The organism is Rhodopirellula islandica (genome assembly GCF_001027925.1).
Lineage (GTDB): Bacteria > Planctomycetota > Planctomycetia > Pirellulales > Pirellulaceae > Rhodopirellula > Rhodopirellula islandica.
In genome coordinates this window covers 1-115343 of record NZ_LECT01000014.1, presented here as the reverse complement: position 1 = coordinate 115343, position 115343 = coordinate 1, and the positions used below count along the sequence as shown (strand labels likewise).

93 protein-coding genes and 4 pseudogenes (1 of these 97 running past the window's edge) are annotated in these 115343 nt (G+C 58.9%); 35 read left to right on the top strand and 62 right to left on the bottom strand.

Annotated elements, in window-relative coordinates; genetic code table 11:
- On the bottom strand, positions 1 to 1854 hold the 5' portion of the coding sequence (locus RISK_RS05735) for an FtsK/SpoIIIE family DNA translocase (protein ID WP_047813307.1). The gene continues 963 nt to the left of window position 1, outside the view; the window shows 1854 of its 2817 coding nt (coding positions 1–1854); it begins with the start codon at positions 1852 to 1854; its stop codon lies off the left edge, out of view.
- Positions 1855 to 2087: 233 nt separating this feature from the next.
- Between RISK_RS05735 and guaB the strand changes: the two genes are divergently transcribed.
- On the top strand, positions 2088 to 3572 hold the full coding sequence (gene guaB, locus RISK_RS05730; RefSeq protein ID WP_047813337.1) for an IMP dehydrogenase: 1485 nt from the start codon (positions 2088 to 2090) through the stop codon (positions 3570 to 3572).
- A complete protein-coding gene (locus RISK_RS05725; protein ID WP_047813306.1) occupies positions 3547 to 5436 on the top strand; it encodes a hypothetical protein in 1890 nt (629 codons plus the stop codon). Before guaB ends, RISK_RS05725 begins: the two co-directional genes overlap by 26 nt.
- Positions 5437 to 5443: 7 nt before the next feature.
- Here the strand turns inward: RISK_RS05725 and RISK_RS33520 are convergent, their stop codons facing one another.
- Positions 5444 to 5566, bottom strand: a complete 123-nt coding sequence (locus tag RISK_RS33520; RefSeq protein WP_390173922.1) for a DUF1589 domain-containing protein — start codon at positions 5564 to 5566, stop codon at positions 5444 to 5446.
- Positions 5567 to 5904: 338 nt separating this feature from the next.
- Here RISK_RS33520 and RISK_RS05720 point away from each other — a divergent pair, with 338 nt between their 5' ends.
- Positions 5905 to 7836: a hypothetical protein gene (locus RISK_RS05720; RefSeq protein WP_047813305.1), complete on the top strand. Its 1932-nt coding sequence runs from the start codon at positions 5905 to 5907 to the stop codon at positions 7834 to 7836.
- Positions 7837 to 7857: 21 nt separating this feature from the next.
- Here the strand turns inward: RISK_RS05720 and RISK_RS33515 are convergent.
- The 8 genes and pseudogenes from RISK_RS33515 to RISK_RS33505 all read right to left on the bottom strand — a co-directional run.
- A pseudogene (locus RISK_RS33515) lies at positions 7858 to 7977 on the bottom strand (hypothetical protein); the annotation flags it as partial.
- Positions 7962 to 8063, bottom strand: a pseudogene (locus RISK_RS33510) (DUF1589 domain-containing protein); the annotation flags it as partial. The pseudogenes RISK_RS33510 and RISK_RS33515, both read right to left, overlap by 16 nt.
- A gap of 708 nt (positions 8064 to 8771) precedes the next feature.
- Complete coding sequence (locus RISK_RS05715; RefSeq protein ID WP_047813304.1) at positions 8772 to 9647, bottom strand: hypothetical protein; 876 nt, start codon at positions 9645 to 9647, stop codon at positions 8772 to 8774.
- A 39-nt stretch (positions 9648 to 9686) separates the two neighbouring features.
- Positions 9687 to 10145 (bottom strand): nucleoside-diphosphate kinase, encoded by a 459-nt coding sequence (ndk, locus tag RISK_RS05710; protein ID WP_047813303.1) that lies wholly within the window; start codon positions 10143 to 10145, stop codon positions 9687 to 9689.
- A gap of 75 nt (positions 10146 to 10220) precedes the next feature.
- Complete coding sequence (locus tag RISK_RS05705; RefSeq protein ID WP_047813302.1) at positions 10221 to 10658, bottom strand: hypothetical protein; 438 nt, start codon at positions 10656 to 10658, stop codon at positions 10221 to 10223.
- The gene (locus RISK_RS05700) at positions 10648 to 11100 is read right to left on the bottom strand and encodes an acyl-CoA thioesterase (protein WP_047813301.1); all 453 of its coding nucleotides are present in this window, start codon (positions 11098 to 11100) and stop codon (positions 10648 to 10650) included. Before RISK_RS05700 ends, RISK_RS05705 begins: the two co-directional genes overlap by 11 nt.
- A gap of 61 nt (positions 11101 to 11161) precedes the next feature.
- Positions 11162 to 11317, bottom strand: coding sequence for a hypothetical protein (locus RISK_RS32780; RefSeq protein WP_390173921.1), 156 nt, complete (start codon positions 11315 to 11317; stop codon positions 11162 to 11164).
- A gap of 17 nt (positions 11318 to 11334) precedes the next feature.
- Positions 11335 to 11382: pseudogene (locus RISK_RS33505) on the bottom strand (hypothetical protein); the annotation flags it as partial.
- A 281-nt stretch (positions 11383 to 11663) separates the two neighbouring features.
- Between RISK_RS33505 and msrA (RISK_RS05690) the strand changes: the two are divergent.
- The 4 genes from msrA (RISK_RS05690) (at position 11664) to folE (ending at position 15554) form a co-directional block, all read left to right on the top strand.
- Entirely contained in the window at positions 11664 to 12395 is a 732-nt protein-coding gene (msrA, locus tag RISK_RS05690) for a peptide-methionine (S)-S-oxide reductase MsrA (protein WP_047813336.1), read from the top strand.
- Positions 12396 to 12883: 488 nt separating this feature from the next.
- Positions 12884 to 13588: a DUF1584 domain-containing protein gene (locus RISK_RS05685; protein ID WP_102017526.1), complete on the top strand. Its 705-nt coding sequence runs from the start codon at positions 12884 to 12886 to the stop codon at positions 13586 to 13588.
- Positions 13588 to 14625: a type II secretion system F family protein gene (locus tag RISK_RS05680; protein WP_047813299.1), complete on the top strand. Its 1038-nt coding sequence runs from the start codon at positions 13588 to 13590 to the stop codon at positions 14623 to 14625. The genes RISK_RS05685 and RISK_RS05680 overlap by 1 nt, the downstream gene beginning before the upstream one ends.
- Before the next feature lie 296 nt (positions 14626 to 14921).
- Entirely contained in the window at positions 14922 to 15554 is a 633-nt protein-coding gene (folE, locus tag RISK_RS05675; RefSeq protein WP_047813298.1) for a GTP cyclohydrolase I FolE, read from the top strand.
- Between the two features lie 191 nt (positions 15555 to 15745).
- On the opposite strand, the gene RISK_RS33500 is transcribed toward folE, so the two are convergent.
- From RISK_RS33500 to RISK_RS33350, 8 genes are all read right to left on the bottom strand, one after another.
- Entirely contained in the window at positions 15746 to 15949 is a 204-nt protein-coding gene (locus RISK_RS33500) for a DUF1589 domain-containing protein (protein ID WP_390173918.1), read from the bottom strand.
- 96 nt (positions 15950 to 16045) lie between these two features.
- Entirely contained in the window at positions 16046 to 17980 is a 1935-nt protein-coding gene (locus tag RISK_RS32935; RefSeq protein ID WP_047813297.1) for a sodium/solute symporter, read from the bottom strand.
- Complete coding sequence (locus tag RISK_RS05665; RefSeq protein WP_047813296.1) at positions 17977 to 18291, bottom strand: DUF485 domain-containing protein; 315 nt, start codon at positions 18289 to 18291, stop codon at positions 17977 to 17979. The genes RISK_RS32935 and RISK_RS05665 overlap by 4 nt, the downstream gene beginning before the upstream one ends.
- 183 nt (positions 18292 to 18474) lie before the next feature.
- Positions 18475 to 18747 (bottom strand): hypothetical protein, encoded by a 273-nt coding sequence (locus RISK_RS32930; protein ID WP_083434807.1) that lies wholly within the window; start codon positions 18745 to 18747, stop codon positions 18475 to 18477.
- Between the two features lie 80 nt (positions 18748 to 18827).
- Positions 18828 to 19679 carry an MBL fold metallo-hydrolase gene (locus RISK_RS05660; protein ID WP_047813295.1) on the bottom strand — a complete coding sequence of 284 codons (852 nt, stop codon included), beginning with the start codon at positions 19677 to 19679 and terminating at the stop codon, positions 18828 to 18830.
- A gap of 249 nt (positions 19680 to 19928) precedes the next feature.
- The gene (recA, locus tag RISK_RS05655; protein ID WP_047813294.1) at positions 19929 to 21056 is read right to left on the bottom strand and encodes a recombinase RecA; all 1128 of its coding nucleotides are present in this window, start codon (positions 21054 to 21056) and stop codon (positions 19929 to 19931) included.
- Between the two features lie 383 nt (positions 21057 to 21439).
- On the bottom strand, positions 21440 to 22099 hold the full coding sequence (locus RISK_RS05650) for a hypothetical protein (RefSeq protein ID WP_047813293.1): 660 nt from the start codon (positions 22097 to 22099) through the stop codon (positions 21440 to 21442).
- 176 nt (positions 22100 to 22275) lie between these two features.
- A complete protein-coding gene (locus RISK_RS33350; RefSeq protein ID WP_261340213.1) occupies positions 22276 to 22404 on the bottom strand; it encodes a hypothetical protein in 129 nt (42 codons plus the stop codon).
- A gap of 75 nt (positions 22405 to 22479) precedes the next feature.
- On the opposite strand from RISK_RS33350, the gene RISK_RS05645 reads away from it, so the two are divergent.
- The 5 genes from RISK_RS05645 (at position 22480) to msrA (RISK_RS05625) (ending at position 29598) form a co-directional block, all read left to right on the top strand.
- Positions 22480 to 23379, top strand: coding sequence for an HDOD domain-containing protein (locus tag RISK_RS05645; protein WP_236696059.1), 900 nt, complete (start codon positions 22480 to 22482; stop codon positions 23377 to 23379).
- Positions 23380 to 23476: 97 nt separating this feature from the next.
- Positions 23477 to 24790: a phosphotransferase gene (locus tag RISK_RS05640; protein ID WP_236696058.1), complete on the top strand. Its 1314-nt coding sequence runs from the start codon at positions 23477 to 23479 to the stop codon at positions 24788 to 24790.
- A 73-nt stretch (positions 24791 to 24863) separates the two neighbouring features.
- Entirely contained in the window at positions 24864 to 27599 is a 2736-nt protein-coding gene (locus tag RISK_RS05635; protein ID WP_047813290.1) for a protein-disulfide reductase DsbD family protein, read from the top strand.
- A complete protein-coding gene (locus RISK_RS05630; protein WP_047813289.1) occupies positions 27596 to 28993 on the top strand; it encodes a tRNA modification GTPase in 1398 nt (465 codons plus the stop codon). The genes RISK_RS05635 and RISK_RS05630 overlap by 4 nt, the downstream gene beginning before the upstream one ends.
- Before the next feature lie 95 nt (positions 28994 to 29088).
- Complete coding sequence (gene msrA / locus RISK_RS05625; protein ID WP_315852638.1) at positions 29089 to 29598, top strand: peptide-methionine (S)-S-oxide reductase MsrA; 510 nt, start codon at positions 29089 to 29091, stop codon at positions 29596 to 29598.
- A gap of 311 nt (positions 29599 to 29909) precedes the next feature.
- Here msrA (RISK_RS05625) and RISK_RS05620 read toward each other — a convergent pair whose 3' ends face one another.
- Positions 29910 to 31142: a S1C family serine protease gene (locus tag RISK_RS05620; RefSeq protein WP_236696056.1), complete on the bottom strand. Its 1233-nt coding sequence runs from the start codon at positions 31140 to 31142 to the stop codon at positions 29910 to 29912.
- A 320-nt stretch (positions 31143 to 31462) separates the two neighbouring features.
- On the opposite strand from RISK_RS05620, the gene RISK_RS05615 reads away from it, so the two are divergent.
- Positions 31463 to 31906 (top strand): cytidine deaminase, encoded by a 444-nt coding sequence (locus RISK_RS05615; RefSeq protein ID WP_047813288.1) that lies wholly within the window; start codon positions 31463 to 31465, stop codon positions 31904 to 31906.
- A 29-nt stretch (positions 31907 to 31935) separates the two neighbouring features.
- On the opposite strand, the gene RISK_RS33495 is transcribed toward RISK_RS05615, so the two are convergent.
- From RISK_RS33495 to RISK_RS05595, 7 genes and pseudogenes are all read right to left on the bottom strand, one after another.
- Positions 31936 to 32037: a DUF1589 domain-containing protein gene (locus RISK_RS33495; protein WP_390173917.1), complete on the bottom strand. Its 102-nt coding sequence runs from the start codon at positions 32035 to 32037 to the stop codon at positions 31936 to 31938.
- On the bottom strand, positions 32019 to 32078 hold the full coding sequence (locus RISK_RS32920) for a DUF1589 domain-containing protein (RefSeq protein ID WP_236696063.1): 60 nt from the start codon (positions 32076 to 32078) through the stop codon (positions 32019 to 32021). The genes RISK_RS33495 and RISK_RS32920 overlap by 19 nt, the downstream gene beginning before the upstream one ends.
- Positions 32077 to 32149: pseudogene (locus tag RISK_RS32915) on the bottom strand (hypothetical protein); the annotation flags it as partial. The gene RISK_RS32920 and the pseudogene RISK_RS32915, both read right to left, overlap by 2 nt.
- 63 nt (positions 32150 to 32212) lie before the next feature.
- Complete coding sequence (locus tag RISK_RS05610; protein WP_047813287.1) at positions 32213 to 33616, bottom strand: DUF1552 domain-containing protein; 1404 nt, start codon at positions 33614 to 33616, stop codon at positions 32213 to 32215.
- Positions 33617 to 33682: 66 nt separating this feature from the next.
- Positions 33683 to 36412, bottom strand: coding sequence for a DUF1592 domain-containing protein (locus tag RISK_RS05605; protein ID WP_047813332.1), 2730 nt, complete (start codon positions 36410 to 36412; stop codon positions 33683 to 33685).
- 150 nt (positions 36413 to 36562) lie between these two features.
- A complete protein-coding gene (locus tag RISK_RS05600; protein ID WP_047813331.1) occupies positions 36563 to 38191 on the bottom strand; it encodes a DNA polymerase Y subunit UmuC family protein in 1629 nt (542 codons plus the stop codon).
- 100 nt (positions 38192 to 38291) lie between these two features.
- Complete coding sequence (locus tag RISK_RS05595; protein ID WP_236696054.1) at positions 38292 to 39554, bottom strand: hypothetical protein; 1263 nt, start codon at positions 39552 to 39554, stop codon at positions 38292 to 38294.
- A gap of 99 nt (positions 39555 to 39653) precedes the next feature.
- Here RISK_RS05595 and RISK_RS05590 point away from each other — a divergent pair, with 99 nt between their 5' ends.
- Positions 39654 to 40010 (top strand): LapA family protein, encoded by a 357-nt coding sequence (locus RISK_RS05590; protein WP_047813286.1) that lies wholly within the window; start codon positions 39654 to 39656, stop codon positions 40008 to 40010.
- On the opposite strand, the gene RISK_RS05585 is transcribed toward RISK_RS05590, so the two are convergent.
- A complete protein-coding gene (locus RISK_RS05585) occupies positions 39995 to 40315 on the bottom strand; it encodes a hypothetical protein (RefSeq protein WP_047813285.1) in 321 nt (106 codons plus the stop codon). The two genes, RISK_RS05590 and RISK_RS05585, sit on opposite strands and share 16 nt — an antisense overlap.
- A gap of 617 nt (positions 40316 to 40932) precedes the next feature.
- Here RISK_RS05585 and RISK_RS05575 point away from each other — a divergent pair.
- The 6 genes from RISK_RS05575 (at position 40933) to RISK_RS05550 (ending at position 47628) form a co-directional block, all read left to right on the top strand.
- Positions 40933 to 41754 carry a hypothetical protein gene (locus RISK_RS05575; protein WP_236696053.1) on the top strand — a complete coding sequence of 274 codons (822 nt, stop codon included), beginning with the start codon at positions 40933 to 40935 and terminating at the stop codon, positions 41752 to 41754.
- Positions 41755 to 41838: 84 nt separating this feature from the next.
- Positions 41839 to 42279 carry a GNAT family N-acetyltransferase gene (locus RISK_RS05570; protein WP_047813284.1) on the top strand — a complete coding sequence of 147 codons (441 nt, stop codon included), beginning with the start codon at positions 41839 to 41841 and terminating at the stop codon, positions 42277 to 42279.
- Between the two features lie 137 nt (positions 42280 to 42416).
- Positions 42417 to 42812 carry a hypothetical protein gene (locus RISK_RS05565; RefSeq protein WP_047813283.1) on the top strand — a complete coding sequence of 132 codons (396 nt, stop codon included), beginning with the start codon at positions 42417 to 42419 and terminating at the stop codon, positions 42810 to 42812.
- A 225-nt stretch (positions 42813 to 43037) separates the two neighbouring features.
- Entirely contained in the window at positions 43038 to 44012 is a 975-nt protein-coding gene (locus RISK_RS05560) for an AAA family ATPase (protein WP_390173920.1), read from the top strand.
- 62 nt (positions 44013 to 44074) lie between these two features.
- Complete coding sequence (locus RISK_RS05555) at positions 44075 to 45370, top strand: DUF58 domain-containing protein (RefSeq protein WP_236696052.1); 1296 nt, start codon at positions 44075 to 44077, stop codon at positions 45368 to 45370.
- The gene (locus tag RISK_RS05550) at positions 45367 to 47628 is read left to right on the top strand and encodes a transglutaminase family protein (RefSeq protein WP_047813280.1); all 2262 of its coding nucleotides are present in this window, start codon (positions 45367 to 45369) and stop codon (positions 47626 to 47628) included. The genes RISK_RS05555 and RISK_RS05550 overlap by 4 nt, the downstream gene beginning before the upstream one ends.
- Here the strand turns inward: RISK_RS05550 and RISK_RS05545 are convergent.
- From RISK_RS05545 to RISK_RS05475, 16 genes are all read right to left on the bottom strand, one after another.
- On the bottom strand, positions 47594 to 47995 hold the full coding sequence (locus RISK_RS05545) for a DUF971 domain-containing protein (protein WP_047813279.1): 402 nt from the start codon (positions 47993 to 47995) through the stop codon (positions 47594 to 47596). The genes RISK_RS05550 and RISK_RS05545 overlap by 35 nt on opposite strands.
- Positions 47992 to 50007, bottom strand: a complete 2016-nt coding sequence (locus RISK_RS05540) for a YjhG/YagF family D-xylonate dehydratase (protein WP_047813278.1) — start codon at positions 50005 to 50007, stop codon at positions 47992 to 47994. Before RISK_RS05540 ends, RISK_RS05545 begins: the two co-directional genes overlap by 4 nt.
- Positions 49988 to 50662, bottom strand: coding sequence for a zinc metallopeptidase (locus RISK_RS05535; RefSeq protein ID WP_047813328.1), 675 nt, complete (start codon positions 50660 to 50662; stop codon positions 49988 to 49990). Before RISK_RS05535 ends, RISK_RS05540 begins: the two co-directional genes overlap by 20 nt.
- Before the next feature lie 215 nt (positions 50663 to 50877).
- Positions 50878 to 51330, bottom strand: coding sequence for a DUF420 domain-containing protein (locus RISK_RS05530; protein ID WP_047813277.1), 453 nt, complete (start codon positions 51328 to 51330; stop codon positions 50878 to 50880).
- A 3-nt stretch (positions 51331 to 51333) separates the two neighbouring features.
- Positions 51334 to 52029 carry an SCO family protein gene (locus RISK_RS05525; protein WP_047813276.1) on the bottom strand — a complete coding sequence of 232 codons (696 nt, stop codon included), beginning with the start codon at positions 52027 to 52029 and terminating at the stop codon, positions 51334 to 51336.
- 127 nt (positions 52030 to 52156) lie between these two features.
- A complete protein-coding gene (locus tag RISK_RS05520; RefSeq protein WP_047813275.1) occupies positions 52157 to 53347 on the bottom strand; it encodes a DUF2786 domain-containing protein in 1191 nt (396 codons plus the stop codon).
- Between the two features lie 70 nt (positions 53348 to 53417).
- On the bottom strand, positions 53418 to 54329 hold the full coding sequence (locus tag RISK_RS05515; protein ID WP_236696051.1) for an ABC transporter permease: 912 nt from the start codon (positions 54327 to 54329) through the stop codon (positions 53418 to 53420).
- Entirely contained in the window at positions 54326 to 55300 is a 975-nt protein-coding gene (locus RISK_RS05510) for an ABC transporter ATP-binding protein (RefSeq protein ID WP_047813274.1), read from the bottom strand. The genes RISK_RS05515 and RISK_RS05510 overlap by 4 nt, the downstream gene beginning before the upstream one ends.
- A gap of 10 nt (positions 55301 to 55310) precedes the next feature.
- Positions 55311 to 56483, bottom strand: a complete 1173-nt coding sequence (locus RISK_RS05505) for a protoheme IX farnesyltransferase (protein WP_047813273.1) — start codon at positions 56481 to 56483, stop codon at positions 55311 to 55313.
- Positions 56484 to 56496: 13 nt separating this feature from the next.
- A complete protein-coding gene (locus RISK_RS05500; RefSeq protein ID WP_390173919.1) occupies positions 56497 to 57522 on the bottom strand; it encodes a COX15/CtaA family protein in 1026 nt (341 codons plus the stop codon).
- A 50-nt stretch (positions 57523 to 57572) separates the two neighbouring features.
- Positions 57573 to 57749 (bottom strand): hypothetical protein, encoded by a 177-nt coding sequence (locus RISK_RS32465; protein ID WP_053061070.1) that lies wholly within the window; start codon positions 57747 to 57749, stop codon positions 57573 to 57575.
- Positions 57746 to 59071 carry a c-type cytochrome gene (locus RISK_RS05495; RefSeq protein WP_047813326.1) on the bottom strand — a complete coding sequence of 442 codons (1326 nt, stop codon included), beginning with the start codon at positions 59069 to 59071 and terminating at the stop codon, positions 57746 to 57748. Before RISK_RS05495 ends, RISK_RS32465 begins: the two co-directional genes overlap by 4 nt.
- Before the next feature lie 598 nt (positions 59072 to 59669).
- Positions 59670 to 60887: a glycosyltransferase family 2 protein gene (locus tag RISK_RS05490; RefSeq protein ID WP_047813271.1), complete on the bottom strand. Its 1218-nt coding sequence runs from the start codon at positions 60885 to 60887 to the stop codon at positions 59670 to 59672.
- Positions 60884 to 61735 carry a lysophospholipid acyltransferase family protein gene (locus RISK_RS05485; RefSeq protein ID WP_047813270.1) on the bottom strand — a complete coding sequence of 284 codons (852 nt, stop codon included), beginning with the start codon at positions 61733 to 61735 and terminating at the stop codon, positions 60884 to 60886. The genes RISK_RS05490 and RISK_RS05485 overlap by 4 nt, the downstream gene beginning before the upstream one ends.
- On the bottom strand, positions 61732 to 63336 hold the full coding sequence (locus RISK_RS05480; RefSeq protein WP_047813269.1) for a phytoene desaturase family protein: 1605 nt from the start codon (positions 63334 to 63336) through the stop codon (positions 61732 to 61734). The genes RISK_RS05485 and RISK_RS05480 overlap by 4 nt, the downstream gene beginning before the upstream one ends.
- Before the next feature lie 55 nt (positions 63337 to 63391).
- Positions 63392 to 64960, bottom strand: a complete 1569-nt coding sequence (locus RISK_RS05475; RefSeq protein WP_173442619.1) for an aldehyde dehydrogenase family protein — start codon at positions 64958 to 64960, stop codon at positions 63392 to 63394.
- On the opposite strand from RISK_RS05475, the gene RISK_RS05470 reads away from it, so the two are divergent.
- Positions 64920 to 65525, top strand: coding sequence for a nitroreductase family protein (locus tag RISK_RS05470; protein ID WP_047813325.1), 606 nt, complete (start codon positions 64920 to 64922; stop codon positions 65523 to 65525). The genes RISK_RS05475 and RISK_RS05470 overlap by 41 nt on opposite strands.
- A gap of 4 nt (positions 65526 to 65529) precedes the next feature.
- A complete protein-coding gene (locus tag RISK_RS05465) occupies positions 65530 to 66678 on the top strand; it encodes a sigma-54 interaction domain-containing protein (RefSeq protein ID WP_083434800.1) in 1149 nt (382 codons plus the stop codon).
- Between the two features lie 235 nt (positions 66679 to 66913).
- Here RISK_RS05465 and RISK_RS05460 read toward each other — a convergent pair whose 3' ends face one another.
- The 5 genes from RISK_RS05460 to dapB all read right to left on the bottom strand — a co-directional run bounded on the left by RISK_RS05460 (position 66914) and on the right by dapB (position 75197).
- Positions 66914 to 69061: an FAD-dependent oxidoreductase gene (locus RISK_RS05460; protein ID WP_047813266.1), complete on the bottom strand. Its 2148-nt coding sequence runs from the start codon at positions 69059 to 69061 to the stop codon at positions 66914 to 66916.
- A 144-nt stretch (positions 69062 to 69205) separates the two neighbouring features.
- Complete coding sequence (locus RISK_RS05455; RefSeq protein ID WP_047813265.1) at positions 69206 to 69601, bottom strand: hypothetical protein; 396 nt, start codon at positions 69599 to 69601, stop codon at positions 69206 to 69208.
- Between the two features lie 75 nt (positions 69602 to 69676).
- Positions 69677 to 73261 carry a serine/threonine-protein kinase gene (locus tag RISK_RS05450; protein WP_047813264.1) on the bottom strand — a complete coding sequence of 1195 codons (3585 nt, stop codon included), beginning with the start codon at positions 73259 to 73261 and terminating at the stop codon, positions 69677 to 69679.
- 93 nt (positions 73262 to 73354) lie between these two features.
- A complete protein-coding gene (locus tag RISK_RS05445; protein ID WP_236696048.1) occupies positions 73355 to 74350 on the bottom strand; it encodes a 1,4-dihydroxy-6-naphthoate synthase in 996 nt (331 codons plus the stop codon).
- Between the two features lie 4 nt (positions 74351 to 74354).
- Positions 74355 to 75197: a 4-hydroxy-tetrahydrodipicolinate reductase gene (gene dapB / locus RISK_RS05440; RefSeq protein WP_083434799.1), complete on the bottom strand. Its 843-nt coding sequence runs from the start codon at positions 75195 to 75197 to the stop codon at positions 74355 to 74357.
- A 255-nt stretch (positions 75198 to 75452) separates the two neighbouring features.
- Here dapB and RISK_RS05435 point away from each other — a divergent pair, with 255 nt between their 5' ends.
- From RISK_RS05435 to RISK_RS05420, 4 genes are all read left to right on the top strand, one after another.
- Positions 75453 to 75908, top strand: a complete 456-nt coding sequence (locus RISK_RS05435) for a ComEA family DNA-binding protein (protein ID WP_236696047.1) — start codon at positions 75453 to 75455, stop codon at positions 75906 to 75908.
- Positions 75909 to 76052: 144 nt separating this feature from the next.
- A complete protein-coding gene (locus RISK_RS05430; protein WP_007326213.1) occupies positions 76053 to 76373 on the top strand; it encodes a metal-sulfur cluster assembly factor in 321 nt (106 codons plus the stop codon).
- Positions 76374 to 76378: 5 nt separating this feature from the next.
- Positions 76379 to 76771 carry an acyl-CoA thioesterase gene (locus RISK_RS05425; RefSeq protein WP_047813262.1) on the top strand — a complete coding sequence of 131 codons (393 nt, stop codon included), beginning with the start codon at positions 76379 to 76381 and terminating at the stop codon, positions 76769 to 76771.
- A 12-nt stretch (positions 76772 to 76783) separates the two neighbouring features.
- Positions 76784 to 77917 (top strand): ATP-grasp domain-containing protein, encoded by a 1134-nt coding sequence (locus tag RISK_RS05420; RefSeq protein ID WP_047813261.1) that lies wholly within the window; start codon positions 76784 to 76786, stop codon positions 77915 to 77917.
- 18 nt (positions 77918 to 77935) lie between these two features.
- On the opposite strand, the gene RISK_RS05415 is transcribed toward RISK_RS05420, so the two are convergent.
- Positions 77936 to 78757, bottom strand: a complete 822-nt coding sequence (locus RISK_RS05415; protein WP_047813260.1) for a membrane protein — start codon at positions 78755 to 78757, stop codon at positions 77936 to 77938.
- A gap of 258 nt (positions 78758 to 79015) precedes the next feature.
- On the opposite strand from RISK_RS05415, the gene RISK_RS05410 reads away from it, so the two are divergent.
- Entirely contained in the window at positions 79016 to 86452 is a 7437-nt protein-coding gene (locus RISK_RS05410) for a type I polyketide synthase (RefSeq protein WP_047813259.1), read from the top strand.
- Positions 86453 to 86482: 30 nt separating this feature from the next.
- Here the strand turns inward: RISK_RS05410 and RISK_RS05405 are convergent, their stop codons facing one another.
- Complete coding sequence (locus RISK_RS05405) at positions 86483 to 87163, bottom strand: response regulator transcription factor (protein WP_236696046.1); 681 nt, start codon at positions 87161 to 87163, stop codon at positions 86483 to 86485.
- A 201-nt stretch (positions 87164 to 87364) separates the two neighbouring features.
- Here RISK_RS05405 and RISK_RS05400 point away from each other — a divergent pair, with 201 nt between their 5' ends.
- On the top strand, positions 87365 to 87745 hold the full coding sequence (locus RISK_RS05400; RefSeq protein WP_047813257.1) for a hypothetical protein: 381 nt from the start codon (positions 87365 to 87367) through the stop codon (positions 87743 to 87745).
- A 79-nt stretch (positions 87746 to 87824) separates the two neighbouring features.
- On the opposite strand, the gene RISK_RS05395 is transcribed toward RISK_RS05400, so the two are convergent.
- Positions 87825 to 90392 carry an alpha/beta hydrolase-fold protein gene (locus RISK_RS05395; RefSeq protein WP_047813322.1) on the bottom strand — a complete coding sequence of 856 codons (2568 nt, stop codon included), beginning with the start codon at positions 90390 to 90392 and terminating at the stop codon, positions 87825 to 87827.
- A gap of 269 nt (positions 90393 to 90661) precedes the next feature.
- Between RISK_RS05395 and RISK_RS05390 the strand changes: the two genes are divergently transcribed.
- A complete protein-coding gene (locus RISK_RS05390; protein WP_047813256.1) occupies positions 90662 to 91615 on the top strand; it encodes a cobalamin-binding protein in 954 nt (317 codons plus the stop codon).
- Between the two features lie 179 nt (positions 91616 to 91794).
- Here the strand turns inward: RISK_RS05390 and hisI are convergent, their stop codons facing one another.
- The 6 genes from hisI to RISK_RS05360 form a co-directional block, all read right to left on the bottom strand.
- Positions 91795 to 92175 carry a phosphoribosyl-AMP cyclohydrolase gene (hisI, locus tag RISK_RS05385; protein WP_047813255.1) on the bottom strand — a complete coding sequence of 127 codons (381 nt, stop codon included), beginning with the start codon at positions 92173 to 92175 and terminating at the stop codon, positions 91795 to 91797.
- Between the two features lie 8 nt (positions 92176 to 92183).
- Complete coding sequence (locus RISK_RS05380) at positions 92184 to 93182, bottom strand: NADPH:quinone reductase (protein ID WP_047813321.1); 999 nt, start codon at positions 93180 to 93182, stop codon at positions 92184 to 92186.
- An 89-nt stretch (positions 93183 to 93271) separates the two neighbouring features.
- Positions 93272 to 96724 carry an ATP-binding protein gene (locus RISK_RS05375; RefSeq protein WP_047813320.1) on the bottom strand — a complete coding sequence of 1151 codons (3453 nt, stop codon included), beginning with the start codon at positions 96722 to 96724 and terminating at the stop codon, positions 93272 to 93274.
- A 4-nt stretch (positions 96725 to 96728) separates the two neighbouring features.
- Complete coding sequence (locus RISK_RS05370; protein WP_047813254.1) at positions 96729 to 99386, bottom strand: serine/threonine-protein kinase; 2658 nt, start codon at positions 99384 to 99386, stop codon at positions 96729 to 96731.
- On the bottom strand, positions 99383 to 100000 hold the full coding sequence (locus RISK_RS05365) for an ECF-type sigma factor (RefSeq protein ID WP_047813253.1): 618 nt from the start codon (positions 99998 to 100000) through the stop codon (positions 99383 to 99385). The genes RISK_RS05370 and RISK_RS05365 overlap by 4 nt, the downstream gene beginning before the upstream one ends.
- Before the next feature lie 9 nt (positions 100001 to 100009).
- Positions 100010 to 100975 (bottom strand): histone deacetylase family protein, encoded by a 966-nt coding sequence (locus RISK_RS05360; protein WP_236696044.1) that lies wholly within the window; start codon positions 100973 to 100975, stop codon positions 100010 to 100012.
- Positions 100976 to 101061: 86 nt separating this feature from the next.
- Between RISK_RS05360 and RISK_RS05355 the strand changes: the two genes are divergently transcribed.
- Together RISK_RS05355 and RISK_RS05350 are read left to right on the top strand one after the other, a co-directional pair.
- On the top strand, positions 101062 to 101631 hold the full coding sequence (locus RISK_RS05355) for a hypothetical protein (protein WP_047813252.1): 570 nt from the start codon (positions 101062 to 101064) through the stop codon (positions 101629 to 101631).
- Positions 101632 to 101690: 59 nt separating this feature from the next.
- Positions 101691 to 103901 (top strand): acetylxylan esterase, encoded by a 2211-nt coding sequence (locus tag RISK_RS05350; RefSeq protein ID WP_236696043.1) that lies wholly within the window; start codon positions 101691 to 101693, stop codon positions 103899 to 103901.
- Positions 103902 to 104088: 187 nt separating this feature from the next.
- Here RISK_RS05350 and RISK_RS05345 read toward each other — a convergent pair whose 3' ends face one another.
- The 3 genes from RISK_RS05345 to RISK_RS05335 all read right to left on the bottom strand — a co-directional run bounded on the left by RISK_RS05345 (position 104089) and on the right by RISK_RS05335 (position 106663).
- Entirely contained in the window at positions 104089 to 105327 is a 1239-nt protein-coding gene (locus tag RISK_RS05345) for a formylglycine-generating enzyme family protein (RefSeq protein ID WP_047813251.1), read from the bottom strand.
- 111 nt (positions 105328 to 105438) lie between these two features.
- Positions 105439 to 106245, bottom strand: a complete 807-nt coding sequence (locus tag RISK_RS05340; RefSeq protein ID WP_047813250.1) for a 2-phosphosulfolactate phosphatase — start codon at positions 106243 to 106245, stop codon at positions 105439 to 105441.
- 49 nt (positions 106246 to 106294) lie between these two features.
- On the bottom strand, positions 106295 to 106663 hold the full coding sequence (locus tag RISK_RS05335) for a CPXCG motif-containing cysteine-rich protein (protein ID WP_047813249.1): 369 nt from the start codon (positions 106661 to 106663) through the stop codon (positions 106295 to 106297).
- A 35-nt stretch (positions 106664 to 106698) separates the two neighbouring features.
- Between RISK_RS05335 and RISK_RS05330 the strand changes: the two genes are divergently transcribed.
- On the top strand, positions 106699 to 107724 hold the full coding sequence (locus RISK_RS05330) for a leucine-rich repeat domain-containing protein (RefSeq protein ID WP_047813248.1): 1026 nt from the start codon (positions 106699 to 106701) through the stop codon (positions 107722 to 107724).
- 542 nt (positions 107725 to 108266) lie between these two features.
- On the opposite strand, the gene RISK_RS05325 is transcribed toward RISK_RS05330, so the two are convergent.
- Complete coding sequence (locus RISK_RS05325; RefSeq protein ID WP_047813247.1) at positions 108267 to 109799, bottom strand: ABC transporter substrate-binding protein; 1533 nt, start codon at positions 109797 to 109799, stop codon at positions 108267 to 108269.
- A gap of 144 nt (positions 109800 to 109943) precedes the next feature.
- On the opposite strand from RISK_RS05325, the gene xylB reads away from it, so the two are divergent.
- Both xylB and proB read left to right on the top strand, forming a co-directional pair.
- Entirely contained in the window at positions 109944 to 111473 is a 1530-nt protein-coding gene (xylB, locus tag RISK_RS05320; protein WP_047813246.1) for a xylulokinase, read from the top strand.
- Positions 111470 to 112639, top strand: a complete 1170-nt coding sequence (gene proB / locus RISK_RS05315; RefSeq protein ID WP_047813245.1) for a glutamate 5-kinase — start codon at positions 111470 to 111472, stop codon at positions 112637 to 112639. The genes xylB and proB overlap by 4 nt, the downstream gene beginning before the upstream one ends.
- Before the next feature lie 153 nt (positions 112640 to 112792).
- Here the strand turns inward: proB and RISK_RS05310 are convergent, their stop codons facing one another.
- Entirely contained in the window at positions 112793 to 113743 is a 951-nt protein-coding gene (locus RISK_RS05310) for a glycosyltransferase family A protein (protein ID WP_047813317.1), read from the bottom strand.
- 229 nt (positions 113744 to 113972) lie between these two features.
- Between RISK_RS05310 and RISK_RS05305 the strand changes: the two genes are divergently transcribed.
- Positions 113973 to 114971, top strand: coding sequence for an aldo/keto reductase (locus tag RISK_RS05305; protein ID WP_047813244.1), 999 nt, complete (start codon positions 113973 to 113975; stop codon positions 114969 to 114971).
- Positions 114972 to 115343 lie beyond the last annotated feature (372 nt).

The following is a 115343-nucleotide window of genomic DNA, read 5'->3' as shown; positions in this document are numbered from 1 at the left end:
GACGGCCCAGCCGAGAATCGCTTCGGCCTTCTTCATGTCCGTGATCACGGGGTGCATCAAGTGAGGCAAGCGGCCGTAACCGGAAAGCTCGACCATCTTGGGGTCGATCATCAACAAGCGGACTTCGTCGGGCCGGCAGCACATCAGGATGCTGGTGATGATCGCGTTCAAGCAGACCGATTTACCGGTACCGGTTCGACCGGCGATCAACAGGTGAGGCATCTTGGCCAAGTCGACTGGCATCGGTTCTCCCGAAACGTCTTTGCCCAAGAAGACTGGGATGTTCATCTTCGAGATCCGCGAATCGGATTCTTCGATCACATCGCGAAGCCGAACGACTTGTCGAATTTCGTTGGGGACTTCGATGCCGACGGTGTTCTTGCCGGGGATTGGGGCGACGACGCGAACGCTGGGGACTCGCAGGGCGATGGCGAGGTCATCGGCGAGCGCGGTGATTTTGTTCAGCCGCAGGCCGCTCTCGAGTTCCAGTTCGTACTGGGCGATGACCGGACCGATTTCGACGTTGGTGACGGTGACATTGAAGCCAAAGCTGCGAATGGTTTGCTGCAGCATCGCGCTCTTCTGCAGCGCCTCCGCGTGCTGTTCTTCGTAGTCAAATCCGTCGCTGCCTTCGAGCAGTTCCAGACTGGGCAAGTGGTACTGCGAGATGCCCTCGGGGGCCCCTTCCTGGACCGAGTCGTAGAGTTCTTGCTTGGCGTCTCGCTGCTTGGGCATCTTGATCGTCGGCGCGGGGGATTCCTCGTGCGCGGAATCATTGCGCAGGGTTGTCGTTTCGCCTTCGATTTCGAGTTCACGGGTGGGAGATTCTTCTTCCTCTTCCCATTCCTCGTATTCGTACTCGTATTCTTCTTCCTCGGTGGCGTCCTTGGACTTCGTGAGGCTGGCGCCAATCCCGGCTGCAGCGGCCAGTCCGGCGGCGCCGAGCTTGGCGGCTTTGGCGAGCCCGTTGGCGGGAGCGGCTTCTTCAGCGGCTTCGGCTTCCTCAGCCACGGCTTCGCGTTCTTTGGGTTTGCGCACCCGGATCGTGGGGCCGGTTTCGGCGGGCTCGGCTGGGTCGATGCGACCGCCGTTGGGATCCAGCGACGCGTCGGATTCGTCCCCGTCGATCAGGATCGGCCCGTCCAGGTCGCTGAACGGTTGGCGGCGCCGGCGGAGTGTGACCGGCATGGCCTGGGCGGCTTTGGCGAACCCACGACGAGAGGCCTTGGCCCCGCCGACAACCACGGTTCGACCTGCGTAGACCAGCATGTAGTCCGTCGTCAGCAACAACCCGACCGCCAGCACTGTCAGCGTCAAAATCCAAGAGCCGACGGGATGGAAGTGTTGCAGCAAGAAGGCGGACGTCATCGCGCCGAGGTAGCCCCCGTTGCCGATGACAGGCATGCCGCCCAGTTCAATGTCCGTCATGGCGGCCGCGGTGGTCACGGCCAGCAACGTGATGCAGCCGCCGAGGGACCGCAGCACGGGCGCGTTCATGTGGCCGCGAATCAGGAGTGCAGTCGAGATGCCGCCGCCGGCCGAGATCACCAGGGCGGATCCGATTCCGACGGCGCTGAGCAACATCGATGAAATCAGGGCGCCCAGCGAGCCGCAGGCGTTTTGCACGATTTCGTTGGCGGGATAGACGGCCACATCCGGCGTGAAGAATTGGTCGAGTGGCCAGACTGGGGTGGGAACCGGGTCGGCGGGGTCGTGTGTCATCACCGAGACCAATGTCAACAACGTCGCCGCGACCAGCAGGAGAGCTGGGATATCACGTCGAATGTCCACCGCGCGAGGCGGGGCGGATTCTTGCGATTCGGCGTTGGCGGCACTGGCCGTCGTCGTGGACATGGCGTTGAGTTGGAAAAGGCCGGAAAGTAGCTGGATTCGCCAGAATTCAGGGATTTGCGTTCGTTTGAGGTCCGAATCCGGTGACGCGAGGCGACAACTTGGGCGCATCTACCCTCTTTCGTCGTCAGTCGGGCAAGGTGCCCTACAACTCGACCGCAGCGAGCGTCATAATCGCTCGTTTTCCCCATCGCATCACATTTGGATGCCCACGGCCTCGTGGGAACGAAAACGGCATGTTTGACGACAAAATCGGCGACCTCGGAGTGACCTTCGACGATGTCCTGTTGCAACCTCGATACAGCGAGGTCGTGCCCAGCGAGGTGGACGTCAGCAGTCAGATGACCCAGCGAATCCGCCTGCAAATCCCGCTGATCTCGTCGCCGATGGACACGGTGACCGAGTCCGAGATGGCGATTGCCCTGGCAAAAGAGGGCGGTTTGGGCATTGTGCACAAGAATCTGTCGGTTCGACGACAGACCGAAGAGGTGCTGAAGGTCAAACGCTCGGCCAACGGGATCATCGTCAATCCGGTGACCCTGAATCCCGCTCAAAAGGTCAGCGCGGCGGCGGAGCTGATGGACCGAGCGAACGTCTCGGGGATCCCGATTGTGCAGGACGACCGCACCTTGGCAGGAATTTTAACGCGGCGGGACCTGCGGTTCTTGGAAGACCCCGACATGCCCATTTCCCAGGTAATGACGCGTCAAAACTTGGTCACGGCGGTTGGGAATGTAACGCTTGCGCAAGCTGAGAAGATTTTAACGGAAAAAAGGGTCGAGAAACTTCTCCTGATTGACGAAGAAAGAAAACTGACGGGGTTAATCACGATTCGCGACATCGACATGATGAAGCGTTACCCGCGGGCCTGCAAAGACCCGCAGGGACGTCTTCGGGTCGGAGCCGCGATTGGTGTGGGTGACTATGAACGAGCGGAAAGCTTGATCGGCAAAGGTGTCGACGTGCTGGTGGTCGACTCGGCTCATGGACACAGCCGGAATGTGATTGAGACCGTCCGAGAGATTAAGCAGAACAAGTCATGGGACATTGATGTCGTGGCGGGGAACGTCGCAACGGCCGAGGGCGCAGCAGATTTGATTGCGGCCGGGGCTGACGCGGTGAAGGTTGGCATCGGTCCGGGATCGATTTGCACCACACGGGTGATCAGTGGCATTGGAGTGCCTCAGGTCACCGCGATTTTAAGTGCGGTGAAGGTCGCTCAAGAGAAGAACATTCCTGTCATTGCGGACGGAGGAATCCGTTTTAGCGGTGACATCACCAAAGCAATCGCCGCTGGGGCGAGCACCGTGATGATCGGCAGTTTGTTTGCTGGTTTGGCGGAGAGTCCTGGCAAGATGATTTTGTACCAAGGTCGTACCTTCAAGGCGTACCGTGGGATGGGATCGATGGGTGCGATGGTGAAGGGAAGCAGTGATCGGTATCGCCAAAAAGGCACCGAGGCGGGCAAGCTTGTCCCCGAAGGTGTCGAAGGACGCGTGCCGTTCAAAGGCCCGCTCAGCGATTACGCCTACCAGTTGGTCGGTGGTTTGCGTGCGGGCATGGGATATGTCGGTACACGGACGATCGAAGAACTCCGCCGCGACGCGAAATTCATTCGCGTGTCGGCCGCTACGGTGAGGGAGAACCACCCGCATGACATTGCGATCACACAAGAAGCGCCCAACTACAGTCCCGATGTTCATTCGGGCGACGCCAGTTGAGGCAGACGTTCCGACGACCCATCGCCTGAGCCCATTGCCAGGTCGATTGGTCCGCCGACGATGGCTGGCCGGATGCATTGCCGCTGGGCTCAGCGTCGGTGCTCTTTCCGCCAGCTCGGCGGTGATGGCCCAAGACAGCTTTGGGCCCACCCGCGTGGACTCGCCCACGCATCCTCTGTCGGCGAACACCTCGCCGGCTCCGGTGCAACCGGTTGGTCAGCCCATCCCGCGGATGCGAACCGCGGATTTGATGCAGGCTCAACCGAATCCGCCCGCTGCGTCGCAAGCATCGCCGATGCGTCGTCCCGGTTGGGATCTGCAATGGCGCAAGAGCCCGCAGGTCGCCTCGGAAGAAGCCGCTCGGATCAGCGACGCTGCCTTCCATGAGGCAACGCCCCAGCAACACGAGACCTCGTTCCAGCAATCGGTCGCTCACGCTCAACCGCTGCAGCCAGCCACTGCACCGCAAGTTGCCGCACCGCAAGTTGCCACACCGCAGGCCAACCAAGCCGGTTCGGCCGTTGTGATGGTCTCGGGAACGAGCCGCCGCAACCAGGGTGCTGCTTCCACCTCGATCCATCCCGCTGCATTCTTGCAGCAACCTGGGTCAGGGTTTGGATTGCCCGAGTTCGACGCTGCACCGCCAGCCGACGCGCAACCGATCTCGCCTCCCTCGTCCAGTGGCTTTGGTGTGCCCGGCGACAATGGTGCTGCCAGCGGAAGTGGAAGCCGTCCGAATTGGAACGCCAACCCGTTCCGTGATGAATTGGGAGCGAACCCGAACGCAGCCCCTGGCAATGGGCTCAACTCGCCCGTCGAAATGGTGCCACCTGGATTGGAAGCGTTGCCCGCTCCGGGATTGGATTCACCCAATGTGACACCGGATACGTTTGGACAACCCGACGCATTGGGGCAACCGGATGCCGGGCCATCGATTCGCGACATGTTGCAAGACGAAACGAATCTGCCGCAGCAACCACAGCCGTCGGAGCCCGAAACTCTGGAGTCTCCTTCGGACCGGTTTGAATCCAATCCGTTTGACCGTCGCGACCAAGAATCGAAGGCACGCGATGAGCTGGATCGCCTGGAGTTGGAAGCTCAAGACCGAGGCCGTTTGCGACCGCAGGCTGACCGCGATGACGCACCGATCATGAACGACGATGGGCCGATCCGTCGTGCCGCTGGATTGTCTTGTGACGACTTCCGTTCGCGGATCGCCGCACAAACGATCGATCAGGTTTCGCTGGACATCAGCCCGCCGTATCGTCCTGACGTGATCGATGAAGGCGAATACGTGAAGCTGAAAGAACGCTTTGACGAGCGTCAAGAATCACGGGTCTGGCGAAGCATCGATGGGCGTCCGATGGGCACCGGTCGCTTGGTCGATCTGGCGTATGAAAATGCTGTGATCGTGACGGAGTTCGGATCTCGTGAAGAGTTGCCGATCAACCGCTTGAGCGAAGCGGACTTGGGATTCATTTCCGAGAACTGGGGATTGCCGACGGAGTGCTTGTTGGAACAAGTCGCGTTCACACCGCGTCGTTGGAAACCGACGACCGTGGTCTGGGCCGCGTCGAACTTGTGTCACAAACCGTTGTACTTCGAAGAGGTCAACCTGGAACGCTACGGTCACACCGCGGGTCCCGTGTTGCAACCGGTTTTGTCATCGGCTCACTTCTTCGCGAACATCGCGGTGCTGCCGTACAAGATGGGTGTGCACTCGCCGCATGAATGCCAGTATGCGTTGGGTTATTACCGTCCCGGCAACTGTGCCCCGTGGATCATCCCACCGGTGCCGTTGAGCCTGAGGGGAGCTTGGTACCAAGCCGCCGCGGTCACCGGCACGGCACTCTTGGTTCCTTGATCCAAAGTCACCCGTCGTACCTGGATTCGCCAGAATTCAGAGGCTCGAGATGTAGGCCAGGTTCTACCTGGCGGGGTGATTGGACGGACATCGCTGAGCGGTCTCGGGGCTGACGCCCCGAGCTACCGATGACGGCCCCTCCGGGGCGAATTGGGGCGAATGGCGAGCCGGATGGTGCCAGCCACTTTGGGCGGCATCGTCGACGACGGCCCCGTCCGGGGCGACATGGCGATGTCCGTGCGCGGTCTCGGGGCTGACGCCCCGAGCTATCGATGACGGCCCCTCCGGGGCGAGTTGGGATGCGTGGCTCTGGAGGAGTCCGCGATGGGCGGCCTGGCTGTCGCTGGATTCGCCAAGAATTCAGAGGTGCGAAGCGGTTGAGATCCGAATTCTGGCGAATCCGGCTACAACTGCAGGGAATCTGGCGGCAGTCGGAAATGTTCTGTGCGTTTCGTTATAACGATGCGTATGAACACCACGTCCAAGAGCGATTCGGTGCCGGTTCCCGTGGAGTCGGTGGCGGACATGATCGAACGCCTCGGAGAACCTCCCGAGGACATCTGGGATCATTTGGTCGCCGCGGCGGAAACCTCGTTTCCATCCATGCAGGCTTCCTCTCCATCGAGCGATTCGATTCGCTCGCCCAACCATGTGTTTTGGCAATCGCATGGCGTGGATGCTCACGGGGAATTGATCCGCTTGTCGGAAGGTGACTCCGCGACCGAGGCTGCATCGGCGACCGATCCGATTGTCTTGGATTCAGCCGACGATGCGTTGGTGGGAATGGTCGAACGGAACGAATCGGCTGAGCTTGCGAGTTCTGGTTCGAGACCCAAGAAGACATCCACGTCCAAGCCAATTTGGGTCGGTGTGCTCGCCGCGATGGCCTTGCTCGCGGCAGCATTCCTGTGGTGGCCGAGTTCCGATTCTGAGTTGGCTCCAACGTCTGATGGTTCCGGTGGCAACGTGGCTCCGTCCAGCTCCAATGCGAACGTGTTTGCACCGGGCATCCTGGAGACGACCGAGGAGTCCGCGTTGGAACTGGGCACGCTGGTGGACGCGGCACCGTCGGATGTGTCTGCCGAAACGAGTGTTGATCCGAGTGGCATCGAGATGAGTGCCGCTGAGATTGTGGGAGCGAACTCGGTCGTCCGACCTTCGACCGGGCAACCCGCAACCGAAGAGGCGAACGGGATGACTTCGTCGGCGTTTTCGTTGGACGATCTGGTTCCCGCGCCGGTCGCGACGGAGTCTTCCGGAGGCGACGATGTTGGCGAGGTTGACGAATCCATGGCCGGCGAATTGTTGGCGTCTGAAGGCACCGGCCCCGCGTCGTTTGGTGGCGGTGAAGAAGCGGACGTGATGAGCGATGGTGACACGGACGACATGGACTCGGACGCGGTGACTGGATCCACCGAGGAGTCCACGGCGGCGGATTCGCAAACGATCTTCGTTTCGTTGCCGACGCTTGCAGAGACTGAATCAGAACAAGGTGACCGTGACCAATGGCCGGTCTCTTCTTGGGCAAACGCGAGGTTGGTTTTTCCTGACAAGCGACTCGAGTTCTCGGTCTCTGGTGGGACGCCCGACAGCGGTTCGGTAGTGAGGTCGTCGGATCAAACCGCAATCGCCAACTTGCGAATCGATGCCGACGAGAATGCAACGCGGTGGGAGTGGTTGCCGGGGGCGTTGGATGCGGATCGCAAGGCATTGCTTCACGGCCGAGTGGAGCTTGCCGGGGGCCAGCGAGTTTATTTGCGGCCGAGTTTGCGAGGGGACGCGATCGGCATCGATTTGGCGGATCGAGATGGGAAGATGAAGTGGGATTTGGCCGCACCGCCCGAACCCAAAGGAGCCCGGTTGAGCATGGATTTGGTGGTCCCCGAGGGAGTTGATGTCGGCTGGATCGAACCGATTGAAAACGAGTCACCACGCAAGGTGCGTGGCATCGCGGTGTTGAGCCAACAAGATTCGGAATCGGTGGCGGTGGTGGTTCGTGTCGACGTCCAAACGACGCGGATGATGACGGTCCGAGTCCGGTTTGGGGCGAGGTTGGATCCATCGATGCCATGGCAATGGACGGACCGCGAGGACGTCTCGCAAACGTTGGCCGTGGTGACTCGGCAAATGGAACTGGCGGACCGGAGGCACGCTGAACTGGATTCGGCCATCTCTCGAGCCGAAAGTTCACGGGCGCGTCGTTTGGAGGCTCGCTTGGAACAGCAGTTGGACCAACTCGAGAATCAGCAGAAGAGCTTGAAGATGTTTGCCGAACGTTTGGCGGAATTGGATCAGTTGATCGCGATGCTCGCGGGGCAAGCGAGTCTCGAAGCCGAGTTGTTTGTTTCTTGGCCCGATGATGAACAGCCGATTTTGCAACTGACGTCCGCCGATGGCTGATTTCCTGGATTCGCCAAGGATTCAGTTTGGTCCCTCGCTGACGCGTCGGGTTGTGATGTTGGTAGCCGGATTCGCCAAGAATTCGGATGTTTGAGATGTAGGCCAGGTTGTACCTGGCTGGGTGATTGGACGGACATCGCTGAGTCTTGCGTGATCGGCTGGACGCCTCGCTTTGTTCCAAAGCATCGGTTGGGTGCCAGGTGATAACCTGGCCTACGTTGGTGGATTCGCCAGGATTCAGATGTGTCCCTCGCTGACCGGCTTGTTGATTGACTCGAGTTCACAACCCGACGCGTGAGCGAGGGACCCACCGGCTCATTGCAATGGCACGCGATCCCTCGCGAACGCTTCGGGTTAGGATTCAATCCACAGGCCGTCACGCGTTGGGGGTCCATTTCGACGGGTTTGGAAGCCCATCGTACGGGGCACGAACCGGGGATCGTTCGGCGACGGGACGACAAACATCTGTCGTCGCTCCGCGACTGGAGGTGTGTCCGGGTGATTGAACAACCGCGGAGCGGTGACAGTTGTCAGCCTCGGGTTTTAAACCCGAGGTCTCGAGCGTCACTCCCTTGACTCGGCAAGCCGCGGAGCGGCGACAGGTGAGCTGGGGGATGGATTGAAAAAGTAAAATTGTAAATTGTAAATTGCAAAATCCGGGTGGCTGTGGCGAGGACGGGACGCGAACCGGAGGAGCATTCGGCGGCAATCACCGCCCCGGACGGGGCCGGCGTGGGGCACGCCGCGTGGGCCTCGCGGACCGGCTTGTTGATTGACTCGAGTTCACAACCCGACGCGTGAGCGAGGGACCCACCGGCTCGTTGCAATGGCACGCGATCCCTCGCTCACGCGTCGGGTTAGGATTCAATCCACAGGCCGTCACGCATCGGGTTGCGAATCCGGCTACGGGAGATGCGAATCCGGGGACGGGGCATTCACTCGGATTCGGTGTCTGGAATCCCGAGAGACCGGCCTTCTTCTGAACTGGCTTCGTCGGCGTTTTCAGCTTCCGCGGCTTCGTCCTTGTCCCGCTCGCCTCGCTTGCTTCTTCGCGAACGACGTTCGGTGGGCGGTGGTGTTTCGCCGTAGACGCGATCAGTCGTGATCTGGATCGATTCGGCTTTGACTTTTGTGTCATCCGGCGGTTGGTAGAAGCCTCGCACGTCGACGGCGTCACCGGGTTGGGCGAGCGACAGATTGTTGACGCGAAGCTGCAGTTCCAGGTCCGGTGATGTCATCGTTTGCACCGGAACATTGCCCGCCCGCAGAGCCACGCCGCCTTGCGGGTTGAGAGCCATCAAGTTGCCGACCACGGTCACGGGGCCGGTCGGTGGCCCTGCGTTGCCACGTTGCGGTGGGTTGCTGGGGTGAACGCCCGGTTGAAACTTTTCGCGTTCGCGGCCTTTGAGCAACTTCACGTTGACGGGGGCGAACAGTTCGAGCTTGCTGACTGGTTCCAACGGGGCGCCGGTCGGTCCCAGGTTGGCTTGGAAGCGAACCAACATTCCGGGACGCAAGTAGGCCGGCAAGGCTTTCGCGATGAAGGTCAGCTGCGAGACCGAGTCAGGGGTTTGCACCATGACTTCGGTGCCGTCTTCCCGCTCGATCGTCAGGATCATGCCGCGGTAGGAAACCAGTTTGCCGCGGAACGAGGTGACTTCGTTGGCGCCACCCGCTGCGGCGTTGTTGCCGAAACCCTGGGCGGTCACTGCCGCGGGCGAAACGACGAGCAATCCGAAACAGATCCACAGGCCGCCAACGAATCGTTGGACGGCCGGTCGGAAAGAAAGCGGGGACTCAAACAGCGACATGGGTTGCCTCAGGTGGGAGGGAGGGAACCCAAATTATAACTATTCGTCGTCGGCACGCATGAAAGGCGTCAGGACCAGCGAGTAGTCGCAGAATTCGTCGGCGCCAAAGTACAGGTCCAGTTCGCGTTTGGCCGATTCTTCGCTGTCGCTGGCGTGAACCAGGTTCATTTGGCGGCTGCTGCTGTAGTCACCACGCAGGGTGCCAGGAGCGGCTTGCAAACCGTTGGTGGCGCCGAGCATGTCGCGGACGACGCGGATGACTTCCAGGCCTTCCAGTGCGATCGCCACGACGGGAGCCGAGGTGATGAACTCTTCCAGCGAGGGGTAAAACGGCTTTTCGACGTGTTCAGCGTAGTGTTGCTTGGACAGTTCCGGTGTCACTTGCAGCAACTTCATGGCAACGATGTGCAATCCCTTGGTTTCGAATCGGGACAGGACGTCACCGATCAAGCGGCGTTGGACACAATCAGGTTTGAGCAAGACGAGGGTGCGTTGCATGGCAGAAACACAGAGGTTCGAAAGGTTTTGAAAACGGGAAATTCGCCAAACAAACTCGGCGGAGCAGAAAAATACTCAACGCAGGCTTTCGTCGGAACCCGCCACGGCCGAGTCCGCTCGGGCGGTTCGTTCCAACCAGCTCAAAAACAGCCCGCCGACCAGCGTCGAACCGCCCTCCCCGATCGTCCACCAACCTGGCAGCCCAGACATCGCGTCGACGACCCACTGGAGCACCCCGAACGCGATGGTTCCCCGTGCTGCCCAGCGAATGAGGGCGCGATACCGTGGCAGGTCGGCAGACAAGATGCACAGCAACGCACCGACAAACCCATACAGCAGCGACAAATTGCGAGCCAGGTAGAACGTCAACGGGGATTCGGGGAAGGGATCGATGCCGAGTTCCTGAGCGATTTCAATCATCCATTTCTCAGGCATGACCGCCGCGGCAAAGGCTAGCAACGCGGCAGCGCCAATGATTCGCAGAAACCATTTCAGTCGTTGATCAGGTGTCATCGGAGTCGGCCCAGGGGGATGGCGGAGGCGTTTCGCAAACGTGGATGGCGGCGACCGCAGCAGGAGGGATCTCGATGGCACGGTGCCGGTTCAAATCGACAAACACCCAGCGGGTTTGGACTTTGGCAAGCACCGTTTGATCGGAGGGACGCGTCACCAGGTAATGCCGCTGGCAGGAATAACGGTTCCAGCTTGGGATCCACGTCCGGATGATCAATTCGTCCCCGGCCAACGCCGCGGCTCGGTAAGTGATGTCATGCCCGCGAACGACCCAGCCCAAACCGTCTTGCAGTGCGGAAGCCGCGTCCCAGCCCTCGGCGGCGCTATGGTCGCGAGCGGCCCACAGCGTCCACTGCAAATACCGCAGGTTGTGGACGTGTTGTTGGGCATCGATTTCGTCGTCGGCAACTGTGTGATGCAGGTCGAAGAAAGTGTGAGGCATGCGTGGATGTCGGGATGGGAAGCGGCGTGCGAAGAGTTGGCAAAGTCATCCTATCGCAGCGTCACAGAAGCGTTGTAGCTGGATTCGCCAGAATTCGGATGGTTGACGTGGAGAGGTCCGAATTCTGGCGAATCCGGCTACGGTGGGTGGCCTCGCTAACGCGGCGGGTTGTGACGGACGTAGGCCAGGCTGTGCCTGGCGGGGTGTTTGGTCGGATGGCTTTGAGTCTTGTGGGACTGTTTGGACGCCTCGCTTTGTTCCAAAGCATCGGCTGGGTGCCAGGTAATAACCTGGCCTACATGGCTGGATTTACCAAGAATTCAGTGTGGTCCCTCGCTGACGCGTCGGGTTGTGATGTTGGTAGCCGAATTCTGGCGAATCCGGCGACGGTTGGTGCGGGCTCGCGACCTCAAAGTCCACGATTGGCAAAAATCTGAAAACGGATCGTTCCTCTGCCGACCCACCCCGGTTTCCACTGCGTAATAATCAACTCGGTCCGCTGTCCCGACCTCGTTTTCTCACCTCCAGACGGCTGAATCCCCGACCCAATGCAGGAGTTTCTGATGCCAGTGCCCTCCATCTTCGCTTCGCCATCCCGCTCGCTCGCGTCCATCGCGGCGGCTGGACTGTTGATTGTCGCGACGTCCTGCACCCAGGCCGCTCCGCCCGTGGGAGCGAATTCGGATGACCCCAACGCCAACCCCAATTACAACGGGTTGCCGTTGGATTCCGAAATTGTGGAGATCAGAACTCGGCCGGGCGAAGAGGTGGTGACGTTGGCGGGGGGCTGTTTCTGGTGCACGGAAGCCGTTTTTGAGCGGATGGAAGGCGTCAACGATGTCGTCTCGGGCTACATCGGAGGGAAGGTCAAGCGTCCCAATTACGATCAAGTTTGCGGTAAGATGACCGGCCACGCCGAAGCCGTCCAAATCTATTACGACCCGACCAAGACGAATTTTGAAGAGCTGCTCAAAGTGTTCTTCAAAACGCACGATCCAACGACCTTGAATCGGCAAGGCGCCGACGGTGGACCGCAGTACCGCAGCAGCATCTTCGTTCACAACGAGGAGCAACGTGAAATCGCCAAGAAGACGATTGAAAAACTGGGCGAAGAATACCGGGATCCGATCGTCACACTGATTGAGCCTGCCACCAAATTTTATGTGGCCGAAGAGTTTCACCAGGATTACTACCGCCGGAATCCAAACGCCGGTTATTGCCAAGCAGTGGTGGCCAACAAGGTTCGAAAATTCAACCGAGAATTCGGCGACAAGATCAAAGGATCCGCGAAGTAAACCCAAGCTTGGTTCCTTGCCCAGCGGGATTCTTCCGTTGCTGCGTTTCTTGGGCGATGCGTTACATTGGATGCATGTTTGAACCCAGCTCATCGTCGACCATCGCCTCACAACTTCGCTCTCCTATTGGAGAGGCGGCGCAGTTGGTCGATGCCGCTTTTCAGCGGGGCTTCGTGGGCTGCACCTCTCCCGAAACGAAGTTGGGGGAGAGGTCGAGCGACGCCGTTCAGGCGTACGCGAGGGTGAGGGCCGGGCATGGGAAGCGGCGTGAACTGCCCTCCCCCGGAAATCTCGCTGAACGCTCGCTTTCCGAGCCCTCCCGTCGCGCGGGCGGGGGTCGCAAGCGTTTCGTGCACAGCTCTTCGAAATTGCACCACCGCTGCGCTCAGGCGGGTGAGTTCAAGATTGCAAGCACAATGTTTCGAAGCTGCAGGGCATCTAAACATTGGGGGAGAGGTGACGGTCCTTGCTGGCAGCGGCTCATTTCCATGATCTTCGCGGCCTGGTTGCTGTTGATCGCTGGGACGGAGGTTGGGCAGGCCCAAGTCGTGCAGCTTCCCAGTGTGCGACGGTTCTCTTCCACCAGCAGCATGTTGATTCCCGATCGTGGGACGGGATCGATCGGCGGCGTTTCGTCTTACCAAAGCGGGCGTTCATCGCGTGGTGGGTTTTCGCCTGGCGGAGCCTTCGGCGGTGCCACTCGCACCGGCAATGCATCCGTCTCCGTGACGATCATCGATCAAGACGAGATCGACCGTCAGTTGCTCGGCGATGCGGACCCGCGGCGATTTGCAAAACAGGAAGCACAACAAGAAACGATTGCCGACGCGAAAGCGTTGGTGCAAAACGCCAGGCGGTTGCTCCAGAGCGGCGATCGTTTGCGAGCACAAGGCGCGTACGAGTTGGCGCTGCATCGATTGGTGCGTTTGTCGAAACAAAGTCCGCCTTCGCGAACTTCATCCAGTCATGTGGGCGTGTCGAAGGCAGCCAGCCCGGAGTACATGTTGGCCTATGCAAAACGTGAATACGCACAGCACTTTGGTGAGCTGCCAGCGTGGGTTTTGGCTGATGGTCGCGTTTCTCGATCCAAAATCGAAGCGGCAGGGCGCGAGCCCTCCGGTCACGCACCGGGCGGCTTGCGCCGCTCCGCGAAACAACCGGGCAGCATGCGGATGACGGAGGTGACGCCGTGATGTCACGACAGATGGGAGTGCGTTCCTGCCGCGATTTTTGCCGCCGGTTTGGCGTCGGGCTGCGAGCCGGTGCGGACTTGTTGAAGCTGTTGGAAAGCGAGGCCAAGCACGGTCCCGCACGCCAACGCATGGCCATGACCAAGATTCGCGAGGGGGCCAAAGACGGGCACGCGATCAGCGAGATGATGCGGCATCAGAAGCCATTCTTCCCGCCCTTGTTGGTCGTGATGACTCGGGTGGGCGAGACGACCGGCAGGCTGGAACGGACCATGTTGGCGCTGTCTGAGCACTACGCCCAACAGTACACGCTGCGCCAGAATTTCATTCGCGCGATCGCTTGGCCAGGGCTTCAGTTGTTGATTGGCATCGGCGTGGTGTCGTTGATGATTTGGATCATGGGCGTGCTGACGGCTCCCACCGGCGGTGAGATGACGGACATGCTGGGGTTCGGGTTGCGCGGCCCCCAAGGAGTGCTGATTTTCTGGGCCTACGTCGCCGCCTTCGCTGCGGTGCTGGGTGGGATGTACTTGGCGTTTCGAAAGAACGTTGGCGGCATCCAAAACATTGTGCCGTTGGTGTACCAGGTTCCCGCGATCGGTGGTGCCATTCAAACGATCACGTTGGCCCGTTTCGCTTGGACGCTGTCGCTGTCTTTGGACGCAGGGATCAACCCGATCGATTCGACGAAGTTGTCTTTGGACGCCACGGACAGTTCGTATTATCGAAGCGGAGCCAAGTCGGCCGAGGACGCGATTCGTGGCGGGGCGACGTTGAGTGAAGCGCTCCACCGAACGCATTTGTTCCCTGAGGAATTCATCACCCAGATCGAGATTGCAGAGCTCTCGGGGACCGATGCGGAATCCATTGACCAATTGGCCAAGGACTACGACGAACGAGCCAAAGGGGCGATGAAAACGATTGCCGGTGTGGCGACGGGCGTGATTTGGATTTCCGTTTCGATGTTCCTGATCTTCATGATTTTCCGTATCTTTGGCAAAATCATGGGCTTCTATCAGCAGGGTTTCGAGCCGATTTAGCGGGGCTCGTGCGACGGTCCCGCTTTGCCAGCTAGGAATGTTTCCCCATCGAGTCCCTGGGGCCGTTTTTGCGGCAATTGTCGTCGGCGGGCGGTTTGCTCGTCTTCGCATCGCTAGCCACTCGTTTATAGTCGTGCGTTGTTTCGCGATGGGGCCAACAAGTTGGCTCGCTCTCGAAGCTCACCGAAAAGGGGTCTGGCCCTCTTCGGCGAACGCACTCGAATTGAAAACAGCACGCCTCCCAAGGGTCAGACCCCTTTTTCGGAGAGGTTCCCAATCAGGATTCAGACAAGCCCGTGGCCGACAAAGAACAACCTGCCGAACGAACGCCGTTTTTTGTCGACAAGAACGCGCCTCACAACGAAGTCGACTTTGCTCGAATCGAATCGGCGGTGCGCGAGATCCTGGAAGCGGTTGGTGAGGACCCCGATCGCGATGGGTTGCTGGAAACACCGGAACGCGTCGCACGCATGTACGCCGAAATGTTCGCCGGTCTGAAATCGGACCCCGGCCGTCACCTCGCGAAAGTGTTTGCCGAGGACTATGACGAAATCGTGTTGGTGCGAGACATCAGTTTCTGCAGCATGTGCGAGCATCACCTGTTGCCGTTCACGGGCAAGGCACACATCGCTTATTTGCCCAGCGGCAAGGTCGTGGGCCTGAGCAAGTTGGCTCGCGTGGTCGAAGAGGTCGCCAGGCGTCCGCAGGTGCAAGAACGATTGACCCACACGGTCGCCAATTTGATCGAGGATCGATTGTCGGCGCGAGGTGTTGCGGTGGTGGTGGAGTCGACGCACAGTTGCATGACGATGCGAGGCATTCGCAAACCAGGCAGTTTGTGTTTGACCAGCGCCATGCGAGGCGCTTTCAAGACCGATCCCAAGTCACGTGCCGAAGTCTTGGGCCTGATCAACCGCGCCGCGTCGTAGCTGGATTCGTCGGGATCCAGTGGGGTCCCTCGCTGACGCGTCGGGTTGTGATTTGGTAGCCGGATTCGCCAATAATTCGGATGCGCGAGTTGGTGCGGAGAGATGGCCAACGGCCTTGTTCAACGTAGCCAGTGGGCAACGTCCCTGGGGCCCGAGGACGAATGCACCGGTTCTTTGGCCAACGGCCAAATTCAATGGGTTGCGTTGCGGTTGAGGTTGGCCGTTGGCCAATGTGGTTTCGTTGCGGTTCGGTACCAGGGGAGGTTCCCCTGGCTACGATGAGGTTGGCCTTTGGCCAATGACGTTGTAGGCCAGGTTCTACCTTGCGGGGTGATTGGACGGGCCGCGTTGAATCTTGCGGGCGTGGTTGGACGACTCGCTTTGTTCCAAAGCATCGGCTGGGTGCCAGGTGATAACCTGGCCTACGTTGATGGATTCACCAGGATGATGGATTCGCCAGAATTCAGAGATCCGAATTCTGGCGAATCCGGCTACGTTGTGGTGGCCTTTCTGTTCTTTGTCATCAACGACACCACGATCAAGGTGACCAGAGCCAACGGGATCGTCACGATGCCCGGCTGGCTGAACGGCACGGGGCTGCTCAACGGATCGATGCCGTACACCTTTTCGAAGGTGTCGGCCGACAACAGGATCCATCCCAGCGAACTGAACATGCCGACGATGACGCTGGCGATGATGCCTTGGGCGGTCGTGCGTTTCCAGAACAGCAGCATGATGAGTGCCGGTAGGTTCGCACTCGCTGCGATGCTGAAGGCCCACCCGACCAAGTAACTGACGTTGAGGTTGCGGAACAGGATCCCCAGCACAATCGCGATGGCTCCCACGACCACGGCCGCGATTTTTGCGATTCGAACCTGGCTGTTCTCGCTGAATTCCATGCCCATCACGCCACCGAGCAAGTCGTGGGCGACGGCTCCACTGCTGGCCAAAATCAATCCGCTGACGGTGCCCAAGACGGTTGTGAAGGCGATTGCCGAAATGATGGCAAACAGCAGTCCACTCATTCCGCGAGCAAGCAGCGGCGCGGCCATGTTGCTGTTCGTCACGTCGAGGGTGCCGCTGGTCATGGCCCCCAGTCCCAGGTACAGCGTCAGGACGTAGAAGAACCCGATGCTGGTGATCCCAACGATCGTGCTCTTGCGAGCCGCGGCGGCGTCCTTGACCGTGTAGTAGCGAATCAAGATGTGTGGCAACGAGGCGGTGCCGCAGAACAGCGCCAGCATCAGTGACAGGAAGTTGAACTTGCCCGTCCAACTGTCACTGCGAATGCCAGCGAAACGAGGGTGTTCGCCGGGCCGCAGAACCTGCGAACCACTGGTTGGTTTTTGGTAGAAGACTTGCGTGGTCGAACCATCTTCGTTCTTCAGAGTTTCATTGCCCCAGAGCACCACGGTGCTGCGATTGAGAACGTCGAAGAACTTCAGAGGGCCGAGCGGCCCGGTTTCGGATTGGCCAATGTATTCGTTGGGCAGCACCTTGATCCGGCCCACCGGTCGCAGGTGACCTTGCCCAGGTTGGTCGCCCTTGGGCAGCCCGCCAATCAACGTCTCGCCATCGGGCAGCGTTGTGATCGACTGGGCTTCCGAGACGATCATCGTCCCGCCTTCTTGGATGTCCGCGCGGTAAACGTCGTAGCCGTCACCGTCTTCACGAGTGAACTGGAGGTATTGGTCGTTGTCCGCCCAACTCGATGGTTCCACCAGTTCGCGATTCATGGCTTCTGCAATGGCCTGGCGATTGAATTCACCGATGGCGAAGCTGTGGGAAGGGAACGATTGGTTGTCGACCTTGAACCCTTGTTGCAGCACCATCACGACCAGGATCGCGCTGAAGATAACCAGCAGCGATCCCTTCAGAAACTGAACCCAGGTGGTCGAGACCATTCCGGCGGTGACCACAATCGTGATCACGACGGCACCGACCAGCAGCACGCCGACCCAGTGTGGGAAACCCAGCAACGGTTGAATCAGAACCCCGGCGCCGACCATTTGCGGAATCAGATAGAACACGCTGACGATCAGTGTGCTGATCCCAGCCGCGGCCTTGATTCCTTTGGAATCGAACTTGGCGTCGAGTGCATCGGCGAAGGTGAACTTGCCGAGCCGCTTCATGGGTTCGGCGATCACGAACAAGGCCACGATCCAGCCGGCCAGGTAGCCGATCGAATACAGGAAACCATCGTAGCCGTAGGCCGCGATCATCCCGCAAATGCCCAGGAACGATGCCGCGGACAGGTAGTCTCCCGCGAACGCGATCCCGTTGATGAACCAGGGGATTTGGCCGTGGGCGGCGAAGTAGCCCGCGGATGATTTGGCTTTGCCGCCAAGGTAGAAACTCAGTGCGATCGTGAAGCCGACGAAAGCAAAGAAAACAACGACGGCGGTCATGGAGGGTTCGTAAATCATTCCGATGCCTCCATCGCTTGAGGCTCATCCGGGGTCTTCATTCCGTAGATCAGCGCCATACCAATCGCGACCAGGATCAACGCGAATCCGTAGACGATCGCCAGGTTCAAGCCCGCGAAAACGATGGTGTCCATCACTTCCGCCTTGAAAGCGTTCAGCAGCACAAACCCGCCGTAAAGCAGCAGGTAGATGACGAACAAAACCAGTCCCAGTCGGGAAGTTCTGTCCGAGGCGGGAGCGGCAGGGAGCGGAGTCGAGACATCGGAGGTGACCGATGGTTCCGATTCGGGGGCGGGATCTGAGGCGGACAAAGGGGGGACTTTTGCTGCGAGGGGGGCGAGACGACGATCGTTGGACGACGCAGTCTAGCTGAATCGATGCGTTCGTTGTGACGGAAGCCCAGTCGTAGGATTCGCCAGCGTTCAGAGGCTTCCTTGTTCCCAGGCTCTGCCTGGGAACACACTGTCTTGGAGGCTCCGCCTCCCGATTCTGTCTCAGCAGGCGGAGCCTGCAGTGCATTGCGTTCCCAGGCAGAGCCTGGGAACGAGAAAAAGCCTCGCCAATAAAATCGATGTCCCGTGGCCTTCGGTTGCCGAGTGTTGCTCGCGGAGAAGCGTCCTGGCCCGCTGGGTCAGCAAGGCCGGTCTTTTCGCTCTTGGCCAAAGGCCAATCTCATCGTAGCCAGGGGAAGCTCCCCTTATACCGACAGAGGCTTGCGGGGGCGGTTGGACGCCTCGCTTTGTTCCAAAGCATCGGCTGGGTGCCAGGTGATAACCTGGCCTACGTGGATGGCTTCGTTGAACTCAGAGGCTCGAGATGGTGGGATCCGAATTCTTGGCGAATCCGGCTACTGGATGGATGGCATTGGCAGACGCAGTCCGTCGTAGGCCAAGTGAACGTGATCGGGCAGCGAGGCTTCCACGGGGCCGTGATCGATGTCGTGGCCCAGATGAGTCAGGAAGGCTTGGCGTGGTTTGAGTTCTTCGATCACCTCGAGGGCTTCGTCGATGTTGAAGTGAGTCGGGTGCGGCGTGAATCGCAAGGCATCCAGGACCAGCGTGTCGAGGCCGCGCAGTCGTTCCATGGACGACTCCGAAATGTGATTGGTGTCGGTGCAATAGGCGAAGTTGCCCAGGCGGAAACCCAGCACTTCGAAGTGCGGTCCGTGCTTCAGCGGAACCGGCATGATACGAAAGCCGAGAACCTCAAACGGGTCGTCGTTGTTGATCGGGAGGATTTCCAGTTGGGGCCGTGATCCCGCGTGGGTTTGTTGTCGAGTGGAGAACGCATAGTCGTAGGACGTGCGAATTCGAGCCTCGACATCCGCACGGCAGTACAGCGGAACGGGACGACCGAGTCGAAACGGAAACAACCGCAGGTCATCCAGCCCATAAATGTGGTCGGCGTGTTCGTGTGTGAACACAACCGCGTGCACGAGTTTGATCTTTTCGCGGAGCAATTGCGTTCGCAAATCAGGCGGCGTGTCGATCAGCAGATTGCCCTCGGGCAACCGGATCAGAATCGAGCAGCGTGTGCGATTGTTGTGCGGGTCGGTGCTTTGGCAGACATCGCACTCGCATCCAATCGCGGGAACACCGACGCTGGTTCCGGTTCCCAAAAAGATCAACTCGGGAGTCGGGGCCGGGGAAGTTGGATCGGTCGCGGACGAGTCGGCTGGAGCAGGATCGGGTGCGGTCATGCCGCGATGTTATCGCGGGTGAGCCGCCGCGTGCAGGTGAGGTGTTGAGTGTGGAACCGTGAAACGTTTGCCGGGGTGTGCACGGGCGTCGTCGCAGCGGCGAGCGACAACCGTCGCGGAGCGACGGAATCCGTGGGACGAGTGTTTCAGTTGCGGAGGCATAACAAAAAAACGGACCGCCCCAGGTTTCCCTGGGACGATCCGTTTCGTTGGCGGTCAACTGACCTCGCGACCAACCCGATTCGCGGGTCAGCTGTTGGCGACGGCTTCGCCGTCCTTGACTGCTTCTTCACCCTCGTCTTCGGCTCCTTCGAGCGGTGCGACAAAGCCGCCCGCGACCAGGACCTTTTGCTTGATCTCGTCGGAGACGTCTGGGTTTTCGATCAAGAAGTTGCGAGCCTTCTCTTTGCCTTGCCCCAGGTAAGTGTCGCCGTACTTGAACCAGGAACCACTGCGGTTGACGACTTTGTTCTCGGTTCCGAGGTCCAGCAAGTCGCCTTCGAAGCTGATGCCGTTGGAGTGCATCATGTCGAATTCAGCGATCCGGAACGGAGGTGCAACCTTGTTCTTCACGATCTTGGCTTTGACGCGTTGACCGACTTGCTCTTCGCCGTCCTTCAGGCTGCCAATCCGACGAACATCGATTCGGCACGAGCAATAGAATTTGAGGGCACGGCCGCCGGGTGTGGTTTCGGGACTGCCGAACATCACACCGACCTTCTCGCGAATTTGGTTGATGAAGACGACAGCGGATTTGCTTTTGGCAATCGCACCGGTCAGCTTCCGCATCGACTGGCTCATCAGACGAGCTTGCAAGCCCACGTGGCTGTCGCCGATCTCGCCTTCGAGTTCCGCCTTGGGCACCAAGGCCGCGACGGAGTCAATGATGATCACGTCGACGGCGTTGGATTTGACCAGCATCTCGCAGATCTGCATCGCTTCTTCACCGCTGCTGGGTTGACTGACCAGCAGGCTGTCCAGTTCCACGCCGAGCTTCTTGGCCCAACTGGGGTCAAAGGCATGCTCGGCATCGATGATCGCTGCGATACCGCCGGACTTTTGAGCTTCAGCACCAATGTGCAGAGCCAGCGTCGTCTTCCCGGAAGATTCCGGTCCAAAGACTTCGATGATGCGGCCTCGCGGGATGCCCTTTCCACCCAGAGCCATATCCAGGCTGAGGCTGCCCGTTGAGATGCAATCGATGGTCAGCTTTTGGGAAGCTCCCAGCGGCATGATCGCACCGTCGCCAAACGACTTTTCGATCTGTTGAAGTGTTGTCTTCAGACCGGGTTCTTTTTCAAGAATGGTCTTCATGCCCGGATCCAGCTTGACGCCCTTGGATGCTGCGGGCGTTGCCATGCGTGGTTGCTTTGCCATGTCCTGATTCCTTTATTCCCTGAACAAACTTTTGGTGTTTCCAATTCAAACCCAACCGATGCCCAGACCAACGATGGTCAGACATGGCGATCCCTGCGAAGTCGCAGGGGCGATCCTATCGAGGAAGCTGCCGGAGACAATGAAAGCTCGACAGGTTTTTCACGGAAGGATGTGACGTCGGATGGACGTTTGGTTCATCGACGTTTGGGGCACAGAGAAGACCGCATTCGGCTGCCTCCTCTTCACACCCTTAGTATTCGCCAGGGGCGTGACACGTTTGGTCACGGGCGAGGCAATCCCTGGTCGAGGCGGTGAGAAGTTCAGGCAAAGCGGCCTGCCAAATCGCGAATGGTTCGTGTTTCGCGGGAACCACCGACGAAACGTTACGAAACGAGCTGGCTCGAGTTCCCAGGGGAACGCAATCGCCGCCGGGGTTTCTCTCGGACCGCCAGCCAGGTTGCGAACAGAATCAGGACACTGACGATCTGCACGGAAGCGATGACCGCGGGATGGGTGTGCCGAAGCTTGTCCATCCAGTGCCGAAGCATCGCGGGTTCGCGTTTCTCTTGCAAAATGATCTGATCTGAGAGGGACACTTGCGCAGGGATCCCCCCTAGGTGGTTGTGTGCACCGGGCCATTCCGCGACGTTTTCCCAGCCATTGACGGTGCGTCGCCAACCCACGGGAGGCACAGCTCGCGGGCCGCTGGCGACTTGTGGTGGGCCGTTGCTGGCGGGCTGGTGAGGGGGGGACTGCGGTGGGCTGGTTGCCAGTGGCGGGTGCGTTGCCATTGGTTCTGGCGGCAGTTCGGCCAGAGTTGGCCTTGTCGGGCTGTGCGTTCCGTTGGAATGGGAGGCTTTCATTGGTCCGGAGGCACCGCTGAGAACGTTCACAATCCCGAGCAAGACGGCCAAACCAGCTGTTCGTCGCAGGCGGTTCCAATAGAACGACGCATCCACCTGCGGGCTGTTGCCGAGGTGGTGAGATGAAATGCGGGAGTTGGATCGGGCGTTGCCGAGCGAACGAAAGCGTGCGAGTGCCATGGGACTGGGCGGTTGCACGTGTTGGGCCAGAGCGGTTGCGGTTGCCAGTCTGGCGGCGTAAGTCCATCGTTAGACGTGGTTTGCGTGGAACTGGGCTGGCCGGGAGCCAGGCCTCACTGGATGCGTGCAGGCAACTGATGAGGCAAAAGGTCAGCGCGGGATGGTGAATGGAAACATCACGAAACCGCGTCGTTGCAACCGGTGCAATCGGCAAAGGCTTCCAAGGGAAGATGTTGATCGCGAATCCAGCTTGGTCCGTCGTCTTCCTCGGCGTGCTTGGAGAGATTCGTGGCGTAGTGTTCCATCAGCCTTCGGAATCAAGTCCACGCGAGTCTTTCGCGGCGGCGAACCATGCACCAATGACCTACGAGCCGAGATCGATGACCAGCGTCGCAGAAAGCACCAATTTGGAAGATGTTTTTCATGTCGACATTTTGCCAGCGTTGCCACACAGCGCTATCAGCCTGTTGCAATTGTCTCAAAAAGAAGAAGCCGGACCGAATGATTTCGCTCGGCCAATTGAGGCTGATCCAGGATTGATGGGGCAGGTGTTGCGGTTTGTGAATTCCTCGTATTTCGGGTTCAGTCGCGAAATCATGAGCATCCCGCAGGCCATCACGTTGGTGGGTTCGCGAGCGATTGTGAACTTCGCTTTGTGGAACGCCGTGTTCAGTGTGATTCCCAATCCCAAGTTCGGTCCCTTTGATCTCAAGGCGCTGTGGCAGGACTCGCTGCGTCGTGCGATCTTTGCGCGAAAGATGGGACGACTGTTGAAGTTGGAGTCGTCTGAAGATTTGTTTGCGGGAGCTTTGTTGCAAGACATGGCGATTCCGTTGTTGCTCAAAGAGTTGCCGACGGAATACGAAGCGTTGGTGGAGAAGCGTGCCGCGGAAGGCAAACGCCTGAGCGGTTTGGAGCAAGAGATGTTTGGTTGGAACCATGCGGACGCCGCCGCGATTTTGGCGACCCGTTGGAAACTTCCCGAAGAGTTTGTGGCTTTGATTGCTCAGCACACCGAGATTGAGCAGTTGCTGGAAATGGGCAGTGAGGCTCGCGGTGCCGCTTGTGTCGCGTTGGCATCCTTGTTGCCATCGTGCAGTGAAAAGGAATGGCACGAGCAGGAGAAATTCACGAGCGCTTGCAAGCGACTGTCTGGAATGACAGGTGAGTCGCTGGTCGAATGCATGACCGAAGTGGATGAGCTCACCGCTGAGTTCGCACCGTTGTTAAAATTGCCAGTCCCTGAACAATCCATCATGTCATTCCTGGCCGAGAAGTAGCTTCGTTTTGGACGTTTCACGAATCGCACGACTCTGGTTTCCAGACGCAGCGTCGTTGGGCATTGATTCGTGGAACCCAGGGTTGAGCGGCGGGCGGGTGTATCGAATTCGTCTCGCCGCGAACCCCTTTTACTATGCGTTGAAGGTGTCGCCCGAAAGTCAGCCCGTGGCTCGTTGGCATGGTTTGGCTGATCCGTTGGCCAGAGCGATGGCGGAACCTGCCGATGCGTCGAGTGACGTTCCCGGCGGGCCCACGCTGGACGTTCCTCGCGGCGAAAGCATCTCGCCACCATCTCTCTTGAATGCCGCGGTTGCTGACCGCGATTCTTTGCTCTCGTTGAATTCGTTTTCATCGACGGAAGCCCCGTTTCATTCCGGGTTGCTCGCTGTGCCTGTTCCGACCGCGGATGGTCGCTGGGTCGTTTTTGAGCATGGCCGACAATGGCAATGCATCCCGTGGGTGGAAGGGACCGCGTGCACCGATCGCGAAGCAATGGATCCCACCGCTGCCTCGCGCGCCTTGTTGCTCGGCGGGGAAGCGATCGCACGGGTGCAGGCGAGGCTGAGCACCTTGCCCGAGCCAACTCATCCGTCCAACGAGATCCCGCGTTGTTTGCGGGATCGAATGCAACGGCTTCAGGAACTGAGTCCGTGGGTCTTGTCGGGGAGTTCGCTGCGAGAGCGATTGCCCAACACAACGGCACGCTGGCGAGCGCTGCTGGAACGATGTGTGACAGGGAATGACGGCAGTGTGCCTGCGAGCGAGCTTGGGGGCAACGTTCCACCAATCCATGCTCTGCCGACGGGCCCCCAGCGGGAGGCTGCCCAGGTCGGCTATCAAGAGCTCGCTCAGCGAATGATGTCCGCGACGGATTGCATGGTCGAGCGAGGCGTGATCATGCATCGCAAATTGGTTTCGGAATTGCAGCAACACATTGAGCAGCCACCGGCGCACTGGCGTCGGGCTTGGGTGCTTCGCGACGTCCACCGGGAACACATCCTGTTCAGTGCAAATCGCGAACGGGTGACTGGAATCATTGATCACGACGCGATGGACTGGGATTGTCCGGTCGTGGACCTGGCTCGCTGGGCGGGCAGCTTTCCGGTTCAGCTGGAACAGCGGTCAGCGATCACGCGGCTGGGATTGGCCGTGGACGGATACAATCGGATTGCCTCCGCAAATCACGGGCTGGGATTGGCGGATGGAGCCGAGGCCCGCCCATTCTTTCTTCAGAGCCCGACACCCGAAGAGCTTGCCTTGAGCGAGACTCTGCTTCGCTTGAACGCGTGGGTGGGAATGGCGAATTGGGTGGATTGGATTGGACTGAGGCGGCGAGTGTTTTTCTCGTCTCCTGAGTCTCTCTCAAACCGAATTTCCGGTTTGATCGATTCAGTTTGCCACTTTTGTTAAGCTACGGGACTGATTTCAGTCGAACGAATGGGGTTCGATGTCTTCTCATCTCATTGAATTATCTCGTCGGAGGATGTTTTCGATGGATCGCAGTTATCAACCCGGGTTTGCTCGGAAAATGTGTGTTCCTGGTGTTGTTCTGTTCGCGGCCTTGTTGGCTGTCACGGCGGTGGTGCCGGTGCAGGCGGACGAGCCGGACACGGCCGGTTTGTTCTCCGAATTCTCGCTGGACGATTTTGCTGCGGACGGCAACGCGGCACTGCAGACCGACGAACCCGCGGATGCCACAGCGACCTACTCGGCCACTGCGGAGGGTGAGATTGAGATTCAGGTCCAGGTGAAACTTCAGCCGAAGTGGCATTTGTATTCCACGACCCAGCCCCAAGGCGGACCCAAGCCAACCAAGTTGAGTTTGGTCGACGCGGATGCCGTGAAACTGACCGGGGATTGGAAAAGCGACCGAGAACCATTGCGCAGCGTCTCGCAGGACTTTGGGGGGATCACCGTCGAAGAGTTTGAAGAAGAGGTCAACTTCACCGTCACCGCGAAATTGGCGGATGGAGCGACGGTTTCTCAGTTGGGTGACTTGCAGATTCGTCTGGACGCGTTGACGTGTCTGACCGGCGGGGCGTGCATGCCCATCAACGAAACCTTGACCGCCAAGTTCACTGGCGATGTTCCCGAGTCGGTTTCGACGCCAGCCAAGCAAACGATGGCGTCCACGAAGTCGGAGGATCCAGCGGGACTGAAAGCTCATCCCGTTGAGATCGAGAAGGCTTTTCGTGATCGCGATTACGTTGTGCGATGGGAAGCAATCAACTTGACGCCCGAGTTGGAACCCGGCCAAACCGGGACGCTTCGCTTCACTGCGATTCCTGATGCGGGGTATCACGTTTACACCTCGTCGGTGAACGACGAGCAGTCCAAGACCAACTTTGTGGTCAGCGAGAAATCGAAGTTGAAGGTCGGTGCACCTCAGACCAAGTCGCGATCCGTGGACTATGCCTTGTTGCCCGGCGTGACCTATCACAATGGCAATGTGACTTGGACAATCCCCGTGTCGATCCCCGCCGATGCGGCGCCGGGCGAACACAAACTGGCCGGTGGGATCGCCTATCAAGCCTGCACGGATGACAGTTGTCAGCAGCCCAAAGCGATCGGGTTTGAAACCGTCGTCAATGTGGTCCCGTCGGCTCCTGCGAAGTCGCAACCAAAGCCAATGACGTTGGCCGCCAAGAAACGCATGTTGGTGTTGGACGATGCGGCAACGCTGCAGTGGGTGGACAAGGGCTTGTCTCCTTCACTGAGTGCCAGTGCCGAACCCGGAGCGACGACCAATGCCCAAACCGAAGACACGCCCCGGATTGCGATGGCGGACGCCGCAGCGAGTGGTTCGAGTGCCGCTGGAGCGGCTCATGGTGTGACCCGTGAGACAGTCAGCGAAGCCGCTGTGCTGGACGACACAGAGAACGCTGGCACTGCCTTTGGCACGACGCTGTTGTTTGCTTTCATCGGCGGCGTGATCCTGAACTTCATGCCTTGTGTGTTGCCAGTCGTTGGCCTGAAGGTGATGAGTTTTGTTCAGCAGGCTGGCCAAGATCGCAAGCGAATTTTCTTCCTCAACGTGGTCTACGCCCTCGGCATTTTGTCGGTGTTTGCGGTGCTGACGACGCTGGCAGTGGTGTTGTCTTTCAATTGGGGCCAACAGTTCACCTACTTCCCCGTCCGCTTGGGTTTGACGTTGTTGATGTTCGCGATGGCGCTCAGCTACCTCGGTGTTTGGGAAATCCCTGCTCCGGGCATGGCCGGTGGCAAGACTTCGCAAGCTCTGCAGCAACGCGAGGGCTACACCGGTGCGTTCTTCAAAGGTGTCTTCGCAACCGTGTTGGCGACGCCCTGCAGCGGACCGTTGCTGGGTGGCATCCTGGGGTTGACCTTCGCGTTGACCAGTCTGCAAACCGTCGCGGTGATCATGATCGTTGGCGTCGGGATGGCATTGCCTTACCTGATGATCGGCATCTGGCCATCGCTTGTGGCTTGGTTGCCCAAGCCTGGCACCTGGATGGAAACGCTGAAAGAATTCCTCGCCTTCTTGTTCTTGGGGACCGTGGCGTTCTTCTTCAATCAGTTCAGTGACGGCGACAAGTTGCCCGTGTTCGTGGCCTTGATCGGTGTTTGGTTTGGTTGCTGGATCATCGGCAAGGTGCCCAGTTGGAGCAGCCTGCAATCGCGATTGTATGCATGGTCGGGTGGCGTGGCTTCGGCCATCATCATCGGCGTCGCCGCTTTCCAGTGGTTGGGCCCTGCACCGGAGCCAGCCGAAGGTGTGAAGACGATTGCGTGGCAGCCTTACGACGAAGCCAAGTTGAAAGAGTATCAGTCCGAGGGACGCACGGTCATGATCGACTTCACGGCCAAGTGGTGTGTGAACTGCATCGTCAACTACAACGTCGCGCTCAACACCGAAGCGACTCGCCAGTTGATTGAAGAGCTGGACGCGGTGCCGATGCTCGCGGACTGGACGGATCAAGATCCAGAGATCGAAGCCAAGCTCAAGGAGCTGCAAAGTCGATCCATTCCCGTGTTGGCGATCTACCCAGGGAAATCACCAGCGGAGCCCATCGTGCTGCGAGATTTGGTGTCTCAGCAGAGTGTGTTGGATGCGTTGAAAGACGCCGGCCCCAGTATCGACGGAGCGGAGACGAAGGTTGCCCGCAGTGCCAGTTCCAGTGTGCCCGCAACCACAACGTCGCTGGGCGACCATGGCCTGAACGCAGGGCCAGCGGCCGCAGGCATGGCAACCCGGTGACCTCGGAAGCGGATGACACCATCGCCGCCATCGCCTCGCCGATGGCGCCCGCGCCTCGCGGGATCGTGCGTCTGTCAGGTCATGACTGCCTCGATGTGTTGTGTCGGATGGAGATCTTGGACTCGGCCGAATCGATCGGTCGACGTTCGTTTCGAGCGTCGAAGAGGCTCGCTCTCGGGGAGCCGCTCGGTGCCATCGATGTCGACGTGATGGTTTGGCCGACCCAGCGCAGCTACACCGGACAGCCTTCGGCGGAACTGCATCTGATGGGGTCGCCGCCGTTGTTGCAATCCAGTTTGGATGCGGCCATTCGGGCCGGGGCCAGAGCCGCGCGTCCAGGTGAGTTCACGATGCGTTCGTTCTTGGCTGGACGATTGGATCTGACGCAAGCCGAGGCGGTGCTCGGCGTGATCGAAGCGGAGGATCGCGGCAGTTTGGATCAAGCGCTGTCGCAATTGGCCGGCAACCTTTCGCGGCCGTTGCAATCCGCTCGTTCAACCTTGTTGGATTTGCTGGCGGACGTGGAAGCCGGGTTGGATTTTGTCGACGAAGACATTGAGTTCATCTCCGATGAAGTGTTGGTGCGACGGCTCGATGAACTTCGTGCTCTGCTTTCACAAACGCGTTCGCAGCTCAGTGATCGAGGGGGGGCGTCGCCAACGATTCGGGTTGTCCTGCGAGGGTTGCCCAATGCGGGGAAGAGCCGGTTGCTCAATGTCTTGTCGCGTACCGAGTCGGCGATCGTGACCGATCAGGCCGGGACGACTCGTGATCTGGTCACGGTGGAGTCGAGCTGGGGCGGTCATTCGTTTCAATTGATCGACACGGCGGGGTTGGAATCACGAGAGGAGTCGGATCCGGAGGCACGTGTTTCGCGCGAGGCTCAGTTGCAGGCGGCGGAAGCGGCCCGTGGAGCGGACGTGCACGTGTGGTGCATGGATGCGACCCTCGGCGGCGATTTTGAATTCTTGAGAAACCCTGATGCGGTTGTGCCGGATGCCAAGCGATCGGCAGAACTGATCTGCGTCGCGACCAAACGAGATTTGATGCCAGCGGATTGGGAGGGTGATTTGATGCAGGCGGACTTCGCTCTCAGCAGTGAGTCGGGGGCGGGCGTGGAGAAATTGATCGAGAGCCTGGTCGGTTTCGCGGAACAGCGGGACGCCGGAGAGACGGGCAATGTGATCGGCACCGCCGCACGCTGCCAGGATTCGTTGGCTGCCGCGATGGATCACCTGGACCAAGCGATACAGTGGACGGAACAAGCCGCGGGACACGAATTGGTGGCCGCAGAAATGCGTCTGGCTGTTGAGGCGATCGGGGAAGTGACCGGTCAGGTCTACACCGATGATATTCTGGACCGCGTGTTCGGCCGGTTTTGCATTGGCAAATAGAACGTGGCAACGTCGTCCAGCCTGTGGGGTGACCACCACGGGCTGGAAGACGATGCCACAGTTCTTTTCATTCCGATGAGATTCAATGGAGAAGTATGATGACAGAGCGAGCGGTTTTGGCAGGCGGATGTTTTTGGGGCATGCAGGATCTGATTCGCAAGTTGCCTGGCGTTGAATCGACGCGTGTGGGCTACACCGGCGGTGAGGTGCCCAACGCGACCTATCGCAATCATGGCAACCACGCCGAAGGGATCGAAATTCTGTTTGATCCGGAGCAGACGAGTTACCGTCAGTTGCTGGAGTTCTTCTTTCAGGTTCATGACCCGACGACGCCAAACCGTCAGGGGAATGACCGCGGTCCGTCGTACCGTTCTGCGATTTACTATGTCGATGAGCAGCAGAAGCAGACCGCACTGGACACCATGGCGGACGTGAATGCGTCGGGCTTGTGGCCGGGAAAGGTGGTCACGGAAGTGGAACCTGTGAGCGATTTTTGGGAAGCCGAACCCGAGCACCAGGACTACCTCGAGAAAGTCCCCAACGGGTACACGTGCCATTTCGTGCGTCCGAATTGGGTGCTGCCCAAACGGGCTTCTGCGGAGTGAGGAGGCGGGCATGGGAAGTGGCTCGCACTGCCCTCCCCCGGCAATCTCGCTTTCCGACCCCAACGCGTCACGGCTTGTGGATTGAATCCTAACCCGACGCGTGAGCGAGGGATCGCGTGCCATTGCAACGAGCCGGTGGGTCCCTCGCTCACGCGTCGGGTTGTGAACTCGAGTGAATCGACAGGCCGGTCCGCGAGGCCCACGCGGCATGCCCGACGCCGGCCCCATCCGGGGCGATGATTGCCGCCGAATGCTCCTCCGGTTCGCGTCCCGTCCTCGCCTCCACCACCCGGATTTTGCAATTTGCAATTTTACTTTTCTGATCTTAACATCTCTTCCGGCGTGGCGGTTGGGTCATCGACGGGAGCCAAGATGACTTCGAGTTCGATTTCTTCGCCTTTGCGAATCACCTTCAGCGACTGGGTGGAGCCGACTGGTTGTCGTTCAATCGCTTCGCGAAGATCGATTGGTTTGAGGAAGGGTTGGCCAGCGAACTCGGTGATCACGTCCAACTGTTCCAGGCCAGCTCGATCGGCTGAGCTCTTGCGAATGATTTCATAGACGAGCACGCCCAATCCCTCAGGCAGTTTGAAAATCTTGGCCATTTTCGCGTTCAGTTCCACCGTGGTGATTCCCATGGTCGAGCGACGGACGGTTCCGAAGCGGGCCAATTCGCGAGCAATCCATTTGGCTTGATCAATCGGCACGGCGAACCCGATGCCTTGGTAACTTCCGTTGCGAGTTGCAATCGCCGTGTTGATCGCGATCACGTTGCCATCCAGGTCGACCAAGGGGCCGCCGGAGTTGCCCGGGTTGATCGCCGCATCGGTTTGCAACAATCGACTGCGGCGGATGCGATCGAGCCTTCGATTTTTGGCGCTGATGATGCCGGCGCTGACGGTGGCTTCCAACTTGAATGGGCTGCCGATGGCCAGCACCCAGTCGCCGATGTCGAGTGTGTTGGAGTCCCCGTATTGAGCGACCTTCAGGGCATCGGCGGAGGTGACTTGCAGCACCGCGATGTCACTGGACGGGTCACCGTGCACTTTTTCAGCGACCAGTTCGGTTTCGTTTGGCAATTGGACGACCACCTTCTTCGCATTCGCGATGACATGGTTGTTGGTCATCACCCAGTACGTTGTCTTGTCTTCGTTGGCGTTCTTGTCGGCATCCGGGAAAGGATTGATGATCACGCCGGATCCCAGCCCGCTGAGTTCAAACTCGCCATCGTCGGATTGCTGGGGAGGAGTTGGGCCGACGGGTTCGTCGGGGGATTCTTCGTCTGTTTCCGGTTCGGCTTCGTCGGTGTTTTCGCCAGAGAGCGTCTGATTCTGCCCGTAAGAGAACACGGTCACGACGGAGGGGCCTGCTTCCCGGGCCGCGTCACGGAAGGCCCTTGAAAGTGATCGGGCGCTGACTTGAGCCGCCTCGTCAGCGTTTGCCGCAGGCAGGCTGACGTCGGGCTGGCCGAAGTTCAGTGCAGCGATGGCAAGGAGGACAAGCAGGAGGCGAGATGGTTGTCGATGAGATGTTCGAATCGTCACGTGCTGGGTCGCTGTGCGGGGGGAGTCAATTTTCAACAACATTTCAGGAACGCTTGGAACCAGTTGAGAAGGTGAAGGGGGGATCTGACATGTTACCGCGCCCGAATCCATTTCAAACTGGCTGTGATGCCTCGGCAGCGGACGCGTTTTGGTAAAATGGAGAGCCAGTGCCGCAAATGTCGAAGCCAATTGCGGCGGAGGTGCTCCGAATACGTGTTGCCGCATTGCTTCAGGGATGAAGCGAGGTACTCTATCGGGACTTGATGGCGGAATCTGCTCCTCTCTTCGGTGAGTCTACTTCCTTGTCTCTCTATCCTGCCATGACCGATGTTCACAGCCAAGCGTCCGAGATCGATCCACCCAGCGACGAAGATGTCCAGCGTTTGGTTCAGGCGGCCATCTCGGCTCGCGATCATGCGTACGCGCCGCACAGTCACTTCTACGTTGGCGCTGCGTTGTTGACCCACGACGGGCGTGTGGTCGAAGGTTGCAACGTTGAAAATGCCAGCTACTCGTTGACGCAATGTGCGGAACGAACGGCGGTCTGCACCGCCGTGGCGGGCGGTTATCGAATGTTCCATGCCGTGGCAATCGCCAGCATCGGCGGTGCGATGCCCTGTGGTGCTTGCCGGCAAGTGCTGGCCGAATTCGGGTCGGATCTGTTTGTTTACACGATCGATGTGATCGATGGCGAACAACAAATGCGTCGCCTATCGGATTTGTTGCCTGACGCTTTCTCGACGTCCAACATTCCGAAGCGGTGAGTTGCTGGCCCACGTCTTGGTAGCTGGATTCACCAGAATAGCGTAGGCCAGGTTCTACCTGGCGGGGCGATTGGACGGATATCGCTGGGGCTTGCGGGGGCGGCTGGACGCCTCACTTTGTTCCAAAGCATCGGCTGGGTGCCAGGTGATGACCTGGCCTACGTTGATGGATTCACCGGGATCCCGTGTGGTCCCTCGCTGACGCGTCGGGTTGTGATGTTGGTAGCCGGATTCGCCAAGAATTCAGATGGGCGAGTTGGTGAGCGGTCCGGATTCTGGCGAATCCGGCTACGGGAGGTTGCGACTTCAGATCAGCTCCGTGACTTTCCCGTCGCTGTCAGCGAACGATTTCGCGGGAACATCGAGCTGCTGGAGCATGGTGACGAACAGGTTGGAAAGAGGTCGGTCTTCGTGAGCGATCTCTTGTTGCCACGGTTCGCGACCACCATCCCAGGCACCGCCCTGCGGGTTGGAGCCAGCCTTGTTGATGTACTTCCCATGTTTGAATCCCATGTTCTTGCCACCCGCCAGAATCAACGGGTAATTGCGAGACAGGTGGAAGGCACTGGACGCGGAGCCGAACAATAGCAGCGTGTTGTCGAGCATGGATCCCCGTCCGGCGGGTTCTTCGGTTTCTTTCAGCTTGCCGATGAAGCGTCCAAATTCCTCGTTGAGGAACTGGCAGTAAACCGCGAAGTTTTTCCAGCCGCCTGGGTTCTTGGTTTCGTGAGAGAGTTGGTGAGCCAGACTGAAGCCGACAGCGCGAGCCAAGTGATCGCTGATGCCCACGCCGTTTTCACGACCGATTTGGTAGGTGGCAACACGGGTCGAATCGGTTTTGAACGCCAGGTAAATCATCTCGAACATCGTCTGCAAATATTGACGTGGTTCGTCCGGTGTCAGGTTGAGGTTCAAGTGGTCCGCGTTGACAGTTGGCAGTGGCGTGTTGAGCCAATGCTTTGCCTTTTCAACCTTGATCTCAGCTTCGCGAACGGAGTCGAGGTATTCATCCAGGCTGGATTGATCGCGTGAAGAAAGCGTCTTGCGAAGCGATTGGGCATCGGCCAGCAGGTCATCCAGCGCACTTTGGCTGAGTGCCAAGCGGCGTGCCGCATCTTCGTCGCTTTTGACGAAGAGCATGTCGAAGATCCGTTTGGGGCGGTTCTCCGCCGGGATGGCGCGACCATTTCGATTGAATGAAAGAGTGTGTGTGCCTCGCGGTGTTCCGGTGCCACCATCGGTCGACATCACGAGCGAGGAGTACCGGGTTTGGTTGCCAACGTATTCCGCGTAAATCTGATCCAGCGAAATGTTGTTCTTGTAGGGACCATTGGATCCGGTATCGGCGGCCGTCAGAAACTGATCGGCGTTGGAGTGCCCGTGGACACTGCGTGATTGGGGGTGAGAGAAACCAGACAAAATGCTGATCTCATCCCGCAGCGATTCCAGGGGTGACAAGGCCTTCGTGAACGTGAAGTCGTCTCCGGTACCATGCGGGAACCACGACCAGTCTTGGTAGGCGGGGTCTTCCGGCAATGGCATCGGCACACCATCGGGGAAATAGAAACACGCCAAACGCTTCGGGTCCTTGGTTTCTTCGGAAGCTCGCACCGCCGACATCGCGACGGATTCGAACAGTGGCAGGGCCAGTGCGACACCGGTGCCGCGAAGAAAACGGCGACGATCGAGGCCATTCAGATTCAACGTCATGGAAGGTTCCTGGAAGACTGCGAGCTTGGCGAGAGGAATGGGTTGGGTGGCACAGGGAGGCGGAGATCACTTGGACTGAAAGAGGTCGCTGGCGACCAATTGCCGAATCATCGTGGCGAGGCCATCGTCCTGCTGGCGAACTTCCGCTGTGATTTGATCGACGCTGGAATGGTCTGCAAATGTGAGCGGACGCCCGAGGGCGAAGGTTGCCAGCTTATGGACCATCGCGCGAACAAATTGGTCCTGGCGATCTTCCAACAGGTAACGTTTGAGGCCTTCGACGCCGGAGAGTTCCTGTTGATTGAACAGCGTGGCGGTTGCGTCGACGGGTTTGCCGTTGATGGAGTTGCGCCAACGACCGACCGCGTCGTAGTTTTCAAATGCGATGCCCCACGGGTCAATTTTGGAGTGGCACGACATGCAGGCGGGATGGTTGCGGTGATCTTCCATTCGTTCGATCAAGGTCATCTTGGCGATTTCAGGATCGGCCAGGTCAATCTCGGGAACTGCAGGTGGCGGTGGTGGTGGTGGATCGTTGAGGATGCTTTCCAACAACCACACGCCACGCTTGAGTGGATGTGAGTTGGTGCCGTCCGAGTTCATCGCCAGCAAACCGGCTTGAGTCAGCAAGCCGCCGCGTCGAGGATCGGATTGCAGGGAGACTCGGCGAAAGTGGTTGCCGTGGACGTGGGGGATCCCGTAGTGCTGAGCCAGACGTTCATTGACCATCGCGAAATCAGCGTGGATGAAGTGCAGCACGCTTTCGTCCTGCTGCAGCATTTCGTGAAAGAATGCGATCGGTTCTCGCTGCATCGCCTCTTTGAGCGAGGGGCTGAGCCTCGGTTTGGTTTCGGCGCCGTTGAGGAAGTCCAGGAGTTGGAGGTCGAGCCATTGATGAACAAATTGTTGGCTGAAGCGTTCCGCTTTGGGGTCGGTCAGCATTCGGTCGATTTGATTGTTCAGTTCATCGGCGGAGGTCAGTCGGCCATTGTCGGCGAGTTCGAGTAACTCATCGTCTGGGACACTGCACCACAAAAACAGCGCCAGTCGCGTTGCCAGTTCATGGGGTGTCAATCGATCGAGGTCGGAGTCCGATTCGGACGGCTCGGTTTCAGTCTCGCGAACGACGTACAGAAAGTTCGGCGAGGAAAGGACCGAGGCCAGCACTTCCGAGGTGGCTTCTTCCATGGATTCACACTGGCCGCGAATGGCAGTGAAAAGTTTGAGTTTGCGTTGCAACTCCGCATCGCTGGGAGGTCGCCGCCAGGCTTGTCGCATGAACGACGTCAGGATTTCGCTGGCGTATTGCAGTTCATCGTCACGATGTTCACTGGCAAAGAAGATGCGTTGGTGAGATGCGGGGGGCCACTGATCGTTGACGGGAGCGACGACCTCAACATGGTCGATTTGGATGGCTGCTTTGGAAACCGAACTGTTGACGAACCGGATGTACTCCGAAGGGCTGGGCATCGCTCCCATCTTGGAGGCTCCGCGGACGGAGTTGCGTGGGTAGATGTCGCCCAGCGGAACGTCCCACTCATAGATCTGCGGTTCGTCGGGGGATGCAGTGATTGGTTGGTCGGCGAGGCTCACACGCATGTCGGCGCGGCCCTCGTTGCTGGCTCGCCAGCCGAAATCCAGTTGCAAACTGGGCGGGTGCAATTCGTCGTTCGACGTGTCGTGCTCACGCAACCAAGAGGCCCGAACGCGAACTCGCATCACGCCTTGGTTGGGAACTTGGTCGCCCAGTTCCACGATCAGCTTTTGATTCCGACCGCCGGGCAGCACGGCGACGTGATCCGAGGTGGGCGGCATGACTCGCGGTGCATCTTCGGAATCCATCGCATAGCGAGCCCCGTTGTAAGCCCAGCTGGCTGAGACCTTTTGCCCGGTCGTCAAGTTTCTGTAATGGGTGTCTCGTGGGATCTCTTGAAAGCTTTCGCGAAGCGCGTCGACTTCTTGCTTTTGCTTTTCAGGATCGTCTTTGAGTTTTTCGGCCAGTTGATCGAGTTTGGATTGCTGTTGGTGCCGGTCGACCTGGCTGTTCTGTTTCATGCTGATGCTCCAGTGGATTGGAGCCGGTTGTTTGTCCAACACGATGGCTCGGTCGAGGGCTTGTCGGGCCAATTGGCGATAGGTTTCCAAGTGCTTGACGGACATGTGCAGCATCTCGGAGCTGTTTTGGAAGCCATCGTCCGAGTGAGCTTCGGGAGGCAGGTCCTTGGCAAACTCGTAAGGCAGCCCGAGAAGATCCTGCAACGCATGATTGGTTTCGTAACGCGTCAATCGACGGAATGACGAGTGGCCGCTGGTGGCACGTCGAAAGGTGGAGGCGACTTGGATTTCGCCCGACAGCCACTCGACGACGGTGCGGCGGTCCTCGTCGTCCATCTCCAGTTCGTCCGGCGGCGGCATCTCACCGTTGTTGAGCACGGCCAAGACTTCCACCCACCAATCCACGTCAGCGCCTTCCAGCAAGTTCGGATCGAGCGTGTCGATTTGGATGTTGCCCTCGACATTGCCGGGCCCATGGCAGTCGATGCAAGACTCTTCCAAAATGGGAACGATGACGTCGCGAAAGGTTTGCAGGTCGGCTTGAGGTGCCAGTGTCTCGGTCGGACGAGTGGTGGGTTCCAGGTATTTCGAGTGACTTGCGCCGTGCTGTTTGATTTCTTCCAAGGACCGGGAGGGGGCGGGCGCACGCTCTTCCGCTGTCAGGCAGATTCCCGAGAAACAAGCCCAGCAAAGCAATGCGAACAGTGCACGCGCATTCGCACGGAATGGGTGGGCGAACATGAGCTGGTTGGGGATGGCGGGAGGGAGGAGCGTCCAAGCAGGCATCCCGTCAACGATGAGACGGGGCCAGCGTGGAGTAAAAGCAAAAGGTGGGGACTTTCTACGCTCGTTCCTGTGGAGCGTTCATTATGCACCGTTTTGCAATGTGTTTCAATCGAAGCTTCCATGAAGTTGCCAATTGGCAGGATGATTGAGGTCGCGAAAAACCCACCAACGCACACCATCCTCCAGTTCCACTCGGAAGTAATCACGGCGAACCATCGGGCCTTGCCACCATCGAGTTTCGATTCGTTCGGGGCCCCAATGTTGATGCACCTTCCACACGCGACCGCGATATCGAAATCGGGGGGGGAATTGATTTTCGCCAAGGGGCTCTTGGCCATCGCCTAAAGGAGTGAGTCGCTGAGGTGAGGGATGCAGTTGCAGTGGCCGACGTCCGGCATCATGGGCAGTGGGGGCCCCCTTGCGAGTCGCGTCCCCTGAACGAAGCTGAGACTCGTCGTGGTCTTCTGCCGTGGCCGATGATTTCGATTTGGATCGGCGTCGCCTCGGTGGGGTGGCCAGTTTGCGACCGCGGGATTGCGTCATCGGAAAGTCCGACACGGTGTCTTCGGGAAGCGGATCGCGATTGATTCGAACACCTCGCACGGAATCTTCGCCCAAGCGACCGCTCAGAGAATCGATCAAACGAGCGATGTCGGTTTGGCGTGTCCAATCAGTTTGAGTGTCGTTTTCGAAGGCGGGCCCGAAAATGGACGGTTGAGTGCTGGCCAGGATCGCGTCTTGCAACACGTCCAACCGCAGGTGCGTGACCTTGGATTGGCAGGCATGGGATTCAAAGGCACCGATCATCAGATTGCTGAGATGATCCAGGTCCAGCGTCGGCGAGAACAATCCGGATTCCAGCGTCACGGGTGGCGACTCGGTGAAGTCGACTTGGCAGCGCAAACGCAGCACGCCTCTTCCCAATGGACGCAAGGACGCGGTGGCGGATTCGATCAAGCGAATGATGCGGTCGCGAATCAGGTCGACGGCATCGGTTGGATATTCCAGTTCCAAGGCGGCGGTGTGTTCGGTCGGAATGTCGATCGCGAGAATCGATTCTTCGACTTCCCCGAGTGCTTGGGCGATGCGGTGACACAAACTGTGGCCGATGCGAGTGGCCAATCCATTGCGTGGCAATTGCAACAATGAGCCGATGGTTTCGATTCCCAGTCGCTGCAAGGTTTCCACCTCGGTGGGATTCAAACGCAAGGCGGATGGGGGCAGCGTTTGCAGTGCCTCGCGGGTGCGATCAGCGGGAGCCAAAAAGAAATCGAAGTTGTTTCTGGTGAGGTCTTTGGATCGCGTTTGAGAGGGCGCGTGAGTGGCCAATGCCCAAGCCGCGCCAAGTGTGCTGGCGATCGCCAACCGAGCTTTCAAATGACGGCGTTTGAGAATGGTGGCCGCGGCGGCGAGCAAGCCTGGTTCGTCGCTGAACAGATGGGTGACCCCATCGATTTCAGCGACGAGCGCCTCGGGGTCATGTCGAAAGCGTCCGGCCCATTTGAATCGGTCGAGCGTTTCCAGTGCGATCTGCGGGCACAGGTGGCTTTGCAGTTCCGTGGCCAGCGAATGCAACGCGCGGCGATCGGCCACACGATCGTGTTCATCGATGATCGCGGCAGGGATGGGTGGGACGCTTTGATTCGCGACGCTTCGGCTGGAGTTGTGTTGATCGGCCAGCGTGGTCGTGATGTCAACGGCTTGCGCGATCGGCATGCCCAGACGCACGCCCATGGCCGCGGCGCGTTGGCAGTTCGCCGCCACGATTCGTCCGCGACGTGGGTCGGCGTGCCAGAGGATCAGCGGCGCGGTGGCTGGGGAGGGCTTGGTTGTGCTACCCAGCGGCGCGGCGTTGGGGGGCTCGCGGAGGATTCTCTCGGCGTGTCGACGTTGGATGGGCCAGTTGGGCAGCCAAATGCACAGCAGCCTTTTCATGATGGTTTGCCGTGGATGTGTCAGCGGTTGCGATGTCACCAACCATGTTTGAGTGAGCAGCGAGAAAGGGTCGTGAATCCAAATCGTGCAGCATCGCGTCGGGGGTGATCCCCAAGAAGGCTTGCCGGGCCACGCTGGTTTTTGCGCGGGGCATCGTCACGTGAGCCACTCGAAGATCGCGATGACGACGAAGGTTGGTGGGCGGCAGAGCGGGACGTGAGCGGGGAAGTGGAACGATTTGTTCGGGCTGAGCCGGGACGGATCGCACGTGCCAACGCACCGAAGCAAACGATGGCTGCCGGCCCGCTGACGCGGTTCGCACGAGCAGGCCAGGTGTTTGCCCGGTTTCGGCGGCGAGTTGCAAGCGGCGTGCGTCTCGGTCGTTCAGGTTCCAGGGCAGCATCGACCACACCGCGGCAACGGAGCCACAACGCAGGGCTTGGTCGAGCGTCCACACCGCGTCGCGCCGGTTCGTGACGCGGCACCAAACGATGCGTTCCGCGGGGATGCCACAAGCGACCGCGGCGGGAGCATAAAAGTGACCGCCGGGATCGACGACGATGAGGGGGCCGTCGTGGTGAGCGTGGGCCGTTGATGGAGGTTGCCCAGTCGTTCCCAGCATTTGGGCCGCGGCGAGCAAGGAGAGTGTGCCTGCTCCGCCGCCTTCCGTTTCTGCAATCCATTCGCTGATCGTGCCACGCCGCATTCCGCCGCCGGGCAACCAAGAATCCAGCGTCGAGGATCCGGTTGAAAATCGCGGCGTGGAATCGGTCGCGACACGCGGATCCGAGATCGCTTCGGCCTGGCGACGCAGTTTTTGCAGCAGTGCTTCGCGGGTGGTGGGTTCCTGTTCGGCCTTCCCCTCGCCCCTCCTGGAGGGCGGGTGGGTGGGGGTGTGGTCGTCGCCTTGGGGCGAGGGAGAGGGAAACGGGGGGTGGTTCGCGCTTCGCTTGGCTTTCCCGGGGGAAGGTTGTTTTTCGCCGGAAGGGGGAAGCGGGGGGGCTGCGTGACGACGCCTGGTGATTGAGGTTACAGTGGAAGGAGCCACTGGTTCTTCCCAGAAAGCAAACGTTTGCTGTTCGGGAACTCGTTCCAAGACGCTGGTTGACGCGGTCAAACGGCGTGGGGCGGAAAGGTTTTCGGTGGAAACGCTGTTCGGCATCGTCTTGTTGCCTACCTGGTTGGGTTCAGTCCGTTGAGCCTAGCAAACATTTGCTAGCAAATCCCTTTTTTCGCGAAAAATCACCCTCGCCGATTTCACATGCTCCAGAAAATCCGCTGGTTTCTGTCGTTGCTGGCCGTCTTGGTCGTCGTCATCGTGGCGTTTCAAAACCAAGACTCGGTGCCGCTCACGATTTTGTTTTTCAGTGGTGAATACCCACTGACGTTGCTGCTGCTGGGCTGCTCTGGTGTCAGCTTTGTGCTGGGTTGTTTGATGACGGCGTGGAGAATCCGCAGTCGTCACAAGGCTCAGGCCGCCCGAACTCAGTCAGCCCGGGAATCGGAAACCAAGCAACAGGATGCCCCCACCCAGAAAGCGTCTTCCACCAAGAAAAATGGGGTCGCGGACAACCAAACAGCCGAAGCTTCCATCGGCTTGGATCAGGAAGCGACCTGAACGTTGTCGTCGGCGGCGTCAAAGTCGCTGGCCTTTTGTTGCGACGCGGCGCGGCGACGAGCCACCAAATCGTGGCGACGCAAAACGGCCTGGGCCAGATCGCCGATTCGTTGAATGGGGCGTTCGGTGGATGACCGTTGGGCTTCGAGTTGCTCTCGTCCTTGGCGAATCAGTTCCGCGAGAGCCAGCAGTGTGGGTTCGGACGTGTTGTCGGTGCCCTTGGGCTTCGGTGCTGCGATCACGGAGACCGATGCGATCACGGGCGAAGTCGGTGCGATGGCGTCGAAGAGGGAGAGCTGAGTCATTCGAAAAACCTTCGTCAGTGGGGCGGGAGGCCGAGGTGACGTGTGGGTCACGTCTCACTGAAAAGATTGTTCGCTAGTCCTGTGACACGTTTGGTCACGCCGGAAGCGGCTTGTTGACTTACTCGAGTTCACAACCCGACGCGTGAGCGAGGGATCCACAGGCTCGTTGCATGGCACGCGATCCCTCGCTCACGCTTCGGGTTAGGATTCAATCAACAGGCCGGAAGGGCACTGGGCTGTGACACTTGGTGGGATTGTCCTGGCAGGGGGTGCCGGTGGTCCCCGTTTGGTGCGTGTAAAGTGTTTGCCTTGAACGACTTGGGGAATTAGTGTGTCCGCTGATTGATGAGCCGTTGTGGTTGCCAGCACACCCGAATTGCATGGTGAACATGGCGGTTGTTCCCACTCAAGCGACTTGGTGCGATTGAGTTGGGGGCGTCTCAGCGGATCTCTTTTCCTTTTCCCCACACCCTGCCACCCCAGTCCTTGGCTTGTCGACGGTTGTCATTGCCGTTGAAAAGCGTGCTGGTGCGTGAGCGCTGCATCAACGGGCTTTCCCTTTGCTCTGGAAACCAGCACCTGCGTCTGTCGTCAAGCAATCCACGCGCTCGGTGGCCATGTCATTGGCCGCTGTCGGGGCGATCGCGTTGGGCATGTCATTGGCATGCGTGGTGACGGAAACAACTCAGCTTTTGCTGGTGTTGTCGTCGCTCAGTCACGAGATGATCGCGTGGTCGAACGGGGGAGTCGCTCTGTTGTTGTTCGTGGCGACCACGGCCTACACGTTCCCGCTTTTCTCGCGAGGGCTTGGTGCACGGGTGAGGCACCGTTTCCCGTCTTGGACGCGTCAGAAGCTTCGGTTGACGAATTTGGGAGCGGAGCGACGTTTCCTGCGGGTGTGCTTGATCGTGCTGGCGGCTTTTCCGCTTCAAACGAGTCTGGCGCACGCCGTGATGTTACGAGCCTCAAGCGACGCCAGGCTGACACCGCTGGTTTCGCCTTGGTGGTTCATGGGGTTGGCGATTGCCATGCTGGTGGCGGGCGGGCTGGTTCATTTTCAGTTGCCCAAGCTTTATTTGAAGTGTCGCTACGAGTCGTTGCTCAACGGTCTGCGGCACTACCCTCGCGGCGTGGCACTTCGCAGTTTCATTGCACAGTGGGACAATCCGAGTCGAAACATCTACTTGTCGTGCCGGGTCAGTCGTCGGGTCGCGTCGGCCCACCGCGCTGGGATCTTGATTTCCGCCGCCTGCTTCACCGCAGCAGGGTGTTTGCTCGCACGCGTCGAGCTGCCTTGGGTGTTGGCTGAGCTCGCAACGTTTCTGGCGATTGCTAGTATTTTCAGTCTGTGGCCCACCGCGACTCGGATGGTGAAATGGAGTGGCTTGGTTCTGGATCCACTTTGCGGCGATCCCGACGAATTCGACGAGTACGAGTGAAAACCTGCTGAGTCCGCTACAATCGTCTTCGTCAGAGCCAAGAGGCGCGCCACGAGACGTTTGACGAGACCGGGAGGCAGACGATTGGAATTCCTTGAAATCGAATGGTGCACCCCGTTGTACCAGGAGGCACTGGATCTCAGGCATTGCGTGCTGCGCGAACCGCTGGGGCTGAAGCTGACGGCGGAGGAATTGGACGGTGAATACGCCGAATTGCACTTTGGATTGCGGAATGGTTCCGAAAAATTGGCGGCGGTGGTGTCCGCCAAGCCTTTGACGTCCAGTTCGGTCAAGTTGCGGCAAATGGCGGTTGCCCCGGACCGGCAAGGCGAAGGCATCGGCGCCAAGTTGCTGGCCGAAGTCGAGGCCTCGCTGGAACAGCGGGGGTACACCCAATTCCAATTGCACGCCCGAGAGACAGCGATCGGTTTCTATGAAAAGGTGGGCTACACCGCGATTGGAGAAACCTTCACCGAGATTTCGTTGCCGCATCGCAAGATGGTGAAGCCTTATGATGGTGTCTGAACCGTTCGCCGCTGCCCTGGAAATGGGAGGAATGTTCGTGACGCCTGTTGGCAGGAGCACGTCGATTCGCAAAGGGTGGCCGGTTTGTTGAACCCGTCTTGTCTCCGTTTTGATCCTCTCTGTTTCGCTGGGCGTTCATGAATTCACCAAGCTTTTCTTCTCCTTCCGACGATGCTCCGAACGTTCGCCCCAGCGGCGAGGACCTGTCTCAATTTCGGGTGGCCAATCCTCCCGACAACGCGCAGCTAACGCAATTTGTAACCACGATCAAAAACGCAGAGCAGCAGGTGGGAGAGAATATCATCGAAGCTTTGAAGCATCCCGGCAGCGTTGCCGTCTTGACCACGGCCGTTTTGGGACCCGATGGGCAGCAGCGTGTGTTGTCCATGGCGCTCGACGCGGACCGCATGAGTCAGGTTCAAGAAATGCTAGAGTCTTCGATGGAAGAACGCGAAGACGAAGAGCCCTGCTATGGCTTTCATTGCTTGGTCAAGACAAAGGCTGCCAAAGAACCAACCAGCTCCAAGGAATGACAGGCTCCAGCGAACAACTGGTCCCAGGCAGGACCGGCTCCCGTGAATAAACGGTATCCTCGTATCGAACATCTCGAATCCAGCGGTGGTTGAATCCAGCGGCTGTTTCAAAAGTCAGTTGCCATCTCGACCGCTTCTGCTTTCTTTGCCATTCACTCGTCCTCTCATCTTGCGTGATTCGTTTTGTATTCTCCTGCTCAACCTGTGACGCCTCCAGCAGACACGTTGTCGGCCTCCCAAGAACTCAAGTCCAATTTGCCGGATGAGCTGCTGCTACCCTGGCAGCACTTGCAAGAGGTTTCGACACGGTTGCGGCAGGTGATCCGCGGGAAAGAGGACGTGATCGAAGCGGTGTTGATCGCATTGTTGGCGGAAGGCTCCGTGTTGCTGGAAGATGTTCCTGGCGTGGGCAAGACAACGCTCGCGAAATCGGTTTCGCGATTGATTGATTTGGAATACCAACGGATTCAATGCACGCCTGACCTGTTGCCAGCAGATATCTTGGGCGGACCGATTTACTTGCAGTCCAAGGGGGAGTTTGAGTTTCGTCCGGGGCCTGTGTTCTGCAATCTGTTGGTGGCCGATGAGGTCAACCGAGCGTCCCCGCGAACGCAGAGTGCGCTGTTGGAAGCGATGGCGGAATCGCAGGTCACAATCGATGGTGAACGCTATGACTTGAAGCATCCGTTCATGGTGATTGCGACTCAGAACCCGGCGGGATTTGAAGGCACTTTCCCCTTGCCAGAATCGCAGCTTGACCGATTCCTGTTTCGGTTGACGATGGATTACCCCGACATGGAAAGTGAAATTGATTTGCTGTTGGATCAATCCGAAGCGGAACCCGTGGCCGGATTGAAGCCGGTCATGCATGCCGACGAATTGACATTGCTTCAAACCTGGGTCCGCCAAATTCGAACCGACCGCAAGGTGGCTGCTTACGTCGTCGATTTGGCCACCGCCACCCGACAAGATTCTCGGTTGCGGGTGGGGTGCAGTCCGCGGGGCAGCAAAATGCTGATGCGTGCCTCCCAGGCGCGCGCCGTGTTGATGGGACGAGACTTTGTCTTGCCCGATGACGTTCAGCAATTGGCAACCGCCGTCTTGGCTCACCGGGTGAGCACACGCCACGGAACCGCGACATCCAATGAGAGTCGCCAAATCGTTGCGTCGATCGTGGACCAAGTTCCTGTCCCAGTTTGAATAGGCCACCAATGCAAAGGGAATCCTCCGCCCCGCGGAGCACGCGCTGGTCGCGAAGACGCATGGTTTTGAAAGCTCTGCGGTGGTTCAATCCCATCAGCTGGTGGCTGGCGCTGCGTCGGAGTTTGACGGGCGGTTCGGTGACCCTGTTGTTGATTGGGATCGTGTCGTTGAACATTGTTTGGGGCTATCCCTGGATGGGGATGTTCGCCAGTTGCTTCGCCATGTTCGTGGTCGGTTGGGGAATCAACCGGGTCATGTCGCCTCGTTTGAAAGCGACGTTGGATGTGCCCTTGGCGGTTCGAGCGGGGGAGGACTTCGTGGCACGTGTCTCCCTGATTCATCAAGGTCGATTGCCGGCGTTGAGTTTGTATGTCGGATTGGACCCAAACCGCCGCAAGAGCAGTCGCGGAGACCTTGAGATCACCGTGGATGCTTCTGCGAAGGAATGGATTCCCGAGATCGCTCCTGGTGAGACGGCAACGACGAACCAATCGTTGACCTTCCTGCGGCGAGGGGTTCATGTGATGCCGCCAGTCCGTGTGGAGTCGTTGTTTCCATTTCACTTGTTTCGATCAACACAATGGATCGACAGTGGGGAGTCGATGGTGATCACGCCACGTCGACTGGATTGGGACAGCGACGTTTCGTGGCAAGTCATCCATGCCAGCCTTCGGGGGTTGGCCGTTGGTTTGTCGCAAGGTGATCACCAGCACTACGTGGGCAGTCGCGAGTACCGAGCTGGGATGCCGGTTCGGCGATGGGACTTTGCCTCTTGGGCGCGATTGGGAAAACCCATTTTGCGAGAGTTCAATTCGGCGGCGAAGCAGACGGTCACGGTCTTCATTGACACCACTCCAGGTGAAGCGGATGCCCGAGCCATTTCCGCTTCGCGTTGGCGGCGATTGTCCGCCGACGAAGACGTTTCGCTGGAGCGTTTGTTGTCGATTGCTTCGGCTGGTTTGGAAACCTTGGTGGGAGCCAACGTGCAGGTGCGTTTGGTCGTTCCCTGGCAGGCTCCTTCGGTGATTCAAAGTCAGGAGCGCAACGGGAAATTGCGCTCGGTTTTGTGCGAAGGAGCATCCGACCCGACGCCGCTGTTGATGGCTTTGGCAGAAGCCGAGCCGGTTGATGAAGCAACGGCGCAAGAGGTTTTGCATGCGATGCCGCAGGCGGGCGGAACCTTCCACGGCGTCGTGTTTTCACGCCGAGCGAGTGATGACGTGGATCTTTCGGGGCTGCCGGATTTGATGTGGCTGAATATCAACTCGGAACCGCGAGAAGAATTTAGCAACGTCCCTGTTTTCAACCCCCCTGTTACCAACACCAATCGTCCGCCAACGGAGACTCTCGCATGACGTCGTTTGCACGGGAGGACGCGTTGGATTGGCGAGACTGGTTGGCGGATGACCGAGTCGTCTTGGGAGCGTTGACGTTTGGTTTGGCATCGTTCCTTGGCGGGACGTTTGCAACCACGCCGGCTTGCATCTTTGTCGCCGCGGTCAGCCTGATGGTGGTGGTGTTGGTTCGAATGCGGTGGCCGGAACCGAGTGTCGCACCGGTGAGCTGGAAAGCTCGTTTGGTCCGTGGTGCGGTGTTGTTTGCATCGCTGGTGGGTTCGGTCCTGATTGTCTTTGGTTGGCGTTTTTACCCTGCGCTGCAAGGCACGCCCAATGTGTTGTTGGTCGCGGTGGATTCGATTGGTCACGCCTCGTTGATGTTGCTTTGTGTGCTGTGGGTCCATTGGCCACGGGGTGGGCACATCATGATGTTGGTGTTGGGGATGCTGGCGGTTTTGATGTCGGTTGCTGGCGGTGGGTTGAGCTCCACCGTGACGGCGCAAACGGCATTGGGGCTGACGGTCTGCATTGGTTTTGTCCTGGCGACACGGGCAATGAGCTGCGCGTCATCGGAGCATCAGCAGGTCGTGGGACTTCGCTCGCAGTCCGGTGGGGCCAAACGAATCAGTGGGACGCTGTATCAGTTCATGGCATTGTTCGCCATTTTGGTCGTGGCGTCTGCAACGACTCATGCCACCATTTTGTTTTTGCCTGATGTGCAAGCCGGAGTGATGGCTCAGCTGAACGATCGATTGGATGCCAGTTCCAGCCAGGGTTGGGGCGGGACGGATCGCTATGTCAGCGGTTCGAGATTGGGCAACGTTCGAGAATCCATCCTGAGTGATCCATCGGCGATCGCGTTGAGTGCGTTCGCTGACACGGAGCCCGGGTATCTCCGTGGCAACGTTTACGATTCCTATAGCAGCGGGCGTTGGCGGACGTCTCGGAAATGGGTTTTTCAGTCGCCGCCCGGCAGTGGTGTTCGGCGTGTCGCTGAAGCTCGTTTTTTGCAACCTGAGGGAGTCGCAACCACGCTGCTGCAGGATCCCGATGACCACTTTCGCCAACGTTTTTCCATGCGGATCGGTGAGCTGGAAGAAGAAGTCGATTCGTCCATTGAACTGCTGAATTGGAATGGCGTCGCAGGCAACGACCTGGGCGGCGGGCAATTTGTCGGCGTCGTTGAGATTCATGGTGACCCGAGCAAGGGCCGCAAGGTTTTCTTGCCCGCCTCTTCGCGTTGGATCGAATTGGCAGGCGATGGGATTGGGATCACGCCACACGGGGTGTTGGGCTATGGCGTCGAAGTCCGTTGGCCTTGGGTGGTGGGAGTTCAAGAGCAACCGCCAGCCGAAACATTGAGTCCCGACGATCGCGATGTCATGGTTCGTGTGGAATCCGAAATCCGACCCGAGATTGAAAGTCTGACCCAGCGCTTGATGGTGGGTGCCAAGTCAGACGCGGAACGGGCTGAGCGAGCGACGCAATTCTTCCAAGAGAATTTCTCCTATTCACTCGACCCCGTGACGGTTCCAGACGGGCTGGACCCGTTGACGCACTTTCTTCGAAGCCGGCACATGGCGCACTGCGAATTGTTTGCCAGTGCCACGGCATTGATGCTGCGGACGGTTGGCGTTCCGACGCGTTACGTGACGGGCTATGTGATGACGGAACTCAACGAGGCTGGTGACAGGTACTTGGCCCGCAATCGGGATGCCCATGCGTGGGTGGAGTACTACGACGACGAAGCTTCTCGGTGGTTGCCGGTCGAGTCCACCCCCGGACGGTCCTTCCTTTCCATGCGACGAAAGGAACTCGCGCTTGCCAGTGCAGGAGGTGCAGGGGGAGCGGAGCAAGCCGAAGACGTCGCGAGCAACTGGTTTGCGCCGATACTGCGATGGTGGGCATCGGTGCGAACCACGGACACCCTGGTGACGCTGTTTCGCTGGTTGCAGGTTCCCCTGCTGGTGTTCTTGGTGACACTGTTGTGGCGACGCAATCGGCACAAGGTCGATGATCAACGGAGCGTGCGTTTGGCGGCAGAGCGTCGCCGGATGGACCGACGGGTGCGGCGGTTGGGATGGATTCGGCGGCCAAGCGAAACGCTTCATCGCTTTGCCTCGCGTCTGGAGGCGGAAACGACCGCCAGTTCCTCGCATGATGAGTTGTTGGCGGCGGCGAATTGGTACCGGGATCACGCGGTCCAGTGCTATCGGGGCGAGGACCCCGTGACGCCGTCGCTCACTCGAAAGAACGTCTCAAGCGTTCAAATGTGAACAAGCCGGATGAGTGCCCATCGCTGAAGCCGATGTTGTAAGCATACGTACCCACGGGCCGCATCGATGCGATCGTGAGCGGGCGAGCTTCGGCCGCACTCAGGACAGGAAGTCCCATGAGCGGTGATTTCTTGCCACTGGTTGCCTCTGTGTTTTTGTCGACCAGCGTCACGGCTTGGTGGCCTCCGGTCTCACCGCGTTTTTCTCGGCAGGTCGCGCAGGGGCAAGCGTCGCGTAACTCGCGAGCGGTCCAGGAGGTCGACTCACCATCGTTCCAGACGATGCGGATGCCACGTTCCCCTTCCCGCTCGATGGCGGTGGGGGCATAGGCAACCGGATCTTGGATGGGACGCTTGGGGGCATTCATTTCGCGTCGGCCTCTTGAAGGGACGTCTCGGAGTGCTTTGCCGCGAGTGCGGCTTGGCCTGCGCTGAGTGTTTCGATGATCTTGTCGACATCGTAAATGCATCCGCCCCAAGAGCCGCCGCCAACCTGTTGCAGAGCCGCCCACAGTCGCGTGTCATCCGGAATGTTTTTGTCGCGATCCAGTCCCTCTGCGATGGGACGTGTTCGCAAGGCTTCGACTGGATCGGCACCGTCGACGGTGGCGACCAAGTCGACTCGGCCGTCCAGGGTCTTGCGGTCGATGATGATCTCGACAGTGTCTCCATCCCGCACTCGCCCGATCGGCCCACCGGCAAGTGCTTCGGGGCCGACGTGTCCGACGCAGGCTCCCGTGCTGACGCCGGAGAAGCGGGCATCGGTGACCAACGCGATGTGCTTTCCAAAGGACAGGTACTTCAGTGCGGACGTGATCTGATAGGTCTCTTCCATGCCACAACCGATTGGGCCACGGCCAATCAAGACGATCACGTCTCCGGCCTCGACCGTTCGATCCGATTGACCTTTGACGGCGGCGATGGCGTCGCTTTCCGTGGTGAAGACACGTGCTCGACCACGTTTGCGGTAAACGCCATCGTCATCGATCACAGACGGGTCAATCGAGGTGGCTTTGATGACGGAACCTTCCGGGCACAGGTTGCCAGAAGGAAAACAAACGGTGCTGGTCAATCCGCGTTCTTTGGCGACCGCCGGCGGCAGGATGACTTCGTCTGGATCCACTCCATCGGCGGCACGCAAACGATCGCGACAAACTTGGCGACGCTCGGAGGTTCGCCACTGATCCAACAGCTCATTCCACGTCAAACCGGTCACGGTTCTCTCGTCGGCATTCCACAGCCCGGCTTCGCGAAGATGCCAGGCGACTTCAGGAACACCACCGGCCAAGAACAATTGCACCGTTGGATGGCCGACCGGTCCGTTGGGCAAGCAATCGACGAAACGCGGAACGGATTGGTTGATCCGGCGGAAGTCCTCCGCGGTCGGACGACGGCGTCCGGCAGCGGCAGCCACGGCGGGGATGTGTAGCAACAGGTTCGTGCTGCCGCCCACGGCGGCGTGCATCAGCATCGCGTTTTCAAACGCTTTGTCAGTCAGCACATCATGGAGCGTCAATCCAGAGGCGTGCATCGCCGCGGCCGTGGCTGCCGCGTCACGAGCCAAGCGTGTCCAGATCGGTTGTCCGCTGGGAGCCAGTGCCGCGTGCGGAACGGTCATGCCGAGAGCTTCTGCGATCACTTGGCTGGTCGCGGCAGTGCCGAGGAATTGGCAGCCTCCGCCAGGTGTGCCGCAGGCTTTGCAACCGGCCACGGAGGCTTCTTCCAGTGTCATTTCACCGCGGCTGTAGCGAGCCCCAATGGTCTGAACTTTGCCCGCGTCTTCGCCCACGGTTGGCGGCAAGGTCACGCCTCCGGGAACCAGCACGTTGGCGAGGTGACCTGTCCCGGCAAGCGCCATCATCATGGCGGGCAAACCCTTGTCGCAGGTCGCGATTCCAATCACGCCTTTGCGTCTTGGCAGCGACCGGATCAAACGACGCATCACGATCGCGGCGTCGTTGCGATACGGCAACGAATCAAACATGCCGTGTGTGCCTTGTGTCCGGCCATCACACGGGTCGCTGACAAAGGCAGCAAAGGGGACTCCGCCGTCGCGTTCGATTTGTTCCGCGGCGGCTTGGCCCAGCAGGCCGACTTCCCAGTGCCCGGTGTGATAGCCAAGGGCTTGAGGGGTGCCGTCTGGGTTGCGCACGCCGCCTTGGGTGCTGAGGATCAAGTACTGATCGCCGAGGACTCGGCGGGGGTCGAATCCCATTCCGACACTTTGAGTCAGTCCAAACAGGTCACCGCTGGTCCAGGATCGCAGGATCTCATCGGAAAGCGGAAGTTTACCGTCGGGACCATCCGCCTTGGTTGCCAACGTTTCGGGGGCATCCAAGGCAGCAAAGTAGTCAGAAGGGTCAATCACTGCGTCGGCCACTGGTGAGAATCAGGAGGTAATATGCCAGCGTCATGATGGATTGCAATGTCGCGGCAACGTAAGTCAACGCGGCAGCGTTCAGAACCTTTGCGACATAGCGTTCTTCCTGCGCCGTGATCAAACCATACTCGACCAGGTGTTCTCGAGCACGGCTGGATGCATTGAATTCCACCGGCAAATTGACAACCTGAAAAAACACGACGGCCGAGAACAGAATCACGCCGATCCACATCAACGGTTGGAATGACATGATCGCACCGATGAACAACAACGTCGCACCGATTCCGCTGCCAAAATTGGCGGCGGGAACGGCAATGTTGCGAACGACCAAGGGCGCGTAGTGTTGAGCGTCCTGGAATGCGTGCCCGGCTTCGTGGCACGCCACGCCGAGCGCAGCCATGGATCGGCCCGAGTAAACGTCCTCGCTGAGCCGCAAGACTTTGGCTCGCGGATCGTAGTGGTCCGATAATTTGCCCGCCACGCGTTCGATCCCGATCGATTGCAATCCGGCTCGGTCCAGCATTCGGCGAGCTGCTTCGGCACCCGACATGCGCGCCGGCACTTTCGCCATCGCCGCAAACGACGATTTCACCTTCCACTGAGCGTACAAACCCAGCAAGAACGGAGGCAAAACAAACAGGAAGTAGATACCCATCGAAGGCAGGTTCCTTGAAAACATCGATAGCAAACGCAATCGGCTTGGGCTCTCTTGTCAGAAAGAGATGCTCCATCACCGAGAATCAGCCGTTCTGGCATCCGAAAACTCGTGTTTTCAATGGCAGAAGGCCAATTGGGCAGGCACTCGCTGCGCCACTCTCTTGTGTACGCAATTGCCGCACCAACGTTCGCGGCAATCTTTGTTTCAGATTGTCATGCGTACAGTTGGTAAAGCATCAAGTAAACCAGTACGCCGGTGACCGATACGTACATCCAAATCGGATACGCAAACCGCACCAGCTTCTTGTGAGCCACGATGCGGCCATTCTTGGCCAAGTAAATCGCTCGGAGGGCCAAAAAGGGCACGGCGATGGCCAGTAAAATGTGCGGGATCAGAATCGACAGGTACGTGTACCGAGCCGCATCGGGAGCGTCCGCTGGAAACCGCCGGTTGAACTCGCCCGTCGATTGATACAACGCGAATTTGTGGAACAGGTAGCACAGCAGAAACAGCATGCTGACGCCAAACGCGCGGAGCATCATTTGCTTGTGAATCTTCGCCCGTCCGTTCTTGATGTAGTACAGACCGAGGGCCAGAAAGATCGTGGCGATCAAATTCAAGGCCGCGTTGAGGTGCGGCAAATTGGCCGCCAGTGTATCCCACATGAATCAAGACTTCTTCGAGGAGGCTTCTTCCTGGAGCATGGATTCGATGCTCGCTTTCAATTCCTCCAGTTGACGTTTTTCAGGCCAGTTGTAGAAGCCCTCGATTTTTCCGTCGGCATCGACCAGCACAAAACGTTCGGTATGAAATTGTTTGTTGACTGGTTGCTGGAAAATTTCCGCCCCGATCCGGCGGATGTAATTCAGGTCGCCGGTCAAGAACAACCACTGGTCTGGATCGGCACCGAACCGCGCCGCGTACTCTTGAAGGACTTCCGGCGTGTCCGTTTCGGGATCAACCGAAATCGCGACGAAGCGAACGCCACGCCCCGCAAACTCGTCCTGCAGCTCCTTCAGTTTCTGGTTCTGAGAAACGCAAATGCTGGGGCAAGTGCTGAAGAAGAAGCTGACGACATAGGGTGCGCCCTTCAGGTCATCGGTGGAGACCATCTCGCCGCTGCGTTCGAGCAGTTCAAATTCACTGAGCCATGCGACGTCTTCCGGTGGTTTGGTGGGGGTGTCGTTGGCAATGTCTTCCGGCCGAAGCGTCGCGTTATCGACCACCGCGTTGTCGTTGCCATAAATCACCTCGCCCTCACCCGGCCCATCCGCTGGAGCGGCGGATCGGCGGAGCTGGCGTGCGAACAGCCCGAGAGCAATTCCGGCAACGAGAATCAGAGTGACGTGAGTGAAGATTTTCATGGCGAATTGCCCTGAGGGAGTGGTGGTTCTGGCGGACGCCCCAAGGGCGAAAAAGGTGTCAGGTACCTTTTTGGGGGAATAGGTGGTTTGTGATTGCCTAAGTTTCCAAAAAGGTACCTGACACCTTTTAGCTGTGGCCGAGGCGTTTGCGGCCGTTGACGGTGGAGAGGTCGTGTTTGGAACCGTGACGCTTTCCGCGGTTGGCGGCGTCGGGATCGTGTTGGTCGCGGCCGCTGCCTCGGGACATCACCAAGGCAATGCCGCATTCAAGTTTCAGCCAATCCACCGCGGCTTGTTGGACCGCCAGCGTTCGAGCGTGAATCAGCGCGGATTGGCTGAACGCTTGGTCTTCCGCCATGGTGTTTGGGGTTTGTGTCACCTGCTGGGGCATTCCGCGAACGTAGCCCTCGGCGTAGGAGGCTCCGCTGCCACGGGAATGCCCGCCGTATTGCAGGTGAGCCGCCGTCGCGATGGTGAGCAACAGCTCGCGAAACAGCAGGAGACAGTTTTGCACGTCATCGACCGGTCCGTAGAACCAAAACAACGTTCGGTTTTGTTTGCGTCCGTAGTACCACTGCACCATCGGGAAGATTTCTTCCGTGACATAAGCGGCAAGCGATTTTTCCCATCCGCAGGCTCGTCGTCCGTTCACCGGGCAAGCCATCCGTGTGTATGAAACGCTCTCGATGTTGTCGTCTTCGGTGATGTCTTCGCGAGATAAATTGTGGCGCAACATCAGGCTCTGCATCATTCGCAGGGCGTTGCGTTTCTCGCCTTCCGTGCTGGCGTGATTGCTGGCCGTCGTGTCGAGAGCACGCAGGCGACGAAGGATCTTTTCGAACTCATTCTGAGTGAGAACCTGCTCGCTGTCCTGCTGCCGTTGAGGTCCAATCGCGGGCAAGGTCGATTCGGTTGGAGCACCCGCGTAGGTCCAGTGGTTCACAACGACGTAGTCGCCGTCGTCCATCGGGTTCCAGGTGTCATGGATCTGGTGATCGATGAGGCAACTGAAGTGGCCACCTCGCCGACTGTCGCGTTTTTCGAGGTGAACGATGACGACCCCGCGAGGCAAACTTTCAGCGTCGAAGGCTTGGTCGTCGCCGGAACGTCGATGCCACTGGTTGGCGCGAAGGTAGTCGTCCGCGACCGAGCTGCAGACGCCATTGCGAACGGTCTTGTTCGCAGACTTGCCCAGAGTCTGGTAGACATCGCGATAGTTGGTGCCAGTCGCAATCGCGATCGCTCGCGTCACGCAGTCGCCTGCGAGGCCAACGAATCCTGCGGAAGATCGTCCGCCGTCATTCCAGATGAATTCCATTGCTTTGTCGCGAAAGCGTGAACAAGTGTGGCAATTGTTGGTGACTCACCATCGAGGCAACGCCGATGGTTCAAACCATCGTATCTGCCTTGCGGCTGCCTCGCATCAACCGCCATGCGATGAGCACAACCGCAATGGTGGCAACCACCGTGACCGTCCAGCAAGTTGTGGAGGACGGCGCGAAGCCTGCCGAGGAAAGGTCCAAGGTTGGGTTCAGCAGTCGACGTAGTTCCAGCATGGAGTAGCTGAGTGGATTGAGTTGCATGATGCCCGCGAGCAGCCAGCCACCCCAGTCGCCCATCGTTGCCGCACCCGTTTCGACCACCGGTCCCGAGAGGCTCCAGGCGGGGATGGGAAAGAACGTTCCAGCCAACAACCACATCGGCATCAAGCCCAGCATCATGATGGCATGAAAGCCTTGGGTGCTTTCCATTGGCCAGGCCACGATCATTCCCAGGGCGCACATCGCGATGGCAATGATGGCCAACAGCAGCAACAGCAACGGGAACGTCCAGGCAATCGAAGCCGCACCGACCACGTACACCAGCAGCAGGAAGATCAACGCTTGAGCCCAGGCGATCGCGGCACCGCCGAGCACCTTGCCCACCAAGACTGGGAAGCGTCCGGCAGGCGAGACCAACACCGATTGCATGAAGCCTTCGCGACGGTCTTCGATCACCGAAATGGTTGCAAAGATGGCGGTGAACAGGACGATCAAGCCGATGGTGCCCGGCAAGAAAAACTGGGAAAAACTTTCACCGCCAGCGGATTCAAAGGAGCCTCGCAGGCCGGTTCCAAACAGCAACCAGAACAGCAGCGGTTGCACGATCGCGGCCGTCACGCGGTTGCGTTGGCGAAAGAACCGAGTCCATTCGCGGCGGGCGAGCATCCACGCGGCGCCCATCCGTGCGGACGTGGTCATGCCCGAGGTCGTGAGACCCGGATTGGCGGAAGCATCGTTTTTCATCGCAGCAGCACTCATTGGAATTCTTTCCCCGTTCGAGCGACAAAGACATCTTCCAAGTTGGGCCGCCCGATGCTGATCGATTGGACGCCGCTGCCGAGCACCGCGGAAACTTTGGCGACGATCTCCGGGGCATCGCATGGCATGCGAAGGGTTTCGCCAACGATTTGAGTTTCCAGGTTCAGTTCGCGTTGCAAGATCGCTTTCGCGGAAGCCAATTCATCGGGCACGATCGTCAGCACGCCGCCACCCAGATCCGCTCGCAAGCGTGAAGGAGCGTCGTCGGCGATTTTCTTGCCTTGGTCCAGCAAAATCACGCGGTTGGCTTTGGCGGCTTCTTCCATCAAGTGAGTCGTCAGCAGCACTGCCACGCCGTCACTTGCGAGTTGTTGCAACGCATCCCACAGCGACAGGCGAGCCCCTGGGTCGAGTCCTGTGCTGGGTTCGTCCAGCAGCATGATTCGCGGTTGATGGAGCAAGCCTTTGGCGAGTTCGACGCGACGTTTCAGTCCGCCGGAAAGTGTTTGGCAAAGATCGCGACGTCGGTCGGTCAGTGAGAACTGTTCCAACAGAGCATCGCAGCGGCGGGTGAGTTCCCGTCCCGACAAACCGTACAACGCACCCTGGCAGCGGAGATTTTCGTCCACCGTCAGTTTGATGTCCAAGCTGGGGGACTGGAAAATGATTCCAAGCCGGCTGCGAACGGCGTCGACGTGTTCGGAGATGTTCAGCCCATCGAGGGTCACGCTACCGCGTTGGATTGGCAACAGTGTGCTGAGGACGCGAAACAGCGTGGTTTTGCCGCTGCCGTTTTTGCCGAGTACCGCGACGATCTCGCCAGCACGCACAGAGAGGTCGATTCCGTCGACCGCCACGTGGTCGCCGTAGCGATGGTGGAGGTCGCGAATGTCGCAGAGGACATCACCCAAGGAGGACGCGGACTCGTTCGTCGCGTCAGCGGGGTTTGTTGCAGTCGAGGTCGTAGTCATGAATGATTTTTTACAGTGAAGCTCGAAGAGTCATCACCAGCAGCACGGCGGGCAGAACAACCAGTGACCAGCGAAGCATTTTGCGAGCGGTCGTGTCATTGGGGTTCGCACGAAAGTTCAAAGAAGCTCGCAACAGCGGCCACGAGGCGGCCAGGATCAGGACCGTTGCGAGAACGCTGGCGGCCGATGCCACCCATTGGCCGTTGGGAAACCAAGCCAGAACCACGCCGCAGATCGCCAACGCCACGCTGCCGAGAATGCTCTGCCAAGCCGCGTGTCGTCCGGTGGGTTCGACTGTTGTGGTCATGCAAAAACCCGCTTTGGCGTACTGAATTCGGTACAGCCAAGCGATTGCCATGAAGTGGGGGTACTGCCAGCATGCCAGCACACCAAACAACATCCAGCCAGGCAGTTCCGTCAGTGTTCCACCGGCGGCGGTGTAGCCGATGAACACAGGAAGAGCACCGGCGATCGCACCGACCGTGGTGTTCCAAGCGGTTCGGGTTTTCATCGGGGTGTAGACCAACACGTAGAGCAACCAAGTCGCGATGCCGACGCTGGCGGGAATCGGGCCGCTGCCCAGCCACAGGATGGCTCCTCCGGCAATTCCACTGGCGGCGGTCAAGCCAAATGCAACGGCATAACTCATCCGTCCACCGGGGACCGGACGATTGGCGGTCCGTGGCATGTTGCGATCGATTTGGCACTCCCAAACTTGGTTGGCCGCGCCTGCACTGCCAGCGATCAGAGCGGTTCCGATCATCAGCCAAAACCAATCGACCAAGGTCAGCGTCGCGCTGCCAGCGATCAACGCCGAGGCGACGGTGGTGACCAGGATCATCGTGACGATGCGGGGTTTGGTCAGCTCGATCACATCGGCGAAGACACCTCGGTCGGCGCGTGTGGCCGCAGCGGGGCTTGCGTCCGATGGTGCGTCGGAAGCTTGCGATTTTGGAGTGGCTTCTGGCACGGGAATTTCATCATTCAACGTGCTGGCTCGATCGGTCGAGGGACGCGGGCGGGAAACAGGTTTCATCCGCGACGAAGGTTCCAGCACGGCAGTCGATCCGCTCGCCGCCGAGCGGGTGCGAGGGAGCGAACCCGAGTTCTGGAGAGACCCATCATCGAGGGACAAACCACTTCCGGCGACAATCTCGAGCGTTTCGCGGCAATCAGATGCCATGATCGTTCCGGGTTCAGGATGAGACAGAGAAGGATAATACGCGTCGGCGGCGGTACAAGCGAACCAACAGCAGTGACGAAACGGCCAAGATCAGCGATCCCGTCGCAACGTGACCCGTCACGATCCAGGCGTCCAGGACGTTCTTGCTGTGCAGCAGGTACGAGCCAGACGCTGAAAGTGGAGCCAGCATCTGTGGGTAGCCGTAGTTGACAATCCAAGTCGCCACCCCCAAGCCGATTTGCACGGCCACAAAGCATATCAAGGCACCCGCCGGACGCGACAGCGTCAAATCGCCGCAGCGCCGCATTCGCCAGTACGCCAGAGCCGTCATCAGCCACAAGACGAAGGCAATCGTGATGTGCGTCTTGACGATGTGGGCAAATCCGACCGGGCTGAAACCGGGCAAGGCATGCCGCATCATCGCTCCCAAAACCAACTGCATGTAAGCCAAAACCAACAACGCGATTGGCCAAAACGCGGTCGGGGTTTGCGGGGAAGTGCCCTCGGCGGACTTACGCACCGAAGCGGCCAGCCAGTTCCGGCCGGTCACGCAGGCCGCGATCACACACAGCACAAAAAACGCGGGGCCGACGCATCCATGGATCATCGCCAGCGTCCGTGCACTCAGCGTCACACGCAAGCCGCCTAAAACGCCCTGCCCAATCACGGCGGCAAGCACCAGCACCGACAAACCAATTGCCCAGCGACGTTTTTCAGCCAGGAAGGAAGAAATGACCAGCCCGATTGCGATGAAGCCAACCAGGGCGGCCAGCAATCGGTGGCCGTGTTCGATGAACAAATCGAACGGCCCCAGCAACCAAGTCGAGATCGGATACAGAAGCAGGTTGTACCCGTACGTTCCCGGCCAATCCGGAACCGACATGCCCGCGTCGTAGGTCGTCACCAACCCCCCGACCCAGATCAGCGGCCAGGTCAAGCAGACCATCACGCGAGTCAGCCGGTGAGGCCATTGGGGAACGGATTGCGAGCCGTCCTCCTTCGGTGAATCGCTGGTGTTCGCGTCCGCGGGGCGTTCCATTTCGGATTCGGGGCCGGATTCGGATGCGTTTTGGGTGTCAGCAGCTTGGTTCATTGCTGCCCTCGTCGATCAAAAATCTGTTCTCCGGCAATCCCGCCAATCACGCATCCACCCGCGCCAAACATGGCTCCGGGAACAATTCCGGACATGCCGAACAGGAACATGGCACCGATTCCCAATGCCAAACCGACGATCGCGCCAACGGTTCGATAATTGTCGCGACTCATAAGGAGACACCTGTTTCTACGGCAGCGGAGGGATTTTCGTCGTCCACCACACGCACGGACGGTTTGGGCGTGGGCTGGACCAGCGACTGAACGTAATGAACCAAGTCCCAAACGTCTCCAGGGGTTAGTCCTGTTGCGCCCGTGGCTGACTCGCTGAGTTCGATTCCCGGCATCGGCGTTCCTGCGATTCCGTGCTGAATCCGGCGGAAAAGGGTCTCAGGATCGTCGCCGCCTCGCAACACCCCACCAGCCAGTCGGCGGGGCTCGATGATTCGCGGTGGCAGTGCGCCGGCTTTGCGGAAAGGTTTGACCGCGTCGGCATCCGTGGGCGTGATCCCAATCCGAGTCGTGAATTCCTTGGTCCAGTCATCCAGGTCATTCAGCGGCAACCCGCCCTGCCCCGCCGGACCGTGGCACCCCGCGCAGTTGGCAACTTGGCCACTGAACAGCTTGGCACCGCGAGCGATCGAGGCGTGCAGTTCATCGGCGGCATGGGGGATTTGTTCTGGTGGCACGGGAGACGCCTGCGGCTGAACCCATTCGCTGGCCACCGCCTGCAGGATTTCCTCGACCGCCAATTCGCCTTCGGTCGGTTCCACGGCCGTCGATTCAGGTTGATTGCCCTCGTCAGGTGCCTGGGGCTTCGCATCACGGCTGGACTGTGTCAAATCGGTAAAAACGATCTCCCCTGCCTCGTTTCTTCCCAGATTGGCTTGTTCCGTGACCGTCACTCGCAAACGCAGGTCATCGGTCGGCGGTGTGTCTTCGTAGCCAAGGTCATCGATCGCCAGAGCCAGCAGTTGACGCTCGACTTCGCCGCGAATCGAGAGATAAATCAGGTAGTCGATCAGCGCTTCGCGGTCGCTTGGCGTCACGGTCATGAACGAAGGCATGGGAGTGCCTGGGATCCCGTTTACCAGCAATCGCCGCAGATCATCGCGAGTCGGCTTGGCATCCCGCTGCGTTGATTTCCACTTGAACACGCCGGCCCGGAAATCTCGGGGGTAAGGCCACTGGTACATCGATGCAGGACCGGCGCCGCTGCCGGAAACACCGTGGCAGATCACGCAGTGCTCGGTGTACAGCCCGCGGTGCACGTTCTCAGCGTCGCTTTCGACGGACCCGGAGGCTTGTTGAAGCCGTTCCAGCGAAACCAATGCACGTTGGTCGGCGGTCAGTCGATCGGCCGGCCAGGCGGGTTCTGCGGGGGTTCCGAACAGTTCGGCCAGCACCAATTCGACATCCGCCAATGCCGCTTCGGTAGGCAGATCCCGTGAACGTTCGAGCGCCATCGCATGAACACGATTGGATTCAAACTCCATCTCGCTGTCATTGCAGCCAACCGCGACAGGAAGGCAGCACGCAGCGGCCAGCAACCAAAGACGTGAATGAGGCCTAAACAACGAAGGAATCCTTGCACTTGAAAACAAAGCGAACCCCCAAATCGGAACACATTTGCTCCAGGGAGCCAACCGGATAAAAAGACGCAGGAAAACGGGGTGCGGCAATCCGCCCGCTCGCCAACAATCTGAAAAGACTCGATCCAATGTCTCACCAAGACCACCCATCACAACCCGACGCGTGAGCGAGGGACTCCCCAAAATCCCACGACGGCCCCGTCCGGGGCGACCGTTTGTTTTCCGGTATCGGTCTCTCGGGGCTTCCGCCCCGAGCTAAGTACGACGGCCCCATCCGGGGCGAAACCGAGACGCCAGCCACCATTTGTTTTTCGCGCGTCCCGAGCGGCTTGTCGAGTCAGGAGGTTGTATCGAGACCTCGGGTTGAAAACCCGAGGCTGACAACTGTCACCGCTCCGCGGTTGTTAGCTCACCCCGACACGCACAACCAGTCGCGGAGCGACGGCAGCCGAAAGCCTTGGGTTTTCAACCCATGGTCATCTTCGGTGGGAAGCAGCGTGCGTCAGCCCAGGCGGCCGCGCCAGGTGACTTGTCGGCCTCGGAGGTGATTCCAGAATGCCCACCACTGGATCAGCAGGAAACTGACGATCGCAATCGGGTGCAGGATCGCTCCCGTGACGCTCTGCCCCAGCCGGATCGCCCCGGTCATTCGAGGCACGTAGCTCACCAAAATCGCGATCGTGCTGACCAGGATCCCGATCACCACCGACGTCGAAACCGGCAAGCCTTCAACGATCAGGCTGGACCGCTTTGCCAAGGCAATGACCAACGTGATCCACGGCAACAGATTGGCTCCGCCCAACAAAATCGTGAACGGAATCAACAACCGAGAATTCGCGATGCCTTCGTCTGCGTTCTTGAGCAGCCCCTGCACCACCTCCCCCGCCGACGTGTACATCCGGCAAACCGCCCACTGCGACCCGTCCACGCAGTCCGTCAGCATCCCGTTTTCTCGATAGGCCTTGGGTAGTTTCAGCCCATCATGGCGACTCGATCGAATTGCAGCATGAGTCCCCGCGGCCTGGTAGGCGGCCTGGGTTGTGAAGAACAGTTGCCCACATCCGGACGCGTACGCCGGGTGCGTGCTGCCTCGCATCCGCGCGAACGGCAGGTACGAAAGCAAGATGAAGTGCATCATCGGGATCAAGAGTTTCTCGGCCAGTGTGCCGGTTTCCTGCCGAGGGAAGGCACTGAGCAAACCCATTTTGCCGCCATCGTGTTCAACCGCGAAACGTCGGCAAAGATCGATCAGGGCGGTCGGTTCCAGTCGCACGTCGGCGTCCAAGAACAACAGGTGTTCGCATTCGGCATGCTGAGCCAGTCGGTAACAGGCATGTTGCTTGCCATTCCAGCCTTCGGGAAGTTCGATGCCTTCGATCAACTTTACTCGCGAGTCTCGCTGTGCGATTTCGCGAACGATCGTTCCGGTTTGATCCGTGGAGCCGTCGTCCAGCACAATGGCCTCCAGGTCGACCTGCACGGATCGCAACACGGATTCGATACAAGCCGCGATCGAGCTCTCTTCGTTTCTGGCTGGGATCAACACCGACACGCGAGGAGGATCGGTGCCGCCCGATTCAGATGCGTCGACGTGATCGGATCGTTTGCCGTCCATGAACAGTGGCAAATTGGACACGAACATGCCCGCCGCCAGCGCCGCCAGAACCAACGAGACAAACGGCAGGACCGCGATGAGGAACCATTCCATCCAAGCGATCATTGAAACTGGTCCCCGTGACTGGCTTGGAATGATTGGCCGGTCATCCACGACTTCAATCGCCTAGCCGTGTCATACATACCGGAAGCTCCGCGTTTGCCTGGCAGTAGATTTTGAAACGGTTCGCTCGATCGCTGGATGCACAATTCCGCCAATCGCGATTGACTGGTCCGAAGACGCCGCGTGAGCTCGGCCGACCAATGAGATTTGTCCCAGTCACTCACGGTGGGGATTGAGATGACATCGCCGAAACGGAACAAGACCAGCGGTAAACGCTCGTCCCAAAACACATATTCCATCGCCAGCGGCAGGACCCAGCCGCGGTCCAGTTTCGAACACACGTGAGCCAGACCGGGCATCAATTCCGCCTCGTGATCGCGAACGTCTGCGAAGCGTCCTTCGGGGGTGACCCACAACGCACTGTGTTCACGCTGGAACAAGGCCGCGGTGGTCTTGAGGAATTGGGCGGCGCCTCGATTCGAATCCGATTGCACGCCGAAGAAGCCCAGCTTTTCGAAAACCTTGTATTGCTGGAGTGCCTCCGCATCGATCGGTGCATAGAACTGTCGCGGCGCGAGCAGCCGTTCGTTGATCGCGTGAGCCAGCAATGGATCCCACCACGAGGCGTGATTGCTGTAGACGATCAGCGGAAGGCTGCCGTCCTGCAGCGGTGAGGCCTGGGCGTGTTCTGGGTTTGCTTCGGCCAACGAATGAAACTGCGTCTGCAATTCCGTTTCACGTGCGAACGCGATCGCGTGGAAGTTGCGACGAAGGTAGGAGTGCAGGAACCGATGAAATCCGTTTTGAAACCAATCCGCCGGTTTCGCAATGACGTCGGAGGCTGCCGTCACGCGAATTTTCCGTTGGTCACGTCTTGGTCCAGCGAATCCGCTGCGATCCAGCCGCTCATCAAGACCATCGGCATGCCAGGGCCGGGGTGAGCCGCCCCGCCGGCCAGGTACAAACCACGGAGGTCCTTGCGACGGTTGCCAGGTTTGAAGGCGCCGGTGAACTTGCCGTGGCTGGCCAAACCATAGATCGCGCCGTTGAGAACGCGGTAACGATTGTGGATGCCCTCCGGAGTCAGTGAATCTTCGGTCACAATCGCATCGCGAATGCCTTCCATCCCAGCGGTTCGTTCCAGTTTGTCCAGAATCACGTCACGGTAGTTCGGCAGCATGGCTTTCCAGTCATGACCGGGCCGCAGGTAAGGCGTGTGCACCAAGATATAGAGAGCTTCACAGCCATCGGGTGCCACTTCGGGTTCGCTGATCGTGGGAGCACAGACGTACGCGGTTGGATCGGGCGCTGGTTGGCCTTTTTTGTAGATGTAGTCGAACTCTTCTTCCGGATCTTTGGAGAACACGAAGTTGTGGTGCAGCAGTTGTTCGTAGCGGCGGTTCAGTCCCAGGTACAGCACCACGCCACTGCAGGCCGCTTCGTAGTGATTGGACTTTTCGAACTTGGTCGACTCCGGTGTACCGCTGAGCAATTCGCGGTAGGTTCGAATCGCGTCGCAGTTGCTGACCACGGCATCGCAGGCAATCGTTTCGCCGCCCGCTGTGGTCACGCCGCTGACCGATCCGCCTCCGGTTTCGATCCGCAGGATGTCGGTTCCGGTTCGGATGTCAACGCCGAGTTCGCCAGCGAGTTTTGACAATGCCTCGGGGACCGCTCGCGTGCCGCCGATCGGGTACCAAATGCCTTCTTCGGTTTGCATGTGAGCGATGCTGCACAAGACGGCAGGCGACGCGTAGGGCGACGAGCCAACGTACTGGGTGAAGTGATCCATCATTTGCGACACACGATGTTCAGGGACGTGTGAGCGGACGATCGAAGCGACGCTGCGACCCATCTTGAGTGACAGGACATCTTTCAACACGGCGGCGGAAAACGCACCCCCGACTTCCATGGTGTCGGCCAACCCACCGATCGATCGCCAAAAGAAGAATCGATCCGAGACACCGTGAAGTTGCTTGCTTCGCTCGATGAATGATTCGTAACCTTGGCCGGTTGCGTCGCCCCCAGTGAAGTCACGCAGGTGACGTTTCATCTGTTCGACGTCAGCGACCAAGTCCAGCACCGTGTTCTCTTGGGTGCCTGATTGGGGTGTGCCTTCGAAGAAGCATCGCCACTGCGGATCCAAGGCGATGAGATCGAGGTAGTCCTCCATCTTTCGCCCGGCTTCGGTGAAGACCCGACGCAAGACACTCGGCAGCGTCAGGATCGTCGGCCCCATGTCGAATCGGTAGCCTTCGGTTTGATGCACGGCCGCTTTGCCGCCGACCCAATCGTTTTTGTCGCAAAGCGTGACCTTGTGACCGCGGGCGGCCAACACGCAGGCAGATGACAATCCGGCCAATCCACCGCCAACCACCACGACATGTTGTGGATTGGATGTTTTCTCAGCCGGGGCGTAGGGTTCATTTGCGGCGGAATGGGGGGCGATCATCGGGGGCTTTCGATCCGTGGGGAAACGTTCCGGGCAAATGCGGGTGCGTCATGCACTACTTTTTTAATGCACGCCACTGAGCGGCGGCAGTGGTGACTCGCCGGAGGGCTGCGATTCGCCGCGTCCATCCGGTGCTGTGCGACCACTGCAGTACGCCGGACAACAATTCCGCATCGGCATCGTTTCGAGGTGACAAGTGCATCGCGACGCGGCCGCGTCGGGTGGCAATGACTCGAGGCGTGGTCATCGCGAGCAATCCTTCTGGGCCTCGCGTCACGCCGAAGCCACTTTGGCCGCGACCACCAAAGGGCAAGCGGGGGTCGGCCGTGGGTGCGACCAAGTCATTGATCGTCACCACGCCGACATCCAGTTGTTTCGCGATGGATTGAGCTTGGGAAGTCGGGCCGAACACGGAGGCGGCCAGACGATACGGGCATGCATTGACCATCTGGACCGCGTGCTCGGGCAGCTTGACCGGGATGATCGAGATGACGGGCGCGAACACGTCACTTTGCAAAATGGCATGACTCTCGGGGACGTTTTCAAGCACCACGGCGTGCATCTTGCCGGTGGTGCGAAGGGTGGCAGAATCGTACCGGCCCAGGCTGTCCTTGGCACCTTTTCGGAGAACATCGTCCAGCAAGTCGGCGGTGCTGGTCCGCGCCGCGGGATGAAGGGTGACTTCGTTGGTCTTTCGCAATCGATCGATCAGTCGTTCTGGCAAGGCGGCGGTGGATGGATCGGTTTGGATCATCAGTCGCCTCGGGCCGATGCAAGTTGCACCGCTGTTGAACAGCAGACCAAACGTGACTGCCTCGACTGCGCGGTTGAGGTCGGCCTGAGGCAGCACGATCGCCGCATCCACCCCGGACAATTCCATGATCGAAGGGGTCAGGTTCTCGGCCGATTGGTGCAGGACTTTTCGGCCGGTTTCGACGGATCCGGTCAAGACGACCAAGTCGACGCCTGAGGCTTGGGCCTCGATCGCCGCCTCGGTGGTGGAATTCAGCAACGTGATCGCATGTTCCGGTACGCCCGCGGCATAAAAAGCGGCGATCAATTCGGCGGACACGGCTTCGGTCCCGGCGGCGGGTTTGAGGCAAACTTCATTCCCCGCGGCGAGGGCCTGTGCCATTTGAACGCCAGGCAACAGCAGCGGGTAGTTCCAGGTTCCGAGGATCAGGACTCGCCCCAGGGGGACTCGTTGGACGACGCTGCGGACGCCCCACATCCACATTGGACGCCCGATCCATCCAACTTTTCGGGGTGCCAGCGTTTTCTTCCCATGCTTGCCGATCCACCGCAATGCCTCGCACAAGGGGAGCAATTCCGACGCCACCGTTTCTGCATCGTCGGTCCGTTGTTTGCTCCGGCTGAAGTGTGTCAACTGATCGACTCGCGAAGCGATTTCGTCGCGTGCACGACTCACAATTTGACAGCGTTGGCGAATCGACCACGTAGCCCACTTTGCACCGCCGTGATAACCTATCGGCACCTCACCGGGGCGGTTTGGCGTCGCGTTTTTGGGCGTGGCGACCTGGGGTACGTTGTTCAAAACAATCTTGCAAAGCGTTGGATGGAAGATGGCAGTCAACGAAACGGATCTGGAAGTTTTGCCCGTCATCGCTGATCGATGGAGCCCATATCGGTTTGATGGGCGTGAAGTCGAAGATGACAAATTGCGTCAGTGCTTGGAAGCCGCTCGCTGGGCTGCCAGCAGTTTTAACGATCAACCATGGTCGTGGATTGTCGCACGTCGCCAAGACGGGGAGGCTTTTGAAGCCATGTTGCAGTGCCTGTTGGAAGCCAACCGTGATTGGGCGTCCCATGCAGGCGTGCTGATCTGCACCGTCATTCGAACCAATTTTTCTTACAACCAGAAACCCAATCGAGTCGCCCTGCACGACCTCGGTGCCGCCGCCGCACTGATGTCTCTGCAAGCGACCTCGTTGGGTTTGCAGACGCACCAAATGGCAGGTGTCAATCTGAGCCAGGTCCGAGGCCAGTATCAGATTCCGGAAGGCTACGAGCCCGCCACCGCGATCGCCATGGGGTATGCCGACGAACGCGAACCCAACTCCGATGCGGAACAGATGTTAGAAGACCGCCAGAGCGGTGTCCGAGAACGAACGCCACTGAAGAATCAGGTCTTCATGGACGCATTCGGGCAATCCGCATCTTGGTTGTGATTCTGTGAGTTCTCGAGGACAGCTCCTACCCGGCGTCATTGGCAATTCGCCCGCGATGCGTGAAGTCGATCGCGTGACCCGCAAGGTTGCCGTGAGCAATGCGTCGGTGCTGATCCTTGGAGAAACCGGAACAGGAAAGGAGTTGATCGCTTCGGCGGTGCACCGATTGAGTCACCGTAGCGGAGGCCCGTTCGTCAAAGTCAACTGCGGCGCGCTGAGCGAAAGTTTGCTGGAAAGCGAATTGTTTGGGCATGTGCGAGGTGCCTTCACCGGTGCCGTTGCCAATCGCGCTGGTCGTTTCGAAGCCGCCGACGGCGGCAGCATCTTTCTCGATGAGATCAACTCCACCACGTTGACGTTGCAGGTCAAACTGCTGCGGGTGTTGCAGGAAAAGGAATTCGAACGAGTCGGTGACACTTCCAGTCATCGAACTGACGCGCGAATCATCGCGGCCAGCAACCGTGACTTGATGCGGCAAGTGCAGCTCGATGAGTTTCGGGAAGACCTTTACTGGCGTTTGAATGTGGTGCCGATCGAGCTGCCAGCGTTGCGACACCGACGCGAAGACATCCCGGCGCTCGTGGCGTTCTTCTTGGATCACTACAACGAAGTCAATGACCGCTATGTCTCGCACCTCGGGAACGGTGTGATGCGAGCTTTGCAGGACTACCACTGGCCCGGAAACGTTCGCGAACTTCAAAACTATGTGGAGCGAGCGGTCGTGATGAGCGACACAGACGAGTTGGTGCTCGACGCGCTGCCCTTGTGTGTGCGTGATCCCCAACGCAGCGTCGCGACGCGCGAATCGGCGAGCTCCGCAGGCGGGTTGAGTTCAATCGCACCAATGGGCAACGGTTCCATCGACACGCCGCCTGAATCCGCGGAGGCATCCTCGGGAGCAGCTGCGGCGTTTGATCTCAGTCGAATGGATCTGAAGACACTCGCTCGAATCGTTGTTCAGCGAGGGTTGGACGAAGCCGACGAGGCAGAGGATTTGCATTCGGTGGTGGTGGATCAAGTCGAACGCGAATTGATTTCTCAGTTGTTGTTGCGATGCGGCGGTGTGCAGACCAAGACCGCCACGCGTTTGGGGATGAACCGAAACACGTTGTCAAAGAAGATGAAGGACTACGGTCTCAGCCTCGATGACTGAGTCGGCGGATGACCTTGGGTTGAAATCCCAAGGCTCTCCGGCTTGTTGATTCATTCGATTTCACAACCCGACGCGCAACTTCAAAACTCACGCGTCGGGTTAGGGTTCAATCAACAAGCCGTCGCGGAGGTTGGCGAGCCGCGTGACGCAAACGTTTGGATGCCGACTCAGTTGGGATGAGGCTTGGCCTTTGAGGGCTGTTCAACAGACCAGCGGGGGACAACGGTTCTACGATTCACTTCTTTTCGACCGGGAGCCAATTGACCACGTCGATCACGACGTAGCCGTTCGCGTCTTCGTTCGAGATGACCACCTTGGCGGGACTCGTCGTGTCGAAGGCGTACCGACCAAGCGCCAGCAAGGGCTGCTTCTTGGACGCGGGCTTCAATTGAGTCTGGTCAATTCGGTGAGTCGTGGTGCCTGCGCTGTGGTGGATGTCGATCCGTGTTTGCTTGGAACGATTGGAGTTGGTGGGGTAACTCACCCGCACTTCGTACAGGCCGGACTTGGGCAAGTCCGTTTGGTAGATCGCTTGTCGGACGCGGTCCGTGGCCTCGCCGTCGTGGTGATAGCCCGAGCCATAGAAATTGCCTGAGGCGTGGCTTTGAATCCAACCGCCGATGCGGTCGGCTTGCGTGTCATCGACGCTGATGCCTTCGACCGACTTCAGGTTCAGTGATTCCGGGTAGCTGGCATTCGAAATGTCGGCTGGTATTTCCAGGATTTGATTGTCGTTGAGCAGCCGTTTGCGAAGGTCGGCGTACGGGATGTCTTGAACGGCACGTTCGGATTGATTGGCGAGCGCGGCGATCGTTGCGGCCGATTGACCGAGGATCATGAACACGGGTTCCATGCGGATCGAACCAAAGGCAACGTGGGTGGCTGAGACGCAAACCGGAGAGAGAAGGTTCTCGCATTCGTCGCGTTTCGGCAGCAACGCACCCATCGCAATCTTGTAGGGCCCGCGTGTGGAGACACCCAGGTCACCTTCGTTTTGGACGTAGCCCTCCGGCGTGATGTAACGCTGGGTGTTGTGCGAGTCGATTCCGTAGGAGCCCATGCCGACAGAATCAGGCGTGGCCAACTCCTTTCGAAGATGGTTTTCCGTCATCACAAATTCGCCCACCATCCGCCGGGCTTCGCGAACATACATTTGATGCGGCCAATGGTCGTTGTCCGCGAATTCGTCCGCCGACAAGCCCCACTGGTTGATCTTGTCTTGGACTTCCTTCGGCACCCGAGGGTCGGTGGCGATGAAGTACAGCAACCCGCGTTGATAGTTTTCGTGTTGCTGGATGATTTCCTGGCGGCGTTCGTAGGTGGCTTCGGGGTAGTCGTAGTTGGCACCGATGTTGTCGAAGCTGACGGGACCGTGGTTGTTGGTGTCCGTTTTGAAGTTCGGCAGGGGGTCAAATTTATTGAACACATCTCGCCATCCCGCTTCGAAGGTGCGGGCCATGATTTCGTAGGTGGCCGGGTCGTAGCCCTCGGGCCGTGTCCACGCCACGCGATTTTCTGGATGGTTCGTCATGCAAGTTCGGAAGCAATAGGCTTGGACACGATCATCGGCGGAACCAAATTCGCCTGGCGGATCGGGGCTGACCAAGGGGATCACCCCGCTGCTCGGGTCACCTGGCACGACGTAGGGATCAACCCGTCGCGGCAACACGTCGAAGTGGTGCGAGTGATGCAGGACGCCGGTTTGAACACCCGCGTGAGGTTCGTTGTAGTCGCTGATTCCTTCGCGACCGTGCGCCGTTGCGACCCCGGCTGCGGCGATCAGGTCGCCTTCGTACGTGGCGTCGATGAACATCTTGCCCGCATACGTTTTGCCATCCAATGTTTGGATGGACACGATGCGACCATCCCGCTTCGTCACGCCTTTTTCCCGATCCAGCCACGCGTCGTGGAGGACGGTGATGTCGTGTTCTGCCAGCATCTCATCAAGGATGTTTTCAGCGACATGCGGCTCAAAGACCCACATCGTTGCTTGGTCATCGTCGCTGGCCCGGTGCCCTTGGGCTCGGTTGCCATACTTTTCGCGAGTTTGGAACTTCCACGCGGAGTCGTTTTGGTAGTGCTTGTAGACACGGTGATAAAAGTCTTTGGCGAGTCCACCGATGACGGCTTTGTTGCCCGTGTCGGTCCAGCCCAGGCCTCCACTGGTCAGGCCGCCCAGGTGCACGTCGGGTGAAACCATGACGACTGATTGGCCCATGCGAGCGGACTGGATCGCCGCGGTGACGGCCGCGGCGGTGCCGCCGTAGACGACGACGTCATGAGTCGTTTCGGCTTTCGTTTGCGAAGCGGGGATGAGCAGCAGCGTGGCGAGAATCATCGAGCACATCGACAAGCGATGACTCGGCCAAGAGGCGGGACGCATGGTGTGAGAATCCAGGTGGGGAGAATGGTGGGGCATCTCATGAAAAAAGCCCGATGAGTGGGACACTCATCGGGCTTCGTAGTTTAGTCGAATTCACCACGCGTCATGGGGTTCTGTTCGAACCTCACGCGGCGGGCAGGTCAATCAAAGACCTGCGTCGGTCGCTGGCAATTCGTTGGCCTTGATCTTTTCACCGAAGGTCTTGCCGTCGGTGCTCTTCACTTCGGCAACCTTCTTGAAAGCAGCCGTGATCTTTGCAGCGGCTTCTTCTGGATGCTCTTTGAAGTATTCCTTGGGGAAGTCCTTCTTATCGAGGAGCTTCTGCAGGGCTCGCCCGTACTCGTTGCGAGCTTCTTTCTTTTCTGGTGCGCCTTTGACGTGGCACAGGTTGCAACCAGCTTTGCGGGTCGCTTTCACGAAATCAGAGTCGGTGTCTTCGGTGATGTAGTCAGCTTTCCACTGTTTGCCAAATTCGCTGATCGCGAACGATGGGGTGGAAAAGCAGGCAGCGATGCCCAGAACAAGAGCCAAGCGTTTCATCAAGCAGGTTCCTCAAGTAAAGATCAGGTGGGATTTCAGGCGGGAGCCGACGAGACCGCCGACGCACCATTAAAGTCACGGTGTGGGGGGAAAGTCAAATGTAGGTTCCATCGGCATTCTAGGTAGAGACCGTTCCTGGAATCCACCCACAACCGATCCATCTTGCCTAAAATTACGCGGAGACCACCGGCTGGAGGGGGTCGATTCGGGCAGTCGCTCGGTCCAACGGACGGTCCATCGCGGTGGCCGTTCGTTCATCCAGGGCGGCGGATCTTCCAGGATTTCCAGGATATCGCTCATCGTCGTGACCCTGGTTTGCCCCAATTCATCGCGAATCAGCAGCATGGGGTCGTCCAGTCTGGTGTCGGTGTCGTAGGCGTTGCCAGATCCGCGAAGTCGCACCCAAATTTCATCTCGGTCGACACGTGGGATTCCTGTTAATTCAATGTGAGGAATTCCTGTGTCGACGACAAACACGCATTCCTCGGCCCGTCGCTCAATTTCGATCGGGTAGGGCGCGCTGACGCCCATCCGCATTTGCAGCAGGCCTTTGGGGGTGATCGCAGTCAGTTGTTCCAGAGACAGCCGGACGGATCCCGAGGACGGATGAGGGGGCTGGAGAGCGCCGCCCATTTCAATCATTCGGCGAGAGACGGCCAACAGTCCGTTTTCCCAGAGCAGTTGGAGTTCCGCGGCCACGTCCATTCGCAACATCGTGATTTGACCACGGACAATCACGTTGGACAGTTCAATGGATACCAGCGGCAGAGCTCCGCTGGTGTCCGCCACCGCACCGCTCTCCACTCGGTCGTAGGGCAGTCGCTCTGGATCCGTGACAACGCTGAAAGCTTGCACATCATCTCGTCGCGACGCGTTGTCGATCGTCACGGTGCAGTCGCGCAGACGAACGCGACGGTTGTCGTTGATCGCGAACATTGCCCCGCCGTCCGTTTCGGTGGCGGGGACGGTCCAGAAAAAATGCAGTCCTGACATTTCGATTCGGTGCGAACCGATCGTCATCATTTCGCTTCGCTGCATGTCCACGTTCTCGGTCGAGCGGAACACGATTTCGGTGCCACCAGGCAGACTGGATGAGAGAATCAGGTCACTGCGAGGGATGGTGACTGGCGCGGACACAAGTTGCGGCGTCGCAATGTCGATGCGATCGATTTCCAATTCATCGGCCAACTGCAATGCATCCGCCAGCGTGGTGGCAAGCTGAACGCCGGCACGAGCGGCTTCTTCGCGAAGCTGGGGAACTCGGAGGGCTTCGGTGGAAACAATTTGGACGCGGATGGGTTCCGGATTCGCTGCCTTGGGGCGACTGGTTTTGGGATCCACTGAGGCGGCGGGTTCACTGGCCGAGTCGCCTGTCGTCAGCGGCCGGGTGGAGCTCGTTGTGCCAGGACTGAGCATGTTCGAGGCGATGGAATCGGGGGCGGTCGACGCGGTGCTGGAATCGCCGGTCAACGGGCTGGCATTGATGGGGCCAATCATCGGGCTGCCGTTCATCGGGCTGCCATTCATCGGGCTGCCAGGGTAGATCGGGCTCGTGCTTCGTTCCCCATCGCGATTGACGACGCTGGGGACGGTCGGAGTCAAAGGCAGCGGTTGGTAGGTCTCGTCCGTCATGCCAGGTGGCAAAGGCAGGCTGCCAAGGCGAGGTGGGTCAGCCCCCTGCGAAGGAAAGTCGCTGTTCAGACCCACGCCATCGGCTCCAGTGATGGAGCTCACGGAGTCGCTCATGGTCATTCCGCCGGCCAACGGTGTCGCCCCCGAAATCACGGCATCGGGATCGATCGAAGGTGGAATGGATGGCTCGCGCGGCGTGCTGGTGTTTCGGACTGTTGCGGCGTCCTCTGCTAACTGATCGATCGCCATCGTCGGATCGTTTGCAGCGGCACTCGCAGCACCGGGTTGGTCGAGCGTCGTGGACGGCGATGATCCGTTGGGCAATCGATCGCCAACGGATGTGGCTGGCAGTTGCCCCGGCGGCAACAAGGCACCCTGCCCGGTCGCAGGTCCGTTGCTCATTGGCGAGGTGGCACCCCCGTCGGTCGTTTCACGAACTGTTGCCGGGGACGAGTTGGGGGAGGCTGAGTCGTCGACGCGAGGGCCGCTCGCCGATCCAGGCGTGGGGGTTCGTGGCGACCCCGCTGCGGCGGAATCATTTGTCTCGCCCACGCTGGCAGGTAATCGTGGGGCGACGGATTCGACGGAATCCGGCGAGATCGAGGCCTCGATGGCGCGGCTGAGTTCACGACGCGAAGGTTGCGAATGCAATTCCACTGCGAAAGCGCTGAACAGCAGCACGGTTGCCGCGATCATCCAAGGCAAATGGCGACGCAATCGACGCATCGATTCGCGGTGATCGTCGTCTTCCAGGGTGGGAACCGCGACGCCGCGACTGCGCGGCAGGTTCTCACGTGAGGCCAGTTCTCTGAGATCAGCGATCAGGGTTTCGCTGCGTTGGTAGCGTTGCTCAGGAAGCTTGGCGAGCATCTTGTTCAAGATCGCCGTCATCTCAGCCGGAACGTCTTCGCGGTGTTCCCGGATGTCGGGGATCGCGGCGTTCCCGTGGCTGAGAAGTTTCTGCAACATGGTCCCACCGGGAAACGGTGGGGAACCCGTCAGCATGTAGAAGAGGGTGCAACCGAGCGAGTACAAATCGCTGCGGATGTCGGCCAGTCGCGGATCGCGGGCTTGTTCAGGCGAGATGTAATCGAACGTTCCCAGCGTGACCCCACTGGCCGTCATGTCTTCGCTGGTGTCGAAGTTGTCCGAGCGAGCCAGACCCATGTCAACGAGCTTGACGGCACCATCGGTGGTCACGATCACGTTGGAGGGTTTGATGTCGCGGTGGACGATGCCGCGACGCGACGCGTGCCCAATCGCCTCGGCAACTTGGATGGTGAAGAACAGGGCATCATCGAGCGACAGTGGACCACCGTTTGCCACCATGTCCCGAACGTTGGCACCGTCGATGTATTCAAAGACGATGTAGTGCCAGGGGCCATCGTTGCCGACGTCAAAGACGCGCGCGATCAGCGGGTGATCGAGCTTGGCGGCGCTTTGGGCTTCGTTGCGGAAACGTCTTTGCAGGTCGGGGTCATCGGCCGCGAAGGGAATGACCTTCACCGCCACGGTTCGACCGAGTTGTTCGTCGCGAGCTCGGAAGACGGCGCCCATCCCACCGCCGCCGATTTGATCCAGCAGCAAGAAGTGGTTGAGCCGTTGCCCGCCCAGTTCACGGGTGATCGATGCCGGGGTGGCGTGTCGATGCGAGGCGTGGGAGGAGTCTCGCAATCGAAACGAGTTGCCGGGCAATCGGTGCGAACGCGTGGCCGAGACATGGGACCGGCTGGAGCCCGCTCGAATCACCGTTTCGGCTCCCTCGATCACATCGTCCGGCGCACGAAGCGGATTGGGAGCGGGAGGCGGTCCGGCTGAATTTTGCCGTTGGTCGCGACCCGGTTCTTCGACGGGGACGCCGAATGGTTGAGTGGCGGTTCCCGATGCATCGGTCGAATCAGGCGGCGAGGTGTCGGGGCCTGTTGATTGGGAGGCTGGTTTCGGTCGGTGCACCGTCGATCCCTCCGGCAAAACCGCTGAACGGTCCGGTTGCGAGGAATCGGAGGAGGGGAGCGACCGGGAATCCATGCGACGCAGCGGCGGAAAAGACTGAAGAGAAGAGGCAATCCGTTCACTTCCAGGATAGTTCTTTCCCCCGGTCTGGGCAAACAATCTCAGTGCTCAGGCACCGGTTTCACCGCAGAAAAAACGGAGCTTCGCTGCTCCCAACCCAATCTGCTGGGCCATTTCGGAGAGTGTCGTCAGGGCTTCCTGGCCAACCGTCCCGAGGTCCACGGTCCAGTCGTTGACATACAAATCGACGTGCTGCATCAGCACCGAATCGTCCATTTCCTGGGCGTATCGACGCATGGCGGGGAGTGCTGAATCCGGTGTTTGACGGGCTGATTGCAGCGACCGCCGGATCACTTCGCAGGCGGATTTCATCGTCGCTGGGGAGTGTCGGTCTCGCATCACCAAGCCTCCCAAGGGGAGTGGTCTCTGAGTGGATTTTTCCCACAAACTGCCCAGGTCGGCCGCCAAATGCAGTCCCGACTCGGCGTAGGTGAAGCGTCCCTCGTGGATGCAGACGCCAAAGTCCGCGTCGCCCCGCTGCAGAGCTGGCATGATTTCGGAAAACACGACCTGCCTGACCGAGGTTTTGGCCCGAGGGGGAGAATCGTCCGGGGCTGAGGAACCGGCCGGAGGGTTGGATTCCGGGTAGAACAGCCGGAACAACAAGTGAGCGGTGGTGTGTTCGCCGGGGCAAAGCGTGGTTTGAGCGAGCGTCTGCGGGGTCTCACCGGCTCGAGCGGCCAGCAGCAGCGGGCCGACGCCAAATCCGAGCGCCGATCCCACCGGCAGCACTCGAGTTTGATCGGCCATCAACAGGGCCGCATGAAAACTGGTTTTGGCGAGATCAAATTCGCCCGCCAAAAGCCGCTGGTTGAGCTCATCAATGTCCAGCAGTTCGATTCGCCAGGTGAACCCGCCGGTGTCAAACGATGGCTCGCTGCCCTGATTCATCGCCGCATCCAACAATCGCGAAAAAGCGAATGTGTCGTTGGGACACGTGGAGATTCCCAGGTGCAGTTCGGGACCTTCACCGATGCGAAGTTGTTGTGGGGCAGTGTTGATTGGGTGGCTCCGTTTGGATGCCGATTGGATGGACGGGGCCACTTGCTCAGTTGTCGGACATGCCCAGCACGTCGAACATGCTGTACAGACCCGGGCCTTTGTTTTCTTGGATCAGCCACTTCGCTGCCGCCAGGGCTCCCGACGCGTAGCAGTCGCGGTTGCTGGCGGCGACATTCAGTTCGATCTTCTCGCCCAGCATTCCGAACACGATCGTGTGTTCGCCAGGATTGTCGCCGACGCGAATCGCGTGGTAGCCAATTTCTTCGCGAGTTCGAGCGCCCGTGTGACCTTCTCGACCGTGGACATGCGTGGTGGATTCACCCAACTGTCCAGCAATCAGTTCACCAAATTTCAGAGCCGTGCCGCTGGGCGCGTCGGCTTTGAACCGGTGGTGTCGTTCCAGGATTTCGACATCCAGCCCGCCTGAAACGTCTTTCAGTGCCGCGGTGATCTGCTCGGCGATTTTCATCGACAGGTTGACCGCCAGCGACATGCTCGGAGCCCACACGATCGGGATCGAGGCGGCTGCGTCGGACAGGCGTTGCTTTTGTTCGTCGGTCAAACCGGTGGTTGCCACCACCAGTGGCGACCCGACTTTCACGCAGTGGGCGAGGCAGTCATCCAGGGCTTCGGGAAGGGAAAAATCGACGACGGCTTGAGGGCCGGTTTGGTCGCCCAGCGTCGGCCAAGTCGAAGAAATTTCAACGCCTGAGGGGGCTTCACCAGCCACGGAACCCGCGTCTTTTCCGAGATGATCGGATTGGGCGTGGTCGATGGCTCCGACCAAATGGAAGCTGGAGTCCGTCATGCCAAGAGCCACGACGCGGCGTCCCATGCGACCGGCTGCACCATGAACCGTGAGGGAAATCGGACCTGTTGAATCTGCCACCGAATTGAACCGTCTGAGAAGGAAGTAAGGGATCGGCGATCACGCCGCCAACGCCTCAATCTAGCGACACCACAAACGAATCAACAGGTCGGGCGATCGTGCACTGGGATTGCCAATGCGGAGCCGATCGGGCTCCTTGGACCCTGCCCTGCGAGGCTTGCACCTTGCCCTGACCCGTGGCCGATCGAACATGGGCATTGGCGAAGAACGATGTGTCCGGAACACCCGCGTCAGAAAGCTTGATTGGGAATGTCGATGCCAGTCACTGAAGCTCCCGCCAGGGACGTCTCCACTGAGCCTTGCGGCGGCAGAACGGCTTGTGTGCTGACCCACCCCGGTTTGCAGTTGGGGATGAGTCTGGTGGTTTTGGCGGCGACGTGTTGGGTGACGCAAACCACAACCCGGAGCGTCTCCACGGATTCGCCTCCGGAATCACCGGGTGTTTCTTCGCCGTTGAGCATTGGGTTGAACACGTCCGACGCTCGTGAATTGTCTCTGTTGCCTGGAATTGGTCCCAAATTGGCCGATCGGGTTGTCCGGCATCGCGAATCTCACGGCCCCTTTGGGTCGGTGGAAGGTTTGATGACGGTTCACGGCGTCGGTCCCAAGTTGTTGCAATCCTTGCGGCCTTGGGTCCACGTGTCCCAGTCGGCTCGGGAGCCTTCCCGTCCCATTTCCGCCCCGGATCACTTGGTCTCGAAGGATCATTGAATCCGTCGGTTTGACGATTTCGGGGGTGGTGGCCATGATGAACGTCTCCCGAGAGTCGCCTCGGGGCGACTTTTCTGACTGACCGCGTCCGTGCGTTGACGCTGGCAAACGATTCCCAACCACTTGATTCAAACGAGCATTCCAATGGCTCTGGCTGAAGACAAAGTCCGCGAAGCCCTCAAAGAGGTCATCGATCCCGAGTTGTACGTCAACATTGTTGACCTGGGGTTGGTGTACGTCGTTCAAGTCGGCGAGGAAAAAGAAGACGGCCGTCATGACGTCAACGTTGAAATGACCATGACCAGCCCGATGTGCCCCGCCGGGCCTCAACTGGTCGCGGGAACCAAGAATGCAGCGGAGTCACTGGAAGAAGTCGACACCTGCGATGTGAAAGTCGTCATGGAACCGGCTTGGACACCGGATTGCATGACCGATGAAGCTCGCGATCACCTCGGCATCTTTTAATCGCGGTGACGGATTCGCTGCCTGCACACAAGTACGAATTCCGCGTGGCCTATCAAGAGACGGATGGGCAGCGTCGAGTTCACCATGCCAACTACTTGAATTATTTCGAGCGTGGGCGGGTCGAGATGCTGCGCGAACTCGGTCACAACTACAAATCGATTGAAGACGACGGCCACATGCTGGTCGTCGCTGAAATGAATGTGAAGTACTTCGCTCCGGCGGAGTTCGATGATTGGTTGGAATTGACAACCACCGTGATGGAAGTTCGCAAAGTTCGAATGCGACACCGCTATCAAATTCATCGGGATGGGCAGTTGCTCGTCGAAGCGGATTCCGTGATCGCCTGCGTCGATCGCAGCGGGAAACTGGCTCGGTTGCCCAACCTGAAAACTCGCTGACGGCACCTGCTCATGCGAGTCTTTGTGGGTGAGTATTTGTGCGGCGGTGGCATGGTGTCCACGCCGCTGGAACAGATCCCGCCTTCGCTGCTGAGGGAAGGTCGAGCGATGTGGCAGGCTTTGGTCACCGATTTCGCGGCTTGGGCAGATGTGCTCACGCCGCTGGATGCCAGGCTGGAAAATCTCGCGAATGTTCTGCCCCGCGACGTTCAGCGGCTCACTGTGAATGCATCCGCGAACGTCGCAGAAGCTTGGTTGGAAGCGGCCCAAACGTGTGACGTGGCGATCGTTGTCGCCCCCGAGACCGACGGCGAACTCCACCGGATGATCACGGTTTTTCGCGAGTCCGGGGTGGAGGTGTTGGCGGTGGATCAGACGCTGGTTCGCATGGCGACGGACAAATGGCTGACCGCCCAGTGGTTGGCCAAACACAAGATCGCGACGCCAGTGACTTGGGCCCAGAAATGCCAGCTATCAGACGATGCAGCTCGCGAAATGGACGGGTGGGGATCCGTCGGGCTGGATGCCAAACGTTGGGTTCGAAAGCCCAGGGATGGCTGTGGTTCCGAGTCGGTCCGTGTTTTCGATGATCGGGTGTCGGCCGATTCGGGGAGTCAGAGCAACGACATCGTGCAGGCTTGGATCGAAGGCCGACCGGCATCGATCTTGATCGTTGGTGCAATGACCGATGGTGGAATGACCAAGGGAAGAAACCAGCCAGTCATCTGTCCCGCGATGTGGCAGGATTGCGAATGGTGCGTGGACGACCTTGCATTTCCCAGCCAACCCGCTGGCTCAGGGGCTCGCTACCGAGGCGGCAGCGGTCCAATCGAATCTGATTTGCAGTCGCGTGGGCGGGCGTTGGCAGATCAAGTGTTGCGGGCCATGCCAGAACCGCCGCGAGGATTTTTGGGGATCGACTTCATCTTGGGGGATCGTCCCGAAGAGGACTGCGTGATCGAGATCAATCCACGGCTGACGACCTCGTACATCGGTGTTCGAGAGCTGGTGAGAGGAAACTTGACCTCGATTTGGGAGTCGTGCAGAAGCCCAGAAACGGCGATCAGCAAACGCTCGTTTGAATGGTCGTCCGATCCCGTCTGCTGGACAGCGGAAGGTGAGGTGCACCCGCAAACACTTCGGTAGGCGGCGATCCGAAGAGGATCACATTCGCGAGGCCATGGCGAAGAAACCGCCTGCACAACCGCCGCAGATGATCGCGGTCACGGCAGGTTTCCAGTTGTCGCGGAAGTGGCGGATGACAAAGATCGGAACGTATAGGATCGTCAAAGAGAGCAGGCCCTCGTTGCGACTGACTTTGAAAGCGCGAGCGATCAGCGTCAGCACGCAGCCAATGGCGACCATGGCGAACGCGGAACCGCCCAAATTGCAAAACATTTGCAGCGGCTTGAATTGCAGTTGCTCGGTGCGGCGGGAGGCGTTGACGGCCAAGACGGCGATCACAACGGCACTGCCGACGATGAACAGGATCAACGCCAGCATCCAGGGTGGCATGCCAGCTCCCTTGTGCATTTTTTCTTGCAATGCAACATCGCGGACCATGTCCTTTTCCGCTTTCATCAGGGCCAGGGTGCCCATGTCGATGTCGACACCGGCAACTTTGTGCCCTTCCATGTTGGTGCCGGTTTCTTTGTTGTAGCCGCATTTGGTGCACAGCACGGCTCCCGCTGCCATTTCGTATTTGCAGGCTGGGCACACCCCCGCGATCTGGCGATCGAAACCTTCTTCGGTGAACAAATCGTCCAGCGAGTCAGATTGCGGTGCTTGGGGGGCCGGACGGGATGCGGCGGGCCGAGCGGCCGCGGCTTGAGGCTTCGCGGCCCGCGGTGCGGCTGGCTTGGCGGGCCCGCCGGCAGCCGGCACGCGAATTGCCTTGCTGCATCCGGGGCATTTGACTGCTTTTCCGGCAAATTCATCGCGGACGCTAAGTTGTTTGCCACAAGAGCATTGCAAGCGAATCGGCATCAAGAAATCGTTGGCAGAAGGGAAGACGGACGTCTCGCGAAACCGGGCGGGCCACTCCGAGCAGAAACGGACCCATGGGTGAGGCGGTTTGGGGGTTAGTATAGATGCAAATGACCGAAACGACGACTCACAATCAAGGCTTTGGGAAGTCCCCCCCGGTGCTAGTAATTCTTCGTCGCTTAAGCAAACTTGTGAAGACATCTCGGCTTCGCGAATTCGTTCGCCTCCCGCCTGAACATCTAACCTGAACACTGCATCGTGAATTCACCTGAACGTGACCTTTCCGAACGCCTCGCGAAACTCTCTCCGGAGCAGAGAGCTGCCCTGCGAAAACGTTTGGCCCGTTCATCCTCCTCGACGCCCTCCCCTGCCACCAATTCGGCGGGTTCGCGCCCATCGACGGCGACTGCGGAACCGATCGCGATCGTGGGCGTGTCGTGCCGGTTTCCCGGTGCGCCGGATTTGGACGCTTATTGGAAGGTGATTTCCGAAGGGATCGATGCGACCGCGGAGATCCCGCCGGAACGCTGGGACGTGGATTCGCTCTACGACCCCACCGGGCAAAAGGCCGGACGGATGTCGGTTCGTCGCGCGGGAATGGTCGCCAACATCGATCAATTCGATCCCAAGTTCTTTGGCATCTCGCCGCGTGAAGCCGCGCGGATGGATCCCCAACAACGGTTGTTGTTGGAAGTCAGTTGGGAAGCATTTGAGATCGCGGGCATCCCTGTTTCCAGTTTGGCGGGAACTCCCGTTGGGGCCTACGTCGGAATCGGCGGCACGGATTACTCGAAGGTCCCGTCGACCTACGACGGTTACTACCAGTACATCGATGCGCATGTTGGGACAGGCAACGCCCTTTCGATTGCCGCCAACCGGTTGTCCTACATCATGGACCTTCGTGGTCCCAGCATGGCGATCGACACCGCGTGTTCGTCCTCGACGATGGCGATTCACTTGGCCGTGCAAAGTTTGCGATCCGGCGAATGCGACGCGGCGCTCGCCGGCGGTGTGAATGCGATTTTGACCCCCGAAACAACCATCGCGTTTTCGAAAGCTCGAATGCTGTCGCCGGATGGTCAGTGTCGACCTTTCGACGCCGATGCCAATGGCTACGTTCGCGGTGAAGGCTGTGGAATGTTGTTGTTGAAACGACTCCGCGATGCCGAGCGAGATGGCGATCACATCTGGGGAACGATCCTGGCCAGCGCGACCAACCAAGATGGTCGAACCAGTGGTATCACGGCGCCCAACGGTGTGTCGCAACAAGCGGTCATTCGGACCGCACTTCGCGAAGCAGGTTTGCCCGCTTCCCGAGTCAATTACATCGAAGCCCACGGCACTGGAACACCACTGGGCGATCCGATCGAAGTTGATGCGCTGACCCAGGTCTTCTCCGGAACACCCGGCGTCGACCCGCCTTGTTATGTGACCAGTGTCAAAGCCAACGTGGGCCACATGGAAACGGTCTCGGGTGTGGCTGGCATCATCAAGTTGTTGTTGATGATGCGTCACCAAACCATTCCCGGTCAGCTCCATCTGAAAAAGCTGAACCCGCGAATGTCGCTGAAGCGTTCCCGCATTGTGATTCCCGCTCAATCACCCCCTTGGCCTGTGGACGATGAGCCATTGATCGCCGGTGTCAGTTCGTTTGGCTTTGGCGGAGCCAACACGCACTTGTTGATGCAGCAGTATTTGCCGAAGGAAACGGTCGAGGTCGCTGGTTCGAACGAGTCCCAAACGAAGGAGCGAACTCGGCATGTGCTGGCCTTGAGTGGGAAGAGCGAAGCCGCCATCGCGGAGGTTGCCTCGCGATTGAAGCAGCACCTGGAACGCAACGATGACAACATCGTGGATGTGGCTCACACGATGAACGTGGGACGCGTTCACCACACCCACCGATCCACGGTCGTCTTTGAAGACTCAAAGCAACTTGGCCAGCAGTTGACGCAGTTGAGCGAAGGCAAGAAAGGTCCCGGTATCCGCAGCGGACAAACCGTGACCAGCCGCGCCACGCGAATCGCTTTCTTGTTCACTGGCCAAGGATCGCAATCGCCGGGCATGGGCAAAGGTTTGTTCGAAACCCAGCCGGTGTTTCGCAAGGCGATGCTGCAGTGCGATGAAATCCTGTCGGAGGTGTTGCCCAAGCGTTTGCTGGATGTGTTGTACGGGGAGGGCCCGGATTCGGATTTGGTTCATCAAACACGGTACACCCAACCTGCCCTGTTCGCGATCGAATATTCCCTCGCGAAGCTGTGGTTGTCGTGGGGCGTGAAACCACAGGTCGTGTTGGGACACAGCGTCGGAGAATTCGCGGCCGCTTGCATCGCGGGAGTCGTGTCGCTGGACGACGCATTGAGCTTGATCGCTCATCGCGGCCGCTTGATGGGTGAGTTGGCTGCCGGCGGTGGCATGACAGCGATGTTTGAATCGGCGGAAGTCATCGCCAAACAACTTGGAGAGTTTCAGACGTCGGGCAGCGGGACTCTTTCGATCGCCGCTGAGAATGGGCCGCAGAACACGGTCGTGTCTGGACCGTTGTCGGATCTCGACGCGTTCGCCAAACACTGCGAGGAAGCTGGCATTGCTTCCAAAGCCTTGCAGGTGTCTCACGCGTTTCATTCGCAGTTGATGGAACCGATGCTGGATGAGTTCCGGAAGATCGCCGAGCAATGTGAATTCAAGGCACCACGGATTCCTTTGATCAGCAACCTGACCGGGGAGCAACTGACCAAGGCTTGGGACGCCGACTACCTGTGCGATCACATTCGCAACGCGGTTCGTTTCCAACCCAGTATGCAAGCTCTTTCCGAGATGGACATCGATGTGATGTTGGAGGTTGGTCCGTCACCGATTTTGACCGGCATGGGGAAACGTTGCTTGCCAGAATCCAACGCGATTTGGACACCATCGCTCCGGTCCGGCAACGACGACGAAACAGTCCTGTACGAAGCGGTGGGCGACGTTCACGCTCGCGGCGGCAAGGTTGATTGGCGTGCCTTCGATCAACCTTGGCAACGACGACGTTTGGTGTTGCCAACCTATCCTTTTGATCGCCAGCGATATTGGTTGGATCCATCGGATGACATCGTCGAGGATCCATCTCGCAGTCGCTCGGGGGCAGGCGAATTCCTGCATCCGATGCTGGGCCGATTGCAGCCATCGGCGCTGCAGAGTCGGTTGTATGAAAACGCTTTGTCTGCTCGCTCACCGGAGTTCTTGGCCGATCATGCGGTGCAAGGATCGGTCAATTTGCCCGGAGCTGCGTTCATGGAGGTCGCCTTCGCCGCGGCTCGAGATCGCTTCGGTGCTGGTTCGCATGCGATCACGGATGCGAACATCGAACACGCCATGTTCGTCAGCGAAGATCGTTGGAAGACGTTTCAAACCATCGTGGATGAAAGTCTTTCACTGGAGGTCTTTTCTCGCGATCGTGTCGATGCCAGAGAGCCTTGGCAACGGCACATGTCCGCTTCGCTGGTCCCTGCGGAACAGTCCGACGAATCGACCGAGGTGGAAGTCGTCTTGCCGCCACCCGGCATGTCGACCGTTGCTCAGCGTTTTGTCGGGGGAAAAGGTCACGACGAATTCTATGACTTGATGTCGCATCGACGACTGGAGTACGGACCACGATTCCGGATGTTGCATCGCGTCGACTATTCGATCGACGAGGCACTGGGCCAAATTCAGTGCGACGATACCACGCGAGCTGAATTCGATGACTACATCTTGCATCCCGTGTTGGGCGATGCGTTGATGCAAACGTTCTCGGCATTGGTTCCGCGTCCAGATCACGACACGTTCAGCGAAGCGACATACATGCCCACGAAAGTTTCGCGGGCGGTGGTTCATCAGCGTCCCTCGGGAACGCTTCGGACGTATGGCCGGCGGACTTCAGCGGGAGAGGTCTTGGATCCCGAATTCGTGGAAGGCGACGTTTGGCTGGTCAACGAACGCGACGAGGTCGTGGCCGAATGGACCGGCGTTCGTGTGACACGTGTCGGACGCGTGGGGGGTGGTGCGTCAGAGTCACTGGACGATTCGCTGTATCAGATCGATTGGCAGGACGCTGAGTCATCGCCGGTTGTGCCTGCTGAGGTGGACTTGGATGGGCAGCAGGTATGGTTGCTTGGCGGAGGTGGATCGTTGCGAGATTCGGTTGCCAAGCAGTTGGTTGGTCTCGGGGCGCAGGTCGTGACCGGCGAGTTGGAGTGTGATTTGAAATCACTTGCCGCGCGGGAGGAGTCGACGAAGCCACTCGCGGCGATCATCACCCTTTGGGATTCAAGCGAAGCATCGAGCGACCCGGCGGGTGACGCGGAAGTCGCGTGTCAGGAGGCGCTCACGCAAGTCCGCTCGGCCATTGAGCACGTCACGCCTGGAAAACACTTTCGAGGGTGGTGGCATGTCACGAAGGGAGCTCAAACGGTTTCTGCATCGGAGACAAACATTGATTTGGCTCACGCGCCTGTGTGGGGAATGATTCGCGTTGCGATGATGGAGCTCGCGGATCTCAAGCCTCGTTTGTTGGATCTGGATCCATCGGCGACGGACCAATCCAATGCATCCGCGGTCATGGCTGAGACGGTTGCGGAGAATGAGGAAGATCACGTTGCTTATCGAGGTGGCAAACGCTATCTCGCTCGCTTGGTGAAACGACATGCTCAGGACGGTGCAGGTGGCGAAACGACGATCACCATTCCGTCGCAGCCACACCGCTTGCGTTTTCGTCAGACCGGCAGTTTCGATTCGCTGTACTTTGAGCCCATGGAACGCGAGGCGCCTCAGGGAAGTGAAGTTGAACTGCGGGTCAATGCCGCCGGGTTGAACTTCAGCGATGTGCTGAAGGTGATGGGGTTGTACCCCGGTATCACTGACAAAGTGGTGCCACTGGGGATTGAATGCGCCGGCGTTGTCACTGCGGTCGGCGAAGATGCAAAACGCTTTCAAGTTGGCGATCGAGTGATGGGAGTCGCTCCGTTCAGCTTTGGTTCGCACGCGAAGACACCGGAGTACACGCTGGTCAAACGGCCGGCCGGCATCGATGATGTCGAGGCCGCCACGATCCCGATCGCGTTTTTGACCGCCTGGTATGGGCTGGTGCATTTGGCCGATGTGCAACCTGGCGAACGCGTGTTGATCCACGCTGGGGCCGGCGGGGTTGGATTGGCCGCCACTCAGATCGCTCAGTACCTGGGTGCCGAAGTCATCGCGACGGCGGGCAGCGATGAGAAACGCGATTTTCTGCGTGGCTGCGGGGTGAAGCATGTCTTCAATTCGCGGACCACGGCGTTTGCTGACGACATTCGGCGTGCCTTTGGCGGCCAAGGCGTGGACGTGGTTTTGAATTCGCTTCCCGGCGAAGCGATTCCGAAAAGTCTCGGTGTGCTCAACGCCTACGGTCGCTTCTTGGAAATCGGCAAGACCGACATTTACCAAGACCGCAAAGTGGGGTTGCTGCCCTTCCAAGACAACCTGTCTTATCACGCGATCGACTTGGATCGCGTGTTGCGGCAGCGTCCAGCGAAGATCGAGAAATTGTGGTCGGAGCTTGCTGAGAGATTCGAAGCAGGCGACTTGCAACCGATTGCCTGCACCGAGTTTGATCAGACCGAAATGGTCGAAACGTTCCGCTACATGGCGCAGCGAAAGAACATCGGCAAAGTCATCACGCGAATGTCGACGCAGAGCACGATGGATTCCACCGCTGAGACTGAGGCGAAGGATGAGTCGGCTGCGTCGACGGTTTTGATCACCGGCGGGACCGGCGCGATCGGATTGAAGCTGGCCAAACGATTGATCGATGAGGGGGCAACCAGCATTGCACTGCTGTCCCGTCGTCAGCCAACCGGCGAGGTCGCGGCAAAGATTGATGCTTTGACGGAAGAATCGGACGATGCCAACGTGATCGTGTTGCAAGGCGATGTGGGGGATCTGGAATCGCTGCGTTCGGCGCTGAAGCAATTGCCCGATGGCATGCCACCAATCGCACACGTCTATCACGCGGCCGGTGTTCTTCAGGACGGTTTGTTGATGGACATGACGGCGGAGCAGTTGCTCGTTCCGATGGGGCCCAAGGTGCAAGGCGGATGGAATTTGCACTTGGCGACCAAAGATTTTCCGATTGAGTCGTTTGTCTTGTTCTCTTCCATCGCCGCGTGCTTGGGATCGCCTGGACAAGCCAACTATGCTGCGGCCAATTCGTTCTTGGACGCTCTCGCTGAGTATCGGCGTGGCAAAGGTTTGCCCGCGACCAGCATCGCCTGGGGACCCTGGGCGGAATCGGGCATGGCGGCCACGGAAGACCGCTCGTCTCAGTTGGAATCTCGGGGCATGCATTTGCTTCCCGCCGAGGCGTGTTTGCAAACGATGCAAGAACTCATTGAGGCCGGCGATCACTACGTCGCGGTGATGGATGTGGACTGGCCAGCGATGACAAACAGCATGCGTCGCACCCGGCCTTTCTTCACCGAATTCGCAGACAGTTCACTGGCCGATTCCAATTCGAAGGTGGATCAGGTTGATCATGAATTTCGGGCTCGGTTGGCGGGAATCCCAGAAGACGAACGAACCGACCAGTTGCGCCATTATTTCGCGTCCGAGTTGGCTCGATTGATGGGATGGGAAGCCGAGCAAATTGACGTCACGCAAAAGCTCAGTGAGCTGGGCATGGATTCGTTGATCGCGATGGAGTTGAAGAACAATCTCGAACAACGTTTGGCCATCACCATCCCAATGTCAGCACTCGTTGAGTCCCCCTCGATCAACAGTTTGGTTGGCCATGTGGTCTCGCAGTTCGCTGACGAGGATGGAGGCATGAAAGCCGCGAGTGGCAAACCAACACGAAACGCGAACGATCGGACTGCGTTGATCGTTCCATTGAAAGCCGAGGGAAGCCGTTCGCCTTGGCTGTGCATTCATCCCTTGGGTGGATCCACGGCCTGCTACTCCGATTTCTCGCAACAGGTGGATGACGACCAGCCCGTGCACGCGTTGGCAGGCGGGGGATCCGACGGAGTCAGCGAGCCACCGGCAACGCTCGATGCGATGATGGACGAGTACGTTGATCTGGTGCAGGAACAGTTTGCCGATGAGGAACTGAGGTTGATTGGATGGTCTGCGGGCGGCGTGTTCGCTCTTGAGTTGGCCCGGCGTTTGGAAAAACGAGGTCGCGACGATGTGTCGGTGACTTTGTTGGACACTCCGCTTCCATCGATCTACCGCAACGTGGATCCGAACGATGACGTTCAGTTTGTCGCCGATCTGATTCAGTTCTCCAATGCGTTTTCCGGGACCAACATGCGTCTGACCGCGGAAGAGTTGGAAGGCGCGCGTGGGACAGACAAAATCTGGCAGCTTGTGTTGGAAGAAGCGCAGCGTGCCGGGGTTCTCAGTCAGTCAGCTTCTGCCGAGATGGTTCGCAAGTTGATCGACACCAGTCGGCGGCATGTTCAGTTCATCAAGTCGTATGAGATTGATCCGGCCAGCCCAAGTGTGCAGCTGATCCTGCCAGTGAAGACCACCGCGCTGGAGGGTTCCTCGGGAGAACGCTGGACCGACCACTTGGATTGGGCGTCTCAGCTCGACACAGAGGTCATTGTGGAACAGACCGATGGAGATCACTTCACGATGCTGATGGGCGAGCAGGCTCGCGAATTGGCGAAGCGAATGGAACAGCACGCGACGGCGAAATGACGTCTTGGCATGCGAGAGGATGGGGGGCGTTTACTTCGCCATCAGGTATCCAACCCCGCGAACCGATTTGATTCGTGTGGGTTGGTTTGGGTCATCGCCGAGTTTTCGACGAACACGCGAGACACGCAGGTCGATGGAACGATCCAGGCCGTCGTAGGGCAAACCCAGCAGGTCGACATAAATGTCTTTGCGGGCGACGACCGATCCCGCTCGTATTGCCAGGTACTCAATCAAGTCAAACTCCGCGGTGGTCATCTCGACCGTGTCTCCCCCGATGGTGACCTGGCGTTTGGCGGGCGTCACAATGAGATCGCCGACAATGATTCGGTCCTCTTCGTTCAATTGCGTGTCAGACTTTCGAAGGTGGTTTTTCAGACGCGCGAGCAAGGCACGTGGACGAACTGGTTTGCTCATGAAGTCATCCGCGCCGACCTCCAACGCAACGACTTCATCGATTTCTTCGCCGCGAGCCGTCAACACGATGATCGGTCCCGAGAATTGGTTGCGCACCGCGCGGCAGACATCGATCCCGTTCATGCCCGGGAGACCGATGTCCAACACGATGGCATCAAACCGATTGTGGACGATTCTTTTCGCTGCGAGTTCACCATCATTTTCGATTTCAACCGTGAAACCGTGTTCATGGAGGAAATCGCTGACCATCGCTGCCAAGTGAGTGTCATCTTCGACCAATAGCAGTCGATCTTGCATTGCATTTTTTCCTGCTTGGGCACGAACGTTCAGGCGTTGGAACCCCAGTCCTGGAAGAAGGTTCCGACGGAAAAGGCGTGTGAAAACGAATCCCTGGGGAAACGATTTCCCGATTCATTTGGCGGAACCTTGCCCCGATATCGGCATTGAAGCCTTGCCGAGAGTGGAGACTCACACGGTTTCACCAAACAGGATGAAAAGATGAATCGAAAATCACTGACTTGTAGCAATGGGCACCATTTGCGAGCCGCTGGGGCGCTGGCTGGCAAAACTTTGCCCTGCCCACGTTGTGGCGTCGCGGTCACCGTTCCGTGGGAGGATGCTTTCACCGTCCCCGAGCAACCCCCTCAGCGAGATTCGCTTTCAGACACGGGGGTGATGCGAATTCTGGGGGAGGCAAGCATGCCGGTTCAGCAGAGTGAAACTCAACCCAGCGACCCATCCACGGGGTCACATCGACCGTGTCCGAGATGCGAGTACTTGGTCAGCGACCAATCCACGGTCTGCCCGAAGTGCAGCTGCTACATGGGCGTGTTGCCTCAGTTCTTGCGAGCGTTGCTCCCCAAGAACATGTCCGCCTAAGCGGACGAAAGAGTTGCTGATGGATGACGCTTCAAGGAATCGCATTTGATTGCCTTGAAGCGAATCCAGTCCGCAGACATCACTTTTTGACGGTCAATTCCCGGCGATAGATCGTCGTTCCATTGGTCACGTACAAATGGGAGTGATCTGGTCCTGCCAACACGCAGCTGGTCAGTGGCTTTGCCGGATTCGGTTTGGGAAGCACGCCGCAGGGACGACCCGTGGGGTCAAAGATCTGCACGCCCAATTCGCTGGTGACGTAGTACCGACCGATCTTGTCGACCGCCATGCCGTCACCTTTGGAAGCGGTGAGATAGGGCGGTGGTTCATTGAATTTGAATTCACCCTTGGGGTCGATTGGCAATCGCATCGGCATGGTCGGCATCTTGGCATTGAGCACACCGTCCGCATTGACTCGGAATGTCCAAGTGAACTCCCCACCGTAATCGGACACCGCCAATGTGCCGCCGTCGTTGGACAACGCAATCCCGTTGGGACGCGAGATTCCTTCATCGGCCGAAGTCACCTCACCCGTTTCAATGTTGATTCGAGTGACTTGGTGAGCCCCGGTTTCGGTGATGAACAAGTAGCCTTCATCGGAAACGGCCAGGTCATTGGGGGCGACGTTTTCGGCGATCGTTTTCACTTCGCCCGATTTCGGGTCGATTGAGATCACACGCTTCTTGGATCCCTGGCAGGCATAGAGCAACCCGTCAGGGCCGAACATCAACCCACTGACCGATTCTTTCGCGATGACAGTTTTGCTTTGGTCGGTCACGTTGACTCGGACAACCGCGGGAGCACGCATGTCGCAGTAGTAGAAGTTTCCTTCCGCGTCGCTGCAGGGAGCGTCGGCAAAGCCGAGGTTGTCTGCCACCACCTCCCAAGACTTGCCAGGAACCAACAGATTCAGAAGCGTCAGGTCGCCTCGCAGGTCGTCCGAGGTATCGATGGCAGGCGTGTGAGTCTCCTTTCGCCACAACCATTTCATGGCTTCGGGGAATTGCATGCTGCCAAAGTCGGCGTTGTGCCCGTAACCTTCCGCCCAATCCAAACGCACGTCGTAGCCCATGTAGTTCAGCGATGATTCCAAGCGTTGATTGGCGATCGGCCAGTGCCCAAAAGGATTGTCGTTGTCACCGCTGGTGTCGGCCATGGAAACGCGAATCGGTTTGGGTTCCGTCTTGCGAATCAGGGACGAATAGATGTCGCCACCACGTAAGTTCACAAAGCTGCCGACGTTGGAGTAAACCTTGCGGAACTGATCAGGACGTTCCCAGGCAACGGTGAAAGCACAGATCGCTCCGGAGCTCGATCCGCCAATCGCACGCATGTTGGGATCGTCGGAAAGGTTGTATTTCTTTTCGACCTCGGGAAGGATTTCTTCCAGCAAGAATCGGCTGTAACGATCACCGAGGCTGTCGTACTCGAAGCCACGATTGGATGACTTGCGGCCTTGGCGAGGTTTCGATTTGTCGTGGCCTGGGTTGAGGAACACTGCAATCGTGGGAGGCATCTCACCGCTGGCAATCAAGTTGTCGAACACGGTTGGGATTCGCCAACGACCCTTGGTGTCTCGCATTCGTTCGCCATCTTGAAACACCATCAATGCCGCTGGTTTGCTCGCGTCGTACTGAGCCGGAACGTAGACGGACCAGTCACGAATGGTGTTGCCAAAAATCTTCGAATTCCAAGGTGGCATCGTTTCCACTTTGCCTTGCGGCACGTTTTCGTTGACGACGGCGAGCGGGTGAGGCTCCCATTTGGGTTTGGTCGATGCGGGAGGGATGACGGTGGATTCGGCCTCGTCGTTCCAAAGCCACTGCAAGGCGCTGGGCAGTTCTTTTCCGCCCCACTGGCCGCTGTGCCCGCCCTCGGTCATCACGAATTTGTATTGGTAGCCTGCGAATTGAAGTGCGGCGGCCATGTCACGGTTGGCAAGCGGCCAGTTGCCGTGCAGGTTGCTCAAGTCATCGCGACCTTCTTGCAGGTAAACCTGGATTGGTTTGGGATTGGATTTGGTTTTGCGAATCAAACCAGGGTAAGCCCAACCGCCACGAATGTTGGTGTAGCTGCCGATGTGGCTGATCACCTTGCCAAATTGATCTGGCCGTTCCCAAGCCACGGTGAACGCACAGATGCCACCCGAAGAGATGCCCGCCACGGCGCGTCGTTTGGGATCGGAAGAAACCTGCAGGTCCTTCAAGGCCACGGGGAGGAATTCATCGATCAAGAATCCCGCGTAACGATCTCCCAGCGAATCGTATTCGAACGAACGATTGCTCCGAGCTTTGGCACCTGGTTTGGTGGCGGGCACCGTGCCGGGGTTGACGAAGACCGCGATCGTTGGCGGCAGCAACCCCTTGCCGATCAAATTGTCGAGCACGATCGGAGCACGAAACGAACCATTGGGTTTCGCGTAGTTCATGCCATCCATGAACACCATCAAGTTCGCTGGTGTTTCCGGATCGTATTGCGATGGAACATAAACGGCATAATCGCGACGAGTTCCCGGAAACGTTTCGCTGGTCTCAAACACGCCCTTGGTGAGTTTGCCTTGGGGCACGCCATCCTGAACCGTCCGGAGCGCTTCGTCATCAGCGTGGGCCACGGTGGCGAGGGAAGCGACGCAGATGGCTGCAAGCACGACAAGGCAAGTGCAAGGCCGGATCCAGGAAGCAAGGTGCTTCGCTGATTGAAAGGCAGGTTGCGGGCCGGTGGGGGGATGCATGGTGAATCGCTCGGTGGGATGACTTGGGTGGGATCCTCGCTCGTAAGTTCGCGAGAGGGGGCTCTGATCATCGTTGCTGGGCAGGTGCCAAGCAAGTCCGGCAATCAGGCAGGCATCACGGGTGGGAAGATTGCAGGAGCGTGATAAGTTTCTTCCATCGCCACTCTAGCCCTAGCAAACCCTTCATGAACATCATTTCACTCCTGCCCAGTGCGACCGAAATCGTTAGCGCGCTGGGGTTGCGAGACCAATTGGTCGGTGTCACGCATGAGTGTGATTTTCCGCCTGGTGTCGAGAGTCTTCCGAAGGTGACCCGGACCTTGATCCCGCACGATGCGACCAGTGGCGAGATTGATGCGATGGTTCGGGAGCGATTGCAAACCGAGCGGGCGTTGTACTCGCTGGACATGCCGGTGGTGGAATCGTTGTGCCCCGATCTGATTGTGACGCAGGCGTTGTGCGATGTGTGCGCGGTGGCGGAGTCTGAAGTCAACGCGGCGGCCTGCTCCCTGCCCGGGCAACCGCGTGTGGTGAATTTGGAACCCACCTCGCTGTCCGAGATGTTCGATTGCATCACGCTGGTCGGTGAAGCCGCGGGGTGTCCCGACCGGGCCGAGGCTCTGATTGGCAGTTTGCAAGCAAGGGTGGATCGAGTGCAGGAACGCACGACCGAGTGGCTGGCTCGGCCGGGAGTCGAAGTGCCCCGTGTGATGCTGTTGGAGTGGATTGATCCACCGTTTAGCGCCGGGCACTGGAGCCCCGAGTTGGTTCGATTGGCGGGAGGCCACGAATGCGTGGGCGAGTCGGGCGAGCGTTCCGTGACCACGTCGTGGGATCGCATTCGAGACGCGGATCCCGATGTCTTGTTCATCGCCTGCTGCGGTTTCAGCGTGTCGCGAACCTTGGAAGACATGCCGATTCTGCGTGGCTATCCCGGTTGGTCGGAGATGAAGTGTGTGCGGGAAGAACGTGTCCACGTGGTGGACGGTTCCGCTTACTTCAGTCGACCTGGCCCGAGATTGGTGGACAGTTTAGAGATTCTCGCGAACACCCTGCACCCACAAATCCATCCCCTGCCGAACGGCCTCCCCCCCGCCCTGCAGCCCCAAAAGGTGTCAGGTACCTTTTTGGAAGAATAGGCAGTTTGTTCGTTTCTGACTCGGCATGATGTCGAGAAGCTGGCTGGTTGATGGGCGTGATTGCCTTGCACTTCTGCGTGAACATTGCCGACCTGGATCGGCATCCGAATTCATTCAGCAGGCAAGGTGGACGATCGCAGGTAGATTACCCAATCTACCAAAAAGGTACCTGACACCTTTTAGGCGATGCGGTCTTCGGTGATGTGAGTTTTGCCGTCGGGATCGACGCGGCGGAAGAAGCAGCTTTCGTAGTTTTCGTGGCAGGCCGCACCGGTTTGGTCGACGGACAACAGGATCGTGTCGGCGTCGCAGTCGACTCGGATTTCACGCACGACTTGGGCGTGGCCGCTGGTGTCACCTTTGCGCCAGAGTTTGCCCCGTGAACGGCTGAAGTAGACGGCGCGGTTGCCCGACAGCGTTTCGTCCCATGCTTCGCGGTTCATCCACGCTAGCATCAGCACTCGCCCGGTGGTGGCGTCTTGCGCGATGGCGGGGAGCAGTGGTTGGCCGGTCTTGGGGCACGGAACCCCGGCGTCAAAGTTGGGAATGGGAGAAGGCATGGAAGCGATTAGGTGTTGAGATTGACGATGATTTTGCCGGCCAGTTGACTGCTGTCTTCCAGCGTCGCTGATTCTTGCAAGGCGTGAGCTTGGGCGGCTTCTTCTAAAGTGAAGCGAGCACTGATGTTGGCGGACAGTTTACCGGAGGCGAGCCAATTGGAGATGTCTTCGGCAGCGGTCTTCATTTCCATGGGGGTGGCTTTGAACATCACAAAGCCATGGAGCGAGCATTCTTTGACATAAAACGGGCCGACCGGAAAGGCGGGCCGGGCGTCTCGCCCTGCCATCAACACCATGCGTCCGCGGCCCGCGAGCAAGTCGACGGCGACATCGAAGTCTGGTTCGCGACGAGTTTCCCAGAACACGTTGACGCCGTCGGACGCGAAGGCTTTGGTTTTCTCGGCGATGGATTCTTCGTTGTACAGAATCACTTCTTCGGCACCGAGATCGCGACAGACTTGGGCTTTCGCTTCACTGCCCGCGGTCGTGATCACACGGGCTCCTTTGGCAGCGGCCATTTGCACCACCATCGATCCCACGCCCCCACTTCCACCGATGACCAGAATGCTTTCGCCGGGTGACAGTTGGGCTTCACGGAACAATCCGAGGTGAGCGGTGACACCGACCAGAGCGCACGCGGCGGCGTCTTCGTAGGGCACGGGTTCGGGCAACTTGAACACCCAGCCTTCCTCGACCGCAATCAATTCAGCGAGAGTCCCTTGGCGGCCGAGCAGTCCTTGGTTGGTGCACCAAACGCGGTCGCCAATCGTGAACCGTTTGACACCGGGCCCCACGTTTTCGACCACACCCGCCGCATCGCATCCCGGCACAAATGGCTGAGGCAAATCCATGGCGATGGCGCCGGAGCGAATGTACGTGTCGATCGGATTGATGGCTGAGGCGTAAACACGAATCAAGACTTGGCCAGGTCCGGGAGTGGGATCCGGTTGCTCCGCGATTTGGATGGAATCGGCGGGACCTGGTTCAGTGATGAAGGCAGCTTTCATGGGTCGAACTCGTTGAAGAGGACGTTCATCAAACGGGAAATCCAAGGTCACACAAGGGGCGTCCGAGGTGACACAGCAGAAACACTATCTTAGCGTTGATTGGACGATTCGCGAATCCGCGAGACCCAGTTGGTTGCCGTGTTGAGAAGAGTCTCGATTGCCTGGGACTCGGGTGATTCCAGCGAGGCTGGGTCGGGATGGTTGGTGGCTGCCTTCAGACGCTCGACCCACTCGGGGTCTTGGATGGCCGACTCGACTTCGGCGGCCTTGGCCACATCGGGTTGCGGAGCAAAGTAGCGCAGGCATGACTTCAAGGTGTGCGATGCGGAACGAAGTTTGTTCGCATCGCCTCGCTTGGCACCCTGCGTCAAATTCTTCAGCAGCGAGGGGACTTCCATCAAGAAGGCATCGCAGACGGAGTCCATCGTATCAGGGTCGTTCCCGCAGTGCTTTGACAATTGAGATCGCCAGTCCCACGCCTCTTCCGCGGCAGCTTCTGCTGCAGGCGACTCCGAATGGGGCGCGACCGAAGTCGGGTTGCTGGTGGAAGGGAGGGGGGATTCGTTTGTCCCGAATGGTTGAGGGGCGTTGTCGTTCGACGGCAATTCGGGAGGCAGCATGGCATCGGGTTCAGGCGTTTTCGATGCGGCCATCACGCGTTCAATTTCACCCAGCAGCAAATCCAGGTCGACCGGTTTTGTGATGTAGCCATCCATGCCGGCTTCGCGACAAAGTTGACGGTGTTGGTCGGTCACATGGGCGGTCAGGGCAATGATCGGAGGCGGGGTTCGGCCTGCTTTTTCGAATTGTTGATGAATGATTCGGGTGGCTTCGGTGCCGTCCATGTTTGGCATTTGCAAGTCCATCATGACGCAGTCAAACGTGTTGGACGCCAATCTTTGGATAGCGACATCTCCCGAGTCAGCGGTCTGCACGTGATGCCCCGAGGCGACCAATTGATCGTGAATCACCAAGCGGTTGGTCGCGCTGTCGTCGACGACAAGCAACCGGTACCCGGCGTCGGCGGTGGGTGCGTCGTTCGTCACATGGGGCGTGTCTGATTCGTTGGTCGACGTCGTTTGACCCACTTGCGGAACGGGAGCGACCGAAGCATTGGCCGTTGGTGAGGATGGTTTGATTCCGCGGCGTCGTTTGCGTTGGCCTCGGCTGGATTGCAGCAAGGGTTTTCCCGAGAGCCAACGGCGAAGCTCATCTGGATGAAGCGGTTCAATCACAATCGCGTCTTCACGCTTGGCACGCCGGGGAGTGGGCTCGCCAGCCCGGGTGAGCCAAATCACGCGGTCACTGGATTTTCGGGCTCGAATGCGGAAGGCGGCGTCGGCCGTTTGATCCGTCAGGATCCAGTGCAAGTGAACACAGTCGGGTTCTAGCATGGAGGGGGTGCGGATCGGCCATTGGCAATGCAGCAGCGTTTCTGCAATGGCGTCCTGCATGGTGGCGTTGTCAACCGAGACCACCGCGGTGGCACCTTCCGGCGGAACGGCAGCGTGTGACTTCTCTGCTTTGACGGGCCGGGGATCCAGGGGCAATGCCAACGCACATTGGAATTGGCTGCCCTGGCCAACGTGGCTGGTCACGGTGATGTCGCCGCCCATTCGTTGGGCCAAACCGCGAGCGATCGCAAGCCCCAAGCCAGTGCCACCAAATTGCTTGTTGGTGCCACGATCGGCTTGCTCAAACGCATCGAAGATTCGCGATTGATTCTCAGGAGCAATGCCAATGCCGGTATCAGCAACGGTGAGTTCGAACCATGCCATGGGTGCGGTGATGTCGCGTTGGTCGACGTTGGCGTTGGCGTTGGAGGAGGTGCTGTTGTCTTCTCGAAGATTCCGTGGTTCACCGATGGGACTGAGTCGCAAACTCACCTCGCCTTGATGGGTGAATTTAATCGCGTTGCCTGCCAGGTTCAGCACGATTTGCCGGAGTCGCTTGGGATCAGCGATCACGCTTCGCGGTGTGTTGGGATCGATTGACAGACACAGTCGAACGGGTTTGTCTGCGACACGAACAGCAAGGCAACCAAAGGCATCGCCCACGACTTCGTGCAAGTTCACTGGAACCGGGTCGATCGTGACGCGACCGGCTTCGATGGCGGCAAAGTCGAGGATGTCTTCGATGACATCTCGTAGCAATTCGGTGTTTTGAGCGATCAGGTTGACGTAACGGCGGGCGGCATTGGGGAGCGTTTGTTGAGCCAGCAGATCCGTCAACCCGCGGATCCCGCCGAGCGGCGTTCGCAACTCGTGAGAGATGCCAGCCATGAATTGCGTCTTGGTACGGTTGGCTTGTTCCGCAGCGGCTTTGGCTTCTCGCATGGCCTCAAAGGCAGCTCGCTGCAGAGTGACATCGCGAATGATCACAGCATGTCCGGTTGCACCGCCCACCGGAATGTCGTGAACGGACACCTCGCTTTCAAATGCGCTTCCATCCCCGCGGCGAAGTTGCAATTGGTGTCGCTCGGTCAACGGCAGAGAGGCCCACTGTTTGGACACTGGCGAGATCAAGTCATTCAATGGGCGACCGACCAAACGTCCGCCGCCAGCTTGCAGCAGTTGACTGGCTGACGGGTTGGCTTCCACGATCGCACGCTGGTCATCGATCAACAGCACCGCGTCACCGGCCGCATCGAACAGGGCCCGTTTTCGAGCCTCACTGTCTCGGAGTGCGATTTCGTTGCGGTGTTTTTCGGTGATGTCCCAGAAGATAATTTGAACGCCAACGCATTGTCCGTTTTGGTCGTACTCGGGGGCTTTGAAGACTTGAGCAAAACCGACGCGACCATCAGGACCCGGGTGCACTTCGACTTTGTCGACCGCTTGTCCGGTCGACATCACCGACATGTCATCGGTGCGGTATTTTTCGCCGATGGCATCCCCGAACAACTCCGCATCGGTGCTTCCGATCACATCGACTGGCGTCATGCCGATGTCGGCGCAGAACTGTTCGTTGGCGTAGGTGAACACCCCTTCGGCACTTTTGCGTGCGACCTGCAAATGCATGCGATCGATCAGTGATTGGAAGGTGGTTTCGCTTTGATCGAGGCGGTGTTGGGTTTCTTGTCGTCGCGTGACTTCATTGCGAAGGGCACGGTTGACGCGTCGGATCTGCAGCGATCGCCGATGCACACGGTGCTGCAGCATGCGTTGGTGCTTGAGCCGGGTTCGCAAGCGGCCCTGCAAGTAAATGTGGAAGTAGCCGGTGGCCATCAGGGCAAAGAAGGTCCAGAGACGAACCGGTTCGAGCCACGCGAATGTCTCGGTCGGGGCGGATCCCGAAAACCGATGCGCGATCGGACCAAAGACATGCAGCAGGCCAACGGCTGCGACCGCCAGGCTTTGGATGGCGGTCATCCAGGTGATGAAGCGGCGGTGAAGCACTCGCCAGGCCAGCGGCAGCAGAATCAAATGGGCGACCACGACGGCCCAGTCTGGCGGCGTGATCGCATCGGCGATGGCCACCAACGCGATCAGGATCACCCAAGATCGTGGACGTCGCCAAAGTTGTGTCCACCATCGTCGCATGAGTTCAAAGCTTTTTGGCGAGTTCTTCATCGGCGTGACGTTGCCACCATTGGTGTGCGTCTTCTTGCGTCCAGGGATACCGCGGGGCGAATGCATCCAAGCGCTGGATCAGATCCGCAACCGATCCCACTCGGTCATGTTTGTCCTTGGCCATGCAAGCTTGGACCAACGCATTCAGGCCCGAATCGATCGGCTCGCCGCGATGCGTTTCGATTTCGAGAGGTTGTTGCGTCAGGATCAGAGCGAACATGGATTCGGGGTCGCATTCCGCGAACGGCGGATGCCCTGTCAACAAGAAGTATAAGACACAACCGAGTGAATAGACATCGCTTCGGGGGTCCATGACCGATGGAGCCCGGAACCTTTCGGGGGCCATGTACATGGGGGTTCCGGCCCAAACGGTTTCGGCGGTTTGAAAGACACCCTGGTTGGGTTCGAGCGGTTTCGCCAATCCGAAGTCAAACACCACTGCCCAATCACCCACGATGGTGTCGAAGCTGAGCATGACGTTTTGCGGTTTCAGGTCGCGATGCATCAAGCCTTGAGAATGGGCTTCCAAGACGGCTTGGCAGACCTGACGCAGGATCCAAATCGCCCGGCCGGGGGCTTGATGACCACTGCGAGCGACGACCTCTGACAACGTCAAACCTTCGAGCAACTGCATGACACAGAATGCTTCCCCGTGTTCATTGCGACCGTAATCGTAAATGGTCACGCTGTGGGGGCTGCACAGGCTGGCGGCCAAGCGGGCTTCGCGGTCGAAGCGTCGGTGATCGTCGTCGTCCTGCCGATCGACCCGCAGGACTTTCAGTGCGATTTCTCGTCCCAGTTCGGTGTGGCTCGCTCGGTAGACAACGCCCATGCCGCCGGCACCCAGTTCTTCGTGGATGTTGTACCGTCCAAGTGGTTGCTTGAGCGCCGAGGGTGCCGGGTCCTTGGACAATCGCTTGGCGAGCAAGATCGGAGCAATCGAGGCAAGCGACAGGAGCAACGCCCAGGGCCAGGTGGACGCCAACGGATAGGCCGCTTGCTGAGAATCACTTTCCACAATCAGGCCAAGACCAAATTCTGGCAGCCATCGCCAAACACCGATGCACCACTTGCCGGTGTAGGTTCGGTAAAGCTGGCCATGAACCTGAGGTTCGGAGCTGTGTGAAACCGAAGCCGCTGCGATGGTCAGCGGGTAAATGGTGCGATGAAAAGTGGATTCGTGATCGTCATCGAGCAAGGCTGATTCGGTCAACCGATCCAGTTGGGCCATGAAGCGATCCAAGCGTTCCTTGGCTTCCGATGGATTGGGGCTCTCTGTCACTCGGAATGGGGTTCCCTGTGACGGAGCAATTTTGTCGGGCAGGTTCAGGCTGGTCGTTTGCATGAAACCATCGCGATCGACCAAGTACGCATCGACATCCTGCGAGCGACTGATCGAGGACAGGGAGTCATTCAGCCAGCGGTTGGTGCTCGGTGGAATGACAACGGCTGCTCCAAGCACCTCGGAACGCAGGCTGGTTTGCGATTTCGACTTTGTGGGAGGGTGATCATGAACAGGAACGATCCAAGCCAACGGGTTGGATCGTGACGCGTTGAATTCGTTGGCCAGTTCTTTGCCGAGCAAGCTTGCCAGGGGAGCGGGAGCATGCAGCACGGTTCGTCCGCTGAGTGCTCGGGCCAAATCTGCTGCGCCGTCAGGAGGAAGTGGAGCGAGCGTTGGATCGTTCAGTGAACCGTTGCTTCCATCGGGAAAAATCAGGGCGAGTGGTTGCAGTTCTCGATTGAAAAAGACGACTTCGGGTGCTTGGAAAGGGGGCAGTTCCGGAGGATTCCGCTCTGGCAATGCCGCGTTCAAATCTCGAACGGAAGCGTTGAGTTTTTGTTGGGTGTCATCGGCTTTGTCGGGATCCATTGACGTGGAAGTGTCACCGGTGAGGGAACGAATGGCCTCTCGAACGTTGGGGTCCCCCGCCAAGTCGATTGCAAACTGTTTGTCGCGACGGAGAAGCCGCTCGACTTGGAGGGTGGAGAGGTCGAGTGTCAGCGACAACGATCGTTGGGCGGACGATTCTTTCTCTTGTCGAAGTCGATGGTCGACCCAAGCTGCTACCAACCAGATGCAACTGATGGTGGTGGCAGCGAGAAGCCAAACCAACCAGCTGTACTGTTGGGCTCGGTCGATGGGACCAATGGAGGTCAGTGTCTTTCGATGTCGCCCGGGAGTGGGTTGCGGGCGATCGACATCGTGACGCGGCATCGCATGAGTGCGCTGCGCGGAGTGCACCGTGTGGCTCTCACGAACACCGTTGGATGCAGCGGTCCTGGACGGCGGGGGGCGGTCGAGATTGGACACCGAATCCGGCGTGGGACCCGAGGATGTGTCTGCCATGGAGCGGATCGCACGCACCACTTCGGATTCGGTGGTCTCGCGTGGTGTGGGAAGGCCTTGTCCGAAATGCGACAAACCGTTTCCGGGCGTCTTTCGAGATGCGGTGCCTTCCACTCGAGCCGCGTCGGGATCGTGCTCGGACAGCAACGAAAGGACTTCGCGGACCAGGTCTTCATCCCCGGACGCTTGGGTGCGAACGAACTCTTCCCGCGCGTCCTCTGCGATCTCTTCAGCTTCCCAGAACAGGTCACGGACACGCTGGTAACGATCCGCATCCATCATGAGGTCGAAGATTTTTCGTCGGGGGCAGCGTTGTCGGCGCTGGAGTCATTGGCGTCGTCGTCTGGGTCGCGGAGTTCGCGACGCATCCAGGCGCGAGCCATGGCCCATTCCTTTTCGACGGTCCGAAGTCCCAGGTTGAGTTCCGCGGCGATCTCCTTCATTCCCAAGCCGCCGAAGAATCGGAGTTCGACCACCCGAGCTTGCCTGGGGCTCAAGGCCGCCAATTGCAGCAACAGTTCGTCCAGAGCAACGACATCGTCATCCTGATCCAGGAGAAAGGTGACTTCGTCGTCCAGCTGACGTCGAATCCAGCCGCCCCCGCGTTTTTGGGCGTGGGTGCGTCGAGCATGGTCCACCAAAATGCGACGCATCACGGTGGCACCAATGGCAAAGAAATGCGTTTTACCCTGCCAGTCCACATGGTCTTGGTCGACCATTCGGACATAGGCTTGGTGCACCAGCGAAGAGCTGCTCAGGCGTTCCCGCTGCGGTTCCGATTGCAGAAATCGACCCGCCATCCGACGCAAGTCATCGTACAAGAACGAAAACATCTGGTCGGTTTTGGCCGCGTCACCTTTTTGACTACTTCGTAGGATTTGCGTGATCGACGACATCAAAGAAGCTCAGCGGGACAGTGACCAAACTTTGGCGACATGGAGGGTTTGGGAGTGAATATCAACGATCTCACTGACACTACTAGCGTAACCCCCAGCCATGGCGATTGCCACCGGCAATTCGTTTTGATGACACCACTGGAGCACCATCTCATCGCGCTGACGCAACCCATCCATCGTGAGTGACAGGCGGCCCAAGCGGTCATTTTGGAATGGGTCGGCGCCAGCCAAGTAGACGACCAGTTCAAATCGGCCTGATTGGTTTTGGTGTTTCTGGAGTGTGTTCAGAACGATTTGCAATGCCTGACAGTAGTCTTCATCCGCCGTCCCGTCTGGCAGACTGACGTCCAAGTCGCTGGGCACTTTCCGCAGCGGGAAATTTTTGACCCCGTGCACGGAACAGGTGAAAACGCTTGGGTCTTCTTTCAGGATCGATGCGGTTCCGTTGCCTTGGTGGACGTCCAGGTCGATGATCGCGGCCCGCTGAATCAGCCCTTCGGCTTGCAAAGTTCGGATGGCCACGGCGGCGTCATTGAAAACACAGTAGCCTTCCCCTTCGCCCGCAAAGGCGTGATGGGTGCCGCCGGCAAGATTGGCGGAGATTCCTTCGGCCAGGGCCGCTCGTGCGGCTGAGATCGTGGCCCCGGTGCTTCGCCGCGAGCGTTCGGCCATCTGCAAGGACCAGGGGAATCCGATTCGCCGGATTTCTTGCTTGGTCAGGGTTCCCGTTTGAACCCGTTGGACATAATCCGGCGTGTGACAGGTCAGCAGTTCCTCGTCCGTTGCAGCTTGGGGGACGACCAACACGTCATCGCGATGATGCTCCGATTCCGCCACCCTCTGGCGCAGCAAACGGTACTTGGCCATCGGAAACCGGTGGCCGTCAGGCAACGGCAGGTCAAAGTGATCGGTGTAATACAGACGCAATGCAGGCGGGTTGGTTGAGAGGTAAACTTTGTCCTGCGTCGTCGACAACGTGTGTCAACGCAGCAATCTGTTTCAAGGGCAGCACCGGGCTGCACACAACCACCTTATCGCACTCGACAAGACGAATGAATCCAATGTCCGACGACGCTTCAACAGCCGCCAACCCCGACGCCCATTCCGCAATGGATTCGCGAGGCATGACTTTGGCCGGTTGGGCCTTTCAGGGAATGGTGGTCACGTTGGGGCTGGCCACGGGATGTTTGTTCATCGGAGTGATCTTGGGGGTGATAGGAAGCGACGATGCACCCGAAGGCAACCCAACCCTCTTTGTCTTGATTGGTGTGGCGGCGTTGGTGTTCAACACGGTGTTGGCGTTTCTGGTTCCCGCGATGTTGCGATCGGCGGCGGCAACGAGATTGAAAGCCGCCGAAGGGGCGGTCGCGTCCGCTCGCAGCTGGGTTCAGTGGCCCGAGCGAGAGCCAATGCCGATGCCGCTGAGTCGATTCTGTCAGGCTGACCAAACGGCTCGATTGATCGGGCAAGCCATGTTGGAGGGCACCGCTGTGATCAATTTTGTGATGATGTTTTTGACCCGGTCACCCGTGAATTTGATGTGCGCTGTGGTCGCCTTGGTTGGTGTCGTCGCGATGTTTCCGACCATCGGCCGGATGCGAACTCGCATCGCGTCGGTCCTGGAAGCTTAGAATTCAACGCACTCTTTCCCCTCCGCTGTTTCAGCACCCCTCCTGCCAAAGAGATCTCCATGAGAACCCGACCGATAGTGAAACACGTCCCGAACTCGGTGTTTGGGAATGGCTTGGCCGTTCTGCTCGCCGGAATGGTTTTGGTTTCTGTCGCCTTGCCGCGCGACCTGCAAGCCGAGGAGACCAAGTTGGAAGAAACGGTCGCTTCGGAGGATCTGCCGGATCTCAAGACACTTGATGGGCACTTCCCCTTTGATGTTCCTGAGTCACGGGAGCAATGGGAATCTCGGGCGGAGCAACTTCGAACGCGTGTCGCGATGGCGACTGGCCTGCATCCCATGTTGCCGCGGCCACCGATCCAGGCCACGATTCATTCGGTTGTGAAGCGAGATGGGTTTCAGGTTGAAAAGGTCTACTTTGAAAGTTTGCCAGGCCACTTTGTGACCGGGTTGTTGTTCCGTCCCGCCGGCGAAAGTCTTTCGCGTGGGCTCAATGCAGACGGCAAGCGTCCGGGGGTGCTGAACCCGCACGGGCACGGTGGCCGGATGATGCGTAACGATGCGGACCGGATGAAGGCGTTGATCGCAAACGGCGATGAGCTGTACATGGAATCCGGTAGTCTTCCAAAGTTGGCCCGCTGTGCGACTTTGGCTCGAATGGGCTGTGTGGCGTTCATCTATGACATGGTCGGCTACGCCGATTCCGTGCAGTTGGGCTATGAGTTCGCTCACCGTCGCCATGAGACTCGTGAGGAAGAAGTCGTCCCCGCAGGATCGGATCCGGAGTTGTTCTTCAGTACGCCGGCCGACGCTCGTCTGCAATCGATCCTGGGCTTGCAAACTTACAACGCGTTGCGTTCCTTTGATTTCCTGGCTTCGCTCGGGGATGTGGATCCAAACCGTTTGGCGGTCACCGGTGGAAGCGGCGGCGGGACTCAAACGATTTTGTTGGATGCGTTGGAGCCGCGAATCATGGCCAGCTTTCCCAACGGGATGGTGTCGACATCGATGCAAGGCGGCTGTGCCTGCGAGAATGCCTGCTTGCTTCGCATTGGCACGGGCAACGTGGAGTTGGCCGCTTTGATGGCCCCCAAACCCATGGGGATGACGGCGGCCGATGACTGGACGATCAAGATGATGTCGGACGGTTATCCCGAACTGAAGCAACTGTATTCAATGATGGGGCAATCTGAGAATGTGTTGTGTGAATCGGTGGTGCAGTTCAAGCACAACTACAACTATGTGACCCGCCGGATCATGTACGGATGGATGAACGAGCACTTGGGGCTTGGGTTGGAGACCCCCATCGTTGAGACCGATTTTCCTGCGATCACCGACGAGGAAGGTGCGGTCTGGGATGACGAGCACCCTGCCCCCACGCAGCGAGGCCCCCAACATGAAAAGTCGGTCCTGAGTTGGTGGGACCAGCAAAGCGAACGCTTGCTGGCAGATTGCCTGGGGCAGTCTGCAACGGCAGCGGGATTCGATGAAACCATCCGCCCTGCCCTGGCGACGTTGTTTGACCTGCCCCTGCCAGAGACTTCCGGCGTGTCGGTGAAATTCTCGGAGCCAGTGCAGCATGAATCGGGCGCGACGGTTGTCTCGGGAGTGGTGGTCGATCGGGCTCGTCGGCGTGAGATTCCGATTCAAAAATGGATCGCGAAATCGGCCCAGGATGTTTCCCCACCGACAACGGTTCTGTGGGTTCAGGCAACGGCTCAGGAGTCGACGGGCGAACCCGAATGGTCCGCTGCCCTGGCTGATCAATTGGAACAATCCAAGGTGCTGATCGTGATCGACATCGCTTCGATGCCCACGGATGCGGAGGCAGGGAAGCAGCGAACGAACCCGCAGCCGCGACGTGCTTCGGCGGCCTTCACGTATGGTTACAACCGGCCGTTGCCAGCGACACGCTGCGGGGATGTTTTGGCGGTGATCTCCGCGTTTCAGAACTCACCCGGTGATGTGACGTTGGTGGCACCCCAAGGCGCCGCGGCGTATGCGTTGCCTGCGGCGGCGATCGCGGGGCCGTTTCTGACCGAAGCCGTGATTGATGTGAATGGTTTCCGATTCGCTGACCTGCGTCACCAGGACGACGAGAGTTTCGTCCCAGGCATCGTGAAGTACGGCGATGTGGATGCTTTGGCCGCTTGGCGTGCGCCGTATGCCCTGACGATTCACGATTCCAGTGACGAAGCGTGGGCAACCGCGAAGGCGATCTATCAAACGCGGGACGCCTCGGATCAAGTTCAATGGCGTGCGAGCGAGTGAGTCGTATGGCTCGTTCCGGTAGAGCAACTCAGCGCGAGTTTGGAATCGCTCACTGGTTCGCGAAAGTCGGGATGACTTCTGCCACGCTCACTGGTGTGCGGGGCGCATAAAAAAAGGCCCGAGTGAACTCGGGCCTGGTGCCGCTGGCGTGAAGCTCACGCCAGCGTGATTTCGTTGTGGCGGAAGATCATTCTGCGGCGGCTTCGGGCAGGTCCTTGTCGACCAGTCCCCATCCGCCTCGGCCACCGTCGATGCGGCTTTGAACATCGTCGACCGTTTCGAGGGCGGTGGGCTCCCAGAAGTTTTTCAGCGCTTCGCGGTCGAGTGGTTCGAGTGAACGGAACAAGCGGAAACCAACTCCACGGGAAGGGTCGTCGGTGAACCACCAGGGGCTCTTGGGGAAGTTCGGGTCTTCGTTCTTCCATTCATCGTCATCGGAAGCCAAGCGAGCGGCGCTGCGAAGTTCCGGTGGATCGCTTTCCCAGCTGCCGCCACGAGCGACGCACGGCCAAGGGTTTTCGGGCCAACGAACCGCGTCGATGGCGTTGTCGACAGGGGACTCTTTGAGCCATTCGTACCCGTCTTCGGAGTACTCGTTGACGGTCCATTCCGCGGCGTTGCCGTGCATGTCATGCAAGCCATACGGGTTGGGCTTTTTGGTGCCGACATGGGCAGGGCCGTCGTAGGAGTTGTCGAAGTACCAAGCGTAGTCTTCGATGTCGTCCGCGCTGTCGCCCCAGCTGTAAGCGGTCGTGGTGCCACCGCGAGCGGCGTATTCCCATTCCGCTTCCGTGGGCAATCGGTACTGATTTTCGGTGATCAGGCTGAGCCACTTGGTGAATTGCTGAGCAGCGTACTGAGTCATCGTCACGGCGGGTTGTTCGGGCTCTTCGCCGTACTCGTACGTGAACGAAGGGTCGTACAGCTCAGTTGGCGCGGTGATCGCATCGGCCATGTTGGAATCGTCGACGGTGCGGACGCCATCGGCTTCGAACGATTTGAACACGGCGTACATTCGCATGTATTCCTTGTACATCGCCCAGGTCGTCTCGGTTTTGGCGACCCACATCGGTGAGACGTTCATCTCAACGGTTGGTCCTTCATCTTCCACACGTGGGTCGGCATCTTCGGGGCTGCCCATCGTGTAGGTGCCACCGGGAACCGGGACCATCTCAAACGAGATGTCGGTGCCGGGGATTTTTTCAGTGTAAGAGACCATGAAGCGACCATCGCCCAGGTCCACGAAGGGGCCGTCGGAGGGCTTTTCGCTGGCGATTCCAACGATCGCCGCTTGGCTGGTTTCCGCAGCGGCTTCTTGGGCGTGCACCGAATTGGAGGCGCCCGGTGAAAGGATCGACCCAGCTGCCATCGAGCAGACGGCTGCGATGCCGAGTGGGCGGAGAGAGCGTTTCAAATCAAACGTCATGGCGTGACAAATGGAACAAGTGAGTGGATCGGAAGTCTTTTCGACAACCCGCCAGTTTAGTCGAAATAGCAAGCAAACTGAATGCGTTTTTGCATTGAAAGTCGTCTTGGATCAGCCCGCCACAAACCGAGCGGGGGCCCGTTGGTCCCTGGTGGGGACCAGCTCAAAGACATCGATGCTGCCACAATCCACCAAATCGCCGGCGTAGTTGGCGGCAATCAGGTTTTTGCCTCCTTGGGTCAGTTTTAGCCGTTCGGCCAGTGTTTCGGAGCTGTTGACGCCATCGTGTGTGATGCAGTGTTGCCAAGCGGACAGCGCGAGGGCACCTGAATCGTTCAAAAGCTCAATCGGACCGTCGTAAAAACGAGGGGAGTCGGCCAGACGTTGGTGGCACATCGCGATGATCGCACCGGCCAACAGCACGTCTTCCGTGGTGACACAGCCATTGGTCCCTGCACAAACAATTCGCACGAATGCATCATTCTCTTGGTTGGCCGAGTGCCACCGAACCAAGCGGTCGATGACCGCGGACAAGTTGGCGAAGCAGGCCAGCCACATGTGATCACAATCTTCCGCTGCCTGGATCGCGGCGGTTCCGTTGGTGGTCGTCAGCACCAATTCGCGGTCACTGACGCCGGCCGGCGAGTATTCCCCGGGGGAATTGCCATGGTCGAATCCCACGATCGGCTGGCAGCCTCGTTCGCCACACAGCAGCGGCACGTTGTCGGGTGCGGCGGCGGTTTTCATCGCGAAAGCTTCTTCGATTTCACCGCAGGTCGTGATCGATTTGGCGCCCGCGGATAGCGCGGTGGTCGCGACCGTGGTCGCTCGCAAGACGTCGATGACAACGACGACCGAAGCACGGGTTCGTTCGGATTCACCAGCGGCGTTGGGCGTCAGCCAAGTTTCGATTTTCATGTTGATTGAAATCAGGGGATGGTTTCAGTGGGGCGGTGTGTCGAGTCGATCAGTAGCGGTCTTGTTCGGCTTCCGCCCACACATCGGCGTGATCGGAATCGTCAAAATGGACATGAATCACGCTCGGGCTACAACACACCGGACAATCTTCGACATACTGTTGGTCGCGTCCAGCGGCGATGTCCAGCGGAATCACGATTTCCTCGCCACAGTTGTCACAGACGTAGGTGCCGTCCAAATCCGCATCCGTGGAGGCTGACTCGGACGTTTCCCAGTCCTCTTCCTGAGGCAGCGGGTCGTCGTTCAGCAATTGTTGCCATTCGGGCACGGGATCGATGGCGGATTCCTCGCTGGGCGTGTGGTTCGAATCGTCGAGTTCGTCTGAGTCGTGGTCGCTGATGATTTCATCCCTGTTCATTTTTTGTTTCTCAATTTCACTTCAGCGGAGTTCCGATGAATCTCTCACAAGTTCGGCTCGCACAAAGCTTGCTGGTCGGTTGCCTGGTCATTGGAACGCTCGGGTGCGGTGTCAGCAGCAGCAAAACCATCCCTGTTCCCGCTGACAACCAATCGGAAAGTGGAGAATCCACGGGCGAGAGTTTGGCGTCCGCATGGGATGGTGTCGCGGGTGCCAAAACCAAGTTGCGAGGCGATGATGTCGTGGTCGTTGACCTGCGGGAAGTGGCCGAGTCCGATTTGGATGATGCGGTGAAGTTGTTGTCCAACACCAGCACGGTCAGCGAGTTGTTCGTGCCGGCTGCGGCTTGGACCGACGGAATGGTTTTGCGATTGGCGGCACTGCCCCATCTGAAGCGGCTGCGAGTTTATGGCAAATCATTCGACGATGCGAAAGCCAAAACGATTTCCGGTTTGCCAGCATTGATCGGGGTCACGTTTCAGGACACGTCCGTGACGGACGAAGGAGCGAGTGTTCTGGCCGAATTGAATGAACTGCAGGAGGCATCGTTGATGAACTCGCCGGTCACGGACAAAGTGCTGGAGTCCATTTCCTCCTTGCCAAAACTGGCCAAACTCAACCTGCGAGGCACTCAAGTCACTGGCGATGCATTTGATCCCATTTCAAAGCTGCCTTTGAAGGATCTCGAATTGGCTGAAACGGATTTCGGTCCCCAGGGAATGCCGGCGATCGCGAAAATCGAAGGCTTGGAAAAGATCAATCTTTGGCTGACCAAGATCGACAACGAGTCCCTGAAGGCGTTCGAAGGCAAAGCATCCTTGACGATCTTGAACATTGACAATTGCCCTGCGATCACCGAAGAAGCCATCCCGGTGATCGTCTCGCTGCCTCACTTGAAGTTGCTGCACTTGGGCAAGACCAGCGTGGCACCGGATTCCCTGCCGCAACTGGAGCCACTGCAAGAATTGGAAACCTTGTTCGTCACCAATCTTGGTTTGGAAGAAGCCCCCGCCAAAGAACTCGAAGCGATGTTTCCGAATCTCAAACGTTTCGAGTATTGAGCCAGACCGAAACGTTCGCGATCGGCGTTCTGATAGCGGATGCAACTTTTCTTCTGGATGCTGTCTTTCTTCGTCCCGGTAGGGATTTCAGATGGTAGCCGGGGGTTGCTGCGTAGCAGCGTACCCCCCGGAAAACGAGCCTCCAAGAAATACTCTCCATCCCGCCGGGGCCAACGCTGGACTGCTGAATGTTTGATGTTGTGGAGCGTATCGGTTTGCGCAAGTTCTGTTCCACGACTTCGCCCCAACCGGGCAGCGTTATGACAGCCCAGGGCAACGCCCTGGGTTACGGCTAGCCACGCGTGAACAATAAGTGACGATGTTAGCGGTGTGGCGCAAGCCGCCCGGTGAGGAACCGGAGGGCTCGCGCCCTTCCGCTACGTCACTTGTTGTTCACGTGGTCCTTAGGGCCGCCCCGTTGGGGCGTGAGACAGAACCAAAAGGTATGCCGCATTGTTCGTGTTAACCCTCAAGTTTTCGCAGTCCAGGCCAACGCCCAAACGGCTCACATGGTTGTGCCCAATCATTCCTGCTGACCTGCTTCAAAGAAGTCCGAGGGCCTGCTGCCAGGAACGCTTTTGTTTCTTCACGCCGTACTCCTTGTGCAGTTCGGACCAGGATTCGGAAATCGCGGCGCAAGCGTCCTCAGGACTTTGATCGCCTGTCAAGCACTTGCGGATCTCTGAATCCAGCACTGCCAAGTAGCGATCTCCGCCGACCAGGTTCAGTGGCGGCATCACGTTGGGGTTCTGCCAGGCCGATCGCAACCAGGGTTGGTAGTTGCCACCGGCGGCACCATCAATCGATGATTCGGTCGTGGGGTGCTGCAGGCCGGGAATCGATCGGTACAACGGTTCGCTGCCCTCGCCTCCCGCCAACCATTTGAGAAACTGATTCGCGGCGGCGGTCTGGCGGCAGGATGCGGCGAGTGATCCCGCGAGTGTTTGCGGCGCGAACACCGCGCGGCCGGTTCGTTCCATGATCACGCCGTCGGCATTGGCCACGCCGCGCTCGGCGATGGGCAAGCCGGAAACTTGGACGTTGCCGGCTGAGGCGGACTCGTCATCTTCATCCACTGGGTCGATTTCGACTTGCGGGAATCCGATGCCAGCAACGAGTTTACCGGAACCGACATTGCGAAAGATTTCGCCAGGAGTCATGAATGAATCAGGCCCCTGCTGGGTCGTGGCGACCATCTGACGCAAGACGTCGACGTATTCGGGTTGAGTCAGCAACGGCTCCAGCGTGTCGCGGTCAAACAACCAGCTGGCACTGAGGACCGAAGCGAGTCGCCAAAGGTAGGACACGCCAGCCCAGCCCTCCGCGGTTGGCTCGGCGACTTTTCCTGGAAACTCTGCGGCAAGCTTTTCGAGGTCGTCCCAGGTGATCGTGGAGGAGGTTGAAACCTTGGAGGTCGCTTTCTCGCCAACCAACAAAGCGGGCAAGGCCCCGCCCAAGCAGAGGGCTCGCGATTCTTGTCCGAACGTCGTGGCCACTCGGACCGCCGGTGGGTTCGGTTTCGTCCCGGATGGAGACTTTCGCGATGGCATGATCCGCTCCCGCGACACCATTTCGCCCAACTGGCTGAGTGGGAAGACGATGACATCAGCCTTGGCTGCGGCATCCCAAATCGATGCTTCTTGGTCAGCGTCGCCATCGGGTTTGTCGGGGGAATCCTGGGACGATGCGGACTCCGTCGGCGGCGTGACCACGGTGATTTGGAGCGGTTGTTCGCTGATCGATTGCCAGGTTCGACGCAACGTTTCGGCGTCGGAATCGGTTCCCGTCCAAACGATTCGAAGTGGCACGTCGGTCCGAATGATGGACGCCGATTCGGCTTCGTCGGTCGAGGAGGATTCGCGGCAACCCGTCAAAACGGCGGTTCCGGCGATGGACGTCCAGGCCAACCACTGGCGGCGCTGCCAGAGGGTTGGTGGGGTGTTTTGGGAATGGATTGAGCGGCTCGAAGACGACGCTAGGATCGCCGGATGCTGCTCGGCATCGTCGGCGGAAGCGGAACGAAACGCGTCCCGATCGGCAGATTCAATCTTCGCGAGGCGAGTTTTCGCAGGCATCGTGGGAGCTCGTGGGACGTCAGTTGGAAGGTTGGTTGCGTGGTTGAAAACGCAAGTACGCGTTATACTACCCGCCAGTTCGCTTTCTCAGAGCGGCTCTCATCCCCCCTTGTCTTTGAATTCATTGCACTGAAGCAACGCACCATGGCTCACTATCTCGGCATCGACATTGGCACCAGCGGCACCAAGACCCTGCTGATCGACGAAACGGGGCAAGTGGTCGCGGAGGCCAACGCCGAATATCCGATGGAACAACCCAAACCAGGTTGGACCCAGCAGGATCCGGAGCATTGGTGGGCGGCAACGAAAAAGACCGTCAAGGCGGTGATGAAAAAATCAGGTGTCGACAAGGCTGACGTGAAAGCGATCGGTTTGTCAGGACAAATGCACGGCTCGGTTTTCTTGGACCGAGACGACAATGTCATCCGCCCTGCCCTGCTGTGGAACGATCAACGAACGGCGGATCAGTGTGATCAAATCACGTCGGCAGCCGGTTCCCGTGAAAAGCTGATCGGGATGGTCGCGAACCCTGCTCTGACGGGGTTTCAGGCTCCCAAGGTGCTTTGGTTGCGTGACAATGAGAAACGCAACTTCGACAAACTGGCGAAGGTTTTGCTGCCCAAGGATGACATCCGCCGGCGACTGATCGGCGACTATGTCACCGAGGTCAGCGACGCCAGCGGCACGTTGTTCCTGGACGTGAAAAAGCGTGATTGGTCGAAGCAATTGCTCGGGAAACTGGATTTGTCCCCTGATTTGTTGCCACGTGTGGTGGAGTCGGAAGACGTCACCGGCACGCTGACCAAAGAGGCGGCCAAGGCACTCGGGTTGACGACGGATTGCAAAGTCGTCGGGGGCGCGGGCGACTGCGCTGCGGGTGCGATCGGCAACGGCATCGTGAAATCGGGTTTGCTCAGCACGTCGATCGGAACCAGCGGCGTGATGTTTGTCCACAGTGACGAACCCAACGTCGATGCATCTGGGCGACTTCACACGTTCTGCCACGCCGTCCGTGGGAAGTGGCACATGATGGGGGTGAACTTGACCAGCGGTGGTTCGCTGCAATGGTGGGTGGATCAGGTCTTGCAAGGTTTGGCAGGTGTGCCCGCCTCGAAACGGTTCGAGGCCGCGACGGCGGAAGCTGAAAAGGCGACCGCCGGCAGCGGTGGGATGTTGTTCTTGCCTTACTTGAATGGTGAACGGACGCCGCACGCGGATCCCAACGCTCGCGGTGCCTTCGTCGGCATGAATCTCACTCATGATCGAGCAGCAATGACCCGTGCGGTGATGGAAGGCATCACGTTTGCTCTGCGAGACAGCCTGGAGATCATCGAGTCACTGGGCGTTCCAGTTCGCCAAATCCGCGCCAGCGGTGGCGGCAGCAAAAACGTCTTTTGGCGTCAAATGCAGGCGGATGTGTTTGGCAAAAAGATCACCACCTTGAAGGTGGAACAGGGGCCGGCCTTCGGTGTCGCTCTGCTCGCCGCGGTCGGCGACGGAGCCTACAAACACATCGCACAGGCTTGCCAGGCGACCATTGAAGTGGCCGCCGAAACGAAAGCGGAGCGTTCCGCGAAAAACACTTACAACAAGCTCTTTCCTGTGTACCGATCGTTGTACAGCAGTTTGAAAGACGACATGCACCAATTGGCTGAATTGCAATCAACGCTTTGAAAGAATCCACTGAACTCAACGATCTCGCCATTCGGCAACGGATCCTCGATGAAACGAAATGTGTGGTCGTCAAGGTTGGGACGCGAGTCCTCACCACTTCGGACGGCAAGCTCGATCTCGAACGCGTGGATCGACTGGCGGAGCAGCTATGCCGCATCGCGGACACCGGACGGCAAACCATCATGGTCAGCAGCGGTGCTGTCGGCGCTGGCGTTGCCAAGCTGAAGTTGCCCCAGCGTCCAACCGATTTGAAGACCCTGCAAGCGATCGCCGCCATTGGGCAAGCCGACTTGATCGGTGCCTACGAAAAATCGCTGCAGAAACGAGGGCGACACGCCGCGCAGGTTCTGCTGACTCGCAATGACCTCCGACGCCGCAGTGGTTACCTGCACGTTCGCAACGCGCTCAATGGAATCGATGAACTCGGCGCGATCGCGGTCGTCAACGAAAATGATTCGGTGGCGGTTTCGGAACTGAAAACGACCTTCGGTGACAACGATCGTTTGGCAGCGCATGTGGCGGGCCTCTTCAACGATGCGATGTTGATTTTGTTGACCGACGTTTCGGCGTTGTACGATGGTCACCCGGACGCGGAAGACAGCCAGCCGATTCGCATGGTCCACGGCGTGGACGATGGGGTGATGGCGTTGGTGGATGACCAGATTTCCGCGGTCAGCAAAGGCGGGATGGGCGGTAAGTTGCGTGCTTCCAAGCTGGCCAACTCACACGGGCATCCGACCATCATCGGCCCCGGCAACGACGACACGGTGCTGGATCGCATTTTCGCGGGCGAAGCGGTGGGAACCTTCTTCGTTCCGCCTAAACGCTCGTTGAAAGGGCGGCGACGTTGGATCGGCAGTTCCGCCAACGTGGCAGGGACGCTGCACCTGGACCAAGGTGCCGTGGACGCGATCCAGAAGCAAGGCCGAAGCTTGCTCGCGATCGGCATTCAGCGAGTCGAAGGAACCTTTGCTCACGGGAATGTGGTCCGCTTGGTTGGTCCCAACGGGAAGGAGTTCGGACGTGGCTTGTCGAACTATCGCAGCCAAGAAGTGGCTCGCATCGCCGGCAAGCCCAGCGAGCAAATCGAATGGATCCTCGGGCATCGCCCCTACGAGAACGTGATCCACCGCAACAACTTGGTGCTGCGGATTGTTCCCGAGTGAGATCGTAGGCGAGTGAATCGTAGGCGGGGCTTCCGAGCCCAGCCAAACCCGAGCGACGGTCTTGGAAGACCATCGTACGAGTCGCGACGGTCATGCAAGACCGTCGTCCGAGCAGCTATTCCAATGGGCTGAGCCGAGACGCAACGCGTCCGGCTAAGCCGCGCGTCGAAGCGGTTCGCGGTCCATCGCTGGCATTGGCAACGTTTCGGGATTGTCGTCAACGGACAACACACCCGCGGTTTGCACGGAACGCGAGATCGCGTTTCCGGCCAAGGGAGCGGTCATCCGTCGAAGTCCTGCGAGCAAACTCGAGGGGCGAAGTCCGCCCGCCAGAGTGGTTGTGAGCAGACGTTGCACGCCGCGTCCCCATCCCGCTGATCCACCACTGCGAAGGTGGTCCGACAGGGCTTGCAGTCGACGATGGTTCCGCTGGATGCGAAGATCGTAGTCGAGCACTTCGGTTTCGAAGTCCACTCCCATCACGCTGTCTTCGGCAATCACACATCGCCAGCCGGCTTGCGTGACCAGGTGACCGAAGCCGACGGAGGCCTCGATGGTGTCGGTGCCGCGATACGTTCCGGACAAGCTGCGAAGCAGATCTCGGCGCCAGAACGACGCGGCGAGGAAGGCTCCTTCGACGCGAGCGGCGGCTTTCCGAGCGACTTGTTTGTCACCGAAGCCGATCGGTCCACAGGCGGACGAGGCGGTCGTTCGCCAGCCCGCGTGTTCGATCCGCTGCGATTCAGGGTCGCGGACAACGGGCACGACGACGCCAGTCTCATGGCCTTCGAATTGGGCCAGTGCCGCATCGGTCCAGTCCGCGGTGGCGACATGCCCGTCCGCGACGACGTGCACGAACCGGCCCATTGCCAGTTCAGCTGCGTCGGTGATTTGGCGGAGAACGTTGGTTGAGCCGCTGTCGACAAACCGAACCTCCTCGGCCAAATCAAACGGGTCGTCATAGTTCCCGTCATGGGACACAATCACCTCACACCCATCTGGGCGATGCTGCAATACGCTTGCGAGCGAGGATTCGAAAGCCGCGTCATCACCACCATGGGGGACGACGATCGACAAACGCGGGATGTTGGACAATTTTCGCACCACTGCACCTGCCAAGGATTCTGCTTACCGGGCTAACCGAGACCCTCGGGTCGCCGCTGAGAAAGGATTTCGGACGGGAGCATGATTCCAGTTGAGACGATCGGGTCGGTTCGTCCCGAAAGCGGGCAACTTCCTTTTGAGTCGAACGAACCGGCCCGATAATCGTCATCGCTTTCCAGACCCATTCTTTTTTTACCCCCCCAGAAACTCACGACGTGAAACGTTTGCTATGAAACAAGTCCCGCTTGGCCACGACGGTTTCCCGGTCTCTCAACTTGGCTTCGGTGGATGGGCCCTGGGCGGGCAGTGGGGCGCTCAAGAGGACGACGCCTCCCTCGCGACGCTTCAGCATGCCATCGAGCATGGGGTCACTTTCATCGACACCGCACCCGGATACGGGGACGGTCGCAGTGAACAGGTCATCGGCCGGTTCCTGAAACAATTGCCCGCATCGATGCGGGAAAAGATTCACGTGGCGACCAAGACGCCGCCTTCGGAGGGCCCCTGGCCGCCAAGCCCCTACTGTCGTTGGCAAGATCGTTACGGGGCCGCGTACATTCGGGCCAATGTCGAGGAGCGTCTTCGCAACCTCGGCGTCGAATGCCTCGATCTGTTGCAATTGCATTCGTGGACGGCGGCTTGGAACGATGACCCGCAGCCCTTGCTCGTGCTTCAGAAACTACGCCAGGAAGGCAAAATCAACCGCATCGGTCTGTGCACCCCTGAGCAAGATCAGAACTGCGTGATCCAGCTCATGCGAGATGGATTGGTCGACGTGGTGCAGGTGGTGTTCAACATTTTTGAACAAGAACCTGCGGCGCAGTTGTTGCCCGTCGCCGAAGAAACCGGAACCGGTGTGATCGTTCGCGTCTCCCTGGACGAAGGTGCCTTGACCGGCAAGTATCCCGCCGACCATTCGTTCCCAAAAGACGATTTTCGGTCCGGCTACTTTGCCGGTGACCGAATGGAACGCACGTCCAAACGAGTCGAAGCGATTCGCGATGACTTGAAAGAGTTCGGGCTGGAGGAGCACTACTCGTTGGCCGCCACCGCGATCAAGTTCGCAATGGCTCCCTCGGCCGTTCAAACGGTGATCGTCGGCATGCGAAATGTGGAACAAGTCGCCTTGAATGTGGCCACCGAAGCCCTGCCGTCACTGCCGGATGATTTCCTGCGTCGACTGCAGTTGCACCAATGGCGGCGAGGCGTCTGGTACAGCGGCAAGTGATCCGAGTTCAAGCGAGCGGCATGCCCCTTTCGTCGGATGAGCCCCGATAGCACGTACGATGGGCTTCCAAGCCCGTCGATCGCCACCTGCCGTCGCTCCGCGACTGGGGGACTTTTGTGTCGTGGGCGGATGACCTTGGGTTGAAACCCAAGGCTTTCGGCTGTCGTCGCTCCGCGACTGGGTGTGTTTGGTTGATCGAACAGCCGCGGAGCGGTGACAGTTGTCAGCCTCGGGTTTTCAACCCGAGGTTTTGGGCGTTACCCCACACGCTCGGCAAGCCGCGGAGCGGCGACAGGCGAGCTGGGATGGATTGAAAAAGTGAAATTGGAAATTGTAAATTGAAAAATTCGGGTGGTTGGGGCGGTGACGGGG

What these genes read in the sequence shown, in the direction of transcription:
- guaB (WP_047813337.1), top strand. Translation starts at nt 2,088, where the DNA reads ATGTTTGACGACAAAATCGGCGACCTCGGAGTGACCTTCGACGATGTC.
- RISK_RS05725 (WP_047813306.1), top strand. Translation starts at nt 3,547, where the DNA reads ATGTTCATTCGGGCGACGCCAGTTGAGGCAGACGTTCCGACGACCCAT.
- RISK_RS05720 (WP_047813305.1), top strand. Translation starts at nt 5,905, where the DNA reads ATGAACACCACGTCCAAGAGCGATTCGGTGCCGGTTCCCGTGGAGTCG.
- RISK_RS05715 (WP_047813304.1), bottom strand. Translation starts at nt 9,647, where the DNA reads ATGTCGCTGTTTGAGTCCCCGCTTTCTTTCCGACCGGCCGTCCAACGA.
- ndk (WP_047813303.1), bottom strand. Translation starts at nt 10,145, where the DNA reads ATGCAACGCACCCTCGTCTTGCTCAAACCTGATTGTGTCCAACGCCGC.
- RISK_RS05705 (WP_047813302.1), bottom strand. Translation starts at nt 10,658, where the DNA reads ATGACACCTGATCAACGACTGAAATGGTTTCTGCGAATCATTGGCGCT.
- RISK_RS05700 (WP_047813301.1), bottom strand. Translation starts at nt 11,100, where the DNA reads ATGCCTCACACTTTCTTCGACCTGCATCACACAGTTGCCGACGACGAA.
- msrA (WP_047813336.1), top strand. Translation starts at nt 11,664, where the DNA reads ATGCCAGTGCCCTCCATCTTCGCTTCGCCATCCCGCTCGCTCGCGTCC.
- RISK_RS05685 (WP_102017526.1), top strand. Translation starts at nt 12,884, where the DNA reads ATGATCTTCGCGGCCTGGTTGCTGTTGATCGCTGGGACGGAGGTTGGG.
- RISK_RS05680 (WP_047813299.1), top strand. Translation starts at nt 13,588, where the DNA reads ATGTCACGACAGATGGGAGTGCGTTCCTGCCGCGATTTTTGCCGCCGG.
- RISK_RS33500 (WP_390173918.1), bottom strand. Translation starts at nt 15,949, where the DNA reads ATGCTTTGGAACAAAGCGAGTCGTCCAACCACGCCCGCAAGATTCAAC.
- RISK_RS32935 (WP_047813297.1), bottom strand. Translation starts at nt 17,980, where the DNA reads ATGATTTACGAACCCTCCATGACCGCCGTCGTTGTTTTCTTTGCTTTC.
- RISK_RS05660 (WP_047813295.1), bottom strand. Translation starts at nt 19,679, where the DNA reads ATGACCGCACCCGATCCTGCTCCAGCCGACTCGTCCGCGACCGATCCA.
- recA (WP_047813294.1), bottom strand. Translation starts at nt 21,056, where the DNA reads ATGGCAAAGCAACCACGCATGGCAACGCCCGCAGCATCCAAGGGCGTC.
- RISK_RS05650 (WP_047813293.1), bottom strand. Translation starts at nt 22,099, where the DNA reads ATGGCACTCGCACGCTTTCGTTCGCTCGGCAACGCCCGATCCAACTCC.
- RISK_RS33350 (WP_261340213.1), bottom strand. Translation starts at nt 22,404, where the DNA reads ATGGAACACTACGCCACGAATCTCTCCAAGCACGCCGAGGAAGACGAC.
- RISK_RS05645 (WP_236696059.1), top strand. Translation starts at nt 22,480, where the DNA reads ATGACCAGCGTCGCAGAAAGCACCAATTTGGAAGATGTTTTTCATGTC.
- RISK_RS05635 (WP_047813290.1), top strand. Translation starts at nt 24,864, where the DNA reads ATGTTTTCGATGGATCGCAGTTATCAACCCGGGTTTGCTCGGAAAATG.
- msrA (WP_315852638.1), top strand. Translation starts at nt 29,089, where the DNA reads ATGATGACAGAGCGAGCGGTTTTGGCAGGCGGATGTTTTTGGGGCATG.
- RISK_RS05615 (WP_047813288.1), top strand. Translation starts at nt 31,463, where the DNA reads ATGACCGATGTTCACAGCCAAGCGTCCGAGATCGATCCACCCAGCGAC.
- RISK_RS33495 (WP_390173917.1), bottom strand. Translation starts at nt 32,037, where the DNA reads ATGCTTTGGAACAAAGTGAGGCGTCCAGCCGCCCCCGCAAGCCCCAGC.
- RISK_RS05610 (WP_047813287.1), bottom strand. Translation starts at nt 33,616, where the DNA reads ATGACGTTGAATCTGAATGGCCTCGATCGTCGCCGTTTTCTTCGCGGC.
- RISK_RS05605 (WP_047813332.1), bottom strand. Translation starts at nt 36,412, where the DNA reads ATGTTCGCCCACCCATTCCGTGCGAATGCGCGTGCACTGTTCGCATTG.
- RISK_RS05600 (WP_047813331.1), bottom strand. Translation starts at nt 38,191, where the DNA reads ATGGGCGTGCGTCTGGGCATGCCGATCGCGCAAGCCGTTGACATCACG.
- RISK_RS05595 (WP_236696054.1), bottom strand. Translation starts at nt 39,554, where the DNA reads ATGCCGAACAGCGTTTCCACCGAAAACCTTTCCGCCCCACGCCGTTTG.
- RISK_RS05590 (WP_047813286.1), top strand. Translation starts at nt 39,654, where the DNA reads ATGCTCCAGAAAATCCGCTGGTTTCTGTCGTTGCTGGCCGTCTTGGTC.
- RISK_RS05585 (WP_047813285.1), bottom strand. Translation starts at nt 40,315, where the DNA reads ATGACTCAGCTCTCCCTCTTCGACGCCATCGCACCGACTTCGCCCGTG.
- RISK_RS05575 (WP_236696053.1), top strand. Translation starts at nt 40,933, where the DNA reads ATGTCATTGGCCGCTGTCGGGGCGATCGCGTTGGGCATGTCATTGGCA.
- RISK_RS05565 (WP_047813283.1), top strand. Translation starts at nt 42,417, where the DNA reads ATGAATTCACCAAGCTTTTCTTCTCCTTCCGACGATGCTCCGAACGTT.
- RISK_RS05555 (WP_236696052.1), top strand. Translation starts at nt 44,075, where the DNA reads ATGGTTTTGAAAGCTCTGCGGTGGTTCAATCCCATCAGCTGGTGGCTG.
- RISK_RS05550 (WP_047813280.1), top strand. Translation starts at nt 45,367, where the DNA reads ATGACGTCGTTTGCACGGGAGGACGCGTTGGATTGGCGAGACTGGTTG.
- RISK_RS05545 (WP_047813279.1), bottom strand. Translation starts at nt 47,995, where the DNA reads ATGAATGCCCCCAAGCGTCCCATCCAAGATCCGGTTGCCTATGCCCCC.
- RISK_RS05535 (WP_047813328.1), bottom strand. Translation starts at nt 50,662, where the DNA reads ATGGGTATCTACTTCCTGTTTGTTTTGCCTCCGTTCTTGCTGGGTTTG.
- RISK_RS05530 (WP_047813277.1), bottom strand. Translation starts at nt 51,330, where the DNA reads ATGTGGGATACACTGGCGGCCAATTTGCCGCACCTCAACGCGGCCTTG.
- RISK_RS05525 (WP_047813276.1), bottom strand. Translation starts at nt 52,029, where the DNA reads ATGAAAATCTTCACTCACGTCACTCTGATTCTCGTTGCCGGAATTGCT.
- RISK_RS05520 (WP_047813275.1), bottom strand. Translation starts at nt 53,347, where the DNA reads ATGGAATTCATCTGGAATGACGGCGGACGATCTTCCGCAGGATTCGTT.
- RISK_RS05515 (WP_236696051.1), bottom strand. Translation starts at nt 54,329, where the DNA reads ATGAGTGCTGCTGCGATGAAAAACGATGCTTCCGCCAATCCGGGTCTC.
- RISK_RS05510 (WP_047813274.1), bottom strand. Translation starts at nt 55,300, where the DNA reads ATGACTACGACCTCGACTGCAACAAACCCCGCTGACGCGACGAACGAG.
- RISK_RS05505 (WP_047813273.1), bottom strand. Translation starts at nt 56,483, where the DNA reads ATGGCATCTGATTGCCGCGAAACGCTCGAGATTGTCGCCGGAAGTGGT.
- RISK_RS05500 (WP_390173919.1), bottom strand. Translation starts at nt 57,522, where the DNA reads ATGGAACGCCCCGCGGACGCGAACACCAGCGATTCACCGAAGGAGGAC.
- RISK_RS32465 (WP_053061070.1), bottom strand. Translation starts at nt 57,749, where the DNA reads ATGAGTCGCGACAATTATCGAACCGTTGGCGCGATCGTCGGTTTGGCA.
- RISK_RS05495 (WP_047813326.1), bottom strand. Translation starts at nt 59,071, where the DNA reads ATGGAGTTTGAATCCAATCGTGTTCATGCGATGGCGCTCGAACGTTCA.
- RISK_RS05490 (WP_047813271.1), bottom strand. Translation starts at nt 60,887, where the DNA reads ATGATCGCTTGGATGGAATGGTTCCTCATCGCGGTCCTGCCGTTTGTC.
- RISK_RS05480 (WP_047813269.1), bottom strand. Translation starts at nt 63,336, where the DNA reads ATGATCGCCCCCCATTCCGCCGCAAATGAACCCTACGCCCCGGCTGAG.
- RISK_RS05470 (WP_047813325.1), top strand. Translation starts at nt 64,920, where the DNA reads ATGGCAGTCAACGAAACGGATCTGGAAGTTTTGCCCGTCATCGCTGAT.
- RISK_RS05475 (WP_173442619.1), bottom strand. Translation starts at nt 64,960, where the DNA reads ATGACGGGCAAAACTTCCAGATCCGTTTCGTTGACTGCCATCTTCCAT.
- RISK_RS05460 (WP_047813266.1), bottom strand. Translation starts at nt 69,061, where the DNA reads ATGCGTCCCGCCTCTTGGCCGAGTCATCGCTTGTCGATGTGCTCGATG.
- RISK_RS05455 (WP_047813265.1), bottom strand. Translation starts at nt 69,601, where the DNA reads ATGAAACGCTTGGCTCTTGTTCTGGGCATCGCTGCCTGCTTTTCCACC.
- RISK_RS05450 (WP_047813264.1), bottom strand. Translation starts at nt 73,261, where the DNA reads ATGGATTCCCGGTCGCTCCCCTCCTCCGATTCCTCGCAACCGGACCGT.
- RISK_RS05435 (WP_236696047.1), top strand. Translation starts at nt 75,453, where the DNA reads ATGCCAGTCACTGAAGCTCCCGCCAGGGACGTCTCCACTGAGCCTTGC.
- RISK_RS05430 (WP_007326213.1), top strand. Translation starts at nt 76,053, where the DNA reads ATGGCTCTGGCTGAAGACAAAGTCCGCGAAGCCCTCAAAGAGGTCATC.
- RISK_RS05420 (WP_047813261.1), top strand. Translation starts at nt 76,784, where the DNA reads ATGCGAGTCTTTGTGGGTGAGTATTTGTGCGGCGGTGGCATGGTGTCC.
- RISK_RS05415 (WP_047813260.1), bottom strand. Translation starts at nt 78,757, where the DNA reads ATGCCGATTCGCTTGCAATGCTCTTGTGGCAAACAACTTAGCGTCCGC.
- RISK_RS05405 (WP_236696046.1), bottom strand. Translation starts at nt 87,163, where the DNA reads ATGCAAGATCGACTGCTATTGGTCGAAGATGACACTCACTTGGCAGCG.
- RISK_RS05400 (WP_047813257.1), top strand. Translation starts at nt 87,365, where the DNA reads ATGAATCGAAAATCACTGACTTGTAGCAATGGGCACCATTTGCGAGCC.
- RISK_RS05390 (WP_047813256.1), top strand. Translation starts at nt 90,662, where the DNA reads ATGAACATCATTTCACTCCTGCCCAGTGCGACCGAAATCGTTAGCGCG.
- hisI (WP_047813255.1), bottom strand. Translation starts at nt 92,175, where the DNA reads ATGCCTTCTCCCATTCCCAACTTTGACGCCGGGGTTCCGTGCCCCAAG.
- RISK_RS05380 (WP_047813321.1), bottom strand. Translation starts at nt 93,182, where the DNA reads ATGAAAGCTGCCTTCATCACTGAACCAGGTCCCGCCGATTCCATCCAA.
- RISK_RS05375 (WP_047813320.1), bottom strand. Translation starts at nt 96,724, where the DNA reads ATGCGACGATGGTGGACACAACTTTGGCGACGTCCACGATCTTGGGTG.
- RISK_RS05370 (WP_047813254.1), bottom strand. Translation starts at nt 99,386, where the DNA reads ATGATGGATGCGGATCGTTACCAGCGTGTCCGTGACCTGTTCTGGGAA.
- RISK_RS05365 (WP_047813253.1), bottom strand. Translation starts at nt 100,000, where the DNA reads ATGTCGTCGATCACGCAAATCCTACGAAGTAGTCAAAAAGGTGACGCG.
- RISK_RS05355 (WP_047813252.1), top strand. Translation starts at nt 101,062, where the DNA reads ATGTCCGACGACGCTTCAACAGCCGCCAACCCCGACGCCCATTCCGCA.
- RISK_RS05350 (WP_236696043.1), top strand. Translation starts at nt 101,691, where the DNA reads ATGAGAACCCGACCGATAGTGAAACACGTCCCGAACTCGGTGTTTGGG.
- RISK_RS05345 (WP_047813251.1), bottom strand. Translation starts at nt 105,327, where the DNA reads ATGACGTTTGATTTGAAACGCTCTCTCCGCCCACTCGGCATCGCAGCC.
- RISK_RS05340 (WP_047813250.1), bottom strand. Translation starts at nt 106,245, where the DNA reads ATGAAAATCGAAACTTGGCTGACGCCCAACGCCGCTGGTGAATCCGAA.
- RISK_RS05335 (WP_047813249.1), bottom strand. Translation starts at nt 106,663, where the DNA reads ATGAACAGGGATGAAATCATCAGCGACCACGACTCAGACGAACTCGAC.
- RISK_RS05330 (WP_047813248.1), top strand. Translation starts at nt 106,699, where the DNA reads ATGAATCTCTCACAAGTTCGGCTCGCACAAAGCTTGCTGGTCGGTTGC.
- RISK_RS05325 (WP_047813247.1), bottom strand. Translation starts at nt 109,799, where the DNA reads ATGCCTGCGAAAACTCGCCTCGCGAAGATTGAATCTGCCGATCGGGAC.
- xylB (WP_047813246.1), top strand. Translation starts at nt 109,944, where the DNA reads ATGGCTCACTATCTCGGCATCGACATTGGCACCAGCGGCACCAAGACC.
- RISK_RS05305 (WP_047813244.1), top strand. Translation starts at nt 113,973, where the DNA reads ATGAAACAAGTCCCGCTTGGCCACGACGGTTTCCCGGTCTCTCAACTT.